This window comes from Embleya scabrispora DSM 41855 (genome assembly GCF_000372745.1).
In the GTDB taxonomy this organism is placed as follows: domain Bacteria; phylum Actinomycetota; class Actinomycetes; order Streptomycetales; family Streptomycetaceae; genus Embleya; species Embleya scabrispora.
Genome location: NZ_KB889673.1, coordinates 16,495 through 120,120, shown reverse-complemented (window position 1 = coordinate 120,120; position 103,626 = coordinate 16,495). Strand labels below are relative to the sequence as shown.

Here is a 103,626-nt window from a genome sequence, read left to right as displayed (position 1 = left end):
GTCTCGTCCAGGACGATGTCGGCGGACACGATGCCCTCGAGGAAGAGCGCGAATCGTCGGTCGGTGGCTTCGAAGGCGCCGAGGTTTTCGAGGAGTTGCTCCGTGGTCCAGTCGCCGGGATTCCTGAGGACGTGTTGTTGTATTCGCGAACGCAGGTCTTGGGCGTTGCCGAGGAGCATTCCCAGGAGTTGGTCGCCCNGNACCCACAGTCGGTCCAGCAGCGCCATGAACCGGTCGGCGTCCCGGACGAGGTCCTCCACGTCGAGGGTCCGGGCGATTTCGCGTCTGGTGCGCTTCGGGACGACCGGGTGCTGCTCGATCGTCCACACCAGGTCCTGGAGTTCGTTGCGCCNNGACGGCTCGAGTGGATGGCCGACCAGGATGTTGCGGGCGAGTACGAGCAGGTCGTCGTCGTGCACGGCGGCAAAGCCGGCGGCCATGCGCTCGCGCTTGGTGCCCTCGTCCGGGGGCGCCGGCAACCCGAGCACCTCGCAGACACCCGGGAGGTCGACATGCCGGTGTCCGACGGCGATGTCCGCGGTGATGCCATCGAGGAGATCGCGCACGGCCGCGAGAAGCGTGTTCGACGCCATCGGCTGATGATGGCAGATGTCCGCGCACCGGGAGGGCGGCTGGTCGCAAACGCCGGCAGGCGGATACCGACGACAACGGTGGTCATCCGGGTCACAGGGTTGTATCCGGTCCATCGGTGTCGACCACGTACCGGCCGGTGATCGAAGCCGTCCCGGATCCTTGGGGTTCGCGTCGCGTTCAGATCCGCCAGGAGCGCAGGAGTTCCGCAACGGCGTACACGTCGGTGGTGCCGGTGTCGACGGCTCGGGCCAGGTCGATCATTGCCCCGTAAGGGGCGTCGACGCCGTCGCCGCTCGCCGCCATGTACGCCACCGCGACACCGCACGCGAACAGGGCGTTGCGGGCGGGCAGGGGGCGCAGGCGGATGAGGGTGTGCAGGAGGGCGGCGGCGCGCCAGGCCGCGTCGGCGTCCTCGCCCAGCCGTGGGGTGTTGACGCGGTGGCGGGCGATGGCGGCGACCAGGCCGGAGTAGTCGTGGACGTCGATGCCGTCGGGCAGGAGCGTGGCTTGGCGTTCGAGAAGCCACCGCAGATCGATGTGCAGTTCCATTGGGTTCAGGCGGCTCCGCGTCGGCGCCGCTGTTCCGCGGTGGGGGCGTCTTCGGGGAACGCCTCGTCGAACGCGGCCGCGTTCTCGCGGACGAACGTGTCCAGGACGTCGGTCATCCGGGCCAGCGCGCGGTGTCGATCGAGGTCCCCGGTAACGGCCTCGCGAACCAGGCCCTTGAGAGTCACCCCGCGCTCGTGGGCGGTCGCGCGAAGCTCCGCGAGTTCCTCTTCACTGAAATCGATGTTCAAAGCCGGCATGCCACCACAGTACCGATCCGGTACCGGAGAAGAAAGATCCCCTGCTCACAGGGTGTGGGTTGCAGTACCTCGCCGGGAGAAACGACGACATCGTCCAGTTGGCGGCACGCGTGGATCCACAGCGACCACATGAACGTGCCGTTCGACGTTCACGTGTGGCGGCACGTGCAGGCGGATGTCGACCGGCGGGGTGGCCGGGAACAACACGAGGCCGACCTCGCCCGCACCCTCGGCACGCTCCTGCGCGGCATCCGCCCCGCTGCGGGGCCCACCCGCGGCAAGAGCGGACAAGGTGATCGTCCTGGGCCCGCGCCCCGACACCCTGCGGCCGGGCACGGGATTCCCGGGCCGACGCGCGGACGTCGGGCCGCCATCCCCCCGATACCGAGGCCGGGAAACGAGTGTCCTATCCGCCGAGGCGGTTCGTCGGAACGTCGAGCCAGGCGTGTTCGCCCCGGCGATCGATCGTGAGGCCGAAGCCGGTCGGCGGTCGGGCCGCCCGCCCCGGTCCACCGACGGTAGGCAGCCTCGAGTTCGTCCCACAGACGCCTGGACCCGCTCTGATACACCGCGCCCCCGGTGTCGCGTCGTCCAGCAGCGCCGCGGCCCAAGTCACATGCCGGGGATTTCGCGATCCGGGCTCGCGTACCAGGGGACCTGGTGAACCTCTCCCGCGCCGACGGTCACGGTCAGGCCGAAGTCGAACACCTCCGGGCGGCCCACCCGGTCGCACCACCGATAGGCCTCCTCGACCTCGCTCCACAGCGAACGCGGCCCCGCCTGAAGGACGTTCGGACGACGACCCTGGGCAAAGCCCGCCGCGGCCACCGACGGATGCGCGCCGCCGGCCGTCAACCACAGCGTGCCGTCACCGGCGCCCTCACCGGGAACGAGCACGGGCACGCACCCGGGAACCCGCAGACCGATCACGAAGGCGACCGGATCGTAGGGACCACCGACCACGTCCGCCAACGACAGCTCGGTGCCGCCGGCACGCGCCACGCCCGGCCACCCCTCGGGAAGGTCGATCACCGGCGGCACCGCACGTTGCGCGCGCAGCTTCATGAACGACAACGCCATCGTGAACGGACCACTCGCCCGCGCCGGTCCTTCCACGACCAGGCGCAGCGCCGCGTCGTGGGGGCTGTAGTCGGTGCCCCACGGCAGGAGGAGAATCGCGCCGGGGGCGGCCTGTTCGAGCCAGGTCGCGGGGATGTGGCGGACTCCGGCGGTGACGTGGATCCGGTCGTAGAGGGCCCCGGCGGGGTGGCCGTGGGCGCCGTCGCCGGTGATCACGGTGACGTCCGGGTATCCGGCGCGGGCGAGGTTCTTACGGGCCTGGTCGGCGAGGTGTTCGTCGACCTCGACGGTGGTCACCGCGCAGCCGCGGGCGGCCAGGAGGGCGGCGGTGTAGCCGGTCCCGGTGCCGATGTCCAGGACGCGCTCCCCGCCGTGGATGTCGAGGTCCAGGAGCATGTCGGCGACGGCGGAGGGCATCGACGCCGACGACGACGCCACCAGGCCCGGGGCCGGGCCGTCGTGGCGACCGTCATCCCACTGGGTCACCAACGCGGTGTTGCCGCGCACCGCCTCTTCCCACGCGACGGGGTCCAGCGTGCGGTCCACGGCGTGCTGTTGGCCATCGTAGGTGAACGGCCACACCCGGTCCGGGGCGAACAGCGCGCGGTCGACGGTACGGAACGCCTGCTCCCACCCCGGCGGCATGCGGTCCACCGACACCAACAGGTCCGCGATGGAGGCCGGTTCCACCGGTCAGTCGTCCTTGCGGCGACGGCCCGGCCCCGGCGGGCGATCCCCGTCCGGGCTCGGCGTCGGGGACGGGTTCGGGCGCGGGTTCGTCGGCGGCTCAAGGATCGGGGCGGGATCACCACCGTGATCTCCGGGCACCACGCCACCTTCCGTGATCGAGACGCTACACATCGGAGCGTAGGAGCAGCCGGGCGCGCACGTCAATGAAACGACGGACGCCTCCGCCGAGGTCCGCAAGCGCGCCGTCGGCGTGCGGGAGGCCGCACTCGGGGCGCAGGTGGAGGTGCCGCGCGGAGGATGCGGTCGTGTCCGAGGGTGTGGCGGACGACGGCGGGATCGTCGACGGGTGTCACGGGCCGGGGCCGACGCCCGGTCGGGTCGCTGGCGGTGGCGGTGGCTCAGACACCGGCCCCTGGTACCGGGAGGCGGTGAACCGGTGCGGAGGTGGTCCTCGACGCGCCGGGCGGCGGGTGCTGGAGTACAGGCCCGATGGGGCTGTGGACTCTGACAGCATTGTCGAACTTGCGTTCGATTAGTGTGAGTTCTGGACAGAGCGTTATCGAGATCGGGAGACTTGGGCATGGCGTCCTCCGCGCATGAGGCATCTGCGTCCGCCCTGGGCTATATCTTCCAGGCGCAACTCGCCCTCCTTGAGCTGCTGCGCGGGCAGGAAGATCGTCCGGACGGGGCGATCAGCTTGGAGCTCCACGATGACGTTGCGTGGGAACAAGGCGGTCGGCCTGTCGAGTTGCTTCGGGTCAAGCACCACATCCGCGGGGTGCGGTCGCTCGGCGACAAGGACGACGACGTGTGGCGGACCATCCAGTCCTGGATGGACACCCACGCGCCCGGTGACGAATACGGTCCATTGCTGACCTTGATCACCACTCAGCAGGCTCGGCCGGGGACGGCCATGGCCGCGCTCAGGGTGCCGAACCCGGCGCCCGCCCAGGCCCTGGAACTGCTCATCGCCGCCGCGCAGGAGTCGAAGGCCAAGGAGTCGAAGGACGCGCGAGCGGCTTTCCTGGCCCTTCAGCCGGCCCAACGTGCCGTCTTCGTACGGCGGATGCGGGTCGTCGACGGTACGCCGTCCATCGACGACCTCGACGCGCAGGTACGGGTGAAGCTCAGGGCCGTGCTTCCCGAGGGTCACGCCGACTCTTTCATGCGGCAGCTGTGGGCGTGGTGGTACGAACAGACCGTGGACATGCTGCAGAAGCGGCACACCAGCGTCTCCGTGACCCGGCTGATGCAACGCATCAGCCGCATCCGGGACGACTACACCTCCGACAGACTGCCCACTCTGGTGGACCGCGGGGATTTCCCCCGGGACGCCGGGACCGAACTGGCCGATGCCTGCTTCGTCCACCAGTTGCTCTGGGTGGGTGCCGGCCGCCAGTTGGACAAGGCGATGGTGGATTACTACCGCGCCTACACGCAGACCGTGGCCTGGCTCGAGGACGACCTGGTGGACCTCGACGAGCTGGCGCGTTTCGAAGGCAACCTCACCGACGAGTGGCAGCGGGAGTTCGACTGGATGCTCGACGATCTGGGTGACGACGCCACCGATCGGGAGCAGGAACAGGCCGGCAAGGCGCTGCTGCGCAAGATCCTGGACCAGACCCGGTACCGGATCCGTGAGGCGTACGACGAGGCGTTCTTCTCTCGGGGCAAGCACCACGAGTTGGCCGACCGCGGACGGGTCGGATGGCATCCCGACTTCGAGGCGCGGGTGCAGAACCTGATCAGGAGTGCGCGTGCCTAGCTGGGCACAGCGGCCGCAGGCCGGCGCCGCCTTCCTCAATCCTGCCCTCATGGCCGTCGTCGCGGGCACTGCGGCACGGGACTACGAGCGGGAGGCCTCGGGCAGGCTGATGCCTTGGCCGATGGCGTTCCTCGTGGCCCCGCTGGTCCTGCCCCGGCCCACGCGGCAGGTGCTGCCCGTGTCGACGCGCACCCATCTGACGAGCTGGGTGGCGAACCATCCGGCACTCGTCGCGAGCCTCGCCAGCCGCAGCACCTCACTCGCGCCCGCGGTGCGGGAAGGCCTGCGCTTCGGGCTCCGCCACCGGATGCTCACCGTCGAACAGGGCTCCCTGAAAAGCAGAATCCCGAAATCCCGTACCGAGGGCGAACTCGCCGATCTGATCAAGGCGGCCTCGATGGTGGGCCGCTGGACTGCAAGGTCCGACAACCCTTCCACCGTCTTCGCGTTGCTGGGCGTGAGACCCTGAGCCGGTGCAGATCCGGTCGATCATCCTCTACGGCAAGAGCGGCGAAAAGCGTGTCCTCGGGTTCCGGCTCGGCGAGCTCAACATCGTCACCGGCACCTCCCAGACAGGCAAGAGCGCGCTGCTCGACATCGTCGACTTCTGTCTCGGCAGAGATGAGGCGACACTCCCGATCAGCCCGATCTTCAACACCGTCGCCTGGTACGCGGTCATCCTGCAACTTCCCGACACGCGCGTCCTCACCGCGCGGCCGGCTCCTCGCCCCGGCGCGAAGTCCGTCACCAACGCCATGCTCGAAGTCGGCAACGACCTCGGCGTTCCGGAACTGTCCGACCTGCGCGTCAACACCGACTCCACACAGCTGCGCCAGCATCTCGGGCGTCGCATCGGCATCGGTGACACCCGCAGCGAACCGGCACCGGGAACTCACCCACAGCCTCGGCTATCTCAGCGGAAAGATGACGGCCCACGCCCGATCGCTGAAGCTCGAACACGGCGACCACATGGTCCGCCTGGACCTCAAGAAACTCACCGTCGTCGCCGACACCCTCCAGGGCATCACCGAGCTGCTCCGTATCGGCAGCGGTAAGAACCACGTCGGCTACCACCTGGCCGCCCACCTCGCCCTCCACCAGTACTTCGTCGCCCACGGCCGGCCGGTGCCCCGCTTCCTCATGCTCGACCAGCCGACCCAGCCCTACTACCCCTCCGACATGGCCAAACAGAGGGGGCGACTGGAAGACCTCGCCCTGGACGAGGACCGCGTGACGGTCACCCGCCTCTTCGAACTCATGCATCAGGTCGTCGGCGAACTCTCCCCCGGCTTCCAGATGATCGTCAGCGACCACGCGGACCTGCCTCACGGCTGGTACCAGGAGTCCGTCCGCTACAACTGGCGCAACGGCGAAAAGCTCATCCCGACCACCTGGCTCGACGACAACCCCGCCCCGTAGTCGGGTGACCTGCCTCGCCACGAGGCCCGGTAGGGTTGCGCGATCGCCGATCGGGCGTGAAACGAACCCGCACGATCCTGCCCGCACCCGTCCGGGCGCAACGGGCAGGCCGGGACGGCCGCACGAGCCGAACACGCGCCCGTTCACCATGCACAACACGTCGAGATCTCGAACTCGGAGGCGTAACACACCAAATCAGACTCGGCGTCGCACTCGTCTACGGCGGACAACGACACGCCACCCACCCGCACGGCTCCGCCCGTACCGACATCACCCCAGACAGGTCCGCACCATGACTCAGTCTGTGGTGTCCCAGGACTTGAGGACCGCCGCGACGCTCGCCGCGGTGGAGGACGCGCGGGTCAACTCGTCGGCGAGCGCGGTGACACCGGCCTGGGTGAGCTTGACCGAAACGCCGCACGCCGAGAGGTAGCCGTGGGCCACCGCGACGGCCACCCGCAGGTTCGAGTGCCCCAGCCAGCGCATCCGGCCCAGGCTGTGCGCGAGCGCGGCGGCCTTGGCGTAGGGGACACGCTCTCTGCAAGGAAGGGGAGGCGTCCTGTAGAGGACGAGGGCTCTCACCGGCGGTGCGGTCAGAGCTTTTCGAGGCCCAACTTGGACAGGTACGCGGGAATCCTCGCCACCGTCCTTCTGGGAATTGTGGTTGTCTGCAAGGTGCCTTGCGCCAGATCTCGCACGATGACCGTGTAGGTGCCCCGGTCGTGTACGAGTTCGACCGCATACAACACTTCCGCAGACGTGTCGCCCGCCGCCTCTGCAGCGTGGTCTTGCTCTTCAAACATGTCCGTCGATTCCTTCACAGCCTCGTCCGCGTTGAGAGGGCGACAGTGCCTGCGTCCGAACCTCCAGCGGTGCACAAGGCCGGCCGTATCAATCCCGGCCACCATTCGGACGTAAGGCAGCTCCGCACCCACCGCCCGGGCATGACGCAACTGAGGGCACGATGTCAGGCGACGCGGAGGCAGCCGTGTTTCGATGGTCGCATCCGTCCGCGCGCGATGTCCGGGTTGTGCCCGTGCGGGGGTCGTCGCCGCCTGTGCTTTGGTCGCGCCGAGTTCGAAGCGGACGCCCACCGTTGTCGTACGGGCTCTACCTCGCCTCAGCGAGACTCCGCGGTCGCATGTCCGTCCAGGTGTGCTCGATGTAGTCCAAGCACGCCTGCCGAGCGTTCTCCGTGTAGGCCGTCGTCCAACCGCGTGGCACCTCGGAGACGGCAGGCCACAAGGTGTGCTGGTCCTCGTCGTTGACCAGCACTACGAAGCGGCCGTTCTCGTCCTCGAACGGGTTCGTCATTTTCGTTTCTCCTGCGATCCGCTTGGGGACGCGCCGACAGTAGGCGCGCCCCTCGACCCGTGCAGAGGGTGGGGCCTCAACTCTTTCCGCCGGCGCCCGCGGCAGCCGCGACAGGCCGAGTCTTCGTGCCCTTGGCGTCGGCCTTCTCGTCTTCCCGCAGTTCGGCACCAAACCTCTCAGCGGACGCCTCCGCAGCGAGATCGTGGAACTCTTCACTTGCCTGGTGAGCTGCCTTCTTCACCTCCATGACCAGATTGATGGACGTCTTGATGGTTCCCTGAACCAGCGGTTTGACGACGCGCTTCGCCAACGGCGCCAATACGATACCCAATAGGAAAGGAGGAACGGCGCTCATGGGCTGTAATCTCTCTGCGAGTGGTCGACGGACAAATCGCGGCCGTAGGTTGAGTGCGACCTCGCAAGAGAACCGGCACTCATGGACGGACTGGCGTCCTCTTTTGGGTCAAACAGTGACGTCCCGTACGGCCAGTGGATCCACGCTAACCGACGTGCGGGCGTGTCAATCGATGAATGCAAGAAGCTTCACTCTTTCGGGTGCAATCAATATTGCGGCGAGTCATGTGATCGCGCGGCCGAGATTGCGGTAGGGTCCCCGCGCTCTGGTCGCACCGATTCCGGCAATCCCCGCCACCAGATGACGCCGAAGCGGCACCATGGGCACGTCTCCGGACAGGAGACGATCACTCGAAGGCACAACGGGGCGCTGGGTGCGCGCCAAGGCTGCACCTCCAGGCTGGTGTCCACGGCCCCCGCCGATCCGAGCCGAGCCGGCCCGTCCGGCTGGCCGGGCTGCCGAATGCGATCGGGCGCGCAGCACATGCTCAGCGAATCCTATTGAAGTGCCATTCGAGCCAAGCGACAGCCCGCAAAAGAATTATAAGCGTTTCGTATGCGATGACTGGGTGGGTGGTTTATTACACGAGCCCGGAGGAGAGTGGACCGGGCCGTCGATGGAGGAGTTCGGGTCACTTGTAAATTCACCTGTTGGAGGGACAGCGCGAACGGCCATTTGGATCGCAGAACAAGCTCTGCGAAGCTCGTAATCCATGAACCGTCGTTCCAGCCGCTCTCGATCGGTGAGCGCGAGCGGCAAACAACGAGAGGAGAGCGGCGCGTGGATTTCGCGCTGACCGCCGAACAAGAGCTGGTGCGCAAGGAAGCCGGGCGGTTTGCTCAAACCCAGCTCGCCGCGTCTTCATCGGGCACAGGTCGAACGTTTTCTCGTGAATTGTGGCGCCGTTGTGCCGAGTTCGGTGTACAGGGAATGCCGTTTCCCGCCGAGTACGGCGGTCAGGGCGCCGACCTGATCACCACCGTGCTGACCTTGGAGGAGCTGGGGTACGGCTGCCACGACAATGGCCTGCTGTTCTCGTTGGGCGCGCATATGTGGTCCTGTGCACTGCCGATCTGGCGTTTCGGTGATGCTCGGCAGCGGGATCGGTATCTGCCCTCGCTGTGCAACGGTTCGGCCGTCGGTGTCCAGGCGGTGACTGAGGTCCGGTCCGGGTCCGACGCGCTGGCGGTGCGAACGGCGGCGCGAGCCTGCGGTGACGAGTACATCCTCGACGGGGTCAAGACGTTCATCACCAACGCACCCGTGGCCGACGTCTTCGTGGTGCTGGCCCAAACGGGCAGCGTCGGGGATCTGGGCGGACTGTGCGCGTTCGTGGTGGACCGGAAGCAGCCGGGCATCTCGGTGGGTGAGCCCGTCGAGAAACTGGGGTTGGCCTCGTCTCCCATGAGCGAGGTTGTCCTGGACGACTGCCGGGTACCGGCGGCGGCGATGCTGGGCGGCCCGGGTGCGGGAATGACCGTGTTCAACACCACGATCGAGTGGGAGCGCAGCTTCATCCTGGCCACCGCCCTGGGCACCATGCGCCGCCAACTGGAGGAGTCGATCGCGCACGCGCGCGCCCACACACGTTTCGGTGAGCCGATCGGCCGAAACCAGGCCGTCGCCCACCGCATCGCAGACATGCGCGTGCGGCTCGAGGCCGCTCGACTGCTGTTGTACCGCGTGGCCTGGCTCAAGGACGAGGGCAGGCGCACGAGTCTGGAGTCCTCCGTCGTCAAGCTCTTCCTCAGCGAGGCATTCGTCGAGTCCAGCATGGCGGCGTTCACCACTCACGGTGCCGACGCCTACATGTCCGGTGCCGCGCAGGAGCGCGACGTTCGCGACGCTCTGGCAAGCCGTATCTACTCGGGCACATCCGACCTCCAACGCGTGATCATCGCGCGGATGCTGGGGCTGTGAACGCATGACCGATCTCCTGCACCAACTCCTGCGCGAGAGCGCCGCCCGTACTCCGCACGCCACTGCCGTGATCGACGACGCCGGCGTCACCACCTACGCCGAGTTGGACCAGCGCGCCAACCAGGTAGCCCACCTGTTGCGGTCCCGGGGGGTACGACCCGGCGACCGTGTGGGACTGCACCTGCCTCGGACCGCCGATGCCCTCGTCGGCGTATACGGGGTGCTCGCAGCCGGGGCCGCCTACGTCCCGCTGCCCCTGGGCGTTCCGGCGTCCAGGCTGCGCACCATCGTGATCGACGCGGGCATCCGGATCATCCTGGCGGCACACGACGACACCACCCAAGTGCGAGCGGATCTCGGCGGGCCCGACTCTCCACTGACGGACGTCGTGGCCCCCCGGGCCGCGGCCGAACTGTCCGGTGAGCCCCCGCAGATCCCGGTGGAGCCCGACGACCTCGCCTACGTCCTGTACACCTCGGGTTCCACGGGAGTCCCCAAAGGTGTGATGATCTCGCACCGCAACGCCATGTCGTTCGTGGACTGGGCGGCACGGGAGTTTTGCGTCACCGGGGAGGACCGGCTGGCCAACCACGCGCCGCTCCACTTCGACCTGTCCGTCTTCGACGTGTTCGCCGCAGCGTGGGCGGGTGCCGCAGTGGTACCGGTGCCGCCGCAGGCCGCCGCCTTCCCGGCCGTGCTGGCCGACTTCGTCCGCACACAACAAATCACCGTCTGGTACTCGGTGCCGTCGGCGCTCAACCTCCTGGTGTCGCGAAGCGGCCTGCGTGCCGGCGACCTGCCCGCATTGCGCCTGGTCCTGTTCGCGGGCGAGGTCTACCCCCTCCCGCAACTGCGGTCGGCCCTGGAGACGCTGCCCGACGCATGTTTCTACAACCTCTACGGGCCGACCGAGACCAACGTGTGTACCTACTATCGAGTGCCGCGGCCGTTCCCGGCGGACTCCGCGGCCCTGCCCATCGGGATCCCTTTGCCGGGCATCGACCTGTGTGCCGAGACCGACGACGGCCGCCTGGCCGGGGTGGGCGAGACGGGCGAGCTGTGCGTTCGCGGGACGACGGTCATGCGCGGATACCTCGGCGACCCGGCCCGTACCGCGCAGGCCCTGCGCCCCGTCGTCGACGGACCGGGGATCCCCACGTATCACACCGGTGACCTGGTCACCCGGGACTCGGACGGCCACTGGCATTTCCTCGGACGGCGGGACTCCCAGATCAAGACTCGTGGGTACCGGGTCGAACTGGGCGAGGTCGAAAGGGCGTTGGCCCTGCATCCGGCGGTGGTGGAGTGCGCCGTCGTCGCGGTGCCCGACGAGGAGTTCGGACATCTCATCGCGGCTTTCGTGGTGTTGCGTGAGGAGGTGGCGACCGCCCGCTTGACGGCTCATTGCCGCACCGTCCTGCCGAGCTACATGGTCCCGTGGCGCATGCGTGCCGTGACAGCCCTGCCCAGGACCACCACGGACAAGATCGACTATCGGCTGCTGAAGGCAGACGCGGAGGAGAGTGCTCATGCGGGACATCGCTGACCAGGTGCGGACGTTCATCGTGGAGGATCTGGGGTGGGAAGGCCCCCGAGCCGAACTCACCGACGACCTGCCCCTGATCGAGAAGGGCGTTCTCGACTCACTGGGCCTGCTGAGCTTGGTAACCCACCTGGAGGACAGACTCGGAATCCGCGTCGAGGACCGCGACATGGTTCCCGACAACCTCGGCACGCTCCGGAACATCGACCGATTCGTTGCGCAGAAACTGGAAGCCGCACGCGATCGGAACACTCCGGCAACGAGGTAGCACGTCGACGCGGCGTCCGGAAAGACCCACCGTGCCACGGCTCGCAGGACCGCGAATGCGGTGCCGTCGGCCGAGCCCCGCCGCACGACCGACGTAAGCACCGGTGATCCGAACATCGGAAAGCAGTCCGCGACCCGAACGGATCCAGTCGAGCCACCCGTCTGCCGCCTGCCGGGAGCACAACGGAGAAGTTCATGCGTTCGGATGGCGGATCCGTCGAACGATCGGAGCAAACGCCCGTAGCACGCACGATGAAGACACCGAATCGTGGCCCCCGCCAGTCGGGTTCGCCTCTTCGATCGTGTTGGTCCACCCTCGTCAGTCTCCGGCCGCCTGCGACGCATCGCGGAGGGCCCGGCTCCCTGCCATGTCCTCGACCGGCCGAACGTCACCGGCATGGGCGCGGCGGAGTTCCAGAACATTGCAGGAGGTTGCCCGTGTCCCGCCGTAGATTTGCCGTTCTGCGTGATCCTTCCTCGGAGCCGAACCCCGGTTGCGCAGCCGGACCCTCGGCCGATGTTCTTCCAGTCACCGCGGCGCAACGGGAAATCTGGCTGGCCGAGCAGCGTTCTCCGGAAGCGGGCGCGGCGCTGCGCATGGGCGAGTACCTGGAGATCGACGGGCCGATCGACCCTGGGATGTTCGAGGCGGCGCTGCGTCGGGTCGTGGCCGAAACCGACTCGCTGCGGGTGCGTGTGGTGCCCGGCGAGGGTGGGCCACTGCAAATCCTGGAACACGTACTGCCCTGGGCCCTGACGCTCGTCGACGTCGCCGACGAGCCCGATCCGGACGGCGCCGCACGGGCCTGGATCGCGTCGGACCTGGCTCAGCCCATGGACCTGGCGTCCGGTCCGCTGTTCAGTTTCGCCCTGCTCCGGGTGGCATCGGATCGCTTCTGGTGGTGTCACCTGTATCACCACGCGGTCATGGACGGGTACGGCCTCTCCCTGGTGGCGCGACGGACGGCTGCGGTGTACACGGCTCTGGCACGCGGGGAACAAGCCGGTCCCAGCCCCTTCGGCCGCTTGTCGGCCCTGGTCCGCGCCGATGAGGAGTACCGCGCGTCCGACGGGTGTGCCACCGACCGGAAGTACTGGGCGGAGCGGTTGTCGGGCTGGTCCCCTGCCGTCGCGATTCCGCCTCGCCGCGGGTTCGCGGACGAGGAGTGCGGCCGCGGCGAGGTCGAGCCCGCCGAGAAGGCATCGGTCTTCGGGTACTCGGTGTTGGGGATGGCCCGCAGGACGCGGGAGCTTCCGCTTCCGCAGGCGCTGCGGGCGGCGGCCTGGCGCGCCAACCTCCCCCCGAACAGGTTCGTCGTCGCCGCGGTGGCGCTGTACGCGCATCGACTGACGGGCATGGGGGACGTCACGGTGGGGCTGGCCGTGGCCGGCCGGCTGGATCGTGCTGCGCGCACGACGCCCGGGATGCTCGCCAACGGGGTTCCCGTACGGCTGAGCGTACGGCGCGATATGACCCTCGAAGACCTCTTGGTCCAGGTCGACGAGCGCTTGCGCGAGGCGGTGGAACACCAGCGCTACCGCGGCGAGGACCTGCCTCGTGACCTCGGTCTGCCGCGCGGCGCCGGCGCGGTGTTCTCGCCGGTGGTCAACCTCATGGGCTTCAACTACGACATCACCTTCGCCGGCCACCGGTGCACCGTGCACAACGTTTCCGCCGGGCTGCTCGCCGACTTGATGATCGCGGTGTGGGACCGCCGTAATCACACCGATCTGTGCCTGGAACTGCGCGCGATGCCCGGGATGTATGGCGACGTCGACCTCGCGGACCATCAGGAGCGCCTCCTGCGCCTCTTGGGGGATATGGCGGAATCCGACCTCGCTTGTTCGGTCGGCACGCTCGACGTGCTGTCGGCCGAGGAACGACGGTGCCTGGCCGGAGAGGGCGACGCCGGTGGGGCCGGGGTCCCCGGCGTTCCGGTTCCGGTGCTGTTCGAGGCCCAGGTGGCACGAACGCCCCGGGCCACCGCACTGGTCGCCGACGACGCGGACCTGACGTACGCCGAGTTGAACGCGCGTGCGAACCGGCTCGCCCACGCGCTCATTGCCCGCGGTATCGGAGCCGAGGACGTGGTGGCCCTTGCCCTGTCACGTGGCGTCGAACTGGTCGTGTCGATTCTGGGAGTGCTCAAGGCCGGGGCCGCTTTCCTGCCGGTGGATCCGGAATACCCCACGGAGCGCGTCGAGTACATGCTCTCCGACGTGCGCCCGGCCCTGGTCATCGCCGACGCACGGACCGTCGCGGAGTTGGAGAAGGGAGGGCCGGACAGCGATCCCGGGATCGCCCGGGATCCGCGGAACCCGGCTTATGTGATCTACACGTCGGGGTCGACCGGGCTGCCCAAGGGGGTGGTGGTCACCCACATCGGCGTGGCCAACCTGGTCGCCGCCTTGGCGGAGCGGTTCGGGATCGACGCCCGCAGCCGCGTTCTCCAGTTCGCCTCGCCCAGCTTCGACGGCTTCGTGGCGGAGATGTGCAGTGCCCTGCTGACCGGGGCCGTGCTGGTACTCGCCCCCACGGCCGACCCCTTGTCGGCACTGACCGACTCGGGGCTTGGCATCACCCACGCCACCGTGCCGCCGTCGGCGTTGGCGGCGGTGTCCGAGACGGCCGGCTCCGTGTCGACGCTGGCGGTGGTGGGCGAGGCGTGTCCGGCGCAGACGGTTGCGCGGTGGGCGCCGGGACGACGGATGATCAACGGGTACGGGCCGACCGAGGCCACGGTGTGCGCGACGTTGAGCGAGCCGCTGACATCCGGGGGCTCGGCACCACCGATCGGGCGGCCGATTCCCGGCGTCCGTGTGTACGTGTTGGATGCGTCGTTGGGGTTGGTGCCGCCGGGGGTGGCGGGTGAGTTGTACGTGGCCGGGGNGGGTCTGGCGCGCGGCTATCTGCGCAGGCCGGGTCTGACCGCGCAGCGGTTCGTGGCCGACCCGTACGGGCCGCCCGGCACGCGCATGTACCGCACCGGGGATCTGGTCCGCCGGCGCCCCGACGGACAGTTGGAGTACCTCGGCCGTACCGACCACCAGGTGAAGGTCCGCGGCCACCGGATCGAACCCGGCGAGATCGAGACCGCCCTGACCACCGACCCCACCGTCACCCAAGCCGTCGTCATCGCGCACGAGGACAGACTCGTCGCCTATGTCGTGCCGGCCGCCGGTGCCGGTGTCGACACCGGATCGCTGCGCGGGCGTCTGCGGTCCCGGTTGCCCTCGCACCTGGTGCCGTCGGTGTTCACGGTGTTGGACGCGCTGCCCCTGACGGCGAACGGGAAGCTGGACCGGGCCGCGCTGCCCGCACCCGACCCGACGACCACCACCACCGCAAACGGCCGACCTCCGCGCACCCCACGCGAACGCGTGCTGTGCGAGCTGTTCGCCGAAACCCTCGGCGTACCCACCGTCGGAATCGACGACGACTTCTTCGCCCTGGGCGGCCACTCCCTCCTCGCCACCCGACTCACCAGCCGCATCCGCACCGTTCTGGACACCGACGTCAACCTGCGCACACTCTTCGAAGCACCCACGGTCACCGGCCTGGCGGCCCACTTGGACGAAGCGGGACAGGCACGGCCGCGGCTGACTACCGGCGAGCGCCCGGAGAAGGTACCGCTGTCGTTCGCACAGCAGGGACTGTGGTTCCTTCACCGTCTGGAGGGCCCCGGCGCCACCTACAACATCCCCTTGGCGCTGCGCCTGAGAGGCGCCCTCGATCGAACCGCGCTGAACCAGGCGTTGGATGATGTGATGGCCCGGCACGAGAGCCTGCGCACGGTGTTTGCGGAGTCCGACGATCTCCCCTTCCAGCAGATCATCGGTACGTCCGCGGCGCGCCGTCCGCTCTCGATGACCCGGGTGACCGAGGCCACGCTTGCGTCGCGGCTGGCCGAAGGCGCTCGACACGCCTTCGATCTGGTCACCGAACCTCCGCTGCGTGCCGAGCTGTTCGCGCTCGATCCCACCGAGCACGTGCTCCTGATCGTCATCCATCACATCGCGGCCGACGGTTGGTCCCTGGAGCCCTTGGCTCGAGACCTCGCGACGGCCTACGCCGCACGGAGCCGGAACCAGGAACCCGGATGGGAACCTCTGCCGGTGCAGTACGCCGACTACACCCTGTGGCAGCATCGACTGCTCGGCGACCGTACCGACCCCGACAGTCTGCTGAACCGTCAACTCGCCTACTGGACCAGCGCGTTGGCCGGTCTTCCCGACGAACTGACGCTCCCCCACGACCGGCCGCGCCCCGCCGTCGCCTCGCATCACGGCGCCCGGGTCGACGTCGAGCTGGACGCGGAACTGCACACGGCGTTGGCCGACCTGGCCCGCCGGTCCGGGGCGAGCCTGTTCATGGTGCTCCACGCAAGCCTGGCCGCCCTGCTCACCAAACTCGGCGCCGGCATCGATATTCCCGTCGGCAGCCCGATCGCCGGACGCACCGACCAGGCCCTCGACCACCTGGTGGGGTACTTCGTCAACACCCTGGTGCTGCGCACCGACACCTCCGGCGACCCCACCTTCACCCAACTCGTGGAACGCGTCCGCGAAAGGGCCCTCGCCGCCTACGCCCACCAGGACCTGCCCTTCGAACACCTGGTGCAGGCCCTCAATCCGAACCGGTCCCCGGCCCGTCATCCGCTGTTCCAGGTGATGCTCTCCATCGACACCGCCGAGGCCGAGGCGTTCGCACTCCCGGGACTGGACACCCACGCCACCCCGGTACCCGCGGCAACGGCCAAGTTCGATCTGGACATCGCCCTCACCGATCGGCGCTCCGAGGGCGGAGGGTGCCTGGGTATGAGCGGCGCCGTCGAGTACGCCACCGATCTGTTCGATCCGAGCACCGTACGGAACCTGACCGCGCGCTGGGTGCGGCTGTTGCGGGCCGTCGTGGGCGCCCCGGAGCAGCCTCTGGGCCGCATCGACGTGCTGTCCGCCGACGAGCGCCACCTGCTCGTGGGCGACGGCGGCGGGACGACGGCGACACGACCGCGCGCGGGCACGATCCCCGAGCTCTTCCGCATCCAGGCACGCGCCACGCCGGACGCGGTCGCGGTGGTGGCCGACGACACCACCTTGACCTACGCCGAACTGGAGACCGGGGCCAATCGGCTCGCGCACGCGTTGATCGCCCGCGGCGTCGGAGTCGAGGACGTCGTCGCCGTGGCCCTGCCCCGCTCGGCGTCCCTGGTCGTGGCGGTCCTCGCGGTGCTCAAGGCCGGGGCCGCCTACCTTCCGCTGGACGCGGACTACCCGGCGGCACGCATCGAGGCCATGGTCGAGGACGCCCGGCCCGTGCTGCTGGTGGCCGACACCCCCACGGCCGCCGCGGACGGCCTCGGCACCCACGTGCCGCATGTCCTGCTCGATACGCCGGAGACCGTCGAGTTGTTGCAGGCCATGCCGGACGCCGACCCGGCGCCGAGGCTGATGCCCGACCACCCGGCGTACGTGATCTACACCTCCGGGTCGACCGGGGTCCCCAAGGGGGTCGTCGCCCGCCACACGAGCGTGGTCGACACGGCCGGCCAGTACGGGGAACGGGTGTTCGCCCCGGCGGCAGAGAAGTGCGGCAGGCGGTTGCGGGTGGCGTTGACCGCCTCGGTGTCCTTCGACGCCTCCTGGGCGCAACTCGCTGCCCTCATGGACGGCCACGAACTCCACATCGTCGACGCCGCCACCTGGGCCGACGCGGACCGGTTCTCGGCGTGGCTGGTGCGTCAGCGAATCGACTCCGTCGACGTCACCCCCACGTACATGCGTGTCCTGGCCGACAAGGGTCTGTTCACGAACGAGCGGTGGCGGCCGAGCGTGGCCGTCCTCGGCGGCGAGGCGCTGCCGGAACGGCTGTGGCGGGAACTGCGGGCCGTGGACGGTCTGACGGCGTACAACATGTACGGGCCGACGGAGTGCACCGTGGACGCGGTGCGCGCGCGGCTCGACGCCGCCGCGACCCCCGTCATCGGATCACCGGTGGCCGGGGCACGTGCCTACGTGTTGGACGCTTCGTTGGGGTTGGTGCCGCCGGGGGTGGCGGGTGAGTTGTACGTGGCCGGGGCGGGTCTGGCGCGCGGCTATCTGCGCAGGCCGGGTCTGACCGCGCAGCGGTTCGTGGCCGACCCGTACGGGCCGCCCGGCACGCGCATGTACCGCACCGGGGATCTGGTCCGCCGGCGCCCCGACGGACAGTTGGAGTACCTCGGCCGTACCGACCACCAGGTGAAGGTCCGCGGCCACCGGATCGAACCCGGCGAGATCGAGACCGCCCTGACCACCGACCCCACCGTCACCCAAGCCGTCGTCATCGCGCACGAGAACCACCGCGGGGACACGCACCTGATCGCCTACGTGGTGCCGGCCCCCGGCTCCGACACGGAACCGGCCCGCCTGAGAGCCCATCTTCGCCGCACCCTCCCCGACCACATGGTGCCGTCGGTGTTCACGGTGTTGGACGCGCTGCCCCTGACTCCGAACGGGAAACTGGACCGGGCCGCCCTGCCCGCACCCGACCCGACGACCACCACCACAACCGGCCGACCTCCCCGCACCCCACGCGAACGCGTGCTGTGCGAGCTGTTCGCCGAAACCCTCGGCGTACCCACCGTCGGAATCGACGACGACTTCTTCGCCCTCGGCGGCCACTCCCTCCTCGCCACCCGACTCACCAGCCGCATCCGCACCACCCTCGGCGCGGAGGTAGCCGTACGCGCCCTGTTCGAGGCACCCACCGTCGCCGAGTTGGCCGCCCGGCTCGACTCCGTCGCGGTGCCTGTGCGTGCCGCCCCGCTGCCCGGGCCACGACCCGAGAGATTGCCGCTGTCGTTCCTGCAGCGGCGCCTGTGGTTCATGTACTGCCTGGAGGGCCCCGACCCCGCCTACAACATCCCCCTGGCACTGCGCCTGTCCGGCGACCTCGATCGGGACGCTCTGGAGAGGGCGTTGGGCGATGTCGTGGCCCGGCACGAGACGCTCCGTACGGTTTTCCCGGAGACCGATGGTGAGCCCTTCCAGAGGGTGCTGGAGTCCTCGGCGGCCTGGTCCCGGCTGCGTACAGCCGCGGTCGACGACGCGGAGCTGCCGGATCGATTGGCGGAAGCTGCCCGGTGCGCGTTCGACCTGTTCACCGAACCTCCCTTGCGCGCCGAGTTGTTCGTGCTGAGCCCGACCGAGCACGTGCTGTTGATCGTGATCCACCACATCGCGGCCGACGGCTGGTCGATGATGCCCCTGGCCCGCGACCTCACGACCGCCTACACTGCCCGCTCCCGGGGCGAGGAGCCCAACTGGGCACCCCTGCCGGTCCAATATGCCGACTACACCCAATGGCACCACCGGTTGCTCGGCGACCCCGCCGACCCCGACAGCCTCCTGAACCGTCAACTCACCTACTGGACCGGCGCGCTGGCCGACCTGCCCGACGAACTCACGCTTCCCTACGATCGGCCTCGCTCCGCCCACACCTCACACGACGGCGACGAAGCTCACCTGCACATCAACGCGGAACTGCACACGGCGTTGGCCGAACTGGGCCGCCGCTCCGGGGCGAGCATGTTCATGGTGTTCCACGCAAGCCTGGCCGCCCTGCTCACCGAACTCGGCGCCGGCAGCGACATCACCGTCGGCAGCCCCATCGCCGGACGCACCGACCAGGCCCTCGACCACCTGGTGGGGTACTTCACCAACATCCTGGTGCTGCGCACCGACACCTCCGGCGACCCCACCTTCACCCAACTCGTGGAACGCGTCCGCGAAAGAGCCCTCGCCGCCTACGCCCACCAGGACCTGCCCTTCGGACGCCTGGTGCAGGCCCTCAACCCCGCCCGGTCCCCGGCCCGCCAGCCGCTGATTCCGGTCAGGCTGGTGCTGCAGAACACCCCGGACTACGACTTCGATCTACCGGGGATCCGAGTAAGCGAGATCGTCACGTCGACAAGAACGGCGAAATCGGACCTCGGCATCAGCCTGGCAGAGCGTGGACATGCGGACGGCAACCACCGCGGGGTGGACGGCTTCATCCAGTTCAGCACCGACCTGTTCGACCGGGAGACAGTCGAGGGTCTCTGCGTGCGCTGGGTACGACTGCTGGAAGCAGCCGTACAGTCGCCCCACCAACCGCTGAGCAGGTTGGCGGACGCAGCGACTCCCCTGGTCGACGCGTGCAATCAAGGCTTCCGCACACGTCCGTTCGAACAGCGATGAGCACGGACCACAGCTCGATGGAGCTCCTGCCCTTCCCGTGCCGGCCGGTTCCGGCCGTCCTCGGAACAAGCCATTCCCTGTGCCGCAGGGCGTTGCAGTGCCTTGCCGTGGCGCCGCACCGTGCGACCCCCGATCCCGAAAACCGGTGATTGTCGCGATGTCCTTGCCAACAGCCAGACGCGCCCACAGCCCGGTGACCCACAGCCGGGTGACCCGCAACCCGCATCCTCGGACAGCACCGCGTGCCCGTTCGGTGATCCCGGGCAGACAACGCTGGGAGGTCGCGGGCCTGTACGGCAACCCCGTCCTCGCCCGACTGATCGAGACCTACCTCAATCGGCACGAGAACATCGTCGAGGCACGCGCGAACCCGGCCACCGGGCGCATGCTGATCCTGCACGACCCAGAGGTCCCCTCTCGGGACATCGCCGACTACGCGCGAGAGGCGGTCGCACGGAGCCTGGAGTACGCGCGAACACACGCCGACCGTCCCCTCGCATCGCCCGATACGTCGAACGGCTCCAAACCCGCTCGGCCCCAGGGGGAGCCGACCGCCCCGACGCGACACAGCAAGCGGTCGGCAACGGTGCTCCGCGGCGCGGTCGCGGGCGTCGCGATCGCGACCTGCGGCAAATTCGGCATGACATTGCTCGCCAACCCGCTCGTCAGTCTCGGCCTGGCCGCCGCCGCGAGCGCGATCGTGGTCAAAAGGGCGTGGCGACGATCCGACCGGACACCGCCACGACCGGGTGAAACGACCCCACACCGCCGGCCGCTCCGACGCATCATCGGCCGGCACAAGCGCAAGCTCGGCACGGCAACGACCTTGTCCGTACTTGCCCAGCTGGCGGAGATGACGCTCTACGCCCTGGTCCCCTCGATCGTCCTGCTGCTCGCCAAAGGCGAGAGCACGATCCTGGCCCGGCTTGGCATCGCGGGCGTCGCCACCCAACTGCCCGTCCTCGTCGGTGCCGCCGCGCTCGCCTGCCTCACCATGGCCGCTTTGGGCTACGGCGCCGACGTCGCGTGGCGCCGGCTGGGACAGACGGTCGAGGACGACTGGCGCACCCAAATTTACGGCCACGTGCAACAACTGGCCCCGGCGGATCTGGAGAGCGAGCGCACCAGTCGCGTCAACACGGTGCTCACCGAGGACATCAACCAATTGGGGAGCTTCGTCGGAGGCAACCTGCACGAGGTGGTCCAACTGGCCACCAGCCTCGCTGTTCTCATCCCCGTGTACATGCTGCTCGCGCCGCAACTCGCATGGGTCGCCTTTGCGCCGGTCCCGCTGGTCGCCTGGCTGTCCTTCCGGTTCCACGAGCGCGCCGTCGCCGACCACATCGCCTCCGGTGAGCACCGAGGTCGATTGCACAACCGCATGGCCGACAACCTTCAGGCCCACAGCACCATCAAAGCCGTATGCACCGAGGAACACGAGAGCACGCGCATCCGCGACCTGAGCCGAAACTACCGCGAAGCCAACAACGCCACCGATCGCAGCGCCGCGGCCCAAACCCAGATCCTGCGGCTGTCCGCCTGCTCGGCGCTGGTGGGCACCCTGCTCCTGGGCGGCCGAGCCGTCCTCGACGGTCGACTCCCCGCCGAAGCCTTCGGCCCGCTGATCGAAATGCCGGCCAACGCCTTGGGGAAACTGACCCGATTGGGTTCCATCACCGACCAGTACCAGCGCACCCTCGCCGCCCTGGACCGGGTGGAGAGCCTGCACGACCTGCCCATCGAATCCGGCATCGAAGGCCGCCCGCTCCCCGCACAACGGGTCACAGGCAGGATCGAACTGCGGAAGGTGACCTTCGCCTACCCCGGACGACCCGCCACACTCCGAGACACCTCCCTGTCCATCGCCCCCGGCAGGACCACCGGCATCGTCGGCACCACCGGCGCGGGCAAGTCCACCGTCGCCAAACTCCTCATGCGCTTCCGACACCCCGACGAAGGCCAAGTACTCCTCGACGGCACCGACGTACGAGGCCTCGGCCTACCCGACTTGCGCCAGGCCATCGGGTACGTCACCCAGGAGCCCTTCCTGTTCGACAGCTCGATCGCCGACAACATCCGCTACGGCACCTTCGACGCCACCGACGAACAACTCGTCGCCGCCGCCCGCACCGCCGGGGCACACTCGTTCATCACCGATCTGCCCGCCGGCTACGACACCTCGGTGGGCGAGCGCGGAGCCGCGCTGTCCGGCGGACAGAAACAGCGCATCGCGCTGGCTCGCACCATCCTGCGCAACCCCCCGATCGTCATCCTCGACGAGGCCACCTCCGCCGTCGACAACGAGACCGAAGCCGCCATCCAGCACGCCCTGCAGGCATTCGGAACCGACCGCACCATGGTCGTCATCGCACATCGACTGTCCACGGTCAGAGGCGCCGACCGCATCTACGTCATGAGCCCCGGCGGCCTCGTGGGAGAACACGGAACACACGACGAACTCCTGGCCCTCGGCGGCACCTACGCCAACCTGTGGAAACTGCAGGACGGACCGCACGTACCGGCCTGACGCGCGTCAATCGCGACGCAGTGACCGTGGCGATGATCGAGTTACGATCACCGGTGCTCCCGGGCCCGGCGGGGCCGGGTGAGCGCGTTGGCGAATGCGTCGTGCGGGCGTGGGTGGCGGCCCAGGGTACCCGTCGGGAACTCGCGGTGGGGCGGGTGCCGAACCCCCGCAGAGCATGATGTCGCGCTCCAGGTGGGAACTGTTGTTGACCGGGCCGGTGCCGGGCGCGTTCGAGGACCCGGGCGAGGACGACCCGGTCATCCGGTGGGGCCGGATCCATACCCAGGGTTGTCGCGGCCACGGTGCCCACCCTGGTCGAACGCGCCGCCGTGGCCGGCTCCTCGCCGCTGGTGTCGGCCCTGGCCGCCGCCGGGGAGGCGCACGCCCTTGTCGAGCCGTTGTGCCGGGCGCTGGACGCCCACATGAGCCGACGCCCACCCGGACTCCCGGACTCCGTCCGGGAGCTGGAGAACCTGCGCCGGGCCGGCCCGACCCACGAGGAGTTCCTGTCGTTGTGCAAGGCCCGTGGCGCGTTGATCGCGCTGTGCACCACCCTGGCCCGGCCCACCGGGCAGCGCTGCTGCGGCGCGCTCGCGTCCGAACGAGCGAGGGGCCCGCGCGCCGGAGTCGGTCCCGGCGCGGCACGTTCATGGCGGCCGACACGTTCGAGGGAACGTTTTCGCATCCGGGTCAACCCCGTGCGATCGAAACCGTTTCGCCGTCATCGTGGACACACACCCCTCGCGGGGTCCGCGGGCTCGTCGGCGACGGACATGCGGGCTGTGCCCCCGCGACGGGGAAGGCCGAGGGCGTCGACCACCTGTGGGGTCGACGCCCTCGCCGAGCCCATGCCGCCCGGTATCGATCCATCGGGGTATCCCGAGCCGAGGTTCGCCGAAGAATCGGATCGCCGCGTACCGGGCCGAGAACGGCGTCGACGTCACCGAACCGAAGGAGCAGTCGGCGGCAGGGGCGGTACGGGCGGATCGGTGGACGCTCACCCTCGCCGCAGCCGCGGCGTACCGGCACCGCGAAGGCCACCTCACCGTCCCCCGCAAACACGTCGAAACCATCGAACACGACGGCGAGACGCACCGGGTCAAGTTGGGGGTCGCCCTCGCCAACGCGCGGCAGCGGCGGGCCACCCACCCCCGGAGCGGCTCGAGGTTCTCTCCACGCTCGGCATGCGATGGACGTGAGTTCGGGGTAGGGGCCGGGTGGGGCCGGGGTCTCGTTCGGCGTCGGCCGAGGAGGGACCACTGCGGTGTCGCCGAAGCGGATGTGTGTGCGTCATTCGGGTGAACTCCCCGCGCGCCGACCCGTTTCCCGGCCGTGGGGCCTTGAGAGGATCGACGCGTTCCCGGCGCGATCACGTGTCCGGCTTCCGGCTCCACAGGGATGGCATCGCATGGCTCAGGGCACCGTGAAGTGGTTCAACGACGAGAAGGGGTTCGGGTTCATCGCGCCCGACGACGGCACCCCGGACGTCTTCGTGCACTTCTCCGCGATCGACTCCTCCGGACACCGGTCACTGACCGAGAATCAACGGGTCGAGTTCTCGACCTCGCAGGGCCCCAAAGGCCCGCAGGCCGAGCAGGTCCGCCCCCTCTGACACACCCGAACCACCACCCCCGGACCCGCCGACCACGCCGTCTCGCTCGGATCGTCCGACCGTGGGTCCGGGCGGGCCGTCGACCCCCACGCGGCGGACGAACCCGGGCCGGGACGTCGCCTCCGGCGTCCACGGCCTCGAACGCACCCGCCGACCGCGGGAGAGGCGACTCGCGCCCGGCCCCAGTGAGGGCGACGACGTGACGTCGAGGAACTCGCGGTGGACGGTGTCCGCGTCGTGGGCGACGTGGTGTGGATCCATGCCCGCAACGGGCGTTCGACGGTGAAGCGTCCGGCGGGTGGACACGGCGACACAAGGGTGCACGGTTCCCAGCGAGCACGTCGAGACCGTCGAACACGACGGCAAGACACACCCGGTCAAGTTGGGGATCGCCCTCGCCAACGCGCGACAACGACACGCCACATGCCCACCGGAACGCCTCGAGGCGCTCTCCGCGCTCGACATGCGATGAACATGAGTTCGGGGCGGGGCCGGGGTGGGCCCAGTCCTCTCACAAACGGTCGGATGAGACACACCCGCCGACACCGCGAATCGTGTCCGGATCGCCCCTGTTTCCCGTCGCACAATTCCTCGCAGAACCGGCGGATTGCGCGAGAGGGTTCTGCGACGCTGAACCGTATGGAGTGGACCCCGGATCGGGCCGCCGACGCGGTCGAGCGCCACGACTGCCCCAAGTGCGCGGCGCCGGCGGAGAGTCCGTGCCGCACCCGGGCCGGGAGGACCGCGGTGAAGTACCACACGTCGCGGTTCGTCCTGGTGCCCGCGCTGCGCGAACTCCTCGACGTGGCCACCCCCGCCGACCGCCGTCCCGGGAAAGCGTGGATCGCACGGCCCGCACCGACCACGGCTGCGGCCGGCGCACCCGGGCCGATCCGGATCGGGTACGCACACCCACCCGCCGGCAGGAACTCGCGAGCCAGATCGAAGCCCTGGAGAAGGCCGGCTGCTCGAAGATCTTCCGCGAACAGATCAGCACCCGGATCAAGGTCCGACCCGAACTGGACAAGGCCCGCAACTCGCCCACCGGTTCAAGGAGGCCGCTCCCGACAAGAACGTGATCCTGACCGTGCACGAGCTGAAACGGCTCACCCGGAACGCGGCGGAGTTGATGCGGCTGTCGGCCGATCTCCAGGCCGGCGACATCTCCCTCGAACTCCTCACTGGCCCGCTCACCGGGGTGTACGACCCCAGCGGCATGGGCGCCATGCTCTTCGCCGTCCTGGCGGTGGCCGCCCAACTCGACCGCGACTACATCCGGGAGAAGACCCTCGAAGGCCAGGACGTCGCAGCCGCCAAGGGCCGCCACGGCGGACGGCTCAGGGTCGTCGACGACGACATGCTCGTCTTCGCCCTGGCACTGCGCAACAAGCCGGCCGACCGCCCTCGCTCGCGTGGTGTACCGCGCACTCGCCGAAGCCGGCGAAACCACGCACGACACATCACCGACCACGACTTCGCCGACGCACCGACACGTTCTCCGCGTCCGACACCGGGTTCGGCCGACAGCGGCGAAGGACGATCTTTCCGGGGGCCGGACGGTGGGAAGGGGTTCCTGCATGACCGATCCCGTGAACGAGGGCGCTCCGGCGCCGACGACCCTGTCGATCTCCGTGAAGGGGCTCGCGGACGCGGGCCTGGAACCGCAGTTGCGGTCCTGGGTCGGCTCCGGACCCAACGAGCCGGTGACCGCCGAACAGATCACCCTGGCCGTCGGAGAGGACGAACTCGCCCGGACCGCCGAATCCCTGGGACGCGACCCCGGCAACCTCGCCGCGGACATCGCCCTCGCCCTCCCCGAACTGATCGACACGGCATCCCCCGACGGCCGTGCCGCACCGCCCCTCGCGCCGGACGGCGCCGGCAGTGTCCGGGCCCGTGGGCTGACACTCTCACCCCGGGTGGTCGTCGGGGAATCCGAATCGGACGTCAACTACAGGGCCCCGTTGAGCATCAGCGCAAGGGGAACGAACTTCACGCCGGGCGACTACACCGGCACCGTGACGATGATCTTCGACGCCGTGCCCCCGGTGTAACCGGCCCGCGGTCGAGGGCAGGCCCGGGGGCGCGGTCGCCGGACGAATCAGCGGCCGCGTCTGTCCGCCCGGGGCTACACGACCCGGGCGCTGCGATCGACGGCCGAAACCGCGGACGTTCCCTCATGGCGAACCCGCTGCCGCATTCGGGCCCTGTCCCCGGAAGCGGGAATCGCCCGGCGAGCGCGCTCACTCGGCGGCACCGGCGAGGAATCGCGCCGGTCGGCATGTGGTTCGCGACGCCCGATCCACGACGTGGGGATCACCCACGCTTCCCGGGTTCCGTGGCCGAGCGTTGTGGGTGGCGGACTTCGCCACCCACAACGCTCGGCCCGGCCGGTCCGGTTCGTACCAAGGATCACGGGGTCCAGGTGAAGGTGAACCGGTTGACGTCGGACCTGTGGCAGGTGAGGGCTTGTGGCAGTTGGCTCTTGTCCTCGTCGATGCCGACCGCGCCGGTGCCGTGGTCGTAGGTGAAGTACACCGAGCCGGTGGCGAGGTCCTGCGCGGTGGACACACGCCGGACGACGACGTGGGTGGCCTGTGTGCTCTGGGTGTCGACGGCCCTGCACGACTCGCCGGAGACCAGCTGCTGTTGGTCGTCGCCGACCTTGAGGACCAGGGCGTGGGTGTCCTGCGGGTCGCCGGTGGTGTGCAGCGAGGCGCAGATCTGCCGGGGTTCGAGCGGTCCGCAGTCCCGGTCGCGTTCCCGTGCCACGGCCAGGAAGTGAAGAGCGCCGCGGGCCAGCGCCGTGACCCGTTTGCCCGCCGTCGCGTCGAGGATCTCCGGCAGCACCCCGGAGGTGTCGGCTCCGGCGCCCAGGAGTGTGCCGTCCTCGGTCACCGCCAGGCACACGTTGTGGATGGCGGCCACGGCCGTGATCCTTTTTCCCTCGGCGGCCTTGAGGATCCCCGACACCTGCTGGGAGCCGTCGTTTCCGGTGGCCAGCAGTGCGCCGTCCTCGGTCACCGCCAGGGCGACCCCGTTGCCGGCCGAGACAGCCCTGATCCTCTTTCCCTCGGCGGCCTTCACGAGCTGCGCCGAGAACGACGTGCCACTGGACGACGAGGTCAGAGTGCCCTCCTCGGTCACCGCGAAGCAGTAGCCCGAGCCGCAGTCCGTGACGGTGACCCTCTTGCCCTCGGTGGCCTTCAGGATCGCCGCCAGTTGGCCGCCGTTGTCCCGTCCGGCGGCCGAGAGCATGCCGTCCTCGCCCACCACGAGAGCGAATCCGGAGCCGGCGCTCACGGCCCTGACCGTCCTGCCCTGGGTGTCACGCACGATCTCCGCCGCGCCGCTTCCGGCGGCCAGCAGCGTGCCGTCCCGCGTCACGGCCACAGCGGTGGCGTCGAAGGCGGAAACAGCCGCGATCTTCTTGCCTTCGGCGGCCTCCAGGATCCCCGACACCAGCTCGTACAGGTCCTCTCCGGCGACCAGCAGCGTGCCGTCCTCGGTCACCGCCAGACTCGCCGCGGCCGAGGCGGCCACCGCCGTGATCCTCCTGCCCTCGGCGGCCTCCAGGATCCCCGACACCTGCCCGGAGTCGTCCGACCCGGCGGCGACCAGGGCACCCGGTGTCACGGCCCCGCCGGGGTGAATCCCCGAGGCACTCGGCGAAGTGGCGGATCCTGCGTCGTTACTGCCCACGAACACTCCCTGAACTCATCGGTCGGCGTCCCCGACACGCTAGAGCCGACCCAAGCATCCAGGGACCGAAATCGCCCGACTCGCCCCCAACCAGCCACCGTATGGCCGGATGCAGCGGCCCGGCATGTGGTTCGCGGCGCCCGATCCACGACGGGAAGATCATCAAGGTCATCCGTGCTTCCCGAGACGGGGCCCACTCTCGCGGCGGACGACGGACGGCACACCCCCAACCAACTGTCCGTAAATGATCTGTTCCGGAGAGTGATTTCATGGGGATGATCGGGAGTGCGTCGCGTGCGCGTCGTACTCCTTCCCTCGACGGGACACACCTGTCCGGGTCGGTCGAACCGGCCCGGAGCCCGATCGGTCGCCCCGTGTGTTCGTCGGATGGGACGAGTACGCGCCGTCGGGGCGCGTCCGTTGTCCGACCGGCGTTGGAGGTCCCATGTCCGCGGAGTACGTCGAGGTTTCCCACCACGAGCGTCCGGAGCGGTTGCGCGCGCAGCTCCGAGGCGGTTTGGCGGTCCGGGCGGGCGGGCGCACGGCGCCGCCGCGCGGGGCGAACCTGTTGTACGGGGTGATGCTGCGCGCCGCGGCCCGTCTGGACGCGGGCCTGGAGCCGACCGAACTCGAACAGGGCATGCTCGAGTTCCTGCGCGTGATGGTGCCCGAGGAGGAGATCCGCGAGTTCGGCCGCGTCTACGCGCAGGAGCACGCCGCCCGCGCCACGGGGTCGGTGTTGCCGGCCACGCTCACCGAGCGCGCGATCGAGGACGGATACGAGTTCGCGGACCTGGTCGAGGACGTGCCCGCGCTGCGCGCGGAGTCCGGGACCCAGCCGAACCTGAACGTGGTGGACCTGGACCGCCCGGAGGAGGGGGCCGCGGCGGACGACGCGGGATTCGTGGCGGGCTTGGGCGAGTACGGGTACGGGGTCACCCTGGTGACCGCCTCCGACCACCACGACGACGAGCCGGCCCCGGCGGCCGGGGAGGGCGGGCCGGGGACGGCGGGCGCGTTGGACAGGGTGCTGGTGGAGTTGAAGTACTTCAAGTGCTACCGCGAGTCCGACGAGTGGAGCGGCAGCGACGAGATCTACTTCTGCACCGCCGCCTCCTCCGACACCGGGCACCGACACGAGAACGTCACCCGCGCCTACGGCGACGTCGACAAGGACGAGATCCACCAGATCGACGGCGGCACGTACCTGTTCAACGCCTCCGCCGACGCGTTCGTCACCGCCACCGTCGTGTGTTGGGAGCGGGACCAGAGCCCGCCCGGCTGGTTCGACGAGATGTACAAGACCCTGAACACGCTCTCCGGACTGCTCCAGTTGCTGGCCCAGAAACTCAAGGACTACGGCGGGCACTTCGACGTCCCCGAATACCACGACCTGATCGACTACGTCGAGATCGCCAACATGCTCGTCCTGGCGTGGGGCGGGTTCATGAAGATCTTCTCCAACCCGGACGACTACGTCGCCGAACGCACCCTGGTCTTCGACCGCGCCGCCCTGAAGGCGTGGGCCACCGGCACCTCCACCCCCATCGCGGGCTGGCACTTCAACGGCAAGAAGGGCGAGGGCCACTACGTGCTCGTCACCAGCGGCACCGCCGTCGTCAACACCCGACCGCACACGATCACCCTGCCCAGCCTCGACGGGACACCCGGCAAGCCCGGCGGCCCCGCCTGGGCCGCGACCGCGCCCCTGCCCAACGGCGCGATGAGCCGCGCACCCGCGCTGACCTCCAGAACCCACTCCACCGCGATGGACTGCATGGTCCAGTCCTTCGGCGACGGCCCCGGCGAGTTGTGGCACGCCCGCTCCGACGGCACCACCTGGGGCGCCTTCACCCGCGGACCCGCGGGCAGGACACGACACCGCCCCGCCCTGGCCTGGTTCAAGAACGTCCTGCACTGCGCCTTCAACCAGGACGACACGCTGTACCTGAGCAAACTCCAGGGCACGACCTGGACCACCCCCGAACCCGTCACGTTCGGCGGCGTGGCCCCCGGAACCGTCCGCGGGGCACCCGCCCTGGCCGCCCAGAGCGACACGCAACTGTTCTGCGCCGTGACCACCATCGCCGACAGGGTCCGCTACGCGGTGTCCGACGGCACCCGGTGGGGCACGGCGTTCATCATCCCCGGCCCCGGCGCGGCCCCCGACCCCGCGCTGATGATCGCGTCGGGCTCCGTCTTCCTGTGCGCCTACCGCAGCAGGACCGGCGACCAGATCTGGGTGTCCGAGTACAACGGATTCACCTGGGGCGACCCGGTCCGACTGCCCGGCACCACCTCGGCCGGCCCCGCCCTCGGCTTCAACTACGGCCGACCGATCTGCGTCGTCCGCGCGGCCGGCACCAACGAACAGCTCTACTGGTCCATGCGCGACGACAAGGGCGACAAGACCTGGAGCTCCTTCAGCACCATCCCCAACATCTCCAGCGCCGACGCCCCGGCCCTGACCCACCTCGGACCCATCCCCGGCGACACCACCGCCCCCTACGGACGCACCGTCCTCCTCTTCCGCTACTGACCCGACCCGTGTCCGGGCCCGCCCACAAGGCGGGGCCCGAACGCGGACACGACACCGCGGCAATCGGCGGACGGCGGGTCGCCGCCTCGAACAGGCCCGCGCCACACGGGCGACGTCCGCGTGCGGACAAACCCGCACAGCACCCCGCCGCCGCCCACCGTCCCGAACATGCGTCGATCCGAAGAACGGGCACCGAGGCCGCTGACATTTGATCATGGCGAGAACTGCTGTCACCTTCGCGTCGGTCGACAGCGATTGTTGATTGACATGGAAGTATCAGCGCGATTTGACAGTCGTTGTCAGCGGTTCTGCCACGAGCTTTGTCAGTACGGGTGCCAGGGTTGTGTGGAGCGATCGGTGGGCGGGAGATCGTCCGGCTCGAACAGCCCGAGGCTGTATTGGACGTCCGCGCTGAGACTGATCCGGGCATCGCCGAACACCTCGTCCCCCTCGATTTCGGGTGGGTGGCAGGCGAGCCAGCCGGCCGTGATCAGGTTCGCCCTGGTGTAGTCGTCAACGACGAACACGGGCTGCGGGTTATCACTCTCGGTGATGACAGCGGCGATGGCTTGGGCCTCGATGGGGTCGATGTCGTGGCGGCGGCCGTGGCGGTAGTAGTACGGGGAACGCGCGTCGTCGGTGGAGCGGCCACGAGCCGGTCCATCGCGTCGACGCACGAGTCGCCCGACGGGCGGTGGCACATCGACGCGCGACAAGCGCCACCACCACGAGCAACGACCCGGCGACTCACGCGCCGACGCCCGAAACCGGGCCACCGAGGCGAGCATCTCCAGGCTGCGGGACAAGGTCGTGAACCAGTCGCGGTAGCTCCGCGGGCCCGGGCATCGCTTCCGCCACTGCGGCCATCGGAGGGACACGCCGCCACACGACACCGCAACGGCCACCTCCGGCTGCCGTCGCCCGCCACCGCCCGATTCCGACCGAACCGCCGGCCGGCGACGGCAACGGCGACGGCGACGGCGACGGTGGAACGCGACATCCCCTTCGACTTCGACGCAGCTTCTCCCACCGACAACAACTTCGCCGACACGCTGACACTTCCTTCGCTTTCGACACCAGTCGGTGTCAGCGGTTCCGCCATGAGGTTTGTCAGCGGGGGCGCCGTGGCCGGCGGCTGCGATCGGTGGGCGGTAGCCGGTCGGGGTCGAACGGGTCGAGGCTGTAGAGGACGTCGGCGGTGAGCGCGACCCGGGGTCGTCGAGGTCGTGCTCCGCGTCCTCGGGTTCGCCGCGATGGGCGAGGCAGCCGGCGATGATCAGGGTCCGGCGGGTGTTGGTTCGAGGCGGGCGACCCGATCGAATAAATCCACTACACAGAGTCCCGGATGTGGAACTCCGTGTGATGTTTGTGGTGATCATCCTCGTGCCCGGCCCGGGAGCCCGCCTCCGTCGGCTCCCCCGGGGTCGGGCGCGGGTGAGTGGACTCGGGTGAGGAGCGGGACGTGACGGACGCGGACGTGGACCAGCAGAGCCTGTGGCGGTCGGTGTACACGAGCGGGGAGGGTTGGAGCAGACCGGAGCCGTTCGCGGGCCATCTCAGCGCGAGGGCCCCGTGCTCGCCGCGGTGGACGGAACCGTGTACTGCGCCCACAAGGGCAAGGGCGAGCCCGGGATCGAGGCCCCGCTGATGTGGACCCCCTTCACGCCGGCCGCCGTGCAGCCGTTCGTCAAGGCGTTGGAGACGGCCGCCGAGCCGTTGCCCGAGAATGCCTCCGAGGCGGAGGCGGCCGAGCGGGAGAAGGGGATCCGGGCCGCTTCCGAGGCCCTGGCCGCCGCCCGCAAGTGGCGCCCGGACACCGCGATCGGTGTCGACAGCCCGTTGCCCCCGCACTGGTGAACGACGGCGGGACCCTGCGCCTCGTCTACCGGGCCTTCACGACCGCCCACCCGAACTACGAACTGAGGGAAGCGGTCCTGGGGAGCAAGGACGGGGCGCCCGTGTGGTCCGCCGCCCCCAACGCCATGAAGGCCTCCGCGACCTGGCCGGCCGCGGCCGCGTTCCGGGGGACGACCCACGTCGTCGCCCAGAACTGCTACAACGACCTCGTGCACTTCGTCCGCGGCGCCGACGGGACATGGGCGGCGGCCCGGGCGAACGGGGCCGCGGTGAAGACTCCCGACCGCGGCGACTCGCTGGGGCCGTCCTCACGGGGCATGCACGACGGCAAGCTGCACCTCGTCCGGGGCACGATGTTCGACACCCGGCTGTGGCACGCCGTGTTCGACGGCACCGCCTGGAGCGAGGGCACCCTGCTCCCGGAAACCCACGTGTCGACCCACCCTCCCGCCCTCGCCTCCTACGACGGCAGGCTCCACGCCGTCTACACGACGCCCGAGGGCGGCCTGCGGCACACCACCTGGACCACCGAGGACGGCTGGGCCCGGGACGTGGAAGGCCGCGAGTCACAGGAACTGCCCGCCCTGCTGACGTTCAAGCACGGGCCGGCCGGAGCGGAACGCGAGGCGCTGCTCCTGGTCAACCGCGGCCCCTGGCGCTACGTGGCGCCCGACCGCCCCGAGCCGGCGACCCGGGACGACGTCGCCAGCACGGGCACACCCGTGGCCGGCGAGTACCGCAGCGACCTCGGCGCGGAGGGCTGGTCCCGCATCACGCACCGCGTCCTGCTCACCCCGGCCACCCTGAAGAACGGCAGGACGGCGGCCATCGCCACCTGGGAGGCCCGGGCCGCCTACTACTGGGGGTTCGGCTACTACCCGGAGAACTACGGCCCCCCGTACCACGCGTCCGTCTCCGGCATCCTGCGGTTCACGAGGGCCGACGGCAGCGGGGCCGGCCACCAGGTGGACTTCTCCGGCGGCTTCGACTCCGACGGCCGCTTCCGCCACGACGCCCTCGTCCCCAACATCGACCCCGGCGACTACACGCTGTACGTGAGCACCTCCAACACCGACAAGAAGGGCGGCTACTGGCACATCTTCAGGGCCGACGCGCCCGACGCGGACGGCTGGGCCCGCATCGACAGACTCAGCGGCGCCACCGTCACCGCCACCGTCTGAGACCCGCCCCAGGCCACAGGACACCACCCATCGGGCCGCGTGAAGCCCGGCCTCACCCAGGCCGGGGCCTCACACGGCTCCCGGACCGGATGCAGGGGATGCGCTTCGACGGACACCACCCCCGGACCATGGGCACCGATGGCGACGGATCACAGAACTCGGAACTCGAGCCAGAGCCTGTTCCCGTGAACAGCGCCGGCCCCACGACCCGAACCCGGTTGCCGACACATGTTCACGGCGAGAGCCGCTGTCACTTCGCCGCGGACAACAGGGGCGGGTGGGGTCGGTTGTCGGACGACATCTCGATGGGCTTCCGCCCCGACGGCGCGATCAGTCGTTCCGGTCGAAGGCCCCCGTCCCCTCGGGATCGGCGGCTTCGGGCCACCTGCCCGAAGCCGCCGAGGTGACGGAGGCCGTCGCGGACCGACTGCGTACGACCGGTCACCGAACCCGTCCACCACCCCGCCGACGGCGTCACCGCGCGGATCACACGTCGACGAAAACACCCTGGGGCGGGACGCCTCCCGGCTCGAGGGCGTCCCGCCCTTCCCGGCGGTGTGTCACGCGGGGACGACGCACCAGAGGCAGTCGACCCTCGTGGTGTTGCCGTCGGGCCCGCCGAAGGCGGCCATCCCGTCCCACTTGATGTACGCGTACCTCTCGGGGGGGCGGAACGCGACCAGGTCCCCGTACCTGATCAGGGTGGAGATCGTGCCGTGCGCCTGCAAGGAGCGACGCGCCCCGATCGCGATCACCTTCGGGACGACCTCGACCACGTCCATCTCCAGGTCGCCCCGCCTGCCGAAGTCGTCGGTCGGGAAGAGCGTGTCCCCGGCGGGCCCGTTGACCTTGTACTCCATCCGGCCGTCGCGCAGGCTCGCGAGCCGGCACGAGTGCGTGAACGGCGGCGGGGGCGTGCCGTTCGCGCGGAAGGCGAACACCCACCTGCCCTCGTCGTACTGGGCGTAGCTGCGGTCGATGTACCCGCCGTCACAGACCTCGCCCGGTTTGTCGGACCGCGACGTCCACTCGTCCAGGAAGGGCTCCGGCTTGGCCGAGTAGTAGTAGAACGACTGGAGTTTGACGACCCGGGAGTACATCCACCCGGCCCCTTCGAACTGGTGCGCGACCAGCTCCGGGGGCCTGGTCGGGCTGCTCCCGTCGCGCAACTGTTGGAGTGTCAGGGCGTTCGCGGGCGGCGACGCGTCGCTCTCGGCCCCGGCGGTGATCTCGGCGATGCCGGCGGGTGTCTCGAAGTCCGACGCCGAATGGATACTTTCTGTCACGAATTAATCTCCTTGGGTGACTACGACCAGTCTGGCTCTCCCATCCGAGACCGCGTCAAACGCCGAAACCACTGACATCTGATCGTGGCGAAATCCACTGACAAGTTGGCTCTGGCACGGGAAGCGTGAACGATCTTCAGACGCCAGGAGTCCACCCGCGTGCACCCTCGGCCGACCAGCACCGATCGCGACCCGCCGGTGCCAACCCGGCTCCCGACGAGAGGCGTTCACGCTTCCCGTGCCAGAGCCTCTATCTGTCATCGGGGTTCGCCGCGGGAAGATGTCAGCGGTCGGTCGTCGGTCCGGGTTGTTTCGGGGTCGAACGTGTCGTGTCCCGCCGTCGTATTTTCGACAGCGGGACACGTAGGCGCGGCGCGTGGTGGTTCAGGGGCCCACGGCGAAGACGGTCTTCGTGGTGGGGATTCCTCCGCCGGTCGGCGTTGACACGACCCTTGGGTGGGTCGGCGAACACTCCTTCACCCGGGACGGGTCCTGTCAGCAGTAGAGATCGCTCAGGCAGAACCCCGAATGCGCGGCCGAGGCTGATCCGCTCTAGCCCAGTTCCGCAGGGACGATCAGCGATCCGGGAGTCGTGATCTGAGTGGCCGGCTCCCAATCGAGATCACAGTCCTGAAAAGAGAAGGATTTGGCGAAGGCCGATCGTGCCTGTGCCTTGACTTCGGATGGTGCGTTCGCCAGTTCTCTCAGCGAACGGGCGAGTTCTGCGGCCTGGGCTTCGATCCGCTTGATCGTGTCGTCATGGTTCGTCACCGGGATGGTGACTGGGGCTGGGCCTTTTCCTTCGGGCATGGCTGTCCCTCCTCGTTGGCCGGCTCGGCGCCGACTCCGGTGGATCGTCCCATGACGGCCTGTGCGGACGGCGCCACCCTCTCTGCCTGTTCGGACCCGACGACCTACCACCCACCCGACGGGACAACCCATGGCACCCGCACCGATCCGGATCCACTGACTGTCGAAAGCGAAGAAAGTGTCAGCGTGTCGGCGAAGTTGTTGTCGGTGGGAGAAGCTGCGTCGAAGTCGAAGGGGATGTCGCGTTCCACCGTCGCCGTCGCCAGCCGGCGGTTCGGTCGGAATCGGGCGGTGGCGGGCGACGGCAGCCGGAGGTGGCCGTTGCGGTGTCGTGTGGCGGCGTGTCCCTCCGATGGCCGCAGTGGCGGAAGCGATGCCCGGGCCCGCGGAGCTACCGCGACTGGTTCACGACCTTGTCCCGCAGCCTGGAGATGCTCGCCTCGGTGGCCCGGTTTCGGGCGTCGGCGCGTGAGTCGCCGGGTCGTTGCTCGTGGTGGTGGCGCTTGTCGCGCGTCGATGTGCCACCGCCCGTCGGGCGACTTGTGCGTGGGTGGCGTGGGCGGTGCGCCGGCCGCCTGCCCGGCGGCGTCGGAGTGTGGCGCGGCCTCGTCTGCGCCGAGGGGTCCGGGACGGCCGGGCGCGGGCACGGCTTCGTCGGCGTGGGTACGGCGGACGGCGGACGGCCGCCGCGATCCGGCCATATTGCTGAACCGTCTCCGAGAAGGTGTCGGGCGGGGCCAGCGGTGGAGGATCGCCTGATGGAGAACCCAGAGGTACCCACCGGTTCCTTCCCGACGGAATCGTCGTGCCCGACGGCTGGGAGAGGCTGCGGGACCCCGCCGGCCGAGGAGACCTCACCCCCGAGCAGGTGGCGGCCGCCGCCGCGCGTACCACCGAAACGACTTCGGCCGTCGATTACTTCGTACTGCGTCCGGTCGCCAACCAGGATCTGGTCGTCACCGCGCCCCGGCTCGACGGTGAGTGGTACAGCCCCGTCCTCACCCTGGCTCGCCGCGACGACGGCGACCTTCATCAACACTGGGCACTGGGTCAAGGTTCCATCGGCGGCGGGCTGTTGACCTACGTCTACATCAACCGGGCCACCGCACAGGGCATCGGCCGCACCGGCACGAGCCCGGTCGCGCAGGTGATCGACGACTCGAACCACTTCCCGACCGGATGGATCCCGCAGGGCCGGCCCAACTCCATGGACCGTGTCTACGCGATCCTGACGCGGGACCCCGTGTACCCCGCGGGCACGCCCGTCGAGCAGCACTGGATCGGCAGGCGGGCCATGGCCCCGGTGGACCCGCAGGCCGGAAGCCCGCTCAAGATGGTCGACGGGAAACTCGCCTACGACACCCGCGCCTACCAGTTGGAGCAGGTGTTCCTGTGACGCCGCCGCCCGACGGCGGAATCGACGACGACACCGGCCCGACCGTCCGACGACACCACGCGCTCGACACCCTCGCCGAGGCCCGCTCATCCACCGCGGACCCACCACGGACACCATCGCCCCCGGCGTCGCGTACAGCCTCCGCCTGATGGCCGAGCTTCCCGACCCGGCACCGGCCACAACGACGGAACCCCCGCCACCCCCTACTGACACGAACTCTGCCGACCCACTGACAGAACCTCGCCGTTCCCACTGACGTTGTCTCTGCCTTCGACACCACCGGTGTTGTTGGTGAAAGTGTCAGTGGGATCGGCCGGGAAAAGTGTCAGCCGATTCCTCGGGCTCGCCGGGTCGGAGGCTTGGCCGGGAGCCGTTTTCCGTCGACCGTCGGCGGGAATCGGCCATCACCGAGGGGGAACACTGCGCCGTGTGCCCCGTGGCTGAATGATCATCAAGCGGGTCACGCGGCGTCGTCCGGCGTCGTCGGCCCGGCCCTGTGCGTCCGATCCGAGGAGGACCCGTGACCGGTAGTGAAGCAGAAGCCATCGAACCGGCGGTCGACGAAGGCGTCCGGCAGATCCCGGCGACGGTGGTCCGGGTGGAGCAGCCCGCCTCCGTCACCGATGCCCGCGACCGGTTGCTCGCTGCCATCGGCCGCGCGGCGGAACGGGCCGGCGATGCCGACCCCGGTGGGGCGCCCGAGGCGCTGGAGAAACTCGCCCGTGCGTTCGTCTTGGTGAGCACGGGCTCCACCGCGGGCGGGTTCTTCGACGTCAGGAACAGCAACGCCTCCGTGCATGCCTCCCTGGAGGGCATCCCCAAATGACAACGGCTGTCGGAACACGCTGACCGTTGACGGCCTTGTGCGCCGGCTCGTCGGACCCCGACGGGCCGGCGGGCACCCGCGTCGAGTTCACGCTCGAACGCGCCCGAGGCAGCGCCCACGCCGGCACCGGGACGCACGTCCTGCGGCGCTCCTCCTCCGCGCACTACACCGTGACCGCGCGCATGGACATTTCCCACGGCCAAGCCGCTGACATCTCTCGGCTCTGTCTCGGGAAGCGTGAATGTGTGACTGATGGTGATGTCGTCAGCGAGTGTGCAGGATGCGGTGCCGCAGGAGATCGAGGTTGGCCCGGCCATACATCTGGCGCTTGAGCATCTTGATCCGATTCACGGCGTCTTCCGTCGGTCCGTTGCTCCAAGGCAGGGTGAGCCCGGCGAAGACGGCGGCGTGATCTCGTTGGAGGCTGTTCGCGAAGCTGTGCAGCGCGGGAAGATCGTCGGCTCGGACCCGGCTGAGCCACTGAGGCAGTCGGGTCCCGCCCAGGTTTCGGATCACGTCGGCGAAGGTGCGCACGTGGACGTGAACGGCCGCGAGTTCGGGGCAACGGGCGAAGATGTCCTTCAGTTGCGTGGCCGCACCGGCTGAGAGGTTCTCGGGTTCGGTCATGATCCACTGCACGACGCGACGCGGCTTGGGTGTGGCCGCTGCGGGGTGAGCTGCTCTGACTTCCGCGCCATCCCAAGTCCTGCAGTTCGCGGTGGAGTTCGCTCGCGTTGGTGCAGCCCTCGACCCATCGCATGTGGATGTAGGGCTTGAACCGATCGAGGGAACTGGCCCGGTTGACCGCCTTGACCATCAGTTCTTCGGGCGTGGAGGCGAGCGCGTAGCGGCGGACGGTCCTGAAACACAGATCGAGTTCCTGGGCGATCGCCTTGAACGAACGCCCTCGGCCAACCAGGTCCTGGACTGCGGCGTAACGCTCGCGGGTCCGTCGCACGATGAGGCGGTGCGGATCGCTCTCCCTGGGTCCGGCCTGTTCGGCTCGTGACCTCTCGTCGTCCGAAAGACGCCTCTCGAACGCTTCGAGGCCGGTGGGCTCCTCCGCGCCGACGGGTGGTGTCGGGGACGGTTCGCGCAGGCAGGCGCGGTGCGTGACGACGGTCTTCTCGACGACCTCGGCGAGGTTCCTCCACAGATGCCAGCGGTCCGCGACCTCGATGGCGTGCGGGGCGCCGATACGGCAGCCTTCCGCGTATGAGCCCGCTCGGTCGCGGCAGATGATGCGGATGCCGGGCCGGTCCCGGAGCCAGGCCGCGAGGGTGGCCGCATCCCGCCCGGCGAACACGTCGATCGGCCGATGCGATTCCATGTCGATGATCACGGTCGCGTAGACGGAGCCCTTGCGCAGGGCGAAATCGTCCACTCCGATCACCTGCGGCGTCGCCGCGGGAGCCCGTTCGGGTACCGCTCGGACCAAGCGCAACATCGTGCAACGACTCGCTTGGATCCCCATAGTCGCCGCCAATCTGGCCCCGGCCCGCCCGGCCAGGGCCAGACCGATCGAGGTGAGCTCCCGGCACAGCCGCACGCTACGACGCCTTCGGCGCAGCACCACACGATCGGAACACTCGACGAACGTTCGCCGCGAACACCCCTCGGTGCGACAGAAGAACCGACGAACCCGCAGGGTGATACGAGTCGGACGACCGCCCACGGGCAGGTCGGCGAACCGGCGCTCGTAGCGACTGTGGACCGATACCGAGGAGGTTCCGCAGTCCGGACAAGACGATGCGTCCGATCGAGCACACGCCCGTATTCGGATCACCGCCCCACCGGCGTCGATTGATTCGAACGTCAGATCGGCCAAGTGCGGCAGTAGGCACTTGAGTTCGGATGGATTGACCACGGTGCTCAAGGCCCGCCAGCAGCGGGCGTCGCCGGGGCCGGCACCTCGATCGCGGCTCAGGGTTTCCCGATCGGGTAGAACGCGAAGTGGGCCGGGGTGCCGCCGGGGTTCGGGCAGAGGCCCGAGTACTGGTCGCCGCGGTGGACGGGCAGTGCCGCCGTGGTGGGCGAGTATCCCTTGTCGAAGGCCCAGGCCTGTGTCCCGTCTCGGAGTTCGATCTGATCGAGGGTGTGGAACCCGACCAGGAAGCCGTCGGTGGAAGCCGATGCGGTTGTCTGGGACCCGTTCGCGACGACGGGGTTGCCGAGGATGGAGACCGGGCCTTTGGTGGCGTCGAGGGTGTCGTCGCTTTGGAGGGCTCCGGTCACCGTCAGGGTGCCGGCGGTGACCTTCGGGTTCGTGCCGGTGGCGGTGATCGCTCCGGTCGTGGTCAGGGCGGTTGTGGTGATCGCGGTGGTGACGCTCACGCCCCGGGTGACGGTGCAGGTCTTGTCGGTCGTCGTCGCCTGGGCCACGTTCAGGGTTGCGGTGCAGGTGGTCGCGGGGCCGGCGATGGTCAGCGCGGGGGCTCCGTGCAGCGAGTCGACGCGCAGGCCCGGCAGGAGGGGCTTGTCGACGGTCACGGTGACCGAGTCGTAGCGGTCGATGCCGTTCGAGGTGGTCTTGACGAGGAACGTCTCGTCGCGTTCGAGCGCGGCGACGCGGTGGGGGAAGGTGATCGGGGTCCCGTTCGGGGTTGCCCGGGCGTACAGGACGTGCTCTCCCGTCGGTCCTTGCCAGGTCAGGTGGAACGGGGTGGTCCCGGGGAGGAGGGTCGCGGGTGGGGCGCCGGGCGCGGTCGTCAGACGGGCGGAGAGGTTGGCCGTGTCCGTCGGCTCGTTGTGCGTGTCGTCGCCCGTCGTGGTGGTCGACGCGCTCTCGGCGGGCAGGTCGCGTCGGCGCCTGGGGGGCCGGGACTTGGTGAGCGGGATCTGCAGGAGGCGTTCGGTGTCGGGCTCGCCGGGGCCGGTGGTGCTGCTCTCGATGATGCGCAGCCGGGCGGTTCCGGCTTTGCGGCTGAGTTTGATGCCGTCGAGTTGGATGGCCAGGCTCGCGGTGACCTGGTCCTGGCGGTCGTGGTCGGAGCGGGTGAACTCGGCTGTACCGTCCTGGGGTACGGCGATCAGGACGTCTTCCTGGATCGCGACCACCGACCAGGTGTGCGGGGTGGCGGTGGCGACGATGCCGACCCCGGTCTCGGCGAGGTCGGCGGCGATGGTGCCCACCGGCAGCACGATCGTGATCCGGTCGCAGCGCACGGGGTCGGGCAGCGGGTTGGACACGAGCAACCGCAGGCGGGCCAGGGAGAGTTCGCCGACGGGGTCGCTGGGAATCAGGTCCTGCGGGGTGGTTTCGCAGGTGTAGGTGAGCAGGGGTGGCGGTTCGGTGGTCGTGGTGGGTGTGGTCGGCGTGCCGGTCATGGCGGGGGCCTCCTGCGCGTCGAGAGGGTGGCCGGTGGCGGGTGGCGGTGGGTCAGACGCCGAAGGCGTACCAGTGGAAGGTGTGGGTTCCGCCGGTGCCGGTGACGCCCCAGGTGGCGGTGTCCCCGGCTCGCACGGGTGCGATCAGGGTGCCGAGCCCGGCCCCGGTGCCCGTGCGGAACTCCGCGCCCCCGGTGATGCGTACCCACAGGGTGAGATTGCCGTTCTGGTGGGCGTTGGCCAGGATGAGGCCGTCGGTGGTGAACGTCGCGGAGCCGCCGCCGGCGGCGGCGGACAGCTCCTGCCTTCCGGCTTTGAGAATGTCGACGCGTCCGCTCGCGGTCAGGCCCCTGGTCGTGGTCACCCTGGCCGCGGTGAGGTTGTTCGCGGTCAGGGCGCCGGTGATCGCGAGGGTGCCCGCGAACTGGGTGGTGGCGGCCGTGATCGCGGGTGCGGTCACGGTTCCGGTGATCGCCAGGGTGCTTGCGGCCGTGATCGCCTCCTTGACGGAGAGGGTCCCGGCCACGGTGGCGGGGGATTCGATGCGGATGACGCTGTTCGGGAGCGGGCCGGCGAGGACTGCGTTGGCGATGGTGACCTTCGGGTACTGGGGTACGTCCACCTGGACGGTGATCGAGTCGTAGCGGTTGACGGTGCCGTCGACCTGGGAGACGGTCTGCACGGTGAACGTCGTCTCGCGCAGCAGGGGCCCGCACACCATCTGGGTCACCCCGTCGGGGATGATCTCGCCGTCCTGCTGGTCGCGGTGGTGCAGTCGGCGTACGACGCCGTGTGCGGGGTTCCACGCCACGGTGACCTTGCTTCCCGGTCGGACGCTGACCGCGGGTGGGCGGCCGTCGATCGGCGCCTCGCCGGCGTAGACGCGCAGGTTGGTGCCGACCGGGAGGGTGGTCGTGGTGCCGGCGGGGAACTTCGGCAGCCGGGCGAAGCGCGTGCGGGCGACGGGGGCGTCCTGGCCCTTGGCGGAGGTCTCCACGATCCGCGGGTAGGCCACGCCGACCGTGTTGTTGACGGGCACGCCGGTGAGGACGAACTCCACCGGGTCCTCGGTGATGATCCCGTCCTCGGGCGTGGAAGGAACGAATTCGAAGCGCACGCGGTTCGCGTCGACCTCTCGTGTGGGCCGGGACCATCCCGGGGTGGTGGTCGTCGCCTCGATGCCCTGCGCCGTGGTGACGAGGTCGCGGGGCCGGGTGCCGATGGGGAGCTCGACGGCGAGGGAGGTGCACCGCACAGCGGTGTGACCGCCGTTGGAGACGGTCACCCGGATCCAATGTTGTTCGACCTCGACGGCGTCGTCCTCGACACCGCCCACGCGGTGCGCGCCACCCTCGCCGCGGTTGCCACCTGCGCGCTCGGCCGCCGCGTGCCGATCCTCGGTCTGCCCCCGGACGCCCTGCTCCGGCCCCGCTGCGACGTCCTGGCCGACCTGGGGGTGATCGACCCGGACGGCGCGTGCGCGCGGTGGTGGGATCCGGCCCTGGCCGCCGCCGGAAACGTCCACGCGTTTCCCGGCGTCGTGGAGAGCCTGCGCGCCCTCCACCTGCGCGGAACACCCCTCGCCGTGGTCACCCTTCAGGACCGCGACCGCCTGGCCTGGCTGTTGCCCCCGGAGGTGGCCGCGGTGCTGCCGGTGATCGTCACCCGCCACGACGCCGCACCCAAACCCGCACCCGACGGCCTCCACTTGGCACTGGACCGCCTCGGCTTCCCGGCCTCGTCGTCGGTCTCGTTCGTCGGGGACACCCCCGGTGACATGGCCGCCGCGCACGCCGCCGGCGTCACGGCCGTCGGCGTCGCCTGGGGATGGGCACCGACGCGCGCGCTTCGCGCGGCCGGCGCCGCCCGGGTGCTCCGCGACCCCCGCGAACTCCTCGCCGGCACCGGCACGGTGAAACCCGCCTGAACCCGTCCCCTTCGACCGCTACTGTGGGGCGGTACGCACCACACGGTGACGTACCGCCCCACGAACCCGTGAGGAACACGCGAGATGGCCTCTGTCCGCGCCGACGCGCGAGCACCCCGCGCCGTGCCGGAGAACTGAGCCAACCCTCGACAGGCTCGGCCCGGCCCGGCGGACACACCCCACCCGGCCGACACCCCGCGCGAAGGTTCCCGCACTCATGCCGCACCGCATCCAATGGTCCGACCTGCCCGGTCCGGTCCGCACCCACCTCGAACACGCCCTCGGCGGCCGCATCGTCGACGCCACCGGACCCGCCGGCGGATTCGGCCACCAACTCGCCGCCGTCCTCACCCTCGCGAGCGGGCGCCGCGTATTCGTCAAGGCCGCCCCCGACGACGACCCCCTGACGGCCTCCAACGTCGCGGAGGCCGCCGTCCTGCACGCACTGCCGCACCGCGCGCCGGCGCCGGACCCGATCACGCTGGAACGAACCCACGGCTGGACGGTGGTCGTCATCGAACACCTCGACGGACCCCATCCCGACCTCGGGCCCGGCTCACCCGACACGGCCGCCGTGCCGGAGCGCCTCGACAAACTCGCCGCCGACCCCGCCGACGACCGCTACCGCACCGCGGTGGGCACCACCGCCGCCGAGAGCATCCGCCTCCACGGCTGGAGCGATCCCCACCTCACCGACCTCGACCCCTGGGCGAGCGGCCGGCTCGACCGACTGCGCGACCTCGAACAGGCATGGCCCGCACACGCGTTCGGCGACCGCGTCGTCCACGGCGACCTGCGCGCGGACAACATGGTCCGCGACCGCATCCACGGACCCGTCTTCGTCGACTGGGCCCACGCCACCCTGGGCCCCGGCTGGGTCGACCTCGCGTCACTGGCCCCGCAACTCGTCCTCGCCGGACACCGACCCGTCGACGTTGCCGACCTCCTGACCGGCCACCCGCTCACGGGCAACGCCCCCGACGGCGTCGACGCGTTCCTCGCCGCCCTCACCGGCCACTGGGAACGCGGCAGCCGCCAAGGCGACCCCGCCCGCGCCCCGGGCCTGCGCGCCTACCAACGCCGAGCCGCCGCGGCCGGACGCGCCCCTCGCCGCGCGCCTGCCCTGACACCGGGCCAAGACCGTGAACCCACAGGCTGCTGACCTGGGGTCGGACGCCAGGCCCGTGGGAGCCGCCCGATAACCCGCGCTTTCAGGGGTCGGGTCGGACTGTCCAGGGTGGCGTAGCCATCGCGTCAGCAATGCCGCGAAGTTACGGATCATGGGTCCGTGTCCATCGCTGGTTGGGGTGGGATTCGGTAGATGCCAGGGACAACGTCGACGAGACGGCCGTAGGACAGGCGTGTCGATGTCGCCGGTTTTGGGAGTCTCGTTGCCTCTGCAGTCCGTTGATCGCACCGCCATGGTGGGCGTGTCACGAACCGTCCGGGTCGCGGCCGGGGTGTTCGCGCCCGGCCACCTCGGAGCGTTGACGCGCTACGTGCCCTTCGAGTTGGTGGACGCGGTCCTGGAGGAGACCAGGACCCGCGAACGCCGACTGCGGGACCTGCCCTCGCGCGTGGGCGTGTACTTCCTGCTCGGCCTGGGACTGTTCTCCGGCATCGGATACCTGCGGGTGTGGGCGAAACTGGTCGCCGGACTGGACGACCTGGCCGTGCCCCGAGCGTCGGAGAAGGCCCTGCGCGACCTACGGCGCCGACTGGGGCCGGCGCCGATGAAGGCCCTGTTCGACGCGCTGGCCGGGCCGATCGCCGGCCCCCGAACGCCCGGCGTGACCTATCGCGGGCTGCGCACGGTCGCGATCGACGGCTGCAACTCGCTGAAGGTCCCCGAGACCGAGGCCAATCGCACGTGGCTCGGGCTGCGCAGGAATCCCAACGGCTGGGCGGGCTATCCCACGCTGCGGCTGGTCGCACTGGTGGAAACCGGCACCCGCGGACTGCTCGCTGCGGCCATCGGTTCCTCCCGGAGCGGGGAACTCACGCGCGCCCGCTCGACAACGCCCGGACCTTGACGACCTGATCGACCTGACGGCAACGCGGGCAATGGATCACTCTGCTCTCCTCCCATGGGGACGATTCGACATCGGCCGAGCGGCGATCGTCAGGCGGGCGGGCAACGCATCACGCGCCGTGCAGGGTCGAACGCGACCGCCCCGGACCGACGACGCGCGCCCGGCGAGCGGCAGGAGCAGTCGCTCGTGAGAGACGGCCGCGAACGCGTGGACACGCATCGATCGACGCGGCGGCAAGGACATCACACCAACGGCGCCCGAGGCGGACCGGCGAAACCTCATGCTGCCGGTGCCTTTCCCCGCCCGCGCCGTCACGACCGTTCCACATCAGTCAACCACCCAAGCACTCACGCTCGCACGGGAGTTCGGAAGACCGACGGCACACGGCGACGTCGTCGGTCGAGGCCGACTCCTGCGGGACCTGCGGAAACGGCCCGGAGGCGAGGCCTGATACTCCCCCACCGCAGGGTCGCTCTGCAGGAGGAGGGTGGCGGGTGTCGATGGCCCGATGGGCCGGCTCTTCGCGGTGTGTCGGCGAAGGGGAAGGTCGAGCCCTCGAGGAAGGGGCCGCGGTAGGTGTCGAGTGCGCGCTCGCGCAGCGCGGCCCGGGCATCGGAGTCCTTCGCGTCGACCACATCGCGCAGGAGTGTCGTGGATTCCGCCGGGCCGCTGGTGATTTCCCGGGAGCGCAGGTGGTGGCGGTCGCCGGAACGGGCGAAGAACCACGCCGTTGTTGCCTTGATTCGTTCAGGAGTAGGTGGGTGGATGGGAACGGGTTCGCCATTTTGCGCGTGGTGCCCTCGGGGCGGCGAGCGGGTTCGGGTGGTAGGCGATCTTCTTGCCGCGCACCCCGTTGGGATGCGCGGCAAGAAGTCCGAGGCATGCGTGCACACCGTCCTCGAGGTGGCGCCCAGGGCGACGGCCTGTCGTCGACGTCGAGGCCGAACGAATCCGGCAGCCGCGGGCGCAGTGCCGGTATCACTGCCGGCGCCGTCCGCCGGGTCGGACGGTGCGACGGGGGTGCCGGGGTGGTGCGTTCAGGGGCTGGGGCGAGCGAGGTGGTGGTGTCGTTGCCCGGGGCTTGGGCATCGGGATCGTGTCGGTTGCGGCAGGCGGCGGCAACCGACACGCCCCGCGCCGCAGGGCTCGCCCGCCACGATGGCCAACGTGCACCATCGGCCCACCACACGGGCCGCTTTACCGAAATCCGTCCCTTACGGGAGCGAGCGCGGTCGTCGCGGCACCACCCGATGGCAAGCACCTCACGCCATCGGGTCGCCGTGTCGGGACGTGGCGCGGTAGCAGGTGCCCGCGTGGCGACCCGACCACACTCGACATGCAATGGACATGAGAACGGGGGTTTGGGGCCGGGTGGGGCCCGAGGTCGCGTTCGGCGTCGGCCGAACGCGTGGTGATCCCGACCTGGTGACCGGGTCCCCGGCGGTGCGGAGACCCGGCGGATGGCACGCTTGGCGTCGGTCAGATGCGTACCGCGATGAAGTCCGCGGCGGGGACGCTGTGTTCGGGTCGGGAGTAGGACAGGTGGGCAGCCGGGTCGACGCCTCCTCCGCAGGCGGGGTCGCCAGTGGCGCAGTCGTCGAGAGTGCGGGCCCGGTAGGTGCCGGTGATCGTGGTGGGCTTGTACAGCGGTATTCCGCGCTGCGGGCTGCCGTAGAGCACGAGCGCTGCGACCCGGGGTTCGATGTTTGCCGGGATCACGGCGACGATGGGCGCGCCGGTGAGGGAGCCGAGGCTGCCGACGCCGACGGAGTTGGACACGACGTTGGCGCCCTGTGAGTAGCCGACCGCGGCGAATTTCTGGTTCGGACAGGCAGCGGCCTGGGCTTCGATGTGCCGGACGAGGTCCCAATTGCCGACGGACGCGGACCAAGGCTCAAGACTGGCAGGGTAGTTCACGCGGTGGTATGAGACCGTCTTGGCGCCGCCGAGGCGGGTGTCGATTGCGGCGACGAGGGCGTCGTAGACGGGGTCGGGGTCGGATGGTCCGGACGGGCCGAACTGCGTGCCCATGGCGTAGGTTACGTCGATGTCGGCGCACGAGCCGGTGGCAGCCGAGGCAGTGCCGGACGTGACAGTGAGGGTGCTTGCCGCCGTCACCGCGGCAGTTGCCATGGCGGCGAGTCTGGCGGCGGTACGGGTTCGTGACATGGGGGCCCTTCGGTATGGCGCCGAACGAACCGGCGCACGCCGGTGTGCCGGAAGCCGGCAATCCAGCGCCCCCGCACGGGGGGCATCGATACGTCGCGGCACCGCAGCCACGCCGCTGAATCGCGTCAGCTCGGATTTTGTACCACCGGGTAACAAAGGTTGCAAGCGAAACCGATCGGGTGGAGCCATGCACGTCGGCGGCGACCGCTCGTCGATACCCGCGCGCCGCCGGCGGGGCGTGCGGAGCCGGGGCCGAACTCGCGGACGGCCGCGGGGAATCACTCGGAGGCGCTCCGACCGGCGGGTCCACCGGCCACGACGATCCGCGGCGGTCGCCCGGCCGCGCGGCGCCCGATCGCACGCCCGTGAAAGAATCTCGCCGAAGATTCCCACTCGCGGTGCGCCGGTGGCGGCTGCCCCGGAGATTTGCGGGAGAACACATTGCGGGAGGTCGGAGCATGAGCGGCGGCCGACGTGGACGTGGACGGCCGGCACGTATCGACCGCGACCGCATCGTGCAGGCTGCCTTGGAGTTGGACGCGGCCGGCGAGCCCTTGAGCATGAAGGCCGTGGCCGACCGTCTGGGGGTGCACGCGCCGAATCTCTACCACCACGTGGGCGACCGCGATTCGCTGGCGGCGCTGGTGGCCGCGGCGCGGATCGAGCGTGTACTGGACGAGTCGTGGATGCCTGCGCCGGACGCGGACTGGCGCACCTGGCTGCGGGCGTTCGCCTACGCGACCCGCGACGCGTCGTTGACCTTGCCGGGGCATGCGGAGTACTTCGCGTTCAGCGGACCGGCCGGGCGGCGGCAGTTGGACCAGATCGAGCGGCTGCACGAGGTCTTGGTGGACGCGGGCTTCGACCCGGTCGTCGCGGGGCGGTGCGTGACGCTGATCGGCGAGTTGGTGCACATCAACGTTCGCTCGGTCTTCATGCTGCGCGCCCAAGGGCAGGAGCCGCATCGGGCAACGATCAGCGAGATTCTGCGCGATGAGCCGGACGCACTGCCGCTGATGCGCGCCGCGGGTCATGGCGGCTACGACCCGGACGCGCAGTTCGCCTTCGACTTGGACGCGGCACTCGCCGGTCTGGCGCCTTCGCCTGTCGACCCCGGCCGGGGCTGAACCGAGCGGCCCCGCCGAGCGGCCCGAGCCTCTTCGACGTGCGGGCCGAGTCTTCCCTTGCACTTTTGGTGGTCCTACACTCGACGCCTCCCGGCCGCTGACTCGTTTCAGCGCCGTTTCCGGAGCCGCATGTGTCAGATCGAGGAGTGCCCATGGCCACCGCTGCCGACCCATCGCTCTACCCGACCCAGCTGCCCGAGTCCGCCCGGCGGATCGAACTGCGCACGACCGGCGGGCCGCTCGCGGCCTTGGAGATCACGCCGCCGGAAGGCGTCGAGACGAGGGGCACCGCAGTACTGGTGCCCGGGTTCAGCGGTTCGAAGGAAGACTTCCTGCCGATGCTGGAGCCGTTGGCCGCCGAGGGGTATCGCGTCGTGTCGTACGACCAGCGCGGCCAGTTCCAGTCACCCGGCCCGACCCGGTGGCGGGAGTACGACGTGACCGCCTTCGCGGCCGAACTGGCCGAGGTCATCGCGGCCGTCGACACCGCGCCGGTGCACCTGCTGGGACACAGCTTCGGCGGGATCGTGGCGCAGCGTGCGGTGGCGGACGCGCCGTCGAGCGTGCGGAGCCTGACGCTGCTCGGCACAGGCCCGGGCAACACCGAGTTCGCGGGCGCGAAGATGGTCGGGCCGCTGGTGTGGATCCTGCGGATCGGTGGGACGTCGCTGCTGTGGATGCTCATGCGCGGCCAACTGAGGAAGGCCGGACTCGCGCACGGCTCGCAGGTATGGCTGAAGCACCGGCTCGTCCACACGCGCAAGGCGAACCTGATCGGGATCATCCGCACGATGCTGGGAGAGCCGTCGCGGGTGGAGGTGTTGGCACAAACGGATGTGCGCTTCCTGGTGATGTACGGGGAGAACGACATGCCGTGGACACCCGCGACGCAGGCGAAGATGGCCCGGAACCTGAACGCGCGGCACGTGGTGATCGCCAACGCGGGGCACACGCCGAACGAGGAACAACCGGAGGAGACCGCGAAGGCGCTGGCGGACTTCTGGGTTTCGGTGGACGCGGAGAGCTGAGCGACCCACTCGGCCGACCACGGCGGCGGATCCCCGTACCCCGCCCACGCGGTGATCCTCCGGACGCCGACCCGCCGACCCGCCTGGCTGCTCCCCCGGGGGGAGTCGACCACACGCCCTGCAGGCCCGATGCCTGCAGGGCGTGTGGCGTTCTCGGCCGCGATGGTGGTCGGCACACCCCGACGCGGCGCCGTGCCTGAACGGCCCCGAGAAGTCCTCCCCTTCAGGGTCTGGACATTTATTTAATCTGGAATAAACAATTGGGCTCCGCACCGGGAGACGTCCCGGCCGCATACGCGCGGTCGGGGTGTCACGCCTGCGGGTTCGTCTGTGTGGTGACCGTTCCGAGCCGCGAGGATGCCCGATGTGTACGACCTTCCTTCCCCCTGCGCCTGATCCGTCCCACGGGCGACAGGGCCGGCGATCGCACCCTCCGGCACGGCCGCAGGTGGCAGTTGGGCGCAACCGGCCCACGCGGTACGGGCGTTGCCGGTGAGCGGCGCGGTGGACGATGCCACCAGGGACGATGCCATCGAGGTGGTCGCGCCTCGGGACGAGCAGCGCCGCTCCGCCGCGGGCCTGGCCGCCGAACTCGTCGATGCCGAGGCGACACGTGCCCGGGCGGCCGAGGCCGAACGTGGGGTGCTCTTCGCCGACGATCTGTTGCCCGGGGTGGGCGGCGAGCAGTTGACGCTCCGACGGGGTCTTGCCGCAGGCGGGTCGGCGACGTTCCTGACGCTGATGGCGCTGTCCGCGTTCGACGAGTTGGAGACCGCGACGCTGGGCGTGCTCGCCCCGGACATCCGAGACTCGTTCGGGATGAGCGACGGAGCGATCGTGTTCCTGTCGGCGGCGTCGGGCGCGTTCCTGGTGCTCGGTGCGCTGCCGATGGGCTGGCTGGCGGACCGGTACCGGCGCGGCAGGGTCGCGGGATGGGCCGGACTGGCCTTCGCCGCCTTCGTGTTCGCATGCGGTATGGCGGCGAACGTATTCCTGATGTTCCTCGCCCGGCTGGGCGTCGGGGTGGCCAAGGCCAGCACACTGCCGGTGCACGGCTCGCTGAACGCGGACGCCTACCCCATCGGGGTACGGGGCCGCATCGCCGCGGCAACCGGTATGGCGGGCCGCCTCGCGGGGGTGCTGAGCCCGCTGGTGGTCGGCGCGATCGCCGCCGTGGCCGGCGGCGACGACGGCTGGCGCTGGGCGTTCTTCGTCCTGGGCGTCCCCACCGCGCTTGTGGCGCTGTACGCCTTCCGGCTGCCCGAACCCCCGCGCGGACAGCACGAGATGAAGGCGGTGCTCGGCGAGGTCATCACCCACGACAAGCCGATGCCGATCTCGGTCGAGGCGGCGTTCGCCCGGCTGATGCGCATCCGCACCACCAAGACGGTCATCCTGGCGTTCGCGGCGATGGGTTTCGGCCTGTTCACCGGACCGGTGCTGACCAACCTGTGGATGGAGGACCACTTCGGGCTCGGCACCTTCGAACGCGGGGTGTACGGCACCCTGGGCGGACTGGGCGTGCTGGCCGTCCTGCCGTTCGTCGGCCCCCGTTACGACCGGCTCTACCGCACCGACCCGGCGCGCGCCCTGAAGCTGGTCGGCTACCTGATCCTGCCGGTGGCGGCGCTGACGCCGGTGCAGTGGTTCATGCCGACCGCGCCCGCATTCGTCATCGCACAGATGTTGCCGCTCGTCCTCCTGTCCGCGGCGTTCGCGATGATCGGCCCGGTCATGCAGTCCGTATCCCCGTACCGACTGCGCGGATTGGGCACGGCGCTCGCGGCGATCTACATCTTCTTCATCGGCGCGACCGGCGGTTCGCTGCTGTCCGCGCTCATCCTGGACTCCTACGACGCGCGCGCGGCGGCACTGGTCATCGGCGTCCCGGCGACGCTGGTGGGCAGCCTGATGCTGATCCGCAGTTCCTCGTTCATCAAGCACGACCTGGCCTTGGTCGTCCGTGAGCTCCAGGAGGAGCTCGCCGAGAGGGATCGCCAGGCCCGGGACCCCGAGCAGGTCCCGGTGCTCCAGGTCAACAACATCGACTTCGAATACGGCAACGTGCAGGTGCTGTTCGGCGTCGGGTTCGAAGTCCGGCGCGGCGAAGTCCTCGCCCTCCTGGGGACGAACGGCGCCGGCAAGTCCACGATCCTGAAGGCGATCTGCGGCCTGGGGACCCCCTCTCGCGGCGTGGTCCGGCTCAACGGGAAGACCATCACGTACGTCTCGCCCGAGCAGCGCGGCCGGTACGGCATCCGCCTGCTGCCCGGCGGCAAGGGCACCTTCCCCGGCATGACCGTGGCGGAGAACCTGGAGATGGCCGCGTTCGGGCTCCGCGACCGGGACCGGGCACACCGCGACGCCCGACTCGCCTATGTGCTGGACGTGTTCCCCGACCTGAACGCCCGCCTCGCCCAGCGGGCGGGCAGCATGTCCGGCGGCCAGCAGCAACAACTCGCCCTCGCCATGGTGCTGATGCACGACCCCGAGGTGCTGCTCATCGACGAACTCTCGCTCGGCCTCGCCCCCGTCGTGGTCCAGGACCTGCTCGCGGTGGTCGAGCGCCTCAAGGCGGACGGCATGACGATGATCATCGTCGAGCAGTCCCTGAATGTGGCGCTGGCGATCGCCGACCGGGCGGTCTTCCTGGAGAAGGGGCAGGTCCGGTTCACCGGCGACGCCCGCGAGCTCGCCGAACGCGACGACCTCGCCCGTGCGGTGTTCCTCGGCAAGGACGGTGGCTGACCATGATCGAACTCACCCGGCAGCTCGCCTTCGACGGCGTCGTCAACGGCATGGTCATCGGCCTGCTCGCGATGGGCATCGTCCTCGTCCACCGCTCCACCCGCATCGTCAGCTTCGCCGTCGCCAACATGGGTCTGGTCGGCTCAGCGCTGTTCGCCCTGCTGAACCTCCGCTACGGCGTACCGTTCTGTATCGCGCTGGCCGTCTCCCTCGTCGTCGGCACCGTATTCGGCGCGGTCGTCGACCTCGTCGTGGTCCGACGCCTGTTCGCCGCACCCCGGGTGATCCTGTTGGTCGCCACGATCGGCGTCGCCCAGCTGGCGCTGGTGATCGTCATGGCCTATCCGGAGGTCGACGCCGCCAACTCGTATCCGGTGTGGTCCGCGGCGAAGTGGAGTCCCGCCGGCGTAGAGGTCACCGCGACCCAGCTCGCCGTGCTCGTCGTCGTCCCGCTCGTCGCCGTCGCGCTGGGCTGGTTCCTCGCCCGTACCGTGCTCGGCAAGACGGTCAAGGCGTCGGCGGACAACCCGGACCTGGCCAGGCTCAACGGCATCAGCCCCAAGGCCGTCTCCACCGCGGTATGGGCGATCGCCGGGCTCGTCGCGACGATCTGCCTGATCCTCATCTCCGGCCGCACCGGATCGGTCGGTTCCCCCGCGGTACTGGGCATGACCACCCTGATGAGGGCGCTGGCGGCCGCGGTGATCGCCCGCATGGTCTCCTTCCGGGTCGCCCTGGTCGCCGGAGTACTCCTCGGGTTCCTCGAATCCGTCGTCCAGTTCAACTGGATCGACCGGCCCGGCCTGACCGACATGATCGTCTTCGCGCTCGTCCTGGTCGCGGTGTTCGTCGTGGGGCGCGGCCGGGACACCGAGGCGTCGACGTTCTCCTTCGCGCCCAAGGTCCGGCCGATCCCGGTACGCCTCCAAGAACTGTGGTGGGTGCGCAACCTGGAGCGGTTCGGCCTGGTGTTCCTCGGGCTGATCGCGGTCGTCATGCCGCTGCTCGTCACGCAGCCGTCCAAGCAGCTGCTCTACACGACCATCCTGGCGTACGCGATCTGCGCCGCCTCGGTCACCGTGCTCACCGGCTGGGCCGGGCAACTCTCGCTCGGGCAGATGGCGTTCGCCGGGATCGGCGCGCTCACCGCGGCATCGCTCTCGCGCGGACTGCGGCTGGACATCGGCGGCGGCAACGTCCTCGTGGTCCAGCGCCTGACGTTCCCCACCGCCGTGTGCGTCGCGGCGCTGCTGACCGCGGCGCTCGCCGCCGTGATCGGCGCCGGCGCACTGCGCGTGCGGGGACTGCTGCTCGCGGTCAGCACCCTCGCGTTCGCGGTCGCCTGCGAGCAGTGGGTCTACACCCAGGACATGTTCCACGACAGTCCGACGCAGACCGCCGCGTCCTTCCCGCGCACCGACGTCTTCGGGATCGACATCACCGCGCAACGCCCCTACTACTACGTGGTGTTGGTCGTGCTCGTGGCCGTGCTCGCGGTGACCGGCAGGCTGCGCCGCACGGGCGTGGGCCGGACCACGATCGGGGTACGCGACAACCCGGCGACCGCATCCGCGTACACCGTCCCCGCGGCCCGCGTGAAGCTGCGGGCGTTCGCCCTGGCAGGAGGCGTCGCCGGACTCGGCGGAGCGCTGCTCGCGGGCGCGCTCCAGACGGTGCCCTACAGCGACGCCTACTTCCGCAGCGCGGACTCCCTCATGCTGGTATCCGTCGTCGTCATCGGCGGACTCGGCACCACCTCGGGGCCGGTATGGGGATCGTTGTGGGTGATCGGCCTGCCCGCCGTGTTCCCCGGCAACTCCATCGTGCCGCTGCTCGCCTCCAGCCTCGGCCTGCTGATGCTGCTGCTGTACTTCCCCGGCGGTCTGGTCCAGATCGGCTACGCGATGCGCGATGACGTGCTCTCCTGGGCGGAACAACGTCTGGGCCCGGCACCCGCGAAGACCGTCGGTGCCGTCCCCACGTCGCTCACCCCCACGGAGCGCGCACCGCTGCCCGCCGGGAAGCCGGTGCTGGCGACCTCGAACATCCGCGTCAGGTTCGGCGGCGTCGCCGCCGTCGACGGCGTGGCGATCGAGGTCATGCCGAACGAGATCGTCGGCCTGATCGGCACCAACGGCGCGGGCAAGTCCACCCTGATGAACGCCATCGGCGGGTTCGTCCCGGCCACCGGCACCATCGAACTCCTCGGCCGGGACGTGTCCACACTGGCGCCCGCGCGCCGCGCGTCCGTCGGCTTGGGCCGCACCTTCCAGGCCGCGACGCTCTTCCCCGAGCTCACGGTCACCGAGACCGTGCAGATCGCCCTGGAGGCGCGCGGACGTACCGGACTGCTGTCGTCCGCGCTGTGGCTGCCCAAATCCCTGAAGGGGGAGCGCGCCAAGAAGGCCGAGGCACACGACCTCATCGACTTCCTGGGCCTCGGCCGATACGCCAACGCGTTCATCGGCGACCTGTCCACCGGCACCCGGCGGATCGTCGAGCTCGCCGGTCTGCTCGCGCTGGACGCCCGCGTCCTGTGTCTGGACGAGCCGACCGCCGGTGTCGCACAGCGCGAGACGGAGGCATTCGGCCCGCTCATTCGCGAGATCCGCCGCGAACTCGGCGCGTCCATGCTGATCATCGAGCACGACATGCCGCTGATCATGGGCATCAGCGACCGCGTGTACTGCCTGGAGACCGGCCGCGTCATCGCCACCGGCGCACCGTCCGCCGTACGCAACGACCCGAAGGTCGTCGCGAGTTACCTCGGCACCGACGAACGCGCCATCGAACGCAGCGACGCGGTGCCCACCTGAGCCGGTCCCGTCGCCTGTCACACCCCCACTCGGTTGCGCCCCACCCTCCAGTTGCGCCCCGCCCTTCAGTTGTACCCAGCCCTCCAGTTGCGCTCCGCCCTCCGAAAGGACTCCACCGGCATGACCACCACCAGACGTATCCGTCCGACCGCCCGGCGTGCCACCTCGATACTGGCCGCGCTGTGCGTGGCGGCAGCCGCGGCGGGCTGCACCGTCGAGGACAAGAAGTCGCCCACCACCTCCTCCGGTTCGAACGCTTCGGCCGTGCCGGCGGCGGCGCCGGGGGTCACCGCGGACAGCATCAGGATCGGCGTCGTCTACCCCGACTTCGCCGCGCTCAAGCCGTTCGTCAACCTCGACGCGGGTGACTTCGAGGTCGCCTACAAGGCGCTGATCGCCAAGATCAACGCCGCAGGTGGGATCAACGGCCGCAAGATCGTCCCCGTGTTCGCGAAGATCAACCTGCTTGCTCCGGCCTCCGCCCAGGAGACCTGTGTGAAGCTCACCGAGGACGAGAAGGTCTTCGCCGTCCTGGGCATGCTGCCCATCGCGGACCAGACCTCGTGCTACGTCCAGACCCACAAGACCGCACTGATCGGCGGGGCCATGCCGGCCGCGCTGTACGCGCAGGCCCAGGCCCCCTGGTTCACCGACATCGACGGCGACGCCTCCGCCAAGGCCGTCGACGCGCTCGCGGCGCACGGCGACCTGACGGGCAAGAAGGTCGCCGTCGTCGCCGATACCCAGGGGCGGACGGACGCCGAGAACATCCTCCTGCCCGCGCTCGAGCGCAACGGCGCCGCGCCCGTCGCCACCGGCTACCTCGCGTCGACCGCCGGCGACCCGGCCGCGACCCTGCAGCAGGGCACCGTCCTCCTGCAGAAGGCCCGGACCGCGGGGGCCGACGCGATCCTGCTGACCGGCGGCGCGGCCTCGCAGATACCGGTGATCCTGGAGAAGTCGGACTGGCGCCCGCGCCTGCTGTTCAGCCTCAACCCCTCGGGCTACACGCAGGACAAGGGCCGGCACGACTTCGGCACGCTCACCGGCTCGGTGGTGGTCAACCCCGTTCTGGACTGGACGGAACCGCAGATCGTGGACTGCGTGCACACCGTCGAGCAGGCCGACCCCTCGCTCACCGGCAAGCTCGTCGACCCCACCACCGTTGCCCCCGGCCTGCCGACCCTGGGTGGATCCGTCCAGACGGCCTGCATCAACCTCTCCCTGTTCAAGGCGATCGCCGGGAAGACCGGCAAGGACCTGAACTACAACACCTTCCAGCAGGCCGGGTTCGGCCTTGGGAAGTACCGCCTGCCCAACTACCGGGAAGACGCGATGTACGCGCAGCGGACGCCGAGCGGCGCGCTCCCCTTCCGGGTCCAGGCGTACGAGCCGGGCACCAACCGCTTCATCGCGGTGCCGTCCTGACTGCTCAGCTGATTGCTCCGCCGATTGCTCTGCTGATTGTTCCGCGGCAGCCGGGCAAAGCACACACACGCAAGCCATGGAGTCGAACATGAACCGCCTCATCCCGCCGGACCCGGCCGACGCCCACGACCCGACCGCCCTGCTGGGCCGACTCACCCTCGAAGACAAGGTGCGCCTGGTCGCCGGCCACGACATGTGGTCGCTGGCCGAACTGCCGCAGATCGGCCTGCGCGCGCTGCGCATGTCCGACGGCCCGGCGGGAGTGCGCGGCGTCAACATGGGCGAGCGCGAGACCTCGCTGCTATTCCCCTGCCCCACCGCGACCGCGGCGACCTGGGATCCGGAGACGGCCCGCCGAGTGGGCCACCTGATGGGCACGCAGGCCCTGGACAGGGACGTCCACATCCTGCTGGCACCGACCGTGAACATGCACCGCACCCCGCTGGGCGGGCGCCACTTCGAGTGCTACTCCGAGGACCCGCTGCTCACCTCGCGGACCGCCGTCGCGTTCATCGAGGGCGTCCAGTCGACCGGAGTCGCCGCGACGATCAAGCACTTCGTCGCGAACGACTCCGAGGACGAACGCATGTCCTATGACAGCCGCGTGGACGAGCGCGCGCTGCGCGAGATCTACCTCGCGCCGTTCGAGGCGGCGGTACGCGAGGCCCGGGTGTGGCTCGTGATGTCGGCGTACAACTCGGTCAACGGCGCGTCGATGACCGAGAACTCCCGGTTGCAGAACGACGTCCTCAAGGACGAGTGGGGCTTCGACGGTGTCGTGGTCTCCGACTGGACGGCGGTCCGCTCCACCGAGCCCGCCGCCGTCGGAGGCACCGACGTCGCCATGCCGGGCCCCACCACGCAGTGGCTCGAACCGCTCGTCGAGGCGGTCCGTGCCGGCCGGGTCGACGAGGCCGTCCTGGACGACAAGGTGCTGCGCATCCTGCGACTCGCCGCCCGCGTCGGTGTGCTCGACGAGGAAGTCACGCGGAGCCACACGAGCACTCCGGTGGACGCCACGGCGCAGCTCCGCGCGGTTGCGGCCCGCGCCATGGTGCTGCTGGAGAACCGTGCCCGGGCGCTCCCACTGGATGCCTCGGCGCTGCGCCGGGTCGCGTTGATCGGCCCGAACGCGGTACGCCTGTCCGCCCAGGGCGGCGGCTCCGCGCACGTCAACCCCGAGCACATCGTCGGGGTCCCCGAGGGACTGCGGGCCGCCCTCGGTCCCGACGTCGAATTGACGGTACGGTCCGGCGCGTTCACCCACCGGTACCTGCCCGTGCTGCCTCGCGACGCCGTCGTGGACCCGGCCACCGGCGAGCCGGGCGTGGGCCTGGAATACCGGGCCGCAGACGGCACCGTGCTGGACACCGCCGTGCGCCTCGATCCCGCCATGATCTTCTGGCCGGGCACCTTGGCCGAGGGCACCACCGCCGTGGCGATGCGCACCGGACTCACCCCGGTCGTGGACGGCACCCACCTGATCGACGTCGTCGGCGCCGGCGCGTTCACGCTCACGGTCGACGGTGTGTCCCACGAGATCCATTCGGCCGCCGAGAGCGCCGACATGGGCGCGATGCTGCTGCGCCCGCCGGTGCGGCGCCTGGAAGTCGACGCGCGGGCCGGCGTGCCCGTCGACATCGAGCTGGTCTTCCACAGTGTGGTCGAGACCCTGTTCGGCAAGATCGGCATGGGCTGGGGCGCCCCGCAGCTGTCCGACGACGAGGAACTCATCGAGGCGATCGCCGACGCCGCCGCGGCCGATGTCGCCATCGTCGTCGTGGGCACCACCGATGACATCGAATCCGAATCCTTCGATCGCAAGAACCTGGCACTGCCCGGCCGTACCGACGAACTGGTGGCCCGGATCGCCGAGGCGAACCCGAACACCATCGTCGTCGTCAACGCGGGTGCACCGGTTCTCATGCCGTGGCGCGACCAGGTGGCCGCGGTGTTGTGGGCATGGCTGCCCGGCCAGGAAGGCGGTGCGTCACTTGCCGACGTCCTGACCGGCGAGGTCGAACCCGGCGGCCGGCTGCCCTCGACGTTCCCGGCCGAGGAGGAGCACGTCCCGCTGCTGTCGACGAAGGTCGTCGACGGCGGAATCGACTACACCGAAGGCCACACCATCGGCTACCGCCTGTGGGCACGGCACGGCACCAAGCCCGCCTATCCCTTCGGCTACGGGCTCGGCTACACCGACTGGCGCTACGACGACGCCGAGGTCGAGGGCGATGCCGACCAGGGCCTGACCATCGACGTCACACTCACCAACGCCGGCACGCGGGACGGCCGCGAAGTGGTGCAGGTGTACCTGGAACCCGCGGACGGCACGCTGTTCGGCGCACCCGAACCAATCCGGCTGATCGGCTTCACCGCCGTGGACGTCCCCGCCGGTGCCACCGAGGCCGTCCGCGTCCATGTCACACCGCGGACCCTCGAGCGCTGGGACACCGAGGCGAACGCCTGGACCACGGTGCCCGGCACCTACCGACTGGCCATCGGCAGGCACGCCGCCGACCCGCACATCACTACCACACTCACCCTCTGATGCTCCGGTGGTGCACCGCCACCGGCACCGAGCCGGGGCTCGTGCGCGAGCCGGGCAACCGCACGCCGGTGTAGATGCCGTGGGGGCCGCCGTCGCGGCAGCCGTCGCGGCACGGGACCTGGGGGCCGTGCCGCGACGGTGGGGATCGAATGCGCGACAGAGTGCGGCAATATCGATTTCGGCATGCCCGTAAATTGAATTATTCACACGGATCGGCATGCGGGAAAAGGACCGCAGTAACCATGGGAATCAACCGGAGATCTACTTTCCGTATCTCTGGACATGTTGGTGACTCGGCAGTAGCTTACCGGCCGGTACTACAAACAGATTCCCATGAAGGTCATCCGGGAGGAATTGTGCTCCGCACGATCCTGAAAAGATCCCCCGTTCTACTCGGTACTGCCGCACTACTCGCCGCAACGGTCCTGACCGGGCCGGCCACCGCGCAGGGTGCGCCGTCCTATTCGAAGTACACCGCGCTCGGCGACTCGTACGCCGCGGGCGCGGGCATACCGGATGTGTCCGCCGGTGCGTGCCTGCGGTCGAACCACGACTTCGGAAGTGTCGTCGCGGCCTCGCTCGGCGTGGCCGACTACAGTGACGTGACCTGCGCGGGTGCGAAGGTCCTCGATCTGACGGCATCCCAGGTATCCCCGGTGCCACAGCTGGATGCCGTCGACAGTGACACCGACCTGCTGACGCTCGGCATCGGCGGCAACGACCTCAGCGACTCCCCGCTCGGTGTCGTCGAAGTCATTCTCAAGTGCATCCTGGTATCGGGGTCGGACCCGCTCGGTGCTCCGTGCCACAACCAATACGCCGACCGGCACTTCGACTTCGGCACAGCGTCATGGGTGTACGAGAACGACACCCTCGCCGCCGCCATCACGGCGACCGCACCGCGACTCGCCTCGGCCCTCCAGGCGATCCACACCAAGGCGCCGGGGGCGAAGATCGTCCTCGTCGGCTACCCGTCGGTCCTTCCGGACAACGAGTGGACGTGCTTCGGACGCCAGCCGCTGGCAATCGGCGACGTCGCGTACCTGCGCGGCATCATCACCCAATTGAACGGCATGCTGGCCACCACCGCAGCCGCGAACGGCACGACGTACGTCGACACGGCCACTCCGAGCAAGGGCCACGACGTGTGCTCCGACCAACGGTGGGTCGAAGGCCTGATACCGGGTTCACCCGCACTTCCCTTCCACCCGAACGCGGTCGGTGAAAGCGCCATGGCCAAGGCGGTGCTCGCCGTACTGAGCCACTAGCCGACCTGAATTCCGCGGCGCTCGAAGCGGCATCATGAAAGCGGTTTGAATTACCGTCGCGGCACGGAGGCGAACACGGGTTCCTCGGCCGAAGATCTCCGGCCGCGGAACTTGTCGCGCACCGGATTTCGGGTATCGGATTTCCGGTTCCCGTCCGGAGCCGGATTCCCGGGATATGTTGCACACCGCCCACGCGCCCCTCAGGCGACTCACCCGCCGGCGCGATTTACCCTCCGCACCTCCGCGACCGAGCCCGCAAGTCGGATCCGATCATCCCGAATGCCTTGTATCCATGTACTGATGCATGCAAAACTGACGCCATGTCAGACGAACGAGCCGTGCGCCGGATCGAAGCATTCGTCGGCCAAGTGGCCGACATGACGCGGCTGCCCGGCTACCGCAACCGGCTGCTGGCGGTCGCCGGCGTCGAGTTGCACCAGTCCGGACTGTCGATCCTGTCCGTCCTCGAACGCGAAGGCTCCCTCGGCGTCAGCGAACTGGCGGTGCGCCTCGGCGTCGACCAGTCCACGGCCAGCCGCCAGGTCCGGCCGCTCGAGGTCGCCGGGCTGGTCGCGCGCGGTCCGGACCCCGCCGACCGCAGGGCCAGCCTGCTCCGCGTCACCGAGGCCGGCCTGCGTCTGCGCGCCCGGGTGCGCGACACATGGCTCGCCGACATCGCCTGGGCGGTCCGCGACTGGGACCCCGCCGAACGCGAGCAATTGGGTGAGCTCCTGGAGCGGTTCGCCGCACGCTGGCGCGACGCCGCTGCCGGGGCCGGCCTCGACGCCGCACCCCGCACCGACCCCGGACCAACCGACGAACAGGTGACCTCGTGACCGACCGATTCGACCTCACCGGCCGCGTGGCCATCGTGACCGGCGGCAGCCGCGGCATCGGCCGCGCCATCGCCCATGCCTACGCCCGCGCCGGTGCCGCGGTCGTGATCGCCAGCCGCAAGGCCGACGCCTGCAAGGCCGTGGCCGAGGAGATCGAGGCGGCCGGCGGGCAGGCCCTGGCCGTCGCCACCCACCTCGGCGAACTCGACCAGCTCGAGGCCCTCGTCGATGCCACCGTGGCGCGCTTCGGGCGCCTGGACATCATCGTCAATAACGCCGCCAACGAACTCGCCCAGCCCGTCGGGCACATCACCCCCGAAGCCTGGGACAAGTCGTTCGCGGTCAACCTGCGCGGCCCGGTCTTTCTGGTCCAGTACGCGCTCCCGCACCTGATCGCCAGTGGTCGCGCGTCGGTCGTCAACGTGGTGAGCGCCGCCGTGTTCACGCGCGCCGAAGGCAAGGGCCTGTACGCGGCGGGCAAGTCCGCGCTGGTGGCCTTCACCCGCACGATGGCCGGCGAACTCGCCGTCCACAACATCCGCGTCAACGCGATGGCGCCTGGCACCGTCAAGACTGACATGGTCCTCAAAACGACACCCGACATGCAGGAACGCATGACCAAAGCGGCCCCGCTCAAGCGCATGGCCGACCCCGAGGAGATGACCGGTCTCGCCCTGCTGCTCGCCTCCAACGCGGGCAGCTTCATGACCGGCCAGATCGTCAGCATCGACGGCGGCCTCACGGTCCACTGAGCCACCGCGCCACTCGGCGCGACGGCACACCGACCCACCGACCCACCGACAGGCCCGTCGACACAGGGAGAGTCAGATATGGACTTCGAGAATCGCGTCGCCGTGGTCACCGGCGCCGGAGGCGGGCTCGGCCGCGGCTACGCCCTCGAACTCGCCCGGCTCGGCGCCCGCGTCCTGGTCAACGACCTCGGCGGCGGCAGCCACGGCGAACCGCCGGCCGACGACTCGGCCGGGGCGAACGGCCCGGGCGCGGCCGAGCAGGTGGCCGCCGAGATCCGCGCGGCGGGCGGCACCGCGCAAGCGGACACCCGCGACATCACCGTCGACGCGGCGGGCGTCATCGGCGCCGCGGTCGAGACCTGGGGCCGCGTCGACATCCTCGTCAACAACGCGGGCATCTCCGGCGGCGGGGAGATCGACGCCATCCCCGACGCCGAGTTCCGCCGCATGGTCGACGTGCACTACTGGGGCACCGTCGAGATGATCCGCGCCGCATGGCCGATCATGCGAGCGCAGGGATACGGACGCGTCGTCAACTCGTCGTCGACATCGGTCCTGGGCATCCCCCACACCAGCCACTACATCTCGGCCAAGGCCGGCGTCCTCGGTCTGACCCGAGCCCTCGCACAGGACGGCGCGGCCCACGACATCAAGGTCAACGCGATCATGCCGACCGCGTACACCCGGCTGACCGCCGAGATCCCCGACGACGAACTGCGGGGCCTCCTCGCACACTTCTTCAAAGCCGAATACGTCGCGCCGTTCGTCGCGGTGCTCGCGGACGAGAACGCCCCGTGCACCGGCGAGACGTTCACCGTGGGCGCGGGGCGCGCCGCGCGAGTCTTCCTGGGAGTGGCGCCCGGCTACCTCTCCCCCGATCCCGGCAGCGCGACGCCGGGCGAATACCTGGCCAACTTCGACCGGATCCTCGCGACCGAGGACCACATCGTGGCGACCAGCGCCATGGACGAAGTGGTCCTCTCCGCCAAAATGCTCGGCATCGACGCGGGCACCCCTACCGTCGGCACGTAAGCCGGGCTCCCGCCCTCCCGTTCCCTCCCGGGATGACCCCGCAGGATATCCGCCCGAATCACACGCCGCGCGGATCTCCATGTCGCCAGCTGTCCGCGCCCGTCATAAGGAAACCGTGTTCCGCTGTGCGTCCTCGGCCCACGATGCGGCCCCGGAAATCAGCTCGCCGTGGCTCCGTCTCGGCGGATTCGACCGGTGGTGTGGGACAGATGAGCGCCGGTGCCTCCTTGGGTCGCGCTGATGATTTCGGCGAGGATCGCGATGGCGGTCTGCTGCGGGGTGCGGGCGCCGAGGTCGAGGCCGATGGGTGAGTGGAGGCGGGTGAGCTCCGCGGGTGTCACGCCTGCCTGGCGAAGACGGTCGAGGCGGTCTCGGTGTGCCTGGCGGCTGCCCATGGCTCCGATATAGGCGACCGGCAGGCGCAGGGCGCGGGCGAGCACGGGTACGTCGAATTTGGGGTCGTGGGTCAGGACACAGACGGCGGTTCGGCGGTCGGTGTGCGTACGCGCGAGGTAGCGGTCCGGCCAGTCGACGACGAGTTCGTCGACGTGCGGGAAGCGGTCCCGCGTCGCGAAGACGGCGCGGGCGTCGCAGACCGTGACCCGGTAGCCGGTGAAGGACCCGACGGCGGCGACGGCGGTGGCGTAGTCGTTCGAGCCGAAGACCAGCAGGCGGGGGCGCGGCAGGTGGCTGCGGACGAAGACGGTCTCGTGTCCGTCGATTGTGTCCACGACGCCGGTCTTGCCGGCGGCGAGCATGCGGTCGGCGTGGGCGGCCAACGGGCCTGCGGCGCCGGAGAGTACGTGGTGGCCGATGCGGCGGCTGTCGGGGCTTGCGATGACGGTGGCGACCGCGACCGGGTCGCCGTCGTCGCGCAGGGCGGCGAGTACGGCAGGGAACTCCCGGTAGCGCCGGGTGTCCACCGGTTCGACGAACACCTCGAGCGTGCCCCCGCAGGTCAGTCCGGCCATGAGCGCGTCCTCGTCGCTCACGCCGTAGCTCGCTGTCCGCGCACGGCCGGTCTCGGTCACCTCGCGGGCGAGTTCGTAGACCGCGCCCTCGACGCAGCCGCCGGACACGCTGCCGAGGGCTGTGCCGTCCGACGACACGGCCATGACAGCACCGACTTCGCGAGGTGCGCTGCGCAGCGTCGACACGACGGTGGCGAGCGCGAAAGTCGCTCCGGTGCGGTACCACGCTTCGAGTTCGCTGCTCAGGTGACGCATGTTTCATCGGCCCTTCCCGGATGTCGGACGACGACAGCGGCGGTCCTGCTCAGCGGGGTGCTCGACCACCGGCGGCTGCGTGTGTCGCTCCCGTGCCGCGAGAACGGGCGGTGCGGCGCTCGGTGTCGTATCCCGCCTGGACCGCGGCGGACAGTTCTGCCTCCACGACCACGCGGAGGTTCGCCATGAAGGTGTGCGGGGCATCGCACGCGTCGGGGCTCTCGGGGATGATCCGGTCGACCGTCCCGGACGCGAGGAGGTGTTCCGCACCGACCCTCTGGGCGCGGCTCATGTCGGCCGCGTACAGCGGGTGCCCGTGCACGATGGCGCTGGCTCCTTCGGGAGGGAGCGGTGCGACCCAGGCGTTCTGTGCGGCGAGGACGCGGTCCGCCGGGAGGAGTGCCAGCGCGCCGCCGCCGGTGCCTCGGCCGAGGAGGAGGGACACCGTGGGGGTTCGCAGGGTGGTCAGTTCGGCAAGGCAGGCCGCGATCTCCTTGGCGAGGCCGCCTTCTTCCGCCGCAACCGACAAGGTCGCTCCGGCGGTGTCGATCACGGTGAGCAGCGGCAGGCCCAGTTCCTCGGCCAGGTGCATCCCGCGGCGCGCGGTGCGGAGTCCGGCGGGGCCGGCCGGGCCGGACTCCGCTTCGGCCGTGCGGTCGTGCCCGACAACCACGCACGACGCGTTGCCGAAGCGCATGAGCCCGAGGTACATCGACGGTTCGCGTTCGCCGTGGCCGGTGCCGTTGAGCGGGACGACGTCCTCGGCACGGTCGACGAGTTGACGCAGTCCCGGGCGTCCGCGCCGCCGGGTGCGTCGGATCGCGTCCCAGGCATCGACCGCAGGGGCGGGGTGATCGCCGGGTGGGCGCGGGCAGGCGGGGGTGATGTCGTTGAGGCGGACGATCCGCGCGACCAGGTCGGCCAGTTGGGTCGCCGGTACGACGGCGTCGACCAGTCCGTGGGCGAAGAGGTTCTCCGCGGTCTGCACGTCGGCCGGGAAGGTGGTCCCGGTGAGCGTTTCGAAGACGCGGGGGCCGAGGAAGCCGAGGAGGGCGCCGGGTTCGGCGGTCGTGATGTGGCCGAGTGCGCCCCACGAGGCCATCACGCCGCCGGTGGTGGGGTGGCGCAGGTGGACCAGGTACGGCAGGCCGACGCGCTTGTGGCGGACCACGGCCGCGCAGATGTCGGCCATGTGGACGAAGGCGGGCGTCCCCTCCTGCATCCGCGTTCCTCCCGAGGCCGGTAGGGCCAGAACGGGGAGCCCCGCACGTGTCGCGCGCTCGAGCGCGTCGACGATGCGTTCGGCTTCGCGCACGCCGATGGACCCTCCCAGGAAGCGGAACTCGCTGACCAGCAGGGCGATTCGCCGCCCGTGGATGCGACCCTCGCCGGTCAGCACCGCGCCGTCGACACCGGTCTTGAGACGTGCTTCCGTCAGTTCGGAGTCGTACGCCGCGTCCCGCCCGGCGGGGACGATCGGCGTGTCCCAGGACACCCAGGAGTCGGGGTCGAGTATCGACGCTATGAGGTCGCGTGCGGTCTGCCGCTTGGGCATGTGCGGTCCTTGACTGGTTCAGGGCTTTCAGGGTGGTTCAGGGTTGTTCGCGGTTGTTCGGGGTTGTTCGGGGACGTCTCAGATGGATCCGGGTAGATCACGAGGTTCGGATTCGAGGGCTCCGGGGCGTCCGGCGGCCGACCCACAGACGGCGCGCCGTCGGGGTCACGGCGGCGAAGCGCAGGCTCCACGGCGCCTCGAGGAAGTCAGCGGACCGACAGCCCTCCGTCGGGGCGCAGGACTTCGCCCGTCATGCCGCAGGCCTCGTCCGATGCGAGGAAGCGGTACAGCGGGGCGAGTTGAGCCGCGCTGAGGACCACGCCCAGGGGATTTTGGCTGCGAATCTCCTCCCGCATGGCGTCGGGGTTTTCGGCGAACAGCTCCGCACCGTCCGCCTCCCGCAGTCCGGTCACAATGCCGCTGGGAGCAACGGCGTTCACGCGGACATGTGGTGCCAGGTCCGCGGCGAGGTGCCGCACCACGCCGAGGGCGGCATGCTTGGCGGCGGTGTAGGCGATGCCGGCCCCCAGGTCCGGAGCGACCATGAACGACGCGTCGGACAGGGTGAACACCATCGTGCCGCGTGACGTGGTCAGCGCCTCGGCGGCGGCTCGGGCAGCCAACAGGTAGCCGACGACGTCCACGTCGAGCACCCGCCGGGCCAGCGCGGCCAGTTCGGCCCCGGACCGGTCGCGCAGCCGCACCTCGCCGTCGTGGATCCCGGCGTTGCCGACCAGCAGGTGCAGCGCGCCGTACCGGTCGAGCGCGGTATCGACGGCGCGCTGGTTGTCGTCCGGGCTGGTGACGTCGCCGAGGACGAAGGTGGCCCCGCCGATGTCGCCGTCCGGCTGCTCCCGATCCAGCACCACCGTGTCGTAGTCGTGGGCGGTCAGATCCGCCACGATCGCCCGGCCGATGCCGGACGAGCCGCCGGTCACCAAGGCCACACGCTTGCTCATGCTTGCACTCACAGGAAGTAGAGGCGGTTGAGGGGGACCGAGTCGACGGCGTCGCTGTGGATCCGCATGCCGTCCAGGGTGACCCGTCCGGTGGTGGACTCGACGCGGACCGCGCCGGTACGCCGGTTCAGCACCATGTCGGGAAGTCCGATACCGCGTGTTCCTTGCACCGCAACCCTTCGCCGCCGCGTGGGCAGGAGATCGGAGCCGATGAACCCCTGATTGACGAACGCGACGGAGATTTCCGCGGGCGTGGCACCGTGTGCACCGAACTGCGGCCCGAGCACCCGCGGTTCGGCGCTCTCCACGGCCGCGTTCGGGTCGCCGGTGACGCCGTACGCGGGGAAGCCCGACTTGAGGATGAGCTGCGGCTTCGCGCCGAAGTAGGCGGGCTCCCACAGCACGATGTCGGCCAGTTTCCCCGTCTCGATCGACCCGATCTCGTGTGCGAGGCCGTGCGCGATGGCCGGGTTGATGGTGAGCTTGGCGAGGTAGCGCAGTACCCGGTCGTTGTCGTGGCCGTCGGTCTCGCCGCCGCGCATCTTGGCGGCGAGTTGCAGCGTGCGGCGCACGGTCTCGCCCGCGCGCCCCATGCCCTGCGCGTCCGACGACGTGATCGGGATGACGCCGAGTTCGTGCAGCATGTCCTCGGCGCCCATGGTCCCGGCCCGGATGCGGTCGCGCGCGATGACCACGTCGGACGGCAGTTCGGTTTTGAGTCCGTGGCAGGACACGATCATGTCGAAGTGCTCGGCGAGCGCGTCCCGCCCGAACGGCAGCGTCGGATTGGTCGACGAGCCGATCACGTTGGGCTCGCCGGCCAGGCGCAACACGTCCGGGACGTGGCCGCCGCCGCAGCCCTCGATGTGGAAGGCGTGGATCGTGCGTCCGTCGAGAACGGCCAGGGTGTCCGCGACCGACAGGCTCTCGTTGAGGCCGTCGGTGTGCAGGGCCACCTGGACGTCGTATTCCTCGGCGACGGTCAGCGCCGTGTCCAGGGCGCGCGAGTGCGCGCCCATGTCCTCGTGCACCTTGAACCCGCACGCGCCGCCCTCCCGCAGTGCGCGGACCAGGGACTCCGGGTCGGAGGCGGATCCGCGGGCCAGGAATCCGATGTTGACCGGCCACGCGTCGAAGGCGCTGAAGGCGTGCCGCAGAGCCCAGGGTGAGTTCACCCCGACGCCCCACACCGGGCCGAACTCCTGCCCGATGATGGTGGTGACGCCGGATGCCAGCGACGCTTCCATGATCCGTGGCGACATCAGGTGGACGTGGGTGTCGATCGCTCCGGCGGTGGCGATCAATCCCTCTCCGGAGATGATCGTCGTGCCGGTCCCGGTGACGACGTCCACGCCGTCGAGGGTGTCCGGGTTGCCGGCGCGGCCGATCGCGCTGATCCGCCCGTCGGTGATCCCGATCGAGGCGGTGCGTATCCCGGCCACCGGGTCGAGGATCAGGACGTTGCTGATGACCAGGTCGCACGAGGTACCCCTGGCCCTCAGGTGCAGGCCGTCGCGGGCGGTCTTGCCGAAGCCCGCGAGGAATTCGTCGCCGGGCCGCTGCGAGTCGTGTTCCACCTCCACGACGAGCCCGGAGTCGCCCAGCCGGACGCGGTCGCCTTTGCGGGGGCCGTGGATCACTGTTCCTCCTCCATGTATCCGCAGGCCAGTGCCTTCGCCAGGGCCTGTTCGAACGCGCCGGGCGCGTCCAGCGGCCCGTCCACGAGGCCGGCGAAGCCGATCACCACGCGCTCCCCGCTGATCGGGACCAGGTCGACCGTCCGGCTCGTGCCGGGATCGAAGCGGACGGTGGCGCCGGCGGGTATCGCCAGGCGTCTGCCGTACGCCGCAGCCCGGTCGAACCGCAGCCTCGGGTTGACCTCGAAGAAGTGGAAATGCGACGTCACGCTGATGGGCACCGTCGCGGAGTTCGTCACCGAGACGGACACGACGCCGTCGTACACGACCGGGTCCTGCTCGGCCTCCTCGACCCAGGATCCGCCCTCGACGCCGAACGGATCGGTGACGACGGCGAGCCGGGTTCCGTCGTCGAACACGGCCTCGACCTGGACCTCGAAGACGACGTCCACGACACCGGGCAGCACGTCGTCGGGCCCCAGCAGCGTCCTGCCCGCCGCGATCGCTTCCGCGAGCCGCAGTCCGTCGCGGGCGGCTTCCGCCACGGTGTCGGCAATGAGCGCCGTTGCCTCCGGGACGTTGAGGCGCAGCCCGCGCGCGCGGCGGGCGCGGGCGAGTTCGGCGGCGGTGAACAGCAGGAGCCGATCGCGTTCCGTGGGGTTCAGGAGCATGCCGACTCCCTGGCGCGCAGGATGCCGACGTAGCCGGTGCAGCGGCAGATGTTGCCGGACGGGTCCGCCCCGCCGTACGCGGCGACCACTTGGCCGGGCGTGCAGAACCCGCACTGGAACCCGCCTTCTTCGGCGAACGCGCGGCACAGCCCCGGGGCGGACTCGGCCACGCCCTCGACCGTGGTCACCTCGCCCGAGACGCGGACGGCCAGGGTCAGGCAGGACACGACGGCTCGGCCGTCCACCAGCACCGTGCACGCCCCGCATTCCCCGACGCCGCAGGCCTCCTTGGTGCCGGTCAGGCCGAGCGGCCCGCGGATCACGTCGAGCAGGCGGTCCCCGGGCGAGGCGTCTACCTCGTGCGGGGTGCCGTTGACCATCAGGCGCATGCTTCCTCCAGGAGACGGGTCAACAGGCCCGTCCCGGCGTCGAGTTTCCAGGCGTTGTCGCGCAACGGGTGCGCATCGCGCGTCCACGCGCCGGCCGCGTGCTCGGGCACCGCGCCGGCCAGGACGAGGCGTTCGACCTCGTGGGCGCGATACGGCACCGGGGCCACGCCACCGAGCACGACCCGGCATTGCGAGCGATCCGCGGCAATCGACACCGCCGCCGAGACGGTCGCGAATCCGCCGTCCCACAGCCGGGACTTCGCGAAGACCGTCGTACGCTGCCGCGCCGCGGCCGGCACCAGGACCGCGGTGACGATCTCGTCCCGGTCGATCACGGTCTCGCCCGGGCCCTTGTACAGGTCGGCGATGGGCAGGTCACGGATCTGGGTACGCACCACGGCGTCCAGCGCCGTGAACGTGGTCGCGAGGTCGGACGGAGTCACCGCCTGGCAGCGGTGGCCGTCGATGACCGAGTGGTAGAACCGGTGGTCGCCCAGGACCGCGTAGCAGGGCGACGCGGGTCCGCTGCGCTTGTAGCAGTCGAACCCGTGCCGGTAGAACCAACAGCGCTTGTCCTGCAAGAGGTTGCCCGCCACGGTCGCCATGCTGCGGATCTGCGTCGAGGCGATCTGCCGGGCCGTGTCGCGCAGCGCCGCACCGACCGTGCCGGCCGCTTCCAGCTCGGCCAGCGTGACGGCCGCCCCGACATGCAGGCCGCCGTCCTCGTCGTCCGAGACCCGGGCGAGACCGGAGCAGCCGGTGAGGTCGACCAGGATCTCGGGGGCGACGAGTTGCTGCTTCCGCGCGACCAGCAGGTCCGTGCCGCCGGCGATGACCTTCGCCTGCTTGTTGCCGGCCAGCAACGTGGCGGCTTCGGCGACGGTGGTCGGCTGGTGCACGGCGTCGATCGAACCGGTCCGCGGAGCACGCCCCCACCGGGCACCGAGTCGGCTCAGCACCGCGTGCAGGCCCTTGGGGTACGCCCACCGGATCGCGCCGACCCACCAGCGGTTGGGCCTGCGCCACAGCGGTCGTACCGGGGTGCTTCGTCCGAGCGCCTTCAGAATCCGGTCGGGCGTCATCGGTGTTTCGCGGACCCGGGTGCCGAGCGCGTGGCTGACCGCGTTGACGACGGCGGCGCCCGTGGGCAGCAGCGTGATCTCGGCGAGGCCCTTGGCTCCGTACGGGCCTTCCGGATCATCCGCGCCCAGGAAGTGCACGCTGATCTCGGGGATGTCGGCGGCCCTGGGCATCGCGTAGTCGGCGTAGCCGGCGTTGACCACCCGCCCGCCCTCGAAGATCAGTTCCTCGCCGAGCACGGCGCCGACCCCGATCACGACCCCGCCTTCGACCTGGCCGCGTGCGGTCAGCGGGTTGAGGATGCGGCCGGAGTCGTGTGCGGCGACGACCTTCACGACCTTGACCGCGCCGGTGGTCCGGTCCACGTCGACCTCGACCGCGTGGGCGGCGAACGAGTAGGTGGCGGAGATGTCGCCGGCGCCTGTGCCGTCGTCGTCCTCGAAGTCGCCGATGTACTCGGTCTCGACTCTCAGCTCGCCTTCCAGGACGTCGACCAGCTCGCCGATGGGCAGGCTTCCCCCCGGTCCCGTCACCTGCCCATCGGCGAGGGTGACGTCGCCGGGGTCGCACGCGAACTTGGCGGCGGCCAGGTCACGCAGCGCCTCGGCCGCGGTGCGCGCGGCCTTCCCGACGGCGTGCGCCGACACGAACGTGCCCCGTGAGGCACCCGCCCCGGTGTCGTGCGGCGTGCGCTCCGTGTCGGTGGTCACCAGGTCGATCCGGTCGAGCCCGACGCGAAGTTCGTGGGCGACGACCTGGGCCAACATGGTCTTCTGCCCGGTCCCGGGGTCACCGGCGCCGGTCCGCAGCCGGATCCGGCCGTCCCGGAGGATGTCCACGGCGGCACCGGACTCGACCATGCCCTCCCGGCGCAGCCCGGTGACGTGGATGGTCGCCGCGACACCGACCCCGCGGCCGGAACCGCCCAGCGCGCGCTTGGCGTCCCAATCGATCTCCCGGCGCACGGTCGCCAGGCAGTCCACGAGCCGGGAGGATTTGACGTGCCATCCGGTGACCGCGGTCTCACCGGGCGCGCCGACCGCGTTCTTGATCCGGAAGTCGATGGGGTCCATGCCCACCGCGTCGGCGAGTTCGTCGGCGATGATCTCCAGGCCGAAATTCGGCGGGTAGCCGCCCGCGCCGCGGAATGACGACGGGGGCTGCTTGTTGGTGTACACGCAACGCCCGTGCGCCGCGTAGCCGCGTACGCGGTACGCGGACCCGAGCGCGCTTGCCCCGTAGTAGATCTCGCTGGGCCCGGCCATGTTGTAGGCGCCGTTGTCGCTGACGAAGTCCGCGGCCAGGTGGGTGACCGCGCCGTCGGCATCCGCGCCGAACTCCAGTTCCATGTCCCAGGATTGGCGGGACTTGGTGAAGGCGAACTCGTCCTCGCGGTCGTGGCCCAGGCGCACGGGTCGCCCGGTCTTCATGCTCAGGAACGCGGCCAACGACTCCAGGTGCGAGATGTCGACGCGCGATCCGAAGTCGCCGCCGACCGCCACCTCGTTGAGGTGCACCTGCTCGGGGTCGAGTCCGAGCACCTGCGCCAGGTCTGCATGGATGGCACGCGGGCCCTGGGACGGCGCCCACATCTCCAGGCGCTCGCCGGTCCAGTGCGCGACGACGGTGTGCGGCTCCATGATCGCGTGGGCCTGTTTCGGCGAGACGTATCGGCCCTTGACGACATGCACGGCCGCGCGACGGCCGGCGGTGATGTCGCCGTGGCTCTGCCGGGTCTCGGAGGCGAGGTTGCCGCCCGGGTGGATCGACGGCGCGCCGGAGGCGAGCGCGTCGGCCACCGTCGGCGCCGCCCGCAGCCGCCGGTACCCGACCTTGATCAAGGCCAGTGCCCGGTCCACCTGTTCGCGCGTCTGGGCCGCGACGATCGCGACGGGCTCGCCCACGTGTCGCACGACGTCCCGGGCCAACGGGTACCGGTCCGCGTACGGTCCGCCGTAGTCCAGGTAGCGGCGGTCCGGCAGGTCGTCGGCGGTCAGCACGCACGCCACGCCCGACAGCGCGACGGCCGCCGAGACGTCGATCGACGTGATCCGGGCGTGCGGGTGCGGACTGCGCAGCACGCCGCCGATCAGCATGCCGGGCAGCGCGAGGTCTCCCGCGTAGATCGCACTGCCGCCGGTACGAGCCTGCCAGTCCACCGGTGGTACGGGGTGCCCGATCACGCGGCGCCTCCCGATGCGAGGGCCTTGCCCGGCACCCAGCCCGGTCCCGGGACACTGGCGCGCAGCCGCCGCGTGTATTCGTGCTGCGGCTCGTCGAGGATCTTGGCCGTCGGGCCGCTTTCCACAACGGCACCCTGGTACATGACGACGGCCTCCTCGGTGATCTGGCGGACGACCGCCAGGTCGTGCGAAATGAGGATGTAGCTGATGGACGTGCGTTCGCGGATGTCGGCGAGCAGGTTCAGCACCTGGGCCTGGATGGAGACGTCGAGAGCCGCGACGGCCTCGTCGAGGATGAGTACCTCCGGCTCGGCGGCCAAGGCTCGCGCGATGGCCACGCGCTGTCGTTGCCCGCCCGACAGCGCACCGGGGCGACCCCGGAGCATGCGGTCGTCCAGGCCCACCAGGTCGGCGAGTTCGCTCACCCGGGCGGCCCGCTGCTCCGCCGACATCGGGAAGTGCACCCTGAGGACCTCGTCCAGGCAGGACGCGATGGTCTGACGCCGATCGAGTGAGCTGTACGGGTCTTGGAACACCATCTGGATCCCGCGGGCCCGCTCTCGCCGCCGCGCGGTGGAACGTGCTCGCTCCAGCGGCTCTCCGTCGAAGAGGATCCGCCCCTGGGTGGGTACCTCCAGTCCGACCAGCATGCGCGCCGTCGTGGTCTTTCCGGAGCCGGACTCGCCGACGATGCCCAGCGAGCCGCCGCGGGCCAAGGCGAACGAGACGTCCGCGACGGCGACGTTCCCGCCGAACGTCTTGCGCAGGCCCTGCGCTTCGAGAATCGGTGTCATGACAACTCTCCCACCCGATGGCATCGCACGCCATCGACGAACTCGGGCCCGCTCTCCCGACACTGCGCGATTACGTGGGCGCAGCGCGGAGCGAACGCGCACCCGCCCGGCGCCTCGAACGCGGACAGCGGCTTGCCCGGGATCACCGGCAGCCGCCGCGTGGTCGCGGTCAGACTGGGCCGCGAGGTCAACAGGCCCTGGGTGTACGGGTGACGTGCGGCCTCGTGCAGCGCGTCCGAGGACAACGTCTCGACGATCGACCCGGCGTACATCACGCCGATCCGGTCGCAGACCGCGCCCGCGAGCTCCAGGTCGTGGGTGATGAACAACATCGCCACACCGTGCTCGGCACGCAGTCGATTGAGGATGCCCATCACCTCGGACTGGGTCGTCACGTCGAGGGCGGTGGTGGGTTCGTCGGCCAGCAACAGCTTCGGATCACCCATCAGTGCCGACGCGATCATGACGCGTTGCAGCAGGCCGCCGGACAACTGGTGCGGGTGTTGCTTGAGTCGTCGACCGCCGTCGGCGATGCCCACCTCCGCGAGCAGCGCCACGGCCTTGTCCTCGGCCTCGCGCCTGCGCATGCCGAAGTTGGTGCGGGCGGCCTCGGTGAGGAAGTCGCCCACGGTCCGTACCGGATTGATGGACGCTCGGGGGTCCTGGAAGATCATCGCGACGTCGTCGACCCGATAGCGGCGCAGTTCGTCCGGTTTCAGAGCGAGCACCGGCTTCCCGGCGAAGGCGATCTCCCCGGTGCACTCGGCGCCCTCCGGCAGCAGCCGGGCCACCGCCCGCGCCGTCATCGACTTGCCCGACCCGGACTCGCCGATCAGACCGAATGCCTCGCCGGCGCCGATCGTGAACGACGTGTCGTGGATGACGGTCCGAGGTTCGCCCTCGACCCGCAGGCGCACCCGCAGATTCTTGATCTCCAGCATCATCGCGTCCATTCGTCCAGGCGGTCGCCGAGCAGGTTGAAGGCGGCCACCACGACCACGATCAGCGCGCCGGCGTACAGCGACTCCTGGGGGAAGCCTTGGAGGATGGACGGCTGACCGGAGGACACCATCACGCCCCAGTCCGCGGTCGGCGGCTGTACGCCCAGACCGAGGAAGGAGATCGCGGCCAGGTCGACCATCGCGTACCCGAAGGTCAGCGTGGACTGCGCGAGGATCAGCGGCAGCAGGTTGGGGATCAGGTGGCGCCGGCAGATGGCGAACCCGCCGACTCCCTGGATCGTCAGGGCCGTGATGTACGGCTGGGCCTGCTCCCGCAGCGCCGCGCTGCGCACGAGTCGGGCGATGTACGGCACGTAGGAGATCGCGAGCGCGACGACGGCGACGGTCAGGCCGGCGCCGAACAGCGCGACGACCAGGATCGCCAGCAGTACGCCGGGGAACGCGAACAGTACGTCGACGCAGCGGGAGACCACCGCGTCCAGCCAGCCGCCTCGCCAGGCCGACGCCACCGCGATCGCGACGCCGAGCACGGTGGCCAGCACGACGACCAGGAGCGGTCCGGCCAGGCTCGACCGGGCTCCCCATATGAGACGGGACAGGAGGTCGCGGCCCGAGGCGTCGGTACCGAGCGGATGCGTGGCCGAGTTTCCCTGGAACGCGTCCATCAGGTTGATCTCGTTCGGGTCGTGCGGGGCCAGCCATGGCGCGAGCAGCCCGACCAGGGCGAGGAGCAGGACGACGCCCAGCGCCACGATTCCGGTGCGTCCGGCTGCCGTCCGGGGTAGTGCGATCGCGGTCATCCGCGGCCCCCTGGTTCGATCCGGGAGTCGATGAGCCTGTAGAGCACGTCGACGAGGGTGTTGAGGACGACGAAGGTCGCCACGAGCAGCAGGACGATCGCCTGGACCACGGGGTAGTCGGACTTGGTGACCGAGTCGATCAGGAAGGCGCCGATTCCGTTGAGGCTGAAGGCGCGTTCCACCACCAGTGAGCCGACGACGAGGCCGGCCACGGTCAGGCCGGAGACCGTCGTGATCGGGACCATGGCGTTGCGCAGCACGTGCCGGCGCACGACGAGCCGGCGCGGAATGCCCCGGCTGATCGCCGTCTCCACATGCTCCTTGCCCAACTCCTCGCGGATCGCCGCGCGGGTCAGCCGGGCGACCAGCGCGGTGGAGGACACCGCGAGCGCGATCGCGGGCAGGGTCAGGTGCCACAGTCGGTCCGTGAATCCGTCGCCCGGCCCGAACACGGGGAACCAGCCGAGCCCGGTCGCGAAGACGACGATCAGCACGATCGCGGTGAGAAAGCTGGGGATGGCCATGCCGGCTGTCGTGCCCAGCATGATCACGTTGTCGACCGCACCCTTGCGCAGGGCCGCGACGATGCCCAGGGTGATCCCGGCGGCGAGGATGAGTACGGCGGCGTAGACCACGAGCAGCACCGTCGTCTCCGTCCGGGAGGCGAGCAGGTCGGAGACGTCGCGCCGAGCGATGATCGACTGCCCGAGATCGCCGTGCAGAATGCCGGTCAACCACTGCCAGTACCTGCTGAGGAACGGGTCGTCCAGGTGGTAGTGCGCCCGGAGTGAGGCAATGGTCTCCGGGTCGACCGACCGCCCTCCGGTGAGGACGGCGATCGGGTCTCCGGGCGCGAGCGCCGTGGCGCCGAACACCACGAAGCTCGCCGCCAGCAGTGTCGCCACAAGCCCGAACAGCTTGCGGATCAGGAATTTACCGAGCTCCGACATCGGCTGCCCACGGGTAGTAGAGGTACACGAACGATGCGGGAGCCCCGGTGATCCGCTTGCTCATGAAGAGGCGGTTGGCGGGTTCGACGATCGGCAGGACGGCCGAGTCGGTGGTGATCCGCGCCTGAGCCTCGGTCACCAGCCTGGCTCGGGCGGTGTCGTCGGTGGTCCGCAGGGCCTCGTCCAGCTTCTTGGTGACCTCGGGGTTGTCGTAGCCGTCGTAGTTGTAGAAGTCGCCGGGCCGGAAGCCGCGATACATCTGCAACGGCTCGGGAATGTCGGTGTAGTTGGTGGTGAAGAAGGCGTCGACCTGGTTGCGCGCGTCCTTCTCGAAGAAGAACGTGGTGTACGTCGACGTCGGGAAACCCTGGAGTCGGACGTTGAGCCCGATCTTCTTGCCCGCGTCCTGGACGACAGTCGCCAACTGGGCGTAAAGCGGGAAGTCGGAGACCGCCGCGATGACAATCTCGTCCTTGGGTGCACCGGCATCCTGGACGAGCTTCCGAGCGGCGTCGAGGTCGGTGTGCGGCTCGGTCAGCGCCTTGTACGCGGCGGTGTACACGTCGGGGGCGTATCCCCAGGTGCCCGGACCGACGTAGGCGCGCAGCGGGGAGGCGGTGCCCTTGTAGATCTGCTGGACGATGCCCTTGTAGTCGATCGCCAGGCGCAGGGCCTGCCGGATCTTCGGGTCCTGGAGCGGTGACTTCTTCTCGGTGGGGAGGAGTGACAGAGTTGCCTGCGTCTTGCCGTACCACAACGATCCCGCGCCGCCGGTGCGCAGTTGCGGGAGGCCGGACAGCGGCACGTCGTAGGTACCGTCGATCTCGCCGGCCTGGAGCGCGTTGGTGGCGGCGGCCTCGTCGACGACGAAGGAGAACTCGAAGGTCTTGGCCTTGGCCCGGTGCGCCTGGTCCCAGTACGCGTCATTGCGAGTCATGGTGATGGACTTGCCGCCGACCCACGACTGGAGCTTGAACGGTCCGGTGCACATCAGGCCGCCGTCGGCGGTGCCGAATTTCTCGCCGGCCGCCTTGATGAAGTCGGCTCTGCCGATCGTTCCCGCCGGGGTCGCCAACCATCGATCGAACATCACATCGGGCTCTTTGAGCTTCACCGTGACCTGGTCGGGAGCGGTCTTGGCGATCGACTCGACCTTGTCGTAGTACGTCCCCCACAGGGAGGACACCGCGGGGTCCAGGTGTCGATTCAGGCTGTAGACCACGTCGTCGGCGGTCAGCGGGGAGCCGTCCCAGAAAGTGACGCCCTGTCGGATCTTGTACACGTACGTCGTCGGGTCGGGGTTGCTCGTGGACTCCGCGAGCGCGGGAACGACCTTGAAGTCGGGCGTCAGGCGGTAGAGGCCCTCGCACAGGTTGGCCCCGACCGTGTTCTCCGAATAGCTGTACGCCTTGGTCCAGTCGACCGACGAAGGTTCGCCGTAGGGGAGGTTCCAGACGACCTTGTCCACGTCGCCCGAGGGCTTGGGGGTCAGGACGGCGTTGTTGTCGGAACCCGAACCGCCGGTTCCCGAGTTGTTCGTGGCGTTGCCGGAACATCCGGCGGTGACGATCATGCAGGCGGCCACGAGTGCCGCATACGTGGGGACACGTCTCATCTGATCTCCCTGTTCACCAACACGTGGCTATGTACTTGGTCTCCAAGAACTCGAGAAGCCCGTCGTGGCCGCCCTCGCGGCCGATTCCGCTCTGCTTGACCCCGCCGAACGGCGCCGCGGGGTCGGAGACCAGGCCGCGGTTGAGCGCGACCATGCCGAAGTCGAGTCGCTCGCCGACCCGCAGGCCGCGAGCCAGGTCGCCGGTGTAGACGTAGGCCGCGAGGCCGTACTCGGTGTCGTTGGCCGCCGCGACGACCTCGGCTTCGGAGTCGAACCGCACGATGGGGGCGACCGGGCCGAAGATCTCCTGGCGCAGAATCGGCGCGTCGGCAGGCACGTCGGCCAGAACCGTCGCCGGATAGAAGAAGCCGCTGCCCGCCGGCACCGCCCCGCCGGTGAGGACCGTGCCGGAGTCGACGACCAGGGCGTCCACTCGTTCGCGGGCCTTCGCGCTGATCAGCACGGCTTCCTGGTCGCCGAGTTCGGCGGCCAAGCGCGCGGCGAACTCGTCCGCGATCGAGGCCTCGACGTAGAAGCGGTTGGCCGCGGTGCAGGCCTGGCCGCCGCCGCGCATTTTGGCGATCAGCGCGCCCTCGATCGCCGCGTCCAGGTCGGCGTCGGCGAACACGATGAACGGGGCGTTCCCGCCCAGCTCCATGGAGCAGCTGACGATGGTGTCGGCGGCCTCGCGGAGCAGGACGCTGCCGACCTCGGTCGAGCCGGTGAACGACAGCTTGGCGACCCGGCGGTCGTGCAGCATGGCCGCCACGACCGGGCCGCTGCGTTCCGCGACCACGACGTTGACCACACCGGCCGGCACGCCCGCCTCGGCCAGGATCTCGGCGACGAGCAGCGCGGTGAGCGGCGTCTCGGACGCCGGCTTGAGCACCACCGTGCAGCCCGCGGCGAGCGCCGGACCGATCTTGCGGGTCGCCATCGCGGCGGGGAAGTTCCACGGGGTGACCAGGACGGCGACGCCGATCGGCTGCCGCAACACGAGGATCTTGTTGCCGCCCGCCGGGGCGGTGCGCAGGTCGCCGTCGATGCGGACGGCTTCCTCGGAATACCAGCGGAAGAACTCCGCGGCGTAGCCGACTTCGCTGAGCGCGTCGGCCTTGGACTTGCCGTTCTCGGCCACGATGAGATCGGCGATCTCGTCGGCACGCGCGGTCATCAGGTCGAACGCGCGGCGCAGGATCTCGGCGCGGGCCCGAGGCGGCGTCGCGGCCCAACCGGGCCCGGCCTCGTGCGCGGCGGCGACGGCCGCGAGCCCTTCGTCGACGTTGCCGGCGGCGACCGAGGCGATGGTGTCGCCGGTGGCGGGGTTGATCACCTCGATGCGCTGCCCGGAGGCGGCGGGGAGCCAGCGGCCTCCGATGAACAGGTCGATGGGTGTCACGTACGGAACTCCGTAAAGAGAAGGTGTGGAGAGTCAGAGATCGTGGGTGCGACCGATCGCCGGGGCTCCGGGCCGACCGGGGATCAGAGGTTCTGCTTGCGGCTCATCGCGGGCGCGACGAGCCGACCGACGCCGCGCTCCTCGGCGCGGCGCAGGATGTGCGCGGCCAGCACGAGGTCCTGTTCGGGGCTGCCGATGGACTTGAAGACGCTGTACGGCTCGGCCGGACGGGCCGGTGCGGCCAGCGCGGCGCCGAGCAGTTCGTACGCCTTGGGGTCGAGTGCGGCCTCGATGAGGTCGCCGGACTCCTCGATGGCGTCCTCGGTGTCGATGACGATGCGGCCGGCCCGCGCGAACAGGTCGCCCCTGGCTTCGCGCTGGTCGGGCGCCGTGGAGCCGATGGTGGCGACGACGTGGGCGCTGCCCACGTCGTCGCGTCCGTAGACCGCGCCGGCGGGCGAGGCGGTGGCGGAGTAGACGAGGTCCGCGCCGTCGGTCGCCTCCCGGATGGAGGCCACCGGGCGTACCGGGACGCCCAGTTCCTCGGTCATCCGCGTGGCGAACGCCTCACGGTTGGCGGCGCGGCGGCTGAACACCCGGGCCTCGGGGATGTCGGTGACCCGGGTGAGAGCCCGCAGACCGGCCTGGGCCTCGGCGCCGGAGCCGATGACGCCGACCACGCCCGCACGACCCGGACCGTACAGACACTCGACCCCGACGGCCGCGGTCGCCGCCGTCCGGAGCGTCGTGATCGAGGCCGCGTCGACCACGCCGATCGGCGCGCCGTCGGAGGCGCGGAACAGGTGGCACGCGTACCGGACACCGCTGCCGATCCAGTGGAACTGCTTGTATCCGAACAGGTCCAGGGAGGGCAGCGCCGCAGCGAGGAAGCGGGTGCCGGACTCGCCGCCGGCCCACGCGAACTGCAGTCGTCCACTGACGACCTGGCCTTCGGCTCGGGCAATCGCGGCTTCGCGCGCGGCGGCGAGCGTGTCGTCCAGCGACACGAGGGCGGCCAGGTCCGCGGCGTCGATCAGACGCATCACTTCGGGTGCCTCCCGACGAAGAACTCGGCGTCGTCGTCGGAGGTGACCGGCAGACCGGCGTTGACCAGCCCACGGCGCAGAGCGCGCATCTGGCCGTCGTCTATGCGCATCTGGGGGAAGCGGACCGGGCCGCCGTTGAACCCGTTCAGCCAACCCTGGTACTTCCACTGCATGCGGTGAACCAGGTTCGCGCCCGCGACGGCCGTGCTGCCGACCGACGAGACGACCCCTCGGGCCGGGTGCAGCCGCCAGTAGATGTCCATGCCCGCCTCGAACGTCTCCGGGTTCTGGAGCAGTTCGAACATCCGGGGGATCTCGGGGCCGTAGTACTCGTAGTTGGAGGTCCCCATCCACGGCATCCCGAAGGTCGGGATCCACGCCGCGCAGTTCATCTCCATCGGGTCGGCCACCAGCACGCGGTCGCGGAACTGCTTGAACACCTGCGCGTTGCCGGAGATGCCCGGGTAGCCGATCTCGTTCTTGATCGCCACGACGTTGGGGATGGTGTCGACCATTTCCTCGAGCCACGCGGGGGCGAACCCGGAGGGGTGCAGCCGCTCGAAGTTCCACATGTCGAGGGCGAAGACCACCATGCCCATGTTCGTGGCGTCGGCCACGGTCTTGGTGAACTCCACGACCTCGTCCGGGCTCTGCGGGTAGAAGGTCAGCGGGTAGGACATCAGGACCAGGTCCACGCCCGCGGCCTCGGCGTCGCGGACCAGGGAGAGGGTGTCGGCGAGTGTCGGCTCGGAGGCCTGGAGGATGGTGACCATGTCGTCGCCGACCTCGTCGACGACGATGTCGATGAAGCGGCGGAACTCCGTCGGCGTGGTGCCGCACTCGGAGACCAGCAGCGCGCCGGTGAAACCGAGCTCGCGTTCGAGGGCGGCGTCGTGCCGGATGGCCGCCTCGTTGAGGTTGTTCAGATCGCCGGTGAACGTCGGCATGAGGCAGCCGGCCACCCCCCGCAGCTCGGACTGGGCCCACGCCCGTGCCTGACCGGGTTCGAACTTCATCAAGTACTCCTTGCTAGGGGCCGCGCACGGCCCGGGGATGGGACCGTCACGGCTTGGTGCCGGGCACCGTTACGGCTGGAGGTAGGGGTCGGGCGCGCCGGTCATCAGCGCGATGCCCTCGTCGGACGGGTCGCCGGTGCCCCAGACGTTGTCCTGCTCGGGGTCGTCCATCGGCCAGACCTTGGCTTCACGGGGATCGGCCTCGTCGAAGACCTCGAGGGCGGAGGTGTACTCCACGACCACGCCGTTGGGGTCGCCGAAGTACGAGAAGACGTTGTCGCCGGGGCCGTGTCGGCCCGGGCCCCACACGGGATCGCTGCCCAGGCCCTGCAGCCGGGCCGAGTCGCGCATGACGCCGTCGATGCTGCCGACCTCGAACGCGATGTGGTTGAGCGAGGTGTGCTCGGCTTGGCCCAGCGCGACCGAGTGGTGGTAGCGGTTGCAGCGCAGGAAGACCATGTAGTCGCCGTAGCGGTCGGAGACGGTGAAGTCGAACAGCTCGCAGTACAGCTCCGCGGTCGCCTCCAGGTCCGGCGTGTTGAGCACGACGTGGCTGATCAGCATCGGCCGGTCGAGGAAGGGCACGTGGGAAACCGGGTCGGGCCGGGCCTTGTCGGCGTGTGCCACTTCGAGCAGCAGCCCGCTGCCGTCGCGCAGGCGGGTGCGGTAGGCCCCTTCGTCGTCGACGCCGGGCTCCTCGACGAGCCGCAGCCCGAGCCTTTGGACGCGGGCGGCGACGTCGTCCACGTCGCGGTGGCTCGCAGCGCCGAGGGAGATGTGGTCGATGCCGAGCGCCGGGCCTTCGCTCAGCCTCACCAAAGGGTGGGCGTCGGCCGTGCCCCGGAGGCCGGCGTCGGTGGGGACGAGCCCGAACGCGTCGCCGAGGAACGCGCTGGAGGCGTCGGGGCGCGGCACGCGCAGTGCGACATGGCGCACGGAGCGGACGGTCATTGGTCGTTCTCCGTCACGAGGGTGAGGATGCGGGAGATCTGGTCGGGCGTCAGCCGGGTGATGGCGTCCAGGGCCATGGGATCGAGCAGGACCGTGCGGTCCTGGCGTTCGGAGCGCACCTCGATGCGGGAAGCGTTGCCGAAGCGGACCTTGCGCAGTCGGATGCTCGCGAACTCGTTGGCGAGACGCAGCTCGGGTCCGTCCGGGCCCGGGCTCGACGCGTCAGTAGACGGGGATGAGCTGGCCGGCACTGGGCACCTCCACATCGAGGTGGACCGTGCGGGCCGCCAGCAGGAATCCGCGCTCCGGGTCGCCGCGCAGGACGTCGACCCGCCCGGCGGTGGCCAGCGTGCTCTCCTCGCTGGAGCGCGACCTGGCGACGAGCACGTTGCTGCGCACCTCCCACTCGTCCGGGCCGAGCGGGCGCACCCGGATGTTGGAGACGAAGTGGCGCAGGAAGTGCCGCGGCCGGTCGCTCCAGGCGTACTCGGAAGAGACCCGGTCGAAGCGCATCCGCAGTGAGCCCTTGGACTCGCGCGAGATGGGCATCCGGCTGGAGTACTGCTCCTCGTCCGGGCTCTGCGGGGTGATCGGCTGCGGTACTTCGTACCGGAAGTCGTCGGCGAGCAGCGCGAGCCAGTCGGAGTACCGGGCCTCGTCGAGCGCCGCCGACTCCTCGTAGAGGAACTGCCCGATCGCTTCGGTGAGCGTCACGCCCCCTCCTTCGTGTCCTTCATGTACCGCAGCCAGGTGCCGTAGAAGGCCCGGTGGGTGTACTCGCTGTGGTCGTGCGGTACCGATTCCCCCGGCCCGGCCCAGTCGTCGGGTTCCGGCCTGGGCAGGTTGGTGCCCAGGGAGTAGTCCAGGTCGGTGTCGTGGGCGAGCGCCCCGTCCGCCGTGACGCTGACGCAGGTGAAGTTGTCGACGTCGTCCCCCTCGAAGAGCACCGCGGCGGCACCGTGGGTACGCACGCAGGCCACGACCGACTTCTGCTTCCACTCCTCGTCGGCGCCGCGCGGCACCAGGGCGAAGTTGTACAGCTCGGTCGTGTCGGGGGTGACGGGCTGGGCGAGGCGGAGCACCGTGAAGGAGACGGGTTCGGCTTCGTCACCCGTGTAGGTGATGGCCGTCTGGATGAACGACAGGTTCGGGAAGACGTTGCCGTGCACCACGTCGGAGTTGGCGAGCACGCTCAGCGTCTCGGGCCCGGCGTTCGCCGCCAAGTCGTCCCGCAGGTTCTCGGGGTATCCGGGGTAGGGCGGCTCGGCGTACTCCGGCGGCAGGTAGCCGACCCGCGCGGTGTGGCCTTGCGGGGTCCAGACGACGCGCCCGGTGGGCTTGCCGACCTCGCCCCCTTCCTCGTCCTCGCCGAACAGGCCCGACTCGATCGGCACCCGGTGGGTGTAGGGCAGGTGGTAGCCGTCGCCGCCGAAGTTCTCGCAGCTCAGCTTCCAGTTCGCCTTGATCGTGTACCGCTGCGGCGGGCCTGCCACCTCCCAGCCGCCGGTCGCGGTGCCCAGGAGCGCGTCGAGGTACCACGCGATGTCACCGAGCGACTCGGCGAGCGACGGCCCGTCCTCGGCCCAGGTCGCGAAGACCAGGCCCTGGTAGACCTCGGTCCGGGCGCGGCGCAGGTCGCGCGAGGGCTTGTCGAAGCCACCGTAGGAGGGTCGGGCCTCCGGGACGCCGCGCAGGCGTCCCGAGTTGTCGAACGTCCAGGCGTGGTACGGGCACATGAAGTGCGAGGTGTTGCCCAGTGTCGCCTTGCACAGGAGCGTGCCCCGGTGCGTGCAGGCGTTGCGCATCACCCGGACCTGCCCGTCCTCGCCGCGGGCGACGATGACCTGGTCGCGGCCCATGCGGCGGGTCACGTAGTCGCCGGCTTCGGCGACCTCCGACTCGTGCGCGACGAAGAGCCACGTCTTGGTGAAGATCCGGGTCAGCTCCGCGTCCAGGACCGCTGCGTCGCCGAAGACCGATTGGGGCACCGAACTGCAATCCGGCGCGAACCGGTCGAAGATCTCGGTGAGAGTCATGAACACCTCTCTTGTCTGCAAGTTCCGCTCATCTTCCATGCAAGTTGTCCGCAAGGCAATACTCATGTTGTATTGTTTTGGCGACGGCATGCATATATCTTCCATGCATGTCGTCAACAAGAACTGGAAGCGGGGGCTTGTCCGCCCCCGAGCGGGCCTACGCACACATTCGCGAGCGTCTGTTCGACGGCACCTACGCCGGTGGCATGATGCTCAGCGAGGGTGAGATCGCCGAGTCGCTGGCCATGAGCCGGACACCGGTCCACGAAGCCCTTCTGCGCTGCGAGTTCGAAGGCCATGTCCGCCTCTACCCCAAACGGGGCGCCCTCGTCCTCCCGGTCAGCGCCAAGGAGATCCAGGAAGTCCTGGTCACCAGGGGGCTGATCGAGGTCTATGCCGTCGAGCAGGCCGGCGCGTCGGGAGCCCTGGGCCCCGGACTACTGGAGATGGTCGACGCGCAGGCCGCGTTGCTCGCGGAAGGCGAGGACGACAAGTTCTCCGCCGCCGACGACGACTTCCACCGCCGGATCGTGGTGGCCACCGGCAACAGCCTTCTGACCAAGGCATACGCCCTGGCCCGAGACGTCCCCCTGCGGGTCGGCAACAGCAACCTGCGGAACGACCCCGGGCGTGCCGAGCAGGTCATCGCCGAACACCGGGCCATCGCGCAGGCCATCGCCGACCGCGACCCCGCCGCCGCCCGCGCGGCGGTCGAAGCCCACCTCGACCACGCCATGCAGAGCCTTCTCCGCGCCATCTGAAACGGCGCCCTCAGACGTCCCTCAGCACAAACCGTGTCTCTTCAAGGAGTCCCCATGTGGCCTGACAACGCCCAGGTAGCCGTCGGTCTGACCATCGACTTCGACGCCGAGGAGCTGTGGCTCCACGAGTCCGGCGGCGTCAACGTCGGCAAGCCCGGCGTCCTGTCGCAAGGCACCTACGGCGGCCGGGTGGCCGTTCCGGAGCTGCTCAAGCTGCTCGACAAGCACCGCCTGCGGGCCACGTTCTTCGTGCCCGGCCGCGTCGCCGAGGTGTGGCCGGACCGGGTCCGCGACATCGTCGCCGCCGGCCACGAGCTCGCCAACCACGGCTACAGCCATGTCTCGCCCACCAAGCTCACCCGCGAACAGGAGGAGCGCGAGCTGGTACGCGGCCACGAGATCCTCACCTCGTTCGGCGCGGAGGTCACCGGCTACCGCGCCCCCTCGCTCGAACTGACCGTGCACACCCTGGAGTTGCTGGAGAAGCACGGCTACAACTACAGCACCAACATGATGGCCGACGTGCGGCCGTACTGGCACGAGGGCACCCGCGTCCTGGAACTGCCGACCTCGTGGCCCACCAACGACTCCGTGCACTGGTGGTTCGACACCGAGTCGTGGAACAAGAAGATCAGCACCTCGGAAGAGGTCCGCTCCATATGGAGCGAGGAGTACTACGGCATCAAGGACCTCGGCGGCGTCTGCATCTACACGACCCACCCGCAGATCATCGGACGCCCGATGCGGCTGCGCTTCCTCGACAAGTACCTGGAATTCCTCACCGCGCAGCCCGACACGTGGATCGCCTCGCTCGACGAGATGACCGCGCATCTGACCAAGACGGGCTACGACGTGTCGAGCAACCACGTGGAGGTGGCGCGGAACCTGCGTGTGGTCGAGGCATGACCGGACAGGCCCACGTGACCGCCGCCGACGGCAACACCCGAACCGTGCCGGTCCGCTACGGGGTCAAGCTCATGCCCGAGCTGCGCTCCGCACGCGTCGGAGTCGTCGGGATGTGCGGCGGCAACGCCGCCTGCGGCACCTGCCACGTCTACGTGAGCCCATCGTGGCTCGGCGCCCTCAAGGCGCCGGGCACCGACGAGGCGGACATGCTCGACGAGTTGGAGTCGCGCAGCCCACAGTCCCGGCTGGCCTGCCAGATCGCCTTCGGCCCCGAACTTGACGGGATAGAACTGGCCGTGGCACCCCATGATTGAGCGAATCCTCATCGTGGGGGCGTCACTTGCCGGCGTGCACGCCGCCGAGGAGCTCCGCGCGGCCGGCTTCGAGGGCGAACTCACCATGCTGTCGGCCGAAACCGAGCCGCCCTACGACCGGCCGCCGCTGTCCAAGCGGTTCCTCGCCGGACACTGTGGCGAGGAGGAGCTGAGCCTGCGGCCGGTGGACTCCTACGCCGCGCTCGGGATCAAGCTGCACCTCGGGGCGACCGCCACCGGACTCGACCTCGGCCGGCGCGAGGTGCACACGGTGGACGGGACCGTCCACCCCTTCGACGGCCTCGTCATCGCCACCGGGTCGCGGCCACGCTGGCCCGCGGCGCTGCCCCGCCTCGCGGGCATGCACACCCTGCGCACCGCCGCCGATGCCCGTCGCCTGGCCGACGAGTTCGCGGGATCCCCGCGCGTCGCCGTGCTCGGCGGCGGATTCATCGGCGCCGAGGTCGCGGCGACCGCCCGCGGCCTCGGCCTGGACGTCACGATCGTCGAGGCGGCCCCCACCCTCATGAGCAGGGCGCTGGGCCCGTCCTTCGGCGACCTGCTGGTCCGGATCCATCGCGACCACGGAGTCGACGTCCGATGCGGCGCCGCCGTCGTCGACGTCACCGGCGACATCCGCGTCGACGGCCTGATGCTCGCGGACGGCACCCGCGTCGACGCCGACGTGGTCGTCGTCGGCGTGGGGAACGCGCCGGTCACCGGCTGGCTCGCGTCCTCGGGTCTGGAGCTGGACGACGGCGTGGTGTGCGACGAGACCTGCGCCACCGGCGTCGCCGGCGTCGTCGCCGCCGGCGACGTGGCCCGCTGGCGACACCCCCGCCTGGGGGTCACCCGTTCGGAGCACCACTCCAACGCGGTGGAGCAGGGTATGGCCGCCGCGCGGACGCTGCTGGGCCAGGCCGCGCCGTACGCACCGGTGGGCTACGTCTGGTCCGACCAGTACGAGCACAAGATCCACGCGCTCGGGTCCTGGCAGCCCGGTGCCGAGACCCGCATGATCGGCCCCTCGCTCGCGTGCTTCGTGCGCGAGGGGCAGGTCGTGGGGGCGGCCGGCATCGACGCCCGTCGGGAAGTGATGCGCCTGCGCAAGGTGATCGAACAAGGAGAACCGTGTCCAGTCTCCACCGGCTGACCGCGACCGAACTGGCCGCGCGAATCCGCCGCCGCGACGTGTCGAGCCGGGAGGCCGTGCAGGACCATCTCGACCGGATCGAACGGGTCAACCCCGAGATCAACGCCATCGTCACGCTCACCGCCGACCACGCCCTGGCCGACGCGGACCGGGCGGACCGGGCACTCGCCCATGGCGTCACGCCCGGTCCGCTGCACGGCGTCCCCGTCGTCTACAAGGACCTGCACGACACGGCGGGCGTGCGCACGACGTACGGATCCACGATCTACGCCGGCCACGTCCCCACGCGGGACGCGCGGATCGTGGCCCGAATGAAGCAGGCCGGCGCGATCACCCTCGGCAAGACCAACACCCCCGAATTCGGCACCGGTTCGCACACCTACAACGCCGTCTTCGGCGTCACCCGCAACCCGTACGCCCCGGACCGGAGCGCGGGCGGAAGCAGCGGCGGCTCCGCCGCGGCGCTCGCCGCACACATGGCACCACTGGCGAGCGGCACCGACATGGGCGGCTCGCTGCGCAACCCGGCGAGCTTCTGCGGCGTCGTCGGTCTGCGGCCCAGCGCGGGCCTGGTACCCGCGTCCGGCGACTGGTGCACACTCGCCGTCGACGGACCGATGGCCCGCACGGTCGAGGACGTCGCGCTCATGCTCAGCGTCATCGCGGGCCACGACCCGGCGAGTCCGCTGTCCTGGCCCGGCGACGGAGCGCGGTTCCGCGACTTGGTGCCGCAGCCGATGAAGGGCCTGCGGGTCGCCTGGGGCAAGGACCTGGGCGGCCTCCCGGTCGACAAGCGCGTCACGGACGTCCTCGACACCGCCGGGCGCCCGGTCTTCGAGGGACTCGGCTGCTTCGTCCAGGACCGGGAACCCGACTTCACCGGTGCCGACGAAGCCTTCCGCACGTGGCGCGCCTGGTACTACGCGCAATGGTTCGGCGAGGAGGACCGCGCCGCGCTCAACCCCGACACGTTGTGGAACATCGACGCCGGACTCGGCTTGTCGGGGCCGGAGCTCGCGCGGGCGGAGCGGCACCGGATCCGGCTGTACGCCGAAGTCTCCCGATTCTTCGACGACTTCGACGTCCTCGCGCTGCCCGTCGCGCAGGTGCCGCCCTTCCCGGTCGAAACGCGGTGGCCCGACGAGATCGAGGGCGTCCGCCAGACCGGCTACCTGGACTGGATGCGCTCGGCGTACTACATCAGCGCGACCGGCCTGCCCGCGATCTCCGTGCCGTGCGGATACACCGACAACGGACTGCCCGTCGGCATCCAGCTCGTCGGCCGACCGGCCGGCGACCTGGAACTCCTGCGGATCGCCCATGCCTTCCAGCTGGCCAACGCCAAGTCCTGACGCCACGACCTCGCGACCTCCGCATTCGCGGACCTGATCGGCCTCTGCACACGCTCACCGGACCGGCGAGCGGCGTGGAGCACCCTGGCGACCACGCGAGCGCACTCATGCCCGCACCCCGCCGCCCCCAGAACGGAGTACACATGCCTGTCCCCGAGACGACCTCCCCCTGGCTCGAGAACGACGGAGCACTCGCCGGGCTGCGCGTACTCGACCTGTCCCGCATCCTGTCCGGCCCGTTCTGCACGATGATCCTCGGCGACCTCGGCGCGGACGTCATCAAGGTCGAGAACGTCGAAAGCGGCGACGACACCCGCGCCTGGGGCCCGCCCTTCCAAGGCGCGGACGCCGCGTACTTCCACACCGTCAACCGCAACAAGCGCGGCATCGCCGTCGACCTGAAGAACCCGCAATGCCGTGAGCTGGTCAAGGAGTTGGCCGCCACCGCCGACGTCGTCGTGGAGAACTTCCGCCCCGGGGCGGTCGCCCGCCTCGGGCTCGGCTACGAGCAGATACGCGAGATCAACCCGGGCATCGTCTACGTCTCGGTCTCGGGCTACGGGCAGACCGGCCCCATGTCCCAGGAGCCCGGCTACGACGCGATCGCCCAGGCGCTGTCCGGCATGATGAGCGTCACCGGCGAATCGCACGGCCCGCCGGTACGCGTCGGCGTCGCCGCCGCCGACCTCGCCGCCGGGATGTGGGCCTGCATCGGCATGCTCGCCGCCCTGCGCGCCAAGGACCGCACCGGTGAAGGCCAGTGGGTGGACGTCTCGCTCCTCGACGGCCAGATCTCCTGGCTCACCTACGTCGCCGGCGGCTACTTCGTCACCGGCGACACCCCGCCGCGCTACGGCTCCGCCCACCCGACGATCGTCCCGTACCAGGCCTTCCCGACCGCCGACGGCCACCTCATGGTTGCCGCCGGCAACGACGGCCTGTGGCGCCGCTTCGCCCCCGCCGTCGGCCTCGGCCACCTCGCCGAAGAGCCCCGGTTCGGCACCAACCCCGACCGCGTCCGCAACCGCCACGAACTCCTGCCGCTGATAGAAGCCGCACTCGCCGAACGCTCAGCCCACGACTGGGGCAAGGTCCTCTCCGACGCCGGCGTACCCGCGGGCCCCATCAACACCGTCGACCAGGCCCTCGCCCACCCCCAGGTCCTGGCCCGGGACATGATCGCCAAGATCGACCACCCCTCCGCAGGCACCATCACGATGGTCGGATCCCCCCTCAAGCTCTCCCGCACCGCCACCACCATCCGCACCGCGCCTCCCGAACTCGGCCAACACACCGACGAAGTCCTCACCGCCCTCGGCTGCACCCCGAGGGACCTGGCCGACCTCCACTCCGCGGGGGCGGTGCGTTGAGTCGACCAGAAAACTGCGGAATACAACGATATTTCGCCATTATTGATCGCGACCGGTGGCGCGAGTATGCCCGCCCGTCCAAGCCGCCCATCAGTTAGGGGAAGTCATGTCCTTGGAGTTCACCCGGATCACCGCCGCGCCGGTGCCGTCGACTGCCCGCCAGTCCATGGTGCGGATGCGCGACGGCGTACGCCTGGCCACCGACGTCTACCTCCCCGAGGGCGACGAGCCGGTGCAGGCGGTCCTGGTTCGCCTGCCCTATGACAAGAACAGCAGCTTCGTCTTCATGGACACGGTCGCCGAGCGCTTCAACGCCCGCGGCTACGCGCTCGTCGTCCAGGACGTCCGCGGCAAGTTCCGCTCCGAGGGCGAGACTGCGGCGTGGAGCGGCGAGGTCAACGACGGCTACGACTCCATCGAGTGGATCGTCAACCAGGAGTGGTCTGACGGCGCCGTCGGCATGTTCGGCGACTCCTACTACGGGTTCGCCCAGTGGGCTGCGGTGGCCGGCCAGCACCCCGCGCTGCGCGCCATCGTCCCCCGGGTCACCTCCACCGGCTGGGCACCGCACGTGATGAACCCCGGCGATCCGGCGATCCGGCGCGTCCCGTGGATGGAGGGCGCCCTCTACCTCGCGTCGCACTGGGTGGACCGCGACACCTACGAGTACGAGCCCGACTACTCGATCCGCCCGCTGCGCGACGCCTTCGAGGCGGCCTTCGAGGCCATCGGCGCCCGCTCGTCCGCATTCGACCTGACCGTGCCACGCCCCGTCCCGGTGGACGCCTACGGCACGGTCCACCCCTACGACGCGCGCCCGGTGCCCGTACTGCAGTGCGTGGGCTGGTACGACAACATCGGGGCCGCCCAGATGTACGACTACACCCAGCTCGCCAAGCGCCCCGGCTGGGCCGCCGTCCAGTACCTGTCGGCGGGCAGCAGCGACCACAACGGTTACCCGCTCCACGACGCACCTCACACCGACGACAGCATGAGCGAGGAGTCACTGGACTCCTACCTCGGTCCCGCGCTCGATTTCTTCGACGTCTTCCTCAAGGGCGCCAAGCCGCTGGACACCCTGCCCAAGGTGCGTTGGCACCTCGGCCACGTCGGCTGGCAGACCTCCGACGTGTGGCCCCCCGAGGGCACGCGGACCGTCTCGCTCTCCCTGGCCGATGCCCAGGCCGCAACGAGCGCGGCCCCCGGTGGCAGCCTGAGTGAGCAGCCCGACGCGTCCGGTTCCAGCGTCGACTGGCGGTACAACCCCGAGGCACTGGTCCCCTCCACCCTGCCGATGACGTGGATTCAACTGCGCTTCCACCCCGACGAGCAGGCCGTCGCCGACCGCGACGACGTACTGCTGTTCACCGGCCCCGTGCGCACCGAACCGCTGGACCTGGCCGGCCCCGTCGAACTGACGCTGGACGCGGAGAGCACCGCGCCGACCTTCGACGTGCTCGCCAAGCTCCTCGACGTCGCCCCCGACGGCACCGCCCGCATGATCGTGCGCGGCGACGCGCAGGGCACCGGGCGCGGCGAACTGCGCATCGACCTCGGTCACACCGGCTATCGCGTCCGCCCCGGCCACCGGCTCGCCCTGATCGTCGCCGGCAGCGACTTCCCGCTCTACGTCCCCAACTCCGGCACCGACGAAAACCCCTGGCTGACCACGGCCCCCAAGCCCAGCACCCAGACCCTGCACACCGGCTCGCTCAACATCACCGTGCTCGGGTAGGCGCTCGGCCGGCCACAAGCACAATCCACATCGGACCGGGCCGAGTCGCAGGAGCTCTTCAGCCAGGCGCAGGCGCTTTACGCGTCCACGGGGGTGGGGTTGTCGGTGGCCTCGCAGGGTGGGGTCGGTGATCCACAGCGACCCGGTTTCGTCCCGGTCGCCAAGCGGGTTCGGGAGATCGTCGTGCTCCCAGGCCGGGGGCTCGGCATGCCCAAGAAGAAACCCAAGGCCCGCAAGACCTCCGCGCGCCCGCGATCCTCCGTTCGGGAGCGGGCCGCGGGTTGTGACCTGAGCCGTCTGCGTCCGCCGGGCGGGCTCTACCGGGACTGGTACGACGTCCCGCACGCCGACTGGGACGGCACGCTCCCCGACGACCCGCACCTGCCTGCGGAAGTCCCTGATCTGTGGTGCCGGTTGAGGACGCCGGGCCCGCAGTACGGCGGGTCGTTCCCGCAGGCCGCAGTCGCTCGACAGCGGCCGGTTGCCGATGATGCAGACCGACGGCCGGATCACGCTGATGGATCCACGGTCCTTCGGTCCCGGCGGCCTGGCCGCGGAGCGGTTCCGCGAGGGCATACACGAACTCCACGCCGCGGCCGAGGCCGTGCGGCGCGCGGCCGCGGACCTGTACGCGACGGTTCTCACGCTCGCCGCCCTGGTCGTCGTGCTCGCGTGCGCGGTCGTGGTCCTGCTCGTCCTGCTGATCACCGGCCGAAAAGGACGGTGAGACCGCCGAGCCGACCGGCGACCGCCCGTGCCCCGGTACGCCGGCGTGCGCGGTCCGGGACCTGGGCGGTGCCACCCGCTCGCGCGTCCGGCGGGCACAGCGCGCGAGGACACCGCCGCGGCCCGAACGCACCGGACCCGGTAGGCGAGCCGGGCTCTCCCACGCCGTCCACCGACTCCTCGCAGCCGCCGAACCCCTCACCGAGGAACCCGACCCACCCGGCCCGCATCGGTGAACACCCCGCCCACGCCCGGCCGGAACGCGCGATCCGGGCACGGGAACGCGGGAACGTGGAGCAGCCCCGCGACAAGGACGAGCCGAGGCCGACGCACGAGTGGTCCGCGTGGGCGTGACCGCCACACCGCAGGGGGAGTTCACGGGACCTGGGTCGTCGAGGTCGGGTTCGTGCAAGTGGTGTCCCTGCGGCGCGGTCGGGAGCCGAGGTCCCGTCGTTCACGCGGGGCGTGGTGTTCCGGGAGCGGGTCGAGGTGATCGGCGATCGGGTGTTCCCGGCGGCGTACCGGTTCGACCTCGACGGTCAGCCGGTCGAGGTCGACGCCGCCAAATCCCTGTGGGCGCTCGGGCACGGACTGATCCCGGCTCGCGGGGAACGCACCATGGCCGCACTCGTGTTGCTGTGCCTTCAGCAGCGGCCGATCCCGCTGCCCGGCGAGGACACCGCACCGGGAGACGTCGACCAAGTCCTCGATGCCGCGCGGCGCCTGGTCGCGGTCGGAGCGGTCGACCACGACAACGAACACGGCGGATCCTCGTCCCCCGCTACCACCTCCCGGCCGCGTTCAGGAAGTAGCCCGGGGCGTCGCTGGCCGCACTGCCCCGCGCATCGGGTTCCTCGGGCCGGCCGCGCAGCCCGAGGAACCCGATGAGGATCAGACCTCGGCGGAGGTCTTGTTCGTCTCGTACCAGTCGAGGAACCGGCCCACGGAGCCGCCGAAGTCATCGTTGACGACACCGTGCAACGGGCGCTGGTCGTGCCCCTGGGCCCACTCGCCGCCCGGGACGGCCTCGCCACAGCCGCAGCGGCAGGTGCCCGCCTCCGACGGGTGCCGGAAATACGCGACGGGGTTGCGGCTGTCGGTCGGTACCGGGTCGGGCCCGCCGACCAGGGCGTCGTGGACGCGGTGACCGGAGGACAACACGCCGCCGCGGAACGCGCGCCGCCCGTCGGGCGGCTGCGCCCACTGCTCGATCTCGACGACCATGCGCACGTTGCCGTCACCGACGACGGCAACGTACCTCTCCCGCTCGGCACGGGCGCTCAACCGCCACGGTCATGCGCACCCTCCCGGGCGTGTGGTGAAGGAATTTCGGTGGATCGTCGTGGTGCGCGAAGCGCGTGGAACCGGGGTGATCGGGTGCTCGGGTGCTCGGTGCGGGTGGTGCTTCGAGGGTCGCTGTCAGGTGAGGAGTCCGTAGAGTGCGCACAGGTAGAGCGAGGAGACGGCGACGGTCGCGGTGGTGACGATGAGGCCGTATTTGGTGAACTGCCAGAAGGTGATGGGTTGGCGGTTGCGTTCGGCGATGCCCAGGACGACGACGTTGGCGCTGGCGCCGATGGCGGTGGCGTTGCCGCCGAGGTCCGCTCCGAGGGCCAGTGCCCACCACAGGACGTGGGTGCCGGTGCCGCCCATGTCGTGGACGATGTCGGCGGTGATGGGGGCCATGGTGGCGACGTAGGGGATGTTGTCGACGACGCCGGACAGGACGGCGGAGGCGCCGAGCATCATCTGGGCGCCGCCTTGTTCGTCGTCGCCGATCACGTTCGACAGGGCGGTGGAGACGTGGTCGATGACGCCGGTGTCGATCAGGCCGCCGATCATCACGAACAGGCCGGCGAAGAAGGCGAGGGTGGGCCATTCGACCTCGCCCAGGACCTCGTTGGTCTCCACGGTCGAGACGGCGATGAGCACGCCGGCGCCGAGCAGGGCGACGATGCTGGGTTCGTAGTGCAGGATCGGGTGCAGGACGAATCCGGCGACGACCAAGGCGAGGACGACCAGGCCCTGGACGAGCAGGCGCGGGTCGCGGATGGCCTCGCGTTCGTTGAGGGCCATGATCTCGGCGGCGCGGTCCTCGTCGTAGACGAAGGTGCTGCGGAACATCACCCGACACAGGCCGATCAGCACCAGGACCAGGACTGCGGCGAGCGGGGCGAGGTGGACCAGGAAGTCGTTGAAGGTCAGGCCGGCGCGGCTGGCGATGATGATGTTGGGCGGGTCGCCGACCAGGGTCGCGGTGCCGCCGATGTTGGCGGCCATGACCTCGGCGATCAGGAACGGCGCCGCGGGCAGGGCCAGTCGTTCGCACATCAGCAGTGTCACCGGCGCCACCAGCAGCACCGTGGTGACGTTGTCGAGGAGCGCGGAGGCGAGTGCGGTGATGACGATGAGCATCACCATCACCCGGAACGGCTTCGCGCGTGCCTTCTTCGCGGACCAGATCGCCAGGTATTCGAACATGCCGGTCTTCTTCAGCACGCCGACGATCATCATCATGCCCAGCAGCAGGAAGATCACGTTCCAGTCGATCCCGCTGTCCTGGGAGTAGAACGCGGAGACGTCGTCGGTCGCGCCGATCGCCAGCATCAGGCCGGCGCCGCCCATGGCGGCGGCGACCCGGTGGATCTTCTCGCTGATGATCAGTGCGTAGGTGCCGACGAAGACGACGACCGCCGCCCAGCCGTGCCAGTCGTTCATGCCACCCCGAGCAATTGTTCGAGCAGATGGGACGCCGTGATCACACCGAGAAGACGGGGCCTTGCGGTGGCGGTGGTCGAACGCCCCCCGGGTCGTTCGACCACCGCCACCAGCGGGCTGCGCTCGCGCGCCATCAGCGCGGCGACCTCCAGCGCGGTGTCGTCCGGGTCGGCGACCGAGGGCACCGCCTTCTCCCGGGGCAGGCACTCGCGGACCGTGCGGCCGGCCAGTGCCCGGCACAGTCGGTCCGCGTGCGGCTCGTCGATCACCGCCGCCAGCGCCGGATCGTCGATGACATAGCCCGGGACGAGCAGCCCCACCAGGCGGGAGGCGGGCAGGATGGCGTACGGCTCCCCGGCCGCGTCCAACACGAGCACCCCGGGCAGGCGTTGCTCGGCGAGCAGCCGCGCCGCGTCCAGGGCGTCGCTGTCCAAGGGGAGTACCGGGTACTCGGTCGCCAGGTCACGTGCGCGCATCACGAACTCCTTCGTTCTCGCCGACGGCGGATCCGGTCCCCGGTGTGTGCATGTGCGGCTTCCTGACGGCCACGGCGTGGACCGGAGCGGCGTCGTCGTCCGGGATGCCGACCAGGTCCTCGACGTCGAACGCGCGGGCGACGGGAACGTCCGTGCTGCTGTGCGCGACGATCGAGAAGGCTATGCACACCGCGATCACCGTGTATGCCCGCTCGCCGTGCGGGATGCCCGACTGGAGCACCAGCAGGCCGTACACCACCGACGCGAATCCCTTGGGCCCGAACCACGCCGCCGCCAGCCGCTCGCGCCGGTCGATGTCGGTGCCCACCAGCGACACCAGCAGCGACGCCGGACGGATCACCACGATCGCCAAGACCACCGCGACGTAGCCGCCCACCGGCAGGTCCCCGAACAGGCTCGGCGTCAGCAGCGCCCCGAACACCAGCAGCGCGGCGAACTTCGCCAACTCCGACAGCGCCTCCCCGAGCGGCTCGAACACCGCCTTGGACTCCGGCGAGATCGACGCCGGCACGGCGCCGGCGGAGAACGCCGCGAGGTAGGGGTTGGCGTGGGTGAGGTGGCAGGTCGCGTACAGGATCACCCCGGTCGCCAACGCCAACAGCGGCTGCAGTTTGGGTTCGGCGCCCAGCAGCCTGAACTTGGTGAGCAGGTGGATCGGCAGCGGCAGCACGACGCCCAGGGCTAGTCCGGCGACCAGTTCGGCGCCGATCTTCGCCGGGGACGCCTCGGCGGAGTGCGCGGTCGGTCCGGCGGCGGCGATCAGCAGCAGGACGACCGGCAGCGCGAGGCCGTCGTTGACGCCGCTCTCGACGTTGAGCAACTCCCGCAACCGGGCCGGGACCTCCTTGCGTCCGACGATCGCCGACGCGAACACCGGGTCCGTCGGCGCGAGCACGGCCCCGACCAGGAACGACGTCGTCCAGTCCAGCCCGACCAGGTAGTGCGTGGCCAACGCCATGCCGACGAACGCCAACGGCATGCCCAGGCCGAGCGCGCGGGCGGGATTGCGCCAGGTGGTGCGCAGTTTGGGGAAGGAGACGTGCATGCCGTCGGTGAACAACACCGCGAACAACGCCAGATCGGCGGTGACCGACACGATCCCGCTGTCCGGGGTGATGTGGATCAGCCCCAGGAAGCCGTCGCCGACCAACGCGCCGCCGCACAGAAAGAGCAAGGACGTGGACAACACCGACCGCGCCGCCAACCCCGACAACAACACCGCCACCAACAGCGCGACACCGAACACGGCGATGAGCACCACGACAAGCCCCCGATCGACGAAGAGAGTTCTCCCGACGCCGACCAGGCTTCCCGGCACACCGAGGAGGAACTTACACGTTCTTGACGCGGCCACGACAGGGAGACAGGGATACAGCCAGGGCCGTCTTCGCTGCCGGAACCCGGCAGTCTGCCTCCCGAATCAGCGACATGACGGTCGGTACGACGAACGCGTGCCCGCCCTCGCCGGAGCCCGGCGACCAGCACGTCGCCCGGCACCCGCGAGAGGAGACGTTCCCCCACCGGCCGGGGCACCGGCACGCCCGGAACCTCCCGGCCCGGCGTCCCCGCCCGCGGTCCGGGTCGCCACGACGCCCGGACAGGGTATTCACCGGACGGGCGCTCCGGCGCCGCACCGCCTCGACGGGGTCGATGTCGTGGCGGCGGCCGTGGCGGTGGTAGTAGGGGGAGCGTTCGTCGTCGGTGGGTGCGCGGCGACGAACCGGTCCATCGCGTCGGCGGCGAGCAGGTCCATGCGCGCGGTCACCGCGTAGTGCGCGGACGTGGTGCGTCGCAGGATGTACGTACACCGGTTCCCCCTTTTTCCGGGGCAGCCGCCCGGCCGCCCCCGCGGCCCCGATCGGGCTCGCGCCCACCTGGGTCGTCACGGCTCGCGAACAAACCGCCCGCAACACGGCGATGATCGCGTCGATCATTTCGCTGCCGCCCGTGGGTGGTGAGCGAGTCGATCGGCGGTGAGCCACCCACCGGGGCGACGACGTGGAGCCCGCCGACCCGGCCCGGACAACCCCGACGCCCCGGACACCGTGAGAGCCGTCGAGCGAGCACGACGACTTCACGGGGCTCGGATGCCGTCGTCCCTCCGGGTGGGGTGGGGTGTGGGTCAGGTGGTCCACGTGAAGGCGAAGCGGTTGCCGTCGGTGCGTCGGTGGGTGAGGCCGTGGGGGAGTTGGCTCTTGTCGGGGTCGATGTCCACGGTGCCGGTGGCGCTGTCGTGGGTGAAGTAGGCGGATCCGGTGGCGACGTCCTGGGAGGTGGACGCGCGGCGGACGATGAGGTGGGTGGCCTCGGTGTCACGGGTGTCCAGGGCCGCGCAGGGCGCGCCGGAGGTGAGTTCGCGGTGGTCGCCGCCGACCTTGAAGGACAGGACGTGAACGTCGTGGGGGTCGGGGGCGACGGTGAACGAGGCGCAGATCTGGCCGGGTTCCAGGGGGCCGCAGCCCCGGTCGGGTTCGCGGATCACGGCCAGGGCGAGGTATCCGCTCGCGGAGGCGGTGGACACCTGCCTGCCCGCGGTGGCGTCCAGGAGTGCGGGGATGTGTTCGTAGCCGTCCCTGCCGGCGGCCAGGAGGGTTCCTTCCGGCGTGAGAGCCCAGGTGGCGCCGGTATTGGAGGCCAGTCGGGTGATCTTCGTGCCCCCGGCCGCCGCGGTCAGGATCGCCCGCACCCCGTCGTCTCGGCCGGTGGCGATCAGTGTGCCGTCGTCGAGGGCGGCGAGGGCGAAGTCCCCGCCGGAGCACGCGTCGGCGACCCTCCTGCCGGCGGTGAGTGCGGCGATCTGTGCCAGGATCGGGGGCAGGTCCCACGAGATCAGCAGGGTTTTCTCGTCGGTCACCGCGAGGCTCTCGTTGACGCCGGCCGCCACGGACGTGACGCGCTTGCCTTGGGCTGCGGCCCGGATGCCGGAGATCTGCTGCGAACCGTCGTTCCCGGCACCCAGGATCGCGCCGGCCCGGGTGAGGGCGAGAAAGAACCCGGCGCCGCCGGAGACGGCGGCGATCCTCTCGCCGCCGATGGCTTCCAGGACCCGGTCCGCGCCCGCTCCGGCGGCCAGGAGCGTGCCGTCGTCGGTCAGGGCGACGCTGGTCTTGCCGTCCACGGCCACGGCCGTGACGTGATGCCCCTTCGCGGCCTCGATCAGCCCCGACACCTGGTGGTCGGTGTCCTTCCCCGCACCCAGGACCGTGCCCTGGGCGGTCACCGCCAGGGCGAACGAACTCCCCGCGGCCACGGCCGTGATCACCTTGCCCTCCGCCGCCTCCAGGAGTCCCGACACCTGCTGGAAACGGTCGTCCCCGACCGCGACCAGCGAACCCGACGTGGCGACCGCGACCGCATCATTTCCCAGCGACATGAACCCAGCACCTTTCACACCCGCAACGCCGTGACGGACCGTCATGCCAATCACGCTCACGGTATCCACACGGGAGTGGGAATCGCGGGATTCGGTCGAGAACTGTCCGAAAACGCCCACACGACGGCGGCGGCGCATCTGCGTGCCTCGACCGGGAGCGGTCCCGGTACGCGCGCGACGCTCGGCCGGATCGTCTCGTTGGCCCGCCGCCGACCGCCGGAACGGATCGGTTGCCCCGGTCGGGGTTTCGCGGGCGGTGGGCGGCACGCGACGCGGCGTCTCGTGACGTGAGGATCCGTACCGGGCCCAGGCCGGCCGAGCAGGGCGCGCCGACCGTGTTCGAGGCGCTGCGGGCGACGCCCGCCGGGAGCGGCTACGCGAGATTCCGGTTGCCGGCGGTGGCGAAGGGCGGGCCCGCGCGCCGGACGTGCGTGCCCGGTGAGGTGTCGGCGGACGTGGACGACCACCGGCGGTGGGATCGGGCGGAGATTCAGGGACCGGCTGATCGGTGCGGACGGCGGAACGGAGATCCTGGACGGCATTCTGGCGGCGGTCCGCAAGCGGGGACTGGTCACCGGCGCCGGTCGAGCGCGTCGTGGATTTCCGCACCCACCGCGCGGCGCCTGCCGCCGACGAAGCCCAGCGTCAATCGTTCGGGGTTGAATCAGGCGTTCACCGGCCCGCCCGGGCGTGGTGATGAAAGCATCGCGGAACGTACTCGCTCGAAGCGGGCAGGAGAGTTCCGTGCACTCCAAGAGTCCATATGAGGCTGCCCACGATGCGACCTCAGGCGCCGAAGTCGTCCACGACGACTACGAGATCGACACCCGCGCCTGGACAAGACCCACGGACGAGGAGGTGATCGCGGCTCTGGACGAGTGCAGTGCGCCGGTGAGCACCAGCGTGGTGGCCTACAAGGTCCAGGCCATGAGGAAGCGATCCTCTCCCGAGGCGTACGCGCACGTCACAAGCGTGAACCTCAAGCGCCGACTCGACGACCTGGCCACGAGAGGCCGCATCGTGTCGGCCACCGGGGAGCAACTGCGGCGGATGGGCGTGCGACCCCCGCCGGACTGCGCCCCGGTGTTCTGGCACCTGCCCTGGAAATCGGCGCTGCGCAGATTCGGCGACAGCCTCATGCTCGCGAAGGACGGGCTCCGGCAACTGGAGGTCCGAGCCCTGTGCGCCCTACGAGAGCGCCACCGCGACGAGTTCGAAGCGATCCTCGACGCCCTCCTCGACGAAACCCTCCCGGTCACACCTCGGGAGTAGCCGGCCCAGTCCGGGTGTCACCTCACAGCGCGCCATTGCGAAGGCGATCGCCGGTACGTCCACACGGGGTGGCGGCCCGCGCCGTCGAGGAGACCCCCCTGTTCATGGACGGTCGGGAGGCCGCGCGCGGGGGCGACGGCGTCCGGGGACACGCGTGGAGACGGCCACCGCCTGGTGGCACTCGGCCGGACGGCCCGAAGTGGGACGTGCTCGACCTCACCGGCGGCTGAATCAGGCACCACACCCGCGCGCGTCGTAGTGGGACGTGCTCGACCTCACCGGCGGCTGAATCAGGCACCACACCCGCGCGCGTCGTACCGACGACGCCGCCGGCTTCCCGATCCCTGGAGGTGCCGTCCGCTTCCGTCCCTCGGCACGTCGCTCGCGGCAACGCACGGCGCAGCTGTGAGAGGAGGTACAGCGGCATCATCCGTGGTGATTCCGGCGAATGCCGCGTGCCTGCACTGGTCGGGAAACACGCCGGTGCCCCGCCTGCTCGTGGACGAGTCGGCGGGGAGAACGGCGCTCGGCCGCGTCTGCTCGACGTTGCCCGGGTCCGCGACGGGGTTGACCGGTGCAGTTCCGACGGCGAGGCCGGCGCTGCTGCGCGGAAGGGGTCAGGTGTTGGGTTCGGGGTCGTCCAGCGCGAGCGCGGTGGCGGCGCCGGAGCCGAACGGCAGCCAGTAGAACGTGCAGTACGCGTCGCCCTTGGGGTCCCAGCGACGGGTGGAGCCGACTTGGAAGGTTTGGTCCTTGTTGATCCGGGCGACGACGGTGGCCGATCCCCTGTGCTCCCAGGCCGCGTACGCCAATGTCGTGCCGGCCTGGTCGAGGACCCGGACGGTGCCGTTCGTGCCGGTGTCGCCGACGTCGACGACGCCGACGACCAGTCCCGCGGTTTGGGCTTTGAAGGATCTTCCGTGGAAGCCGTTACCGGTGGGCACCTGGAAGCGGGGCCACAGCGTGCTCATGGCGCCGGACAGAGCGACGGCGCCCTGGACGGTGAGTGTGCCGCCAATCGTCGCGCTGGCGAAGTCGCCCTTCTCGGTGGCGCTGATCGTGGCTCCGCGCACCTGCCCGGTTGCCGTCACCGTGGCGCCCTTGACCTCGCCGGTGGCGGTCACCACGGCGCCGTTCACCGCTGTCGTGCCGGTGACCGTGGCGCCCTTGACCTCGCCGGTGGCGGTCACCACGGCGCCGTTCACCGCTGTCGTACCGGTGACCGTGGCGCCCTTGACCTCCCCCGTGGCGGTCACGGTCGTGGCGGCGGCCATGCCGGCCACCGAGAGGACCGAGCCGGGGACCAGCTCGCCGCCGACGGCAAGCGTCGTGTGGGCCTTCGTCGGGCCTTGAGCGTGAAGGGTGTCGGAGACCGTGAGGGCGTCCAGGGTGGGATTGCTGACGCAGACGGTGACGTGGTCCCAGCGGACGACATGGCCCGATGTCGGGGTGGGGGTGCTGGTCTTGAGGGCGAAGGCGGTGTCGCGTGTGAGGCCGGCGTCGATCGGCCAGCGGCTGCCGCCGGCGATCGCTTCGAGTTCGGCCTGGGAGGCGCCGACGCGTTTGCCGTCGGCGTACAGCTCGTGGTTGTCGCCGCGTTGGTGGTGCCATTCCAGGACGACGGGGGCGCCGGCGGCGATCTTCGTCGCCGGGGGCCGGCCGGTTCCCTCGAGGGCGACCAGGGCGCGGCCGATGCCGGGGTGGGGGTCGGATCCGCTGCGGAAGGGGAACTTCGCGACGTCGAGCTTCATGGTGTTGGGGACTTCGGGAAGGGGGCCTTCGGTGTCGGTGGCCCATTCCTCGATGTCGATCCGGGCGATGCCGCTCTTGGTGCTGACCTTGATGCCGGCGAGGTGGATGTAGAGGCCGTCGACGCTGATGTCGCGGCCCGAGCGCGGGATCACCTCGAAACGCGCCACGGACGGCTCGGCGTCGTCGCCTGTCGGGGCGAACACGGCGGTCTCGGCGGTGGGGATCGCGAGCAGGACGTCGGACTGGATGTCGACGACGGTCCATTCCGTCTCGGGGCTGACGTAGGCGTCGATGCCCTCGCCGGTGACGGCGATGTCACGCGCGCGGGAGCCGACGGGCAGCACGATGGCGATCCTGGAGCACCGCACAGGCGTGTTCCCGCTGTTGGAGACGACGATGTCGATGTCGGCGAAAGCGTGTTCGTCCTCGGTGCCGGGGACGATGTTCGGCGGACTGGCGGTCAACGGGTTGGGAGTCGTCGTCAGGGCGTAGCTCAGCTTGCAGTCCTGGGCGGTGCGCACGGCGGTGGTCATCGGCGGGTTCCTTCGGTCTCGTCGGCGGGGTCGGGACGGAGCTGCAGACGCCCGGTGCGCAGCGTCGGGGTGGGGCGGGGGTGTTGGGCTCGGTCGTCTGCGGCGTCGGTGGGGGTGGTGGTCCAGGTGTCGCCGTCGCGTTGGGCCCAGGTCCAGGTGCCGTGGCGGTCGGAGGGTCGGGGCAGGGTGAGCGCGGGGGCCTCGCCGGTNCGGGCTTCTTCGGGGGCCGGGGNGGTGGGGAGGGGGCCGAGGCGGAAGGAGACCGGGAGGGTGGCGAGGGGTGGTTCGACGAGTCGGGTGGGGAGTTTGATCTCGGCGGTGGGCAGGATGTCGGTGGTGGCGTGGATGGTGCCGCGGGGGTCGGCGAGGAGGGTGAGGAACGCCGCTTCGCGGTCGTCCGGGTCGGAGCCGGGGGGTCTGGCGGGCAGGGTCAGGCCGACACCGGTGCCGATGGGGTTGAGGTAGGCGCGGCCCTGGTCGGGGAGTTCGCCGTGGTCGAGGACGGTGTGCAGGAGGGTGTAGTCGGTGGCGCCGTGTGTGCCGCGGAAGTAGCCGACGAGGCCGTCGGCAAGTTCGTTGCGCTCGCCGAGCCGGATCGGCCAGCGGTAGTGGGGGTAGGGCGGTGATTCGGCCTCGCGCAGGTTCTGCCAGGAGGGGTCGGTGAGGGGTGGCCCGTCGAGGTCGAGTTGCAGCCTGACGCGGATCAGGGCGATGGGGCGTCCCAGGAGCACGCTGGGGGTGGCCGGCGGTGGGGTGCCTCCGGTGGGCGCGGTCGTGGACAGGGTCCGGTCGACGACCGTCAGCAGTGCGCGCATCGCGGCGGGGCCTCGTGCGCGCAGTGCGGTGAGGAAGTCGTACAGGTGCTTGAACTCGTCGCGCAGGTCTTCCTGGTCGGGGTACCGGGAGTAGGGCAGCGCGTGCCAGGTGACCCGCGGGGTGCCGTCCGGGGGCACGGTGGTGCGGAGTTCGCCCAGGGGGGCCCCGTCGGGTGCGTAGCAGTGCAGGGCCTGGTCGAGGTGGGCGGGGACGAGCCAGGCCCCGACGGCAGTGGCGTCCGGGTCGGGGGTGCGGGTGAGGGGGATGTGGTCGTCGAGGGCGTCGAGGAGGGTGAAGCGGGCGCGTGCGGGTTGGAGCAGGCGTGGGG

At 70.2% G+C, this 103,626-nt stretch carries 79 protein-coding genes and 4 pseudogenes; 40 read left to right on the top strand and 43 right to left on the bottom strand.

The window, feature by feature from the left end:
* The 4 genes from A3IC_RS0124790 to A3IC_RS0124775 form a co-directional block, all read right to left on the bottom strand.
* On the bottom strand, positions 1-440 hold a 440-nt coding region (locus A3IC_RS0124790; protein WP_483782877.1), incomplete at its 3' end, for an AbiJ-related protein.
* 331 nt (positions 441-771) lie between these two features.
* Positions 772-1,143, bottom strand: a complete 372-nt coding sequence (locus tag A3IC_RS0124785; RefSeq protein WP_020552756.1) for a hypothetical protein — start codon at positions 1,141-1,143, stop codon at positions 772-774.
* 5 nt (positions 1,144-1,148) lie between these two features.
* Entirely contained in the window at positions 1,149-1,400 is a 252-nt protein-coding gene (locus A3IC_RS0124780) for a hypothetical protein (RefSeq protein ID WP_020552755.1), read from the bottom strand.
* Positions 1,401-2,012: 612 nt separating this feature from the next.
* A complete protein-coding gene (locus tag A3IC_RS0124775; RefSeq protein WP_020552754.1) occupies positions 2,013-3,170 on the bottom strand; it encodes a methyltransferase domain-containing protein in 1,158 nt (385 codons plus the stop codon).
* 580 nt (positions 3,171-3,750) lie between these two features.
* On the opposite strand from A3IC_RS0124775, the gene A3IC_RS0124770 reads away from it, so the two are divergent.
* The 3 genes from A3IC_RS0124770 (at position 3,751) to A3IC_RS70190 (ending at position 6,354) form a co-directional block, all read left to right on the top strand.
* Positions 3,751-4,935 (top strand): ABC-three component system protein, encoded by a 1,185-nt coding sequence (locus A3IC_RS0124770; RefSeq protein WP_020552753.1) that lies wholly within the window; start codon positions 3,751-3,753, stop codon positions 4,933-4,935.
* On the top strand, positions 4,928-5,404 hold the full coding sequence (locus A3IC_RS0124765; RefSeq protein ID WP_026218694.1) for a three component ABC system middle component: 477 nt from the start codon (positions 4,928-4,930) through the stop codon (positions 5,402-5,404). Before A3IC_RS0124770 ends, A3IC_RS0124765 begins: the two co-directional genes overlap by 8 nt.
* Positions 5,405-5,796: 392 nt before the next feature.
* A complete protein-coding gene (locus A3IC_RS70190; RefSeq protein ID WP_020552750.1) occupies positions 5,797-6,354 on the top strand; it encodes a DUF3732 domain-containing protein in 558 nt (185 codons plus the stop codon).
* Positions 6,355-6,651: 297 nt separating this feature from the next.
* On the opposite strand, the gene A3IC_RS68935 is transcribed toward A3IC_RS70190, so the two are convergent.
* The 4 genes from A3IC_RS68935 to A3IC_RS56415 all read right to left on the bottom strand — a co-directional run bounded on the left by A3IC_RS68935 (position 6,652) and on the right by A3IC_RS56415 (position 8,023).
* Positions 6,652-6,936 carry a hypothetical protein gene (locus tag A3IC_RS68935; RefSeq protein WP_158696091.1) on the bottom strand — a complete coding sequence of 95 codons (285 nt, stop codon included), beginning with the start codon at positions 6,934-6,936 and terminating at the stop codon, positions 6,652-6,654.
* Between the two features lie 11 nt (positions 6,937-6,947).
* Positions 6,948-7,157: a hypothetical protein gene (locus A3IC_RS56420; protein ID WP_052173777.1), complete on the bottom strand. Its 210-nt coding sequence runs from the start codon at positions 7,155-7,157 to the stop codon at positions 6,948-6,950.
* Positions 7,158-7,464: 307 nt separating this feature from the next.
* A complete protein-coding gene (locus A3IC_RS0124740; RefSeq protein ID WP_020552747.1) occupies positions 7,465-7,668 on the bottom strand; it encodes an MbtH family protein in 204 nt (67 codons plus the stop codon).
* A gap of 76 nt (positions 7,669-7,744) precedes the next feature.
* A complete protein-coding gene (locus A3IC_RS56415; protein WP_020552746.1) occupies positions 7,745-8,023 on the bottom strand; it encodes a DUF5132 domain-containing protein in 279 nt (92 codons plus the stop codon).
* A gap of 675 nt (positions 8,024-8,698) precedes the next feature.
* Between A3IC_RS56415 and A3IC_RS0124730 the strand changes: the two genes are divergently transcribed.
* The 10 genes and pseudogenes from A3IC_RS0124730 to A3IC_RS71285 all read left to right on the top strand — a co-directional run bounded on the left by A3IC_RS0124730 (position 8,699) and on the right by A3IC_RS71285 (position 26,166).
* Positions 8,699-9,943, top strand: a complete 1,245-nt coding sequence (locus tag A3IC_RS0124730) for an acyl-CoA dehydrogenase family protein (RefSeq protein ID WP_158696090.1) — start codon at positions 8,699-8,701, stop codon at positions 9,941-9,943.
* A 4-nt stretch (positions 9,944-9,947) separates the two neighbouring features.
* A complete protein-coding gene (locus A3IC_RS0124725) occupies positions 9,948-11,489 on the top strand; it encodes an amino acid adenylation domain-containing protein (RefSeq protein ID WP_020552744.1) in 1,542 nt (513 codons plus the stop codon).
* Positions 11,473-11,754, top strand: coding sequence for an acyl carrier protein (locus A3IC_RS0124720; RefSeq protein WP_026218691.1), 282 nt, complete (start codon positions 11,473-11,475; stop codon positions 11,752-11,754). Before A3IC_RS0124725 ends, A3IC_RS0124720 begins: the two co-directional genes overlap by 17 nt.
* A gap of 515 nt (positions 11,755-12,269) precedes the next feature.
* Positions 12,270-19,973 (top strand): annotated as a pseudogene (locus A3IC_RS0124715) (amino acid adenylation domain-containing protein); the annotation flags it as partial.
* Positions 19,974-20,130: 157 nt separating this feature from the next.
* The gene (locus A3IC_RS0124710) at positions 20,131-22,500 is read left to right on the top strand and encodes an ABC transporter ATP-binding protein (RefSeq protein ID WP_079026653.1); all 2,370 of its coding nucleotides are present in this window, start codon (positions 20,131-20,133) and stop codon (positions 22,498-22,500) included.
* Between the two features lie 1,408 nt (positions 22,501-23,908).
* Entirely contained in the window at positions 23,909-24,112 is a 204-nt protein-coding gene (locus A3IC_RS0124705; RefSeq protein ID WP_020552740.1) for a cold-shock protein, read from the top strand.
* Between the two features lie 423 nt (positions 24,113-24,535).
* A pseudogene (locus A3IC_RS73630) lies at positions 24,536-24,865 on the top strand (hypothetical protein); the annotation flags it as partial.
* Positions 24,866-24,951: 86 nt separating this feature from the next.
* Positions 24,952-25,191 carry a recombinase family protein gene (locus tag A3IC_RS71290; protein ID WP_020552738.1) on the top strand — a complete coding sequence of 80 codons (240 nt, stop codon included), beginning with the start codon at positions 24,952-24,954 and terminating at the stop codon, positions 25,189-25,191.
* Positions 25,188-25,376: pseudogene (locus A3IC_RS73625) on the top strand (recombinase family protein); the annotation flags it as partial. The gene A3IC_RS71290 and the pseudogene A3IC_RS73625, both read left to right, overlap by 4 nt.
* A gap of 313 nt (positions 25,377-25,689) precedes the next feature.
* A complete protein-coding gene (locus tag A3IC_RS71285; protein WP_020552737.1) occupies positions 25,690-26,166 on the top strand; it encodes a YidB family protein in 477 nt (158 codons plus the stop codon).
* A gap of 358 nt (positions 26,167-26,524) precedes the next feature.
* Here A3IC_RS71285 and A3IC_RS0124685 read toward each other — a convergent pair whose 3' ends face one another.
* Entirely contained in the window at positions 26,525-27,748 is a 1,224-nt protein-coding gene (locus A3IC_RS0124685) for a hypothetical protein (protein ID WP_026218690.1), read from the bottom strand.
* Between the two features lie 511 nt (positions 27,749-28,259).
* Here A3IC_RS0124685 and A3IC_RS0124680 point away from each other — a divergent pair.
* Positions 28,260-30,353 (top strand): hypothetical protein, encoded by a 2,094-nt coding sequence (locus A3IC_RS0124680; protein WP_020552736.1) that lies wholly within the window; start codon positions 28,260-28,262, stop codon positions 30,351-30,353.
* A 323-nt stretch (positions 30,354-30,676) separates the two neighbouring features.
* On the opposite strand, the gene A3IC_RS0124675 is transcribed toward A3IC_RS0124680, so the two are convergent.
* Positions 30,677-31,069, bottom strand: a complete 393-nt coding sequence (locus A3IC_RS0124675; protein WP_158696089.1) for a hypothetical protein — start codon at positions 31,067-31,069, stop codon at positions 30,677-30,679.
* Positions 31,070-31,937: 868 nt separating this feature from the next.
* Between A3IC_RS0124675 and A3IC_RS0124670 the strand changes: the two genes are divergently transcribed.
* The gene (locus A3IC_RS0124670; RefSeq protein WP_158696088.1) at positions 31,938-32,210 is read left to right on the top strand and encodes a hypothetical protein; all 273 of its coding nucleotides are present in this window, start codon (positions 31,938-31,940) and stop codon (positions 32,208-32,210) included.
* Entirely contained in the window at positions 32,207-33,391 is a 1,185-nt protein-coding gene (locus A3IC_RS0124665; RefSeq protein ID WP_020552733.1) for a hypothetical protein, read from the top strand. The genes A3IC_RS0124670 and A3IC_RS0124665 overlap by 4 nt, the downstream gene beginning before the upstream one ends.
* Before the next feature lie 560 nt (positions 33,392-33,951).
* Here A3IC_RS0124665 and A3IC_RS0124655 read toward each other — a convergent pair.
* The gene (locus A3IC_RS0124655) at positions 33,952-34,677 is read right to left on the bottom strand and encodes a hypothetical protein (protein WP_020552731.1); all 726 of its coding nucleotides are present in this window, start codon (positions 34,675-34,677) and stop codon (positions 33,952-33,954) included.
* 552 nt (positions 34,678-35,229) lie between these two features.
* Positions 35,230-35,487, bottom strand: coding sequence for a hypothetical protein (locus A3IC_RS0124645; RefSeq protein ID WP_158696087.1), 258 nt, complete (start codon positions 35,485-35,487; stop codon positions 35,230-35,232).
* Between the two features lie 805 nt (positions 35,488-36,292).
* Here A3IC_RS0124645 and A3IC_RS0124640 point away from each other — a divergent pair.
* Positions 36,293-36,883 (top strand): hypothetical protein, encoded by a 591-nt coding sequence (locus tag A3IC_RS0124640; RefSeq protein ID WP_020552728.1) that lies wholly within the window; start codon positions 36,293-36,295, stop codon positions 36,881-36,883.
* Positions 36,884-37,403: 520 nt separating this feature from the next.
* Positions 37,404-37,709 (top strand): hypothetical protein, encoded by a 306-nt coding sequence (locus A3IC_RS0124635; RefSeq protein ID WP_020552727.1) that lies wholly within the window; start codon positions 37,404-37,406, stop codon positions 37,707-37,709.
* A gap of 264 nt (positions 37,710-37,973) precedes the next feature.
* On the opposite strand, the gene A3IC_RS70180 is transcribed toward A3IC_RS0124635, so the two are convergent.
* The 4 genes and pseudogenes from A3IC_RS70180 to A3IC_RS56390 form a co-directional block, all read right to left on the bottom strand.
* Positions 37,974-38,336, bottom strand: coding sequence for a transposase (locus tag A3IC_RS70180; protein WP_026218689.1), 363 nt, complete (start codon positions 38,334-38,336; stop codon positions 37,974-37,976).
* A gap of 523 nt (positions 38,337-38,859) precedes the next feature.
* Positions 38,860-39,495: pseudogene (locus A3IC_RS73620) on the bottom strand (ISL3 family transposase); the annotation flags it as partial.
* A gap of 137 nt (positions 39,496-39,632) precedes the next feature.
* Positions 39,633-41,036 carry a hypothetical protein gene (locus A3IC_RS71280; protein WP_020552724.1) on the bottom strand — a complete coding sequence of 468 codons (1,404 nt, stop codon included), beginning with the start codon at positions 41,034-41,036 and terminating at the stop codon, positions 39,633-39,635.
* A gap of 52 nt (positions 41,037-41,088) precedes the next feature.
* Positions 41,089-42,321: a hypothetical protein gene (locus tag A3IC_RS56390; RefSeq protein WP_020552723.1), complete on the bottom strand. Its 1,233-nt coding sequence runs from the start codon at positions 42,319-42,321 to the stop codon at positions 41,089-41,091.
* Between the two features lie 9 nt (positions 42,322-42,330).
* On the opposite strand from A3IC_RS56390, the gene A3IC_RS0124610 reads away from it, so the two are divergent.
* The 3 genes from A3IC_RS0124610 to A3IC_RS0124600 all read left to right on the top strand — a co-directional run bounded on the left by A3IC_RS0124610 (position 42,331) and on the right by A3IC_RS0124600 (position 44,996).
* Positions 42,331-42,963 carry an HAD family hydrolase gene (locus tag A3IC_RS0124610; protein ID WP_020552722.1) on the top strand — a complete coding sequence of 211 codons (633 nt, stop codon included), beginning with the start codon at positions 42,331-42,333 and terminating at the stop codon, positions 42,961-42,963.
* A 217-nt stretch (positions 42,964-43,180) separates the two neighbouring features.
* Entirely contained in the window at positions 43,181-44,125 is a 945-nt protein-coding gene (locus A3IC_RS0124605; RefSeq protein WP_020552721.1) for a phosphotransferase family protein, read from the top strand.
* A 268-nt stretch (positions 44,126-44,393) separates the two neighbouring features.
* Entirely contained in the window at positions 44,394-44,996 is a 603-nt protein-coding gene (locus tag A3IC_RS0124600) for a transposase domain-containing protein (RefSeq protein ID WP_245599422.1), read from the top strand.
* A 1,479-nt stretch (positions 44,997-46,475) separates the two neighbouring features.
* On the opposite strand, the gene A3IC_RS56385 is transcribed toward A3IC_RS0124600, so the two are convergent.
* Complete coding sequence (locus tag A3IC_RS56385) at positions 46,476-47,129, bottom strand: cutinase family protein (RefSeq protein ID WP_052173771.1); 654 nt, start codon at positions 47,127-47,129, stop codon at positions 46,476-46,478.
* A gap of 551 nt (positions 47,130-47,680) precedes the next feature.
* Between A3IC_RS56385 and A3IC_RS62625 the strand changes: the two genes are divergently transcribed.
* The 10 genes from A3IC_RS62625 (at position 47,681) to A3IC_RS0124545 (ending at position 62,751) form a co-directional block, all read left to right on the top strand.
* Positions 47,681-48,292: a TetR/AcrR family transcriptional regulator C-terminal domain-containing protein gene (locus A3IC_RS62625; protein ID WP_158696086.1), complete on the top strand. Its 612-nt coding sequence runs from the start codon at positions 47,681-47,683 to the stop codon at positions 48,290-48,292.
* Between the two features lie 152 nt (positions 48,293-48,444).
* Positions 48,445-49,320 carry an alpha/beta fold hydrolase gene (locus A3IC_RS0124585; RefSeq protein WP_020552717.1) on the top strand — a complete coding sequence of 292 codons (876 nt, stop codon included), beginning with the start codon at positions 48,445-48,447 and terminating at the stop codon, positions 49,318-49,320.
* A gap of 492 nt (positions 49,321-49,812) precedes the next feature.
* A complete protein-coding gene (locus tag A3IC_RS0124580; protein ID WP_020552716.1) occupies positions 49,813-52,068 on the top strand; it encodes an ATP-binding protein in 2,256 nt (751 codons plus the stop codon).
* Between the two features lie 2 nt (positions 52,069-52,070).
* Positions 52,071-54,884, top strand: a complete 2,814-nt coding sequence (locus A3IC_RS56375) for an ABC transporter permease subunit (protein ID WP_020552715.1) — start codon at positions 52,071-52,073, stop codon at positions 54,882-54,884.
* Positions 54,885-55,004: 120 nt separating this feature from the next.
* The gene (locus A3IC_RS0124570) at positions 55,005-56,312 is read left to right on the top strand and encodes an ABC transporter substrate-binding protein (protein ID WP_026218686.1); all 1,308 of its coding nucleotides are present in this window, start codon (positions 55,005-55,007) and stop codon (positions 56,310-56,312) included.
* Between the two features lie 88 nt (positions 56,313-56,400).
* Entirely contained in the window at positions 56,401-58,863 is a 2,463-nt protein-coding gene (locus A3IC_RS0124565) for a beta-glucosidase family protein (protein ID WP_020552712.1), read from the top strand.
* A 242-nt stretch (positions 58,864-59,105) separates the two neighbouring features.
* On the top strand, positions 59,106-60,131 hold the full coding sequence (locus A3IC_RS0124560; RefSeq protein ID WP_079026651.1) for an SGNH/GDSL hydrolase family protein: 1,026 nt from the start codon (positions 59,106-59,108) through the stop codon (positions 60,129-60,131).
* A 320-nt stretch (positions 60,132-60,451) separates the two neighbouring features.
* A complete protein-coding gene (locus tag A3IC_RS62615) occupies positions 60,452-60,967 on the top strand; it encodes a MarR family winged helix-turn-helix transcriptional regulator (RefSeq protein WP_079026650.1) in 516 nt (171 codons plus the stop codon).
* Positions 60,964-61,719 carry an SDR family NAD(P)-dependent oxidoreductase gene (locus A3IC_RS0124550; protein WP_020552709.1) on the top strand — a complete coding sequence of 252 codons (756 nt, stop codon included), beginning with the start codon at positions 60,964-60,966 and terminating at the stop codon, positions 61,717-61,719. The genes A3IC_RS62615 and A3IC_RS0124550 overlap by 4 nt, the downstream gene beginning before the upstream one ends.
* Before the next feature lie 78 nt (positions 61,720-61,797).
* Entirely contained in the window at positions 61,798-62,751 is a 954-nt protein-coding gene (locus A3IC_RS0124545) for an SDR family NAD(P)-dependent oxidoreductase (protein WP_020552708.1), read from the top strand.
* Between the two features lie 158 nt (positions 62,752-62,909).
* Here the strand turns inward: A3IC_RS0124545 and A3IC_RS0124540 are convergent, their stop codons facing one another.
* The 19 genes from A3IC_RS0124540 to A3IC_RS0124450 all read right to left on the bottom strand — a co-directional run bounded on the left by A3IC_RS0124540 (position 62,910) and on the right by A3IC_RS0124450 (position 84,020).
* Positions 62,910-63,977, bottom strand: coding sequence for an XdhC family protein (locus A3IC_RS0124540; RefSeq protein ID WP_020552707.1), 1,068 nt, complete (start codon positions 63,975-63,977; stop codon positions 62,910-62,912).
* A gap of 49 nt (positions 63,978-64,026) precedes the next feature.
* The gene (locus A3IC_RS0124535; protein WP_020552706.1) at positions 64,027-65,532 is read right to left on the bottom strand and encodes a carboxyl transferase domain-containing protein; all 1,506 of its coding nucleotides are present in this window, start codon (positions 65,530-65,532) and stop codon (positions 64,027-64,029) included.
* Positions 65,533-65,738: 206 nt separating this feature from the next.
* Positions 65,739-66,491: an SDR family oxidoreductase gene (locus A3IC_RS0124530; RefSeq protein ID WP_040877148.1), complete on the bottom strand. Its 753-nt coding sequence runs from the start codon at positions 66,489-66,491 to the stop codon at positions 65,739-65,741.
* 8 nt (positions 66,492-66,499) lie between these two features.
* Positions 66,500-68,131, bottom strand: coding sequence for an urease subunit alpha (locus tag A3IC_RS0124525; protein ID WP_020552704.1), 1,632 nt, complete (start codon positions 68,129-68,131; stop codon positions 66,500-66,502).
* The gene (gene ureA, locus A3IC_RS0124520; RefSeq protein ID WP_020552703.1) at positions 68,128-68,799 is read right to left on the bottom strand and encodes an urease subunit gamma; all 672 of its coding nucleotides are present in this window, start codon (positions 68,797-68,799) and stop codon (positions 68,128-68,130) included. Before ureA ends, A3IC_RS0124525 begins: the two co-directional genes overlap by 4 nt.
* Positions 68,790-69,188: a (2Fe-2S)-binding protein gene (locus A3IC_RS0124515; protein ID WP_020552702.1), complete on the bottom strand. Its 399-nt coding sequence runs from the start codon at positions 69,186-69,188 to the stop codon at positions 68,790-68,792. Before A3IC_RS0124515 ends, ureA begins: the two co-directional genes overlap by 10 nt.
* Positions 69,179-72,451: a molybdopterin cofactor-binding domain-containing protein gene (locus A3IC_RS0124510; RefSeq protein WP_026218683.1), complete on the bottom strand. Its 3,273-nt coding sequence runs from the start codon at positions 72,449-72,451 to the stop codon at positions 69,179-69,181. The genes A3IC_RS0124515 and A3IC_RS0124510 overlap by 10 nt, the downstream gene beginning before the upstream one ends.
* Positions 72,448-73,245, bottom strand: a complete 798-nt coding sequence (locus tag A3IC_RS0124505; protein ID WP_020552700.1) for an ABC transporter ATP-binding protein — start codon at positions 73,243-73,245, stop codon at positions 72,448-72,450. Before A3IC_RS0124505 ends, A3IC_RS0124510 begins: the two co-directional genes overlap by 4 nt.
* Positions 73,242-74,198, bottom strand: coding sequence for an ABC transporter ATP-binding protein (locus A3IC_RS0124500; protein WP_020552699.1), 957 nt, complete (start codon positions 74,196-74,198; stop codon positions 73,242-73,244). Before A3IC_RS0124500 ends, A3IC_RS0124505 begins: the two co-directional genes overlap by 4 nt.
* Positions 74,186-75,007 (bottom strand): ABC transporter permease, encoded by an 822-nt coding sequence (locus A3IC_RS0124495; protein ID WP_020552698.1) that lies wholly within the window; start codon positions 75,005-75,007, stop codon positions 74,186-74,188. Before A3IC_RS0124495 ends, A3IC_RS0124500 begins: the two co-directional genes overlap by 13 nt.
* Entirely contained in the window at positions 75,004-75,957 is a 954-nt protein-coding gene (locus A3IC_RS0124490; protein ID WP_020552697.1) for an ABC transporter permease, read from the bottom strand. The genes A3IC_RS0124495 and A3IC_RS0124490 overlap by 4 nt, the downstream gene beginning before the upstream one ends.
* The gene (locus A3IC_RS0124485; RefSeq protein ID WP_026218682.1) at positions 75,941-77,572 is read right to left on the bottom strand and encodes an ABC transporter substrate-binding protein; all 1,632 of its coding nucleotides are present in this window, start codon (positions 77,570-77,572) and stop codon (positions 75,941-75,943) included. The genes A3IC_RS0124490 and A3IC_RS0124485 overlap by 17 nt, the downstream gene beginning before the upstream one ends.
* A gap of 13 nt (positions 77,573-77,585) precedes the next feature.
* Positions 77,586-78,971, bottom strand: coding sequence for an NAD-dependent succinate-semialdehyde dehydrogenase (locus tag A3IC_RS0124480; protein WP_020552695.1), 1,386 nt, complete (start codon positions 78,969-78,971; stop codon positions 77,586-77,588).
* 83 nt (positions 78,972-79,054) lie between these two features.
* Positions 79,055-80,014: a hypothetical protein gene (locus tag A3IC_RS0124475; protein ID WP_020552694.1), complete on the bottom strand. Its 960-nt coding sequence runs from the start codon at positions 80,012-80,014 to the stop codon at positions 79,055-79,057.
* Positions 80,014-81,033, bottom strand: coding sequence for a dihydrodipicolinate synthase family protein (locus A3IC_RS0124470; RefSeq protein WP_020552693.1), 1,020 nt, complete (start codon positions 81,031-81,033; stop codon positions 80,014-80,016). The genes A3IC_RS0124475 and A3IC_RS0124470 overlap by 1 nt, the downstream gene beginning before the upstream one ends.
* Positions 81,034-81,102: 69 nt before the next feature.
* Positions 81,103-81,984, bottom strand: coding sequence for a VOC family protein (locus A3IC_RS0124465; protein WP_020552692.1), 882 nt, complete (start codon positions 81,982-81,984; stop codon positions 81,103-81,105).
* Positions 81,981-82,235: a hypothetical protein gene (locus tag A3IC_RS56365; RefSeq protein ID WP_020552691.1), complete on the bottom strand. Its 255-nt coding sequence runs from the start codon at positions 82,233-82,235 to the stop codon at positions 81,981-81,983. Before A3IC_RS56365 ends, A3IC_RS0124465 begins: the two co-directional genes overlap by 4 nt.
* Entirely contained in the window at positions 82,207-82,698 is a 492-nt protein-coding gene (locus A3IC_RS68930; RefSeq protein ID WP_020552690.1) for an aromatic-ring-hydroxylating dioxygenase subunit beta, read from the bottom strand. Before A3IC_RS68930 ends, A3IC_RS56365 begins: the two co-directional genes overlap by 29 nt.
* Complete coding sequence (locus A3IC_RS0124450) at positions 82,695-84,020, bottom strand: aromatic ring-hydroxylating oxygenase subunit alpha (RefSeq protein ID WP_026218679.1); 1,326 nt, start codon at positions 84,018-84,020, stop codon at positions 82,695-82,697. Before A3IC_RS0124450 ends, A3IC_RS68930 begins: the two co-directional genes overlap by 4 nt.
* A 107-nt stretch (positions 84,021-84,127) precedes the next feature.
* Between A3IC_RS0124450 and A3IC_RS0124445 the strand changes: the two genes are divergently transcribed.
* The 8 genes from A3IC_RS0124445 to A3IC_RS0124410 all read left to right on the top strand — a co-directional run bounded on the left by A3IC_RS0124445 (position 84,128) and on the right by A3IC_RS0124410 (position 92,338).
* Positions 84,128-84,781, top strand: coding sequence for a GntR family transcriptional regulator (locus tag A3IC_RS0124445; RefSeq protein WP_040877135.1), 654 nt, complete (start codon positions 84,128-84,130; stop codon positions 84,779-84,781).
* A 54-nt stretch (positions 84,782-84,835) separates the two neighbouring features.
* Positions 84,836-85,687 (top strand): polysaccharide deacetylase family protein, encoded by an 852-nt coding sequence (locus A3IC_RS56355; protein WP_020552687.1) that lies wholly within the window; start codon positions 84,836-84,838, stop codon positions 85,685-85,687.
* Entirely contained in the window at positions 85,684-86,001 is a 318-nt protein-coding gene (locus A3IC_RS68925; protein WP_020552686.1) for a 2Fe-2S iron-sulfur cluster-binding protein, read from the top strand. The genes A3IC_RS56355 and A3IC_RS68925 overlap by 4 nt, the downstream gene beginning before the upstream one ends.
* 13 nt (positions 86,002-86,014) lie before the next feature.
* Positions 86,015-87,154 carry an NAD(P)/FAD-dependent oxidoreductase gene (locus A3IC_RS0124430; RefSeq protein WP_158696085.1) on the top strand — a complete coding sequence of 380 codons (1,140 nt, stop codon included), beginning with the start codon at positions 86,015-86,017 and terminating at the stop codon, positions 87,152-87,154.
* Positions 87,133-88,506, top strand: a complete 1,374-nt coding sequence (locus A3IC_RS0124425) for an amidase (protein ID WP_020552684.1) — start codon at positions 87,133-87,135, stop codon at positions 88,504-88,506. Before A3IC_RS0124430 ends, A3IC_RS0124425 begins: the two co-directional genes overlap by 22 nt.
* A gap of 143 nt (positions 88,507-88,649) precedes the next feature.
* Positions 88,650-89,876, top strand: coding sequence for a CaiB/BaiF CoA transferase family protein (locus A3IC_RS0124420; protein WP_020552683.1), 1,227 nt, complete (start codon positions 88,650-88,652; stop codon positions 89,874-89,876).
* Positions 89,877-89,982: 106 nt separating this feature from the next.
* On the top strand, positions 89,983-91,611 hold the full coding sequence (locus A3IC_RS0124415) for a CocE/NonD family hydrolase (protein WP_020552682.1): 1,629 nt from the start codon (positions 89,983-89,985) through the stop codon (positions 91,609-91,611).
* Positions 91,612-92,098: 487 nt separating this feature from the next.
* A complete protein-coding gene (locus tag A3IC_RS0124410; RefSeq protein WP_020552681.1) occupies positions 92,099-92,338 on the top strand; it encodes a hypothetical protein in 240 nt (79 codons plus the stop codon).
* Positions 92,339-92,712: 374 nt separating this feature from the next.
* Here A3IC_RS0124410 and A3IC_RS0124405 read toward each other — a convergent pair whose 3' ends face one another.
* The 6 genes from A3IC_RS0124405 to A3IC_RS0124375 form a co-directional block, all read right to left on the bottom strand.
* Positions 92,713-93,099, bottom strand: a complete 387-nt coding sequence (locus A3IC_RS0124405) for a hypothetical protein (protein WP_026218676.1) — start codon at positions 93,097-93,099, stop codon at positions 92,713-92,715.
* A 129-nt stretch (positions 93,100-93,228) separates the two neighbouring features.
* Positions 93,229-93,621, bottom strand: a complete 393-nt coding sequence (locus tag A3IC_RS62610; RefSeq protein WP_158696084.1) for a hypothetical protein — start codon at positions 93,619-93,621, stop codon at positions 93,229-93,231.
* Positions 93,622-93,756: 135 nt separating this feature from the next.
* Entirely contained in the window at positions 93,757-95,055 is a 1,299-nt protein-coding gene (locus A3IC_RS0124395; protein ID WP_020552678.1) for an ArsB/NhaD family transporter, read from the bottom strand.
* Positions 95,052-95,531 carry a CBS domain-containing protein gene (locus tag A3IC_RS0124390; protein ID WP_020552677.1) on the bottom strand — a complete coding sequence of 160 codons (480 nt, stop codon included), beginning with the start codon at positions 95,529-95,531 and terminating at the stop codon, positions 95,052-95,054. Before A3IC_RS0124390 ends, A3IC_RS0124395 begins: the two co-directional genes overlap by 4 nt.
* On the bottom strand, positions 95,518-96,813 hold the full coding sequence (locus tag A3IC_RS56345; protein ID WP_020552676.1) for a cation:proton antiporter: 1,296 nt from the start codon (positions 96,811-96,813) through the stop codon (positions 95,518-95,520). The genes A3IC_RS0124390 and A3IC_RS56345 overlap by 14 nt, the downstream gene beginning before the upstream one ends.
* Before the next feature lie 861 nt (positions 96,814-97,674).
* Complete coding sequence (locus tag A3IC_RS0124375; protein WP_026218675.1) at positions 97,675-98,925, bottom strand: hypothetical protein; 1,251 nt, start codon at positions 98,923-98,925, stop codon at positions 97,675-97,677.
* A gap of 744 nt (positions 98,926-99,669) precedes the next feature.
* Here A3IC_RS0124375 and A3IC_RS0124370 point away from each other — a divergent pair.
* Positions 99,670-100,197: a hypothetical protein gene (locus A3IC_RS0124370; RefSeq protein ID WP_020552675.1), complete on the top strand. Its 528-nt coding sequence runs from the start codon at positions 99,670-99,672 to the stop codon at positions 100,195-100,197.
* Between the two features lie 617 nt (positions 100,198-100,814).
* Here the strand turns inward: A3IC_RS0124370 and A3IC_RS56340 are convergent.
* Positions 100,815-102,482, bottom strand: coding sequence for a hypothetical protein (locus A3IC_RS56340; RefSeq protein WP_020552673.1), 1,668 nt, complete (start codon positions 102,480-102,482; stop codon positions 100,815-100,817).
* Positions 102,483-103,626: the final 1,144 nt, after the last annotated feature.

What these genes read in the sequence shown, in the direction of transcription:
- A3IC_RS0124785 (WP_020552756.1), bottom strand. Translation starts at nt 1,143, where the DNA reads ATGGAACTGCACATCGATCTGCGGTGGCTTCTCGAACGCCAAGCCACG.
- A3IC_RS0124780 (WP_020552755.1), bottom strand. Translation starts at nt 1,400, where the DNA reads ATGCCGGCTTTGAACATCGATTTCAGTGAAGAGGAACTCGCGGAGCTT.
- A3IC_RS0124770 (WP_020552753.1), top strand. Translation starts at nt 3,751, where the DNA reads ATGGCGTCCTCCGCGCATGAGGCATCTGCGTCCGCCCTGGGCTATATC.
- A3IC_RS56420 (WP_052173777.1), bottom strand. Translation starts at nt 7,157, where the DNA reads ATGTTTGAAGAGCAAGACCACGCTGCAGAGGCGGCGGGCGACACGTCT.
- A3IC_RS0124740 (WP_020552747.1), bottom strand. Translation starts at nt 7,668, where the DNA reads ATGACGAACCCGTTCGAGGACGAGAACGGCCGCTTCGTAGTGCTGGTC.
- A3IC_RS56415 (WP_020552746.1), bottom strand. Translation starts at nt 8,023, where the DNA reads ATGAGCGCCGTTCCTCCTTTCCTATTGGGTATCGTATTGGCGCCGTTG.
- A3IC_RS0124725 (WP_020552744.1), top strand. Translation starts at nt 9,948, where the DNA reads ATGACCGATCTCCTGCACCAACTCCTGCGCGAGAGCGCCGCCCGTACT.
- A3IC_RS0124720 (WP_026218691.1), top strand. Translation starts at nt 11,473, where the DNA reads ATGCGGGACATCGCTGACCAGGTGCGGACGTTCATCGTGGAGGATCTG.
- A3IC_RS0124710 (WP_079026653.1), top strand. Translation starts at nt 20,131, where the DNA reads ATGTCCTTGCCAACAGCCAGACGCGCCCACAGCCCGGTGACCCACAGC.
- A3IC_RS0124705 (WP_020552740.1), top strand. Translation starts at nt 23,909, where the DNA reads ATGGCTCAGGGCACCGTGAAGTGGTTCAACGACGAGAAGGGGTTCGGG.
- A3IC_RS71285 (WP_020552737.1), top strand. Translation starts at nt 25,690, where the DNA reads ATGACCGATCCCGTGAACGAGGGCGCTCCGGCGCCGACGACCCTGTCG.
- A3IC_RS0124680 (WP_020552736.1), top strand. Translation starts at nt 28,260, where the DNA reads ATGTCCGCGGAGTACGTCGAGGTTTCCCACCACGAGCGTCCGGAGCGG.
- A3IC_RS0124645 (WP_158696087.1), bottom strand. Translation starts at nt 35,487, where the DNA reads ATGCCCGAAGGAAAAGGCCCAGCCCCAGTCACCATCCCGGTGACGAAC.
- A3IC_RS70180 (WP_026218689.1), bottom strand. Translation starts at nt 38,336, where the DNA reads ATGACCGAACCCGAGAACCTCTCAGCCGGTGCGGCCACGCAACTGAAG.
- A3IC_RS71280 (WP_020552724.1), bottom strand. Translation starts at nt 41,036, where the DNA reads ATGACCGGCACGCCGACCACACCCACCACGACCACCGAACCGCCACCC.
- A3IC_RS0124610 (WP_020552722.1), top strand. Translation starts at nt 42,331, where the DNA reads ATGTTGTTCGACCTCGACGGCGTCGTCCTCGACACCGCCCACGCGGTG.
- A3IC_RS0124605 (WP_020552721.1), top strand. Translation starts at nt 43,181, where the DNA reads ATGCCGCACCGCATCCAATGGTCCGACCTGCCCGGTCCGGTCCGCACC.
- A3IC_RS56385 (WP_052173771.1), bottom strand. Translation starts at nt 47,129, where the DNA reads ATGGCAACTGCCGCGGTGACGGCGGCAAGCACCCTCACTGTCACGTCC.
- A3IC_RS0124585 (WP_020552717.1), top strand. Translation starts at nt 48,445, where the DNA reads ATGGCCACCGCTGCCGACCCATCGCTCTACCCGACCCAGCTGCCCGAG.
- A3IC_RS56375 (WP_020552715.1), top strand. Translation starts at nt 52,071, where the DNA reads ATGATCGAACTCACCCGGCAGCTCGCCTTCGACGGCGTCGTCAACGGC.
- A3IC_RS0124570 (WP_026218686.1), top strand. Translation starts at nt 55,005, where the DNA reads ATGACCACCACCAGACGTATCCGTCCGACCGCCCGGCGTGCCACCTCG.
- A3IC_RS0124565 (WP_020552712.1), top strand. Translation starts at nt 56,401, where the DNA reads ATGAACCGCCTCATCCCGCCGGACCCGGCCGACGCCCACGACCCGACC.
- A3IC_RS0124560 (WP_079026651.1), top strand. Translation starts at nt 59,106, where the DNA reads ATGGGAATCAACCGGAGATCTACTTTCCGTATCTCTGGACATGTTGGT.
- A3IC_RS62615 (WP_079026650.1), top strand. Translation starts at nt 60,452, where the DNA reads ATGTCAGACGAACGAGCCGTGCGCCGGATCGAAGCATTCGTCGGCCAA.
- A3IC_RS0124545 (WP_020552708.1), top strand. Translation starts at nt 61,798, where the DNA reads ATGGACTTCGAGAATCGCGTCGCCGTGGTCACCGGCGCCGGAGGCGGG.
- A3IC_RS0124540 (WP_020552707.1), bottom strand. Translation starts at nt 63,977, where the DNA reads ATGCGTCACCTGAGCAGCGAACTCGAAGCGTGGTACCGCACCGGAGCG.
- A3IC_RS0124535 (WP_020552706.1), bottom strand. Translation starts at nt 65,532, where the DNA reads ATGCCCAAGCGGCAGACCGCACGCGACCTCATAGCGTCGATACTCGAC.
- A3IC_RS0124530 (WP_040877148.1), bottom strand. Translation starts at nt 66,491, where the DNA reads ATGAGCAAGCGTGTGGCCTTGGTGACCGGCGGCTCGTCCGGCATCGGC.
- ureA (WP_020552703.1), bottom strand. Translation starts at nt 68,799, where the DNA reads ATGCTCCTGAACCCCACGGAACGCGATCGGCTCCTGCTGTTCACCGCC.
- A3IC_RS0124515 (WP_020552702.1), bottom strand. Translation starts at nt 69,188, where the DNA reads ATGCGCCTGATGGTCAACGGCACCCCGCACGAGGTAGACGCCTCGCCC.
- A3IC_RS0124505 (WP_020552700.1), bottom strand. Translation starts at nt 73,245, where the DNA reads ATGACACCGATTCTCGAAGCGCAGGGCCTGCGCAAGACGTTCGGCGGG.
- A3IC_RS0124500 (WP_020552699.1), bottom strand. Translation starts at nt 74,198, where the DNA reads ATGGACGCGATGATGCTGGAGATCAAGAATCTGCGGGTGCGCCTGCGG.
- A3IC_RS0124495 (WP_020552698.1), bottom strand. Translation starts at nt 75,007, where the DNA reads ATGACCGCGATCGCACTACCCCGGACGGCAGCCGGACGCACCGGAATC.
- A3IC_RS0124490 (WP_020552697.1), bottom strand. Translation starts at nt 75,957, where the DNA reads ATGTCGGAGCTCGGTAAATTCCTGATCCGCAAGCTGTTCGGGCTTGTG.
- A3IC_RS0124485 (WP_026218682.1), bottom strand. Translation starts at nt 77,572, where the DNA reads ATGAGACGTGTCCCCACGTATGCGGCACTCGTGGCCGCCTGCATGATC.
- A3IC_RS0124475 (WP_020552694.1), bottom strand. Translation starts at nt 80,014, where the DNA reads ATGCGTCTGATCGACGCCGCGGACCTGGCCGCCCTCGTGTCGCTGGAC.
- A3IC_RS0124470 (WP_020552693.1), bottom strand. Translation starts at nt 81,033, where the DNA reads ATGAAGTTCGAACCCGGTCAGGCACGGGCGTGGGCCCAGTCCGAGCTG.
- A3IC_RS0124465 (WP_020552692.1), bottom strand. Translation starts at nt 81,984, where the DNA reads ATGACCGTCCGCTCCGTGCGCCATGTCGCACTGCGCGTGCCGCGCCCC.
- A3IC_RS0124450 (WP_026218679.1), bottom strand. Translation starts at nt 84,020, where the DNA reads ATGACTCTCACCGAGATCTTCGACCGGTTCGCGCCGGATTGCAGTTCG.
- A3IC_RS0124445 (WP_040877135.1), top strand. Translation starts at nt 84,128, where the DNA reads ATGTCGTCAACAAGAACTGGAAGCGGGGGCTTGTCCGCCCCCGAGCGG.
- A3IC_RS56355 (WP_020552687.1), top strand. Translation starts at nt 84,836, where the DNA reads ATGTGGCCTGACAACGCCCAGGTAGCCGTCGGTCTGACCATCGACTTC.
- A3IC_RS68925 (WP_020552686.1), top strand. Translation starts at nt 85,684, where the DNA reads ATGACCGGACAGGCCCACGTGACCGCCGCCGACGGCAACACCCGAACC.
- A3IC_RS0124420 (WP_020552683.1), top strand. Translation starts at nt 88,650, where the DNA reads ATGCCTGTCCCCGAGACGACCTCCCCCTGGCTCGAGAACGACGGAGCA.
- A3IC_RS0124415 (WP_020552682.1), top strand. Translation starts at nt 89,983, where the DNA reads ATGTCCTTGGAGTTCACCCGGATCACCGCCGCGCCGGTGCCGTCGACT.
- A3IC_RS0124410 (WP_020552681.1), top strand. Translation starts at nt 92,099, where the DNA reads ATGATGCAGACCGACGGCCGGATCACGCTGATGGATCCACGGTCCTTC.
- A3IC_RS0124395 (WP_020552678.1), bottom strand. Translation starts at nt 95,055, where the DNA reads ATGAACGACTGGCACGGCTGGGCGGCGGTCGTCGTCTTCGTCGGCACC.
- A3IC_RS0124390 (WP_020552677.1), bottom strand. Translation starts at nt 95,531, where the DNA reads ATGCGCGCACGTGACCTGGCGACCGAGTACCCGGTACTCCCCTTGGAC.
- A3IC_RS0124375 (WP_026218675.1), bottom strand. Translation starts at nt 98,925, where the DNA reads ATGTCGCTGGGAAATGATGCGGTCGCGGTCGCCACGTCGGGTTCGCTG.
- A3IC_RS56340 (WP_020552673.1), bottom strand. Translation starts at nt 102,482, where the DNA reads ATGACCACCGCCGTGCGCACCGCCCAGGACTGCAAGCTGAGCTACGCC.